A 115343-nucleotide genomic window follows, 5' to 3' on the forward strand; every position below is an offset into this window, starting at 1 on the left:
TTGCAGCAGTTCAATCCGGGTAATGGACAAGAGGTTCGCATTCAAAATACGAACAGAATCAGACATCATAAAAAAAGAAATATGCTATTAAAAAAGAGAATCAAAAAGTTTCTCCCAAGATTGATTTACAGAATCTAAAGAATATTTACGGCTCGTCACTATTGCATTTTCCGCCATACGCTGACGCTCATCAGACGACTGCATCAGGACAGACAGCTTTTCTGCCATAAGCGCAGCATTATATCCCTTTTTATCATACGGCAAAATTAAACCATTTTTACCGTCTTCCACAATATCATATACAGCAGAATAGCTCCCGTAAACGGCTGGCACCACCCCAAAACTCATACACTCCGGCAGCACCAACGGAAAACCTTCAAACTCCGAAGTCAGCAATAAGATGGAAGCTCGCTCATAATACCCTCTTGGATTCTGAAAGCCCTCAAAAGAAACGTTTTCCAACTGCGATTCAAATACTTGATTCTCCAGATTCACCCTGTCCGGCCCATCACCCACTATAGTCAATCGCCAATCCGGATAACGCTGTTCCAACAAAGCCCAAGTTTGCAAAATCCGCAGCACACGCTTTTGATTACAATCCAATCGCCCGACATAGATTATCTCTTTTTGTTTGAATAAGGGCGGCAAATTACCCCCCCCGTTACAACATCTTTTAACATTTTATTCCAATGAATGCATACACTTCCACGTGAAAACAAGAAACTTTTGTCCCGTGCCGCTTTTGCCATACGTTCCCGGCTTCTCTGGTTTTCCATCAATTCTAATAGCATTTCGGCCATTGCCTTAGGACAGAAACCCTCTTTAGAACGATATGGCACAATCCGTCCGTCCTTTCCGTCTTCAAGAATATCATGGACAGCCGTATAACTATCCAAGACAATAGGTACAACTCCAAAACTCATAGCTTCCACAATCACAAGTCCGAACCCCTCATATTCAGAAGTCAAAAGCAATAAGGAAGCCCGCTCATAATAAGAACGAGGATTACGAAACCCTTCAAACCGAATATTTCTCAACCCCAAAGAACTCGCATACCTTTCCATACCCTCCCTATCCGGCCCGTCTCCTACAATTACCAATGTCCAATCAGGACATACACGTTCCACTTGCGCCCATACATCAACCACACGAAACACCCTTTTCTGGTTATTATCTATCCGGCCTACGAACAAGACCTCCTGACACTTCTTAATAAAGTCAAGTTCATAACCAGACGTTTCTATAGTGACTGGATTGGTAATAACCGCAAGCTTTTTTGTGTCTTTCAAACGTGTGAATTTTCGGAATCCATCCACAAAACTTTCCGACAACACCACATAACGGTCGCTATTGCGGTACACATACCGCATGCTTGCAGAAGTTATTTGCTTAAATACCCCATGCGCCATCCAAAGAAGAAACTTTCTTAACGGATTTCCCGTTTTTTCCAGAAGGAGTTCCACAGACTTTAATTTTCCGTTAGTAGAAGGATCATTGTGGTAAACAGCAATCGTTTTAACCCCAAGCCCCTTGGCCGCTTTCTTCAAAATCAAAGCTAGAAAAAATGGAAGTCCCCATTGGTTGATTACGACTTCTATATGACGGCTTGTCAAGATGCCTCGTAATGTAGCCACATTTCCATGCCCCACATGATAGCCACTTAAGACATAAAAAGCGATGCGGTCGTCCAATCGCTGCCTCATGAGAGGCGAAGGTGGTTTAAAAGTAACAATCGTCACTTGATGGCCATGCTCTACAAAACTCTTTGCCAACACAGTCGTTACCATCTCCTGACCTCCGAGTTCAAAGGCTTTCATTAAAAAAAGGATGTTCATAAAAAATCATTTTATATTTGAAGTCTATTTACACAGCCTTCAAACAAACTATTCCATTTTTCCATAATCACCTCAATCCTAAAATCTTCCATTCTCTTTTTTGCCGCAGTCCTCAGTTTAACCCTTAATGACCGACTTTCAATCAACATGGAAAGATTCTGAGCAAAAGCGTCGACATCACCAAACGGACAAAGCAATGCTGTCTCCTTATCAGATAGCAGCCATTTCACCCCAACTATATCAAACGCACAAATAGGTACACCCATCATCGCGGCTTCCGCTAAGACCAAGCCAAATCCTTCATGTTCCGATGTCAAGCAAAAGATAGAACTTTCCAAATACTTTTCCATCACATTGTCAACAGCGTCATTCAGTTTAAATGAATCTGCCACCCCCACAGCGTCTATCCTGTCCTGCAGCCAAGCCTTATCAGGTCCCATACCGTAAACATCAATTTGCCAACCTTTGTATTTTGAATGTATCCTTCGCCACACTTCCACCAACAAATCCAACCGTTTCTGTTCATGATACCTCGCCACACATATTATTTTTTTATTGTCCAACTCAGACAACACAGGAGAAACCAAGGGGGTGAAATTCCCTATCACCACACAATTCTTCACATTCCAATAATGTTTGTCTTCCTCGGTAAGTACCACGAACCTGTCATAACGCGCATATATAAATTGCGCAATCCCAAAATACAACGTTCTAAATATTTTACTTTTGTCATGCAAATTATAATCCATCCCGACTTTAGAAAAGTGAATCTCCATGACTTTAGGAACCCTCCTTTTCACAAATGGAATTATCCATGTCAATACCTGTGTCTGCGCATTGATTACAATATCAGGATTTACCTCTTGGATTACCTTACCTACTTTTCTAATATCCTTTGCGATACAACCCAACTTCTTCATTATGGTTGCATTCTCCCCCCCGATTTTATTGTCCTTATTATCAGATTATTAGAAAGTTTAAAAGCAGATTCCACTTTACCGTTGTATGTACATATTGTAACTTCGTGACCTAACACATCAGACAAATAATTGGCTTTATCCACAACAATACGTGCCATGCCACCTTTGTAGCTTAAACCGTTGATAAAATACAATATCCTCATGATTATTACATTTTTATATTTTTACCCATGTATTCGGAAAGATATCAGGTAGTCCTGTGCCATGGTTCCACCATTTCTGGGGATAATAGATTCTCTTTTTCTTCCGTCCCAACCTCGCCCCCCAATAACTAAAGGTACTGTTAGCCATTATACCATATCGGCATTGTGACATCAAATACATATCAAGCGGAGAATCTGTACCAGAATTCCAATCCACAAAAACAGCACGGTTCCCTAATTCCAAATTCTGCTTTACCCATTGAATATCATCTGAAAAGCAAACAAACCTTACGGATGGACATATCTCTTTCATGCTTTTCAACGCCCTTTGATAATAAGAAAGCGTGCAACATCCCTCAAAAAGAGATTTAAAAGTCGGAGACAAATAATCTCCACGACGTACATGAACAAAACAACAATCAGAAGAACGAATCTCGGATAAAAGCAACCTGTTCTTTTCAGAGAGACCAGACTCGTCTACCTTCCACTCTAACCAAATATTATCATCCGGTATATATTTTTTTGTAAACTTAAAAGGGAAAAACACAATAGCCTTGGGATATTTACAGATTTCCTGATTCAAATCCAACCATTTAGAATTTGGAACACATCGTTTATACAAATAAAATAGCCCCGTAACAGGAAAAACCCACCAAGGTTGACGAGGTAATGACACCTTAAACCATTTATCAATTTCTAACCCATAATGTTCTGACAGTTTCTTTCCATACAAGCCATAAAACTGCTCTTGAGGAAAAAGCCTTTTCAGGTAAAGATAAAAGGCATAAGCAAACATCTGATTACCTAAACCTCCTGTAAATACCAGTATTTTCACCGTATAAAATAATTAGTCCGTATTCAGTATTTTTACCACACGCGCAGGATTCCCACAAGCAATACAATCGGAAGGAACACTTTTGGTAACAACACTTCCAACACCGATTATAGAACGCGCACCAATCGTCACACCTTTTAAGATAATACTATTAACCCCTATCAATACATCATCTTCGACAACCACAGGCGCACAACGTTTTTGCTTAGCGTCTTCCTCTCTAACCCTACGTACATTGAAATCCAAAGCATGCGCATCTGTATCCATAACCTTCACATTTGCTCCTATTTTCACATAATTGCCAATTGTTATACTTTGGGCAGCCCAGAGTACCGTGCTACTCATACCTACATGATTTCCTATGCATATGCAGGCATTCTCCCCTGCATAAAAAAAACTTCGATATTGCCACAAAGTGGATTCCGATGCCCGCCGCTTGACATATAAAAATTATCCCCGATAGAAACCTTTGCCGAGGGATCTATATTTAACCCCACATGCCCGTGTATTACACAATGTCGTCCTACGCAGATGACACACGCCCTCAACTTCATATAATTTTTGTATCGGTTACATAGATTAAAAAGCCTGCCCATGCAGGCCTTCAAAACATACAACCCTTTCATGCCACCTCCCCTTCTTTTGAAAGGAAGTAAGCCGGAACCGCATGCCTTTCTTATAGAATATTAATATTTATTAACTATATAGAAGAGGGTAAAATATGGCTTATCCAACGATAACGCATTTCGACGTATTTCCGGTACAGGAAACAAAAGCAACGAGCCGTCCATACATCCGGATAGTCATTCAATTCCAAAGATATAGTATCCGTATCAAACGAAATATATTCTAATCTCTGCTTAGAAATGAAACGTCCAGCAATATACCCACCTTTTCTAAAGGTATTTAAATGCCGCTCCACATAAGACTGAGGATAATAATTCAAACAAAAATTCCCATAAGTTTCAAATTCGGAAAAACCATTGGAAACACCGGGTTCAACCGCATTTATAATTTTTTCTATCCAGTCCTCTCCCCTAACGCCACACGAAGATATCCTACCTATCAGATCTGCCATGATTTGCTTGTCAAACATCATGTGTTCCGCAATATAAGATTTCTCATTAAATTCGGAGATATCCAAAATCCTTTTTATTGTGTCAAAATAAGGTTTATGGAATTCCTTTTTCATAGCGAACATAACCTTCCCATCCACAAAGAAATCTAGCTTCCTCAAAGGAATCGTATCAGCGTCCCAAGACAAGTAATATTGATTTTGGGAATAATCGCTCAATGCAAAACCCATCTTAATAAACTGTTGCAAATACCACCCCGGACGGCCATCCACGTTGCCACTTTGTTTGAGCAGGCTCTTTATTCGGAAAAAAGACAAACCCGGCAGCAACACATTCTCGTCAACCACTTCCATCCTCCTGGCTTCTTTGGGCAAGTACTTCCGGTACCTCGCATCCGTAATGATGTATATATTATCCGGGGAAATATACTTCACCACATACTGCAATACCCTGTCAAGCATCCCATAGTCCTTATAAACGACCGGGATTATCAAATCAAATTTATTCCTTTCCATACCCTATTTACATTTAAACCTTTCTAAGCATACACGTAACAACCGCTTGGCCTTTGTCCAAGCAAGAGGGAAAAAATAGAAATGTATCGCGGCCCGGGTCTGGGCTAATGTCAAAGCCCTACTGTGCCTTAACAGAATCCCGGTTTCTTGATGGATATACCTGCTAAATTTCGCATAGAACTCCTTAAACTCCGGAGTAAATATTTGTTGCCGGGAGAACAAGATGGTATCCCACAAACAAGCAATAGCCTGGGCGCGGAACGGCCAATAATCCTCACGCGAAACATGCAAATCAGCAAACTCAAGCAAGCCTTGGTAAATCGTCACCAAGTCGGTATTCATTTTTTGCTTTCTTGAAGACATAATACTGCCAGTTTTTCGAAGCCTATACACATAAACCGGATCCGGCAGAACATAGCAAGATTGCGCCAGATAAGTCATTCGGATTCCAAAATCCCCGTCTTCGTGATACACACCCGGCAGAAAGCGCAAGTTATTGTCTAAAAGGAACTGCCGACGCAAGATATAGCGTTGGCTGGCTCCTTTCAGATTCCCCACAAACATATATTCCCGTCCGGTCCTTGCAGACATGGAAGGGAAATTCTCAGCAGACTCCCTTCCGGTAGCCTCATCATGATGAAGCAAACGGGTAGCAATCATATCCACTCCATCACATCTTCGTACCACATCAATAACTCTGCTCACAGCTTCGGGAAGAAGCCAATCATCACTATCCACAAACCACACGTATTTGCCTTTGGCAAGGTTTAACCCCGCATTGCGCGCACAACTCAAGCCTTTGTTTTCTTGGTTTACGACAGTTATGTTGGACATCGTAGGAATAAATCCACTTGCAACCTCCATAGAATCGTCCGAAGTACCATCATTGACCAATATGACCTCATAAAGTGCCTCAACTTCCGGAGACCAAATGCTTTTTAAGCAACATAAAATATAGTCACGCACATTATAAACGGGAACAATAATTGTCAGTAGCATGTTGTTCTATATTATACCATTTATAAATAATGAAGAAAACAGATAAAAACGTTGCATCCGTAACCCCAATGAGACTTGTAGCAGAACGCATAATCAACCATGACAACAATAAGGCATACAAAACGTTCTTGCCCGGCGATGGCCGAGCCATCTTATACAAACATACGTTATAAAAAAGGTATCCGGCCAATCCGACCAACCCCTGATTAGTCAATAAGGGCAACCAAACCGATTCTCCCCCATAAAATTCATTATAGAATGATGAGGGATTGAATTCCATCCCTTGGCCAAACAAGGGTGATTGCAAAAAGAACCTTAATGCGATGGAAAACTGGACCATCCGCATTTCCGTGGAACTTCCTCCCGCATCGTCAGCCACATCGGATGCAAATACGGATTTTAAAAGGTACAAGACATAATCGCCTTGTAGCAACAGAAAACAAACAAGGATTAAGAGAAAAGGCCTTATCTTTCGAAAGGATATTTTCATATCACGGAATATCATGACAAAAGGGAACAGCCCCAAAATCGGAGTACGTGACGTACATATCACGACCCCACTTAACAACAAACAAATCCCCATAATTATCCAAGCCTTTCCACCGCGTGCCACTTTCAATAAATACCATACAAGAAGGTACAATAGCGTCACGCACAATACGCCATAACTTATGGCATGTGGAATAAAAGACCTATAACGTTCACGACCAAAACGCACCAAATCATTGTCTGAAAAGAACGAAAGTTCCTCATTGGATACAGATTGAATATAATCATCCAAAGGATTTATGCTCAATAAGGGGCCTAATAACCCATTTCCACATAAGAGAACTATAAAAAACAGATAAGAATAAACAGCAAAATATATATCTTTCCGGTTCTGCAAACAACAGTAATATACATACGAAAAGCATAACACGCTAATCAAAATTCTTGGAATATAATTCAATGCCATATCCGGATACAAGCAATTCAACACATAGGAAACTGAATAAATGACAAAACATTTTTTTAAAGGGAATTTCTCTTTCACAAACAAGTGCCTCCTCAGCCCAAATAGAGATATTGCAAATAAACAAAAGGCAAAATCAACCGTCATACTCGGCAACAACCTTACATTCATTCCAAAAAAAAGCTTAAAAGGCATAAACAATAATACCCCCTTCTTAAAATCATATAAAGTCAATAGGACGAAAAAAGCGAATAATACATAAATAATAGCCATACGCCTATTTTACCTCTTTAGTTTCTCCGCTATTCGGGACAAATAATACTTAACTGTAGAAATGCCATCATAAAAAATTTCTACGGGTGGAATACATCTCAACAATGGATATCTCATTTTATATACGAGCAACTTTTCTTTTATTTTCTTGTGATGATAGTTATATTCACTAATTTCCTCTACACCAACTTCATCCGGATGCAAAATCAATTGTTCCCAACGTTCGATGTTTTTTTCTACACCAAAACGGGATTGTATAAAATCATATAATGCCCCAACATCATCCGAAGGAGACTTAATACGAGCTATGATATATTGTGCCAATCGGGAAGGATTCCGGTATAAATAAGACTTATTAAAAACAGTATCCAAATAAGCAGGATGCAAAACCGTAGTAATACTACAACCAGCAAGTTGCATTTCCATAGCTGTTATAGGCAAACATTCCGACACTCCTGTAGGATTAGGTACTGCAACCTTACATTTTCCCATTACGCCTAATTTTTCTTCTTTCAAGATTCCCAGAAAATGAACGGAAGGCAACACTTCCCCCTTTTCATTTGTCAAATACGACATAAACAAATCCTCATAATCTTTTTCCGCAATCCCATATCGTCCTAACCCGGCATCCCGATTGTACAGTTTACCACTCCCGATTACATATAATTGGGCATCGGGAATCTCACTCAACACTTTTTTCCATGCACTGGCTAAAACATGGAACCCTTTTGCACGCACTATACTGCCCATGTAAACCACATTATGGTTATCCCTATCCTCAGCCGCATAATACTCCCGTTCTTTTATTGGGAATATATTGTATATGTAGGTAGACTTTAATGTGGCCAAATGGTCACGGTACAATTCCATTTGCTCACGCCCCACGTTCACTATCTTTTGAACGTAAGGCAACTTCACAAATAAATCCAACAAGGAATATTTCACAGTATTATGCGCCCAAACAAGAATGGACAAGGATTTCGAAAAGCCATCCAACACATTTTTATCAAAATACTTAATATCCACAACCAACAAGTTTATCCCCAAGTCACAGCATTTGACGCAAACATCGTACAACTGCCCTGCATAAAAAACATTCTTATGAGGAAATGTTCCCTTAAAATTCACAAAAAGGTATACATCTATTTCGTTTTCTCTTTGTTCCAACAAATAAGGAACTAACAAAAACTCGTATTCCGACCCACCCAAGCCCGGGTTTCCAGTTATAATAGAAGAATAATCACCCTCTGGTAATGTTGGGTTATTCAAATAAAAGGCAATTTTCTTTTTCATAATGTTTTTACTTATTTATATGCCTACCTACCGTATTTTTCAATTTTAAAATCAATATAGAATATGTGTCATGATTGACACTCACAAATACCACTAAACCTATGGCAAAGGTAAATCCTAAAATCCACCCTTTTTCCATCAAACTAACAAAATAAAGCAACATGATAATTAGTATGTTATATACTATTACCGCCTTTGCTTTAAACTCTACAAAACCCGCAGAAAAGAATATTCGGCTCACCATCGACAATAAGTGAGATAGGATAATAGCCACGCAAGCACCCAACAAACCATATTGAGGTATCAGCAAGTAATTGAAAACGATGGCTCCTACCCCTCCAAAAATAGTGGAAATAAAAATATAATTACTTTTCCGAATTGCCGTAAAAACAGAACCAACAAAAGCCGAAGTGTTTGAAAATAAAACCGACAGACATAACAATGGAACATACTTCCAAGCTTCCATATATTCTGCTGACGTAAACAGCATGACAAACAACTTTGAAAACAAGACCAATACCATGCAAAGAAACGTCTGCATACCGAAAACCACCCGGAACATCTTATTGTAGTACAGAGAAAAATCTTTTTTTGCAAATTCTTCTATTGCCGTTATATTCCATGCTTGTTGGAATAATCCAAAAACCATATTCAGCACATTAGGTAATTTGTTTGCCACAGCAAACAAACCAATGGCAAACATCCCTACATGCCGTTCCAACAATGGCCGGTTTAAACTGGACACCAACCACCACATGATGGCCGTTGGAATCAGCGGTATGGAATATTTCAACATTCGTTTTAGACAAGTCCAGTCAAACATAAATACGGACAAGAACCGATATGAACGGGAATAGAAAAAAGTAAATATTCCAGTTATTGTATTAGCGATTATCATCGCAGTAGCAAACCCATAAACACCCGTATGAGGAATGAGTAATATGGAAAAAAGAGCTATTGATGCCGATTGCACAATCCCGGTAAAACTGAACACAGACATTTTATTGATACCACGACAAAAATCCTGCGCATATTTTTGAAACAAATTTGAAATTAAAATGCCATAGACATACCATATATATTCAAAAAAGCTATTCTTCGCTCCGATAAACGTCAACAGAAAGAAAGCAAAGGCGCACAATAAACTACAAAAAATCTGAAAAAAGAATCCAGATGAATAGTACTTTTTTATTTCAACTTCTGTCGCTCCTGAAGGAAACACAAATATGGCATCACTCACATCACACGCCACTACGTTAAGCAACAGCCCTGCATAAACACCCATAATGTCGGTGACACCATAATCTGCGGGTGAAAGCCAACTCGTGTACAACGGCAACATAATAAACCCCATTAACTTGGAGCCCACATTGCCTATCAGGACAAATGATATGTTTTTGGCTAATATTTTATTTCTACCCATGTTTCTGAAGTGCTTGACGGGCTTCTTGCAACGTACAGAAGCCTTCATCTTTCACAAGGTCACGTTCCATCTCTTCGGCCCACCAATCAATAGCCGTATCCAAACCAAATGACAAGGCCGATGATGAATTAATAGTCGCAACCCGTTCAAACCCAGCACCTAAAAGTACCAACAGTTGCATGGGAACCACTTTGTCGAACACTTCCACATGCGGAAAAAAAGACTTGTAATCACACTTGTCACGCGGATGAGGCTTGATTACCACATTATCCTCGCCATAATGAGACACTATTTTTCTATAAACATTCATCTGTTCCTCCTCTGTCATGTGCCCGTCTACGGCATAAGGCTGCGTCAACAAGATGACTTTGCAACTCCTGAATCTGTCCATACATTCTTCATCAATATTAAAAATCCTAAGAATAAGCTCTTTCTTGGATTCTGGAAAACTGTTCCATGCTTCTTCAAGACGCATGACTATTTTCTCTTTCCCCTTATGGTAAGGCTTGTCATAAGGGGAAGAAGTATAAACAGCGGTAACTAGACGTGATGTCCCGACAGGGTGACAATAATAATCCCCGAAAAAAAATCTCGCTATCATACGTTTAAACGAGGGTGCTTTTTCAAACGACATATACCGTGCGTAAAGACTGCTCTTTTCCCATATATCCAACACGTTCGGGCAGTCTTCTACATACCCCATCTTCAGCCCTCGCAACAACCACCAATTAAAATCCAATCCAAAAATTTCCGAACGAAAAAGTTCCGGATACTTGATTTTCCGTATGGCAGGTACTAATAAAGCCGCAACAAAACGATTCCTAAAATACAATTTCCTCAAATCTAAAAAATACCGGTGCGGCATATGCCTTCGTATTTCCTCAGGAATATCTTTCGTAAAAAAATACACTGTATCCTTTATTTGCTCTTCCGTAGAAAGGAAGAGGTAAAACATGAAACAATACAGTGAGTTTGGCATACAGACCCTTTGATGTTTTTTTACCATATATTTTATTTATTAAAAGCCTTTTTTAATGAAACAGAAATTCCATAAATAGACCGTAATAATGGAATTTGCCTTATTACTATATACCCTGCTACAACAAAAAGTATTTTTAAAACAGTTTCTAACATCAATGTAAATTCTCCATTTTTCATTGAGCCTCTCATTATACTCTCTGTGATGCCGGTTAAGTAATCCACACTGTGGATACAAACTAATGCAAGGCTATTCCTTCCTATAAAAGAAAAACATTTCGCACCAAATGACAATTGAGTGTCCGGACATATTTTATAAATAATAAAGCAACAATATAATGCACCGATGAACTGCAGAAACAAAAACCTATAAATCATAGAAGCCATACTAACTTCCCCACATAAACAACAAAGAATAGCTATGCTATATCCAATCACTAAAGACACTTTATTCCTAAATAATACCTCACATACACTAGGGTTATTTATTTTATAGCCTAAATACATGAATCCGATAGAAGGAATGGCATTTAAAATATCAAACGGCAAAAGATTAAAATAATGCCTCCAACCCATTGCTAACAAAAATCCTCCTCCCAACATGACTATACGCCATACTTCACTTTTCATTCGTAACAAAAAAAAGAAGAAGATTGCCGAGACAAAATAGCACATCAAAAACCACAACGGCCCCACAGCATAATCTTTATAATGTAATACAGGTAAAGAACCATTTGCCATCAATATGGATATCCCCCAATCATAATCCTCTTTTGTAATTGATAAAATACACCATACTATCCCCCCTGTTACAATATAAGGAACCAGCACCTTCTTTGTATTCCGCCTTATAATATCCATAATAGGCCTTTCCTTATATAAATAGCCACTAATAATAAAGAATAGCGGCATATGAAAAGCAAAAATTACTCTTGAAAAAGCATGTGGTAATGCACAATGCCCTATCACCATAAGAATAATTCCCCCCCTTCATTAAGTCAAATTTTACATTCCTCTCCACATTTTTAACTTTTAGACTTTCTTATATATTATTTCAGCAATCTCAATTATTCATTTGGGAAGCATGTTATTTTGGGTTTATTAGAAGAATTAATTATGTACATTCCCTCCTCAGAAACGTTCAAAGTATTTCTCGATATATGGAAGCAAGATTTTGAATAATCCCACTATTCACCTCACATCATATTCTTTCAAATCCTATTAATTCATAATCCACAATTAACCAGACGTTTATCCCTACACGCCTGCTATCAATCATAACGCATCTTCATCTTTTCACATACTCATCTCTTTACCCGTCCACTGACCGAACCTGCCATCAAGCTTTCGACTTCTTTTACCGTAACCTGATTATAATCCCCTTTGATGGAATGTTTGAGACAGGATGCTGCTACAGCAAACTCCAATGCCTTTTGGTCATTGTCCGGATAAGTCAACAAACCGTAAATAAGGCCGCCCATGAACGAGTCACCACCACCTACACGATCCACAATATCTGTAATGAGATAGCTACGCGACTGCATAAAAGTGCGACCATCATAAAGAACACCACTCCACGTGTTTTGGTTAGCATTGATGGAGCCACGTAATGTCACTACCATTTTCTTGCAACGTGGGAACCGTCCCATCATCTGCTTGCATACAGAAGCAAATGAAGTTTGTTCCACTTGTCCTTTGGTCTGTTCCGCATCAAATCCTAATGGCTTAATTCCAAATACTTTCTCACAGTCTTCCTCATTACCTAAAATTACATCACTTTTGGCCACCAGTTCAGACATCACTTCTGTGGCAGTTTTGCCATAATTCCATAGATTATCCCGATAGTTGATGTCGCAGCTCACTGTAACGCCCATCTCATTAGCTGTAGCAATGGCCTGCCGACACATTTGCGCTGCATTCTCTGACAAGGCTGGTGTAATACCTGTCCAGTGAAGCCACCGGGTATCACCTAAGATTTCCTTCCAGTCCAACTGGTTTGGACTCATTGTGGCAAAAGCAGAATAGTCACGGTCATAGTATACTTGCGATGGACGTGCATTACTTCCAGTCTCCAAAAAAAGAATCCCCATACGCTTACCACCACGTTGCACGTGAGAAGTTCCAACCTGATAGGAACGCAACTCACGCAAGCATTTTTCTGCCATGGGATTTTGAGGCAGACAGGTGATATAGTCTGTAGGAATACCATAGTTGGACAATGACACAGCCACATTGGCTTCAGCCCCAGCAAAACTTACATCCAACTGATGGGATTGCACCAAGCGCAAATAATCGGGTGCTCCCAAACGAAGCATAATCTCCCCAAATGTCACAACCTTATTCATCATTGATATAAACTTTTGTACATGATTTCAGCAATCTGGAAATCTTCTTCCCAATCAATGTCTTTGGAATGCAATTCATCCATAACATACAAGAAAGGGGTCTTTCCTATTCGATTACCTTGTTCTATATATACCTCCCGCCTAGCTAAAAACATAGCATGATTTATTTCATACAGTGGTTCGAGATCTTGTGTGCGAGGCCAAGGAAGATTAGTACTATTATTAACCAATTTTCCAGACTTATCCAAGAGAAAGTTTTTTAATTCCTTTACACTTACCAATGAATCATATCCGTTGTTCAATCCTGCCAGATAACTCTCAATGGCAACATCATAAATATTTGCATCGACAAGTGGTGTTGTCACATGCCCCCAAAGAATGTGTTCAACCTCTGTAATAGTAGGTACATAACGAATCAAATCCTGAAGGTTCGTACTACTGAGACATAAATCTTCCGGACGAGGAATGATGCGTAATCTTTTGTCACTACAATACTTTTTGGCTATAGTCATACAGATTTCGTCGTTGGTGGACAAAATAATTTCATCCAAATGTCTCGTGGCTACCAACTGCCTAATCTTGTTTTCTATCAATCCACCCTCTATTCCAGCAAAAGGACGCGTATTCTTATTGCGAACTCGTTCGCTTCCTTTACGAGTTGGAAGGAAAAAAGCTATTTTATTTCCCATGGTTACAGAAATTGATAAATGGATTCTACTTTAAGTGATTTATATAGTGACGGAGTAAGTGAACGTAACTCAACACCTTGCGCATCTTTGAAAGCTTCGAAAAGGGTCTTATTTTCATTGGTTAACTCCATCTCTTTCTCAGAAAGCACCTCACCTTTATAGCCATCATATCCGATGATATTCACCTCTTTTGCTACCATGGCAATAGCAGCCTGTAAGGCCAATGTAGTACACGAATCAAGATATGACTGTGTGAACGTAATATTATCCAGTTCATAGGTCAACCGTTCGGCATAGGGTGGTACTTCTGTACCCATACGCCGAGGATAGGGAGCTAGCAGGCATACTCCATTGAAGTCTTTTTCTGATACATTTCGGCTTAAGCGTTTAGCTTCGTTACCCACCAAACAGTAATACTTTGGGTTTGAAAGGTCATTGTAAAGAGCTGCATAACGAGATGTTACAAAAATGAGTGGCATACTGGGAATGAGTGCGGCAAACTGCTTCACAGCTTGTTGATGCACCAAACATGAATTTCCACCGCCCACAATCAACACCCGTTCTGCAGAGTGTGCCTTGAACAAGGGATAACGGGCATTGTCTTTCTGGTTGTTCTTCTTGTTATCCAATGCCCTGACAATACTGTTGAAACTATATGTACGATTGGAAACCCACTCCATTACTTCTTTCTGTGGTAACGAATTGGCACCGGAAATCATATACGGTAGGTTGGTTCCCCACCGGTAGTTTTCATACAATGTATGGAATGCAGTAATCACTTCACCAAGCACATTGAAATCTACAGGGAACCCACCTTTGTTGAGGTAAGTTAACAATAGTTCCATGTTCAGATTTCCAGCACCACGTCCCATACCTAGGATGGTTGCATCCACATAATCGGCACCGCATTCAATAGCTGTTAGTGTATTGATAAGCCCCAGTTGCATGTTGTTATGCCCATGAAAGCCTATGGGTACAGTGGTTTTCTGTTTCACTACCTCAAACAAACTTCTCACATCTGTAGGAGTTACCCCACCGAAGGAGTCCACCATACAAAACAAATCGACCACTTGATCTAGTTGCCTCAACTTGTCCAAGAATCCTTCGTACTCGTTCCACTTAGACATATACATGGTGTTAAATCCAACTTCAAAACCCTGTTTCTTCACCTCTTTGGCCAAAACCAAAGCACGGTCAAAGTTCTTCGGATCAATGGCAATACGCACCATATCTACCAAGCCCTGAATCGGTTTCAGGAGATTATCCAAATCCTCCAAACGGGTACTCTTCTCATTCAACATCACCACAATCTTTTTGCAACAATCCTTGCGTAAACGACGTAGCGTAGACACCGGCGAGTAGCCAAATTCACCCAAATATTCTTTGGAAGGATTATTGCGATAACCCACTTCTAAATAGTCTATAGGAAGTTTGTTCATCGCTTCGATATAAGCACTAACCACTTGTGAAGGAAAATCCCAAAGTGTATAATATCCTCCATCACGTAATGTACAATCTAGTAATTTCATTTCAAATATTATAAGCACTCACCTTTTGGACATCCCCCTTTAATTAAAGGAAGGAACTAGTGCCCTAAAACTGAGTTATGTTAAATAATTAATAAACGTCTGATTTTGGTGTACCCCTGTTTTTCAGTCAGAACATCTAAAATAAGATTAAAATTCAGTTGACATTTAATTTTTATTAGCACTCATACTGATGGTTGAGGAGCATAAGCATTTCATAGTCACGGTTTTCTACAACTATCTAAGAAAAATGTAAAGGATAGAAAAGGCAATGTTAAGTGGGCTCACACTCTTTTTTAGCCCAGACATTGAATAATGCAGAAACTAAGTAACAATACCTGACGCAACAAGGAATGCTTGACACACCTACCTCTCCAAAAGAAGCCAATACAGCAGAACCACTATGTCATACCATGACCTATCTGGAGTTATATAGCAGTTTCTTTTATCCCTCGTTATTCAAATATGATTTTATTCCGTTCTTTATTCCTCAACCTTCCACTCTTCCACCCCTTTGGTATCAGACGAAAAGTTCACACCTACGAGGAACACCTTCCGGCCATCTTTCCGGTAAGGCTCGGCATAGCCTTTCTCATGAATCTGTCGCAAAGCCTCGTCGGCACTGCCGTCGAGTTTGATTTCCATCACATAAATGTAATCCGTCGTTTTGATGACGATGTCAATACGGCCGCGATGGGTGGTGCGCTCCACTTCGGTATAAAAGCCCATCATCTTGAAGATGACATACATGCAGTTCTGAAAGTAGAGTTCCATCTTGCCCATTACCTGGTAACTGTTATCGGCAAACATCGTCTGCAAACGTTCCATGAAAGCTTCGGCATCGCCGCGCTCTACCTCTTGGATGAACTTTTGGATGAAGAACTCCGATTCACCCCTTTCTTTCGGGGCGTAATATGGCAACAGGTAACGCACAAATCCGTTTTCCACTTCCTGGTTCGGAAAGCCTAACTTATACATTCTGAAACGTTCGTCATATCCTTTAATGGTCAGATAACCACTCTGATAAAGCAGAGGAACCGGATTCCTATGTACGGAATCTATGCTGTTCAACATATCCGAGGTTTGTTCCTCGTGCGCCAAATGGTTCAATTCATAATTCGTACGTTTCAGAATCTCCACCAAGAAAGAGGGAGTGCCCGTTTCAAACCAATAGTCATTGAATTGTTTGTTCTTCAACGCATTCAACAAGCTGAACGGATTGTACACCCCTATGGAATCTCGATCGAAATGATAACCATCGTACATTTCTTTTAATCGGTCCAGTGTTTCTTCATAAGTCAGTCCGTTACTTTCCGCCATCTCCTCCACCGCCGGTTTCAACCCGCTGTGCAATTCCTCTTCCGTGATACCGCAAAGTGAAGCCCAATTGCGATTGAGCGAAATATCTTCCAGATTGTTCAAGTCGCTGAACACACTGAGTTTACTGAACTTTGACACTCCGGTTAGCAAACCAAACTTGATATAGCGGTCTTGCGTCTTGAGCACGGAATAAAACAAACGGAGAATGCCACGCAACTCTTCCTGAAGTTCGTTGTTGCCGATGTTCTGAAGCAACGGCTTGTCATACTCGTCCACCAATATCGCGACCCTGTGACCTGTCTTTTCGTAAGCACGCTGCACAACTCCCTTGAAGCGCAAGCCCACGTTGCGTTCCGCTTCCACTGCCCCATACTCTTGCTCCCATGCCGTCAAGGCCTCGTTCAACGTATCTAAAAGCGATTGGACACTTTCGTATTTCCCGGTGTTCAAGTCGAGATGAAACACCGGACATTCCGTCCAATCCGTCTCTAGCCGTTCCATGGCTAACCCTTTAAACAACTCCTTTTTCCCTTTGAAATAGGCCTCGATAGTGGAAACCAACAATGATTTGCCAAACCGTCGCGGACGGCTCAGAAAATAATAGTTACCGGTATCCACCATCTTATAGATAAGCTCCGTTTTATCCACATATAGATAACCGGCCTTTATCAGTTTTTCAAAACTCTGTATGCCTATGGGAAACCTCATCTTCACAACCTGTTTAAATGATTCTTCCACAAAGATAACGGCCAAAGAAGAATAAACCAAACATTTCTACCTCTTTTATTATATACGTGATTTATCCTGTACGGGAAGTTCCCTCAAAAAAGCCTTAGGTATATAGGCCGAAGCCAGAAAGCATATCGGCTGCAAATCCACGATGACACACGTCTGACGGTCTATACGGGCCACTCGCCCCACTACGCCCTTGAAATCCCCTTCGGTAATCACGACTTGTTGGTCTTTCTTAATCCGGAAATCAGCCGGCGAGACGGCACGGATAGACTCGCTCCCTCCGATGGTGAAACGAATAAAATTGACCATTTCCTTGTGGGGTATAACCACCACGTCATTCAGCCCGTTTTCATTCAAAGACGTATGGTCGTACATGAAATGGAGGCTTACGGGCATCTTGTCCTTTCGACGGGATTCAGATTTCAATGGGAATGACACCAAACGGCGAGCCGTGCACTCGTCCGTAAACACGAAAACAAGATTGGGCAAGAGGGATTTCTCTACTTTCTTCTTCTCTCCTTTCACCATCTTCAATGTCTTCCGTTTCGGCACATACACCAAAACGCCCCGTTTCTTCAACAAGTCTTCAGCCTCCCGTTCACGTCCATACGTAGCTCTCAAAACATACCATCGGCATTCTTGCGGAAGACCGTGCGTCGGATGCAGGACATACTCCAAGGACACCCCGGTCCCGCATCTTTGCGAACCGGCGGCTGTGACGGGAGGCAATCCCTCACTCGGAAGACGGCTACCGCTTTCTTCCGGAATACTGGCTACATTAATCAACGTATCCATCACACCTTGGCACGGAAGTCCTGTGTGACGACACAAAAAAAGCGTGAGACCGTCGTTACTCGTCCCACCCTAAGAGGCTCTGGTATGCCCATCACTGTTGAACGAGCAACATCCAGAGCCCACGCCGATATGAATATAACTTCTCCCTTTACGACACAGTGCCCCGTATCGAAAAGGGATGCGCATATATACACATCCCGAGGACATCTACTGTTGCCTCATCCCTGACAGTGATTGAAATTTACCAGATTCCTTAGAGTCAAGAACAAGACGTCACGTAAACGCCTTTAATATGTCGCGAATCTCCGTCCCCACCCTTCCCCCGCATAAGCGGTTCGGCGCAGGCTTCCGTCCGTTTTCAGCATCCCTGACAAATTACTCCGTCAGGACAAGCTTCGCACGAACCCGGAAATTCTGCGGCAAAGATAATTATTTTTTCATTCCGTTCAAAAAATTCACCTTTAATTAACTCATAAACTTCAGCGATGCCGTCTTGGTCCCATCGAAATGCGAAAACAGTCCGAAAACGTCAGGCAAACGACTTTCCGGTGTACGGCAAACGTTCGAGCAATCTACTGAGAACTTTTTACGGATGTCCTGCAGGTGATGTTCCTTCCCCACCCCCTTCATTATGTTTTCATTAAAAAAGGGTTCACATCCTTCATTCTATCTAATAATCAAACGATTAAGGTGAACCCTTCACTCAAACAGCCTTCACAAGGGGTTCACCGAAAAAATGCGTTCCACACTGTGGCACAACGCTTTACGGTGAACCTTCAGCCGTCATTCACAAAAAAGAAAAATCAAATGCCCTTTATGGTTCCCGTACGAAAAAACTTTGTGCCATTTCATCCATCTCTTTTCGGAAAGGTTCACTCGTGGCCCACTGCACGATGGTCATGCACCGTAAAGGATTATCCTTATAATATCCGTAAGTGGTACGCCTCGCCTCAATCCATTTTCCATCCTTGAGGGAAATCCGTTGAGGGCTACTGACTTTCACAAATTCAACCCCGTTCAGAACGACCGTTTCGCAAGTACACCCCACAAGCAAATGCCCGTCACCGTCACATACGCTCAGCTCTAAAGCATCCCTCATCCCTTGGGCATCCGTATCAGCCGTAGCATCCGAATACTCTATAGTCATCCAGTTCAACCCGTTTTCGATGCGGAAATCCGACCATCCATCCGGCTTTCTATGCCAATTGGACGGATAACGGAAACTGAAACCACTCGCTTCATCGCTGAAAGGAATCCAGACATCCTGATCTGTCATGGTCCAACCCTCTACTACGGTATACTCCCTATTCTGCCCCATACCATCCTCTTCAGGATGAATACCCGTTTCTCCGTTTTCCACATAGGCTTCCAACTGCCCACTCCGCCAAGCTTCGCGCACGTCTTGGTAATCGGGAGGCATTCCGTGTGTCAAGGCGGAAAACCAACAGACAAGCTCAGACAACAAGACGAACTCTGCCAGACAAGCCACAACCATCCGTTTGCCCTTTTCACGCACCTTATCTGCCACTCCATATACCACCCCCAACAAGAATCCTGCGACCAACCCTCCTGTATGCGCAGCGTTATCCACATTATTATCCCCTATCCCATACAACAAATTATACAAAATAAATCCTCCGATGGCAATGAGCAAAATCTTTCGCCAGGAAGATTGGCCTTTATAAAACAACAAACGGGCAAACAAAGCACCATACAGGCCGAAAATTGCTCCGGAAGCCCCTACACTAATCCAGTCTGCATGGCAAAACAAACCGGCCACCGAAGAATAAAGCCCTGCAAGAGAATAGACCATGACGACCCTGAGAGAGCCCAACATAGGTTCCAAAAACAAGCCTACGAACAAAAGGGCATATACATTCATTATCAAATGTATAAGGCCGGAATGTACAAAATTGCAAGTCCATACACGCCAATAATCACCTGTTAAAGTCAACGGGCCAAAATTGGCTCCCCAATGCAACAAACTGATATTATCCGGCTCCAACACCCCCACGCCGGTCAAACACATCACGAAAAACACCAGTATGTTGCACCCCAAAAGCAACGGAATAGCCCAAAAATCCCTACGAGGAATGAAAAAAGATAGAAAAAAGCCTTTTCCGGGCTCGGCAGCACCTGCCAACACATCCCTATCCATATTTTCGAAGCTTCTTTCCCCGCCACTGCCTGATACCAACCGAGAAGACTGACTCGAACCCATATCAGGATCAAAAGCCTTGTGATTGTCCATCTGCAAATCCACCCTCAAAAAAACGCTGCCATATCCCAATCCTAAAAAACGGTGTAGCAACACCTCACAGGATGGAAAATGGCAGCAAAACACCAAAAATCAAACTTTCTCTTTATTCCTTTATAATATGTTCACCGTCCTCCGCAATATGATAAGATTTGGTCAACATATTGGAAGACTTATGCCCCACCGTAATAAAAGCATCACCTTTTTCTATCTGGTAGCTTCGCACATAGCCCTCTTCCCCATATCCGGACGCCTCCAAAGCCTCTTTACAGAACACCGGCAAGTTCTCCACCAGTTTGGACACGTCATTGTAGGTGAAAAGCATATCCTTGAAGCCGTCATAAGTGTCAATCACATTATCGTCATGATCCGAAATCACCATGTCCTGTTTATCCAGTTTGTTACGGACATCCTTATTGTCGTACCAACTATATTCCGCCATCTTGTTCTTATCTTCCGGCGTCACGATTTGTATCGTCACACTCGTAGAAGGATTGCCCGGCTTGTAATTCAAATAGGTATAAATCTCGGCAAACTCTGCCGTTTCCTTTTTTGCCTTGGCCAATTCCAACAATTCATCTATCTTCCCGTCCAACTCGCCGACATTGGCTCCGATAATCGTGTCCGACGGCGTAGTGGTGGCATTCTCTTTCATTTTATTCACAAAATCACATGATGCCATCGTAACGGCAACTACACATAAGGCCAAAACTCCTTTCCAAACATTTGTTCCCATAGTTCCATTTTTTAAAAGTTATCACTCTACTTATTTGTTTGCGAAAGTTAGCGTTTTTATACTTAATAAAATTACCCCCCCCGGATATTTAACACAAATTTAACAATGCAAGTCTGACTTTCTAAAAAAGGAAGTATAAAGCATGCTTCCGGAAACTTAAGCCCCATATTAATAAACGGGTAAATCATTGGGGTACTCAAAAAACTTTTGTAATTTTGTCCCAAATATCGAAATCAGAATAAAAATGAATGTTTTAGAGTTAAGTGAACAAGAAATCGTAAGAAGGAACAACCTGAACGAACTCCGTGCCTTGGGCATCGACCCTTATCCGGCTGACGAATACCCGACAGATGCTTTCTCGACCGACATCAAAGCCGAATACAATGATGCTGCGGAAGAGAAACGCCAAGTGTGCATCGCGGGCCGTATCATGAGCCGACGCATCATGGGCAAAGCCTCTTTCCTCGAATTGCAGGACTCCAAAGGGCGCATTCAGGTGTACGTCACCCGCGATGATATTTGTCCCGGAGAAAACAAGGATTTATACAATACCGTTTTCAAGAAATTACTTGATTTGGGAGATTTCGTCGGTATCAAAGGCTTTGTTTTCAAGACTCAAACAGGAGAAATCAGCGTGCACACGCAAGAACTGACGGTTTTGGCCAAGAGCCTTAGGCCACTCCCCATCGTCAAGATGAAAGACGGCGAGGTATATGACTCTTTCGACGACCCGGAACTGCGCTACCGCCAACGTTACGTGGACTTGATTGTCAACAGCGGCGTAAAGGAAACATTCCTGAAGCGTTCGGCCATCCTGAAAACGTTGCGTGCCGCCCTGGACGAAGCAGGCTACACGGAGGTGGAGACACCTATCCTGCAATCCATCCCGGGAGGAGCCAGTGCGCGCCCGTTCATTACCCACCACAACTCGCTCGACATCGACCTGTATCTTCGTATCGCCACGGAACTTTACCTGAAACGCCTCATCGTAGGCGGTTTCGAAGGTGTGTACGAAATCGGGAAGAACTTCCGCAACGAGGGTATGGACAAGAGCCACAATCCGGAGTTCACTTGCATGGAACTTTATGTACAATATAAGGATTACAACTGGATGATGGCGTTTACCGAAAAGTTGCTCGAGCGCATCTGCATCGCCGTGAACGGGGGCACGGAGAGCGTGGTGGACGGAAAGACCATCAGCTTCAAAGCTCCTTACCGTCGTTTGCCCATCTTAGAGGCCATCAAAGAAAAGACAGGATATGACCTGAACGGGAAGAGCGAAGAGGAAATCCGCGAGATATGCAAGACCCTGAACCTGGAAATCGACGACACAATGGGTAAAGGCAAACTTATCGACGAGATTTTCGGCGAGTTCTGTGAGGGTACTTACATCCAACCGACTTTCATCACCGACTATCCGGTGGAAATGTCGCCGCTCACCAAGAAACATCGTAGCAATCCGGCGTTGACCGAACGTTTCGAGTTGATGGTCAACGGTAAGGAATTGGCTAACGCTTATTCGGAATTGAACGACCCGATAGATCAGGAAGAGCGTTTCATCGAACAGATGCGCCTGAGCGAGAAGGGCGACGACGAAGCGATGTTCATCGATCAGGATTTCCTGCGTGCCTTGCAATATGGCATGCCCCCCACTAGCGGCATCGGTATCGGCATCGACCGTCTGGTCATGCTCATGACGGGCCAGACCACGATTCAAGAGGTTCTCTTCTTCCCGCAAATGCGCCCTGAAAAGAAAGTACCCAAGGACAGTGCCGACAAATACGCTGCCATCGGAGTGCCCGAGGCACTCGTGCCCGTGCTGCAAAAAGCCGGATATAACCTGGTAAGCGACATGAAGGACGTCAATCCGCAAAAGCTACAGCAACAAGTGGGAGAGGTCATCAAGAAATACAAACTCGACATCGAAAAGCCATCTGTCAACGACGTGGCCGAATGGATTGCTAAAATATAACAACCGGAAAATATGGGAAATTGTGGAACCATAGCCATCATGGGGGGCGGTAGCTGGGCTACCGCCATCGCCAAGATGATGTTGGAGCGAAACGATTCCATCCATTGGTACATGCGACGGGAAGACCGCATCGAGGAATTCCGCCGCCTGGGGCACAATCCGGCTTACCTGACCAGCGTGCATTTTGACGTAAACCGTATCCACTTCTCTGCCGACATCAATAAAATAGTGGAAGAAGCGGACACTCTGATATTCGTTACTCCTTCACCTTATTTAAAAAGCCACCTGAAAAAACTCAAGACTCGCCTGCGCGACAAGTTTGTCGTCACAGCCATCAAGGGTATCGTGCCCGACGAGAACTTGGTCTGTTCGGAATATTTTCATCAGGTGTATAACGTGCCCGACGAGAATCTGGCTGTTTTGGGAGGGCCGAGCCATGCGGAAGAAGTGGCTCTGGGACGGCTTACTTATCTGACCGTGGGATGCGCCGACTTGGAAAAGGCGCAAAACTTTGCCGACATGATCAGCAGCGAATACGTCAAGACCAAAACCAGCGACGACGTCATCGGCATCGAATACGCTTCGGTGTTGAAAAACGTCTACGCCATTGCAGCAGGCATCTGCAACGGCCTGAAGTATGGAGACAACTTCCAGTCTGTCATCATGTCCAACGCGGCACAGGAGATGAACCGCTTCCTCACGGTAGTACACCCCATCGAACGGAATATCATCGATTCGGTCTATCTGGGCGACCTCCTCGTCACGGGATATTCCAACTTCAGCCGCAACCGGGTGTTCGGCTCCATGATAGGCAAGGGTTACAGTGTGAAAAGCGCGCAAATAGAAATGGAAATGATAGCCGAAGGATATTACGGCACCAAATGCATGAAGGACATCAACAAATGCCTCCATGTCAACATGCCGATTCTGGATGCCGTATATAACATCCTTTACGAACGTATCTCGCCGAGCATCGAGATAAAACTGCTCACCGATTCATTCCGATAACTCATTATTGTTTTTTAATAGCGTAAAAAGATGAAGAATATTCAATTAGACATCACAAAAGCATCACAGTTTCTGAACGCTGATGCCATCGCGGCTTACGAGCCGAAGGTGAAAGCCGCACAGGAAGCTTTGGAAAACGGCACTTGCCCGGGTAACGATTTCTTAGGTTGGCTGCACTTGCCGTCATCCATCACCTCTGACTTCATTGGCGAACTGAATGCTACGGCACAGGTACTTCGCGAGAATTGCGAAGTGGTCGTAGTAGCCGGCATCGGCGGAAGCTACCTCGGCGCACGCACTGTCATCGAGGCTTTGAGCAACAGTTTCCAGTGGTTGCTGAACGATAAGAAGAACCCGGTCATCCTGTTTGCCGGAAACAATATCGGCGAAGACTATCTGGCCGAGATGTGCGCCTACTTAGCCGACAAGAAATTCGGTGTCATCAATATTTCCAAGAGCGGCACGACCACCGAAACGGCTTTGGCTTTCCGCCTGCTGAAGAAGCAATGCGAAGACCAACGCGGCAAGGACATGGCCCGCAAAGTCATCGTGGCCGTAACCGATGCCAAGAAAGGTGCCGCCCGTACCACGGCTGACAAGGAAGGATACAAGAGCTTTATCATCCCCGACAATGTGGGCGGACGTTTCTCCGTACTCACTCCCGTAGGCTTGTTGCCTATCGCCGTGGCTGGTTTCGACATCGCACAACTCGTGGCCGGTGCCGCCGACATGGAAAAAGCTACTGCCGTGGACGTACCTTTCATGGAAAACCCCTCGGCCGTATATGCAGCCTGCCGCAATGCTTTATACGCCGAAGGCAAGAAAATCGAAATCCTGGTAAACTACCAGCCTAAGTTGCACTACCTGAACGAATGGTGGAAACAGCTGTACGGAGAATCGGAAGGCAAGGATCAAAAAGGTATTTTCCCGGCTGCCGTGGACTTTACTACCGACCTTCATTCCATGGGACAGTGGATTCAGGACGGTGAACGCACCATCTTCGAGACCGTCATCAGCATCGAACAGCCCAACCACAAGGTGCTCTTCCCTTCGGACGACGAAAATCTGGACGGCCTGAACTTCCTGGCCGGAAAGCGTGTGGACGAAGTGAACAAAATGGCCGAACTGGGTACGCAACTGGCTCACGTGGACGGCGGTGTGCCCAACATGCGCCTGAGTGTCCCCGTGCTGAACGAATACTACTTGGGACAAATCATCTATTTCTTCGAGAAAGCTTGTGGTATCAGCGGTAACCTTTTGGGCGTAAACACCTTCAACCAACCGGGCGTGGAAGCCTATAAAAAGAACATGTTCGCCCTGCTAGACAAACCGGGTTACGAAAAAGAAAGTGAAGCCATCCGTGCACGCTTAAACAAATAAGCCCATGTTTGAAACTGAAAAAGACAAATATTTAATGAAGCACGGCTTTGGGGCGACGAGCCTTAAAGCCGTGCTCTTTGATATGGACGGGGTCCTCTTCGACTCCATGCCCAACCATGCGTATTCCTGGAGCCACGCCATGACGCAGTTCGGACTTCATATCACACCCGAAGAGGCGTACATGCACGAAGGGCGTACAGGAGGCGGTACCATCGACCTGCTGGCACAACGCTGTTGGGGACGTAAAGCCACAGAAGAGGAAAAACAGACCATCTACAAAGCCAAGTCCGACGTGTTCAGCCGTTGCCCGGAAGCCCCGCAAATGCCGGGCGCTTACGAGCTACTGAAAAAGGTAAAAGCCGGCGGTTTCACTCCGATGGTCGTCACCGGTTCCGGACAAATCAGCCTTATCGACCGGCTGAACCATAATTTCCCAGACATTTTCCGGCGAGAACTGATGGTGACCAGCTTTGATGTAAAATACGGCAAGCCCAACCCTGAACCTTATCTCATGGGGTTGGAAAAAGCCGGTATACAACCGTGGGAAGGCCTTGTGGTGGAAAACGCCCCCTTGGGTGTACAAGCCGGAGTTGCCGCCGGCATCTTCACCATTGCGGTCAACACAGGCCCGTTGCCCGACAAAGTACTGCTCGATGCCGGAGCCGATTTGTTGTTCCCGTCCATGATGTCGCTTTGTGAACACTGGGAAGAAATACGAAAGACTTTCGCCTGACATTTTTATCCAACTATAGTATGACATTATCCGAATTATTACAAAACGACCGGTTCGCCCAGGCGGCCGGTGTCGAAATACTCGACATCCGTCCGGGATATGCCAAAGCCCGGATGGAAGTCACTCCGGCGCATCTCAACGCAGCCGGAGTCTGTCAGGGAGGTGCCCTTTTCACGTTGGCCGACCTTGCTTTTGCCGCAGTAGCCAACAGTTACGCACAGGTAACCTTGTCCTTAAGCGCCAATATCACATTCTTGAAAGCTGTATCCTCCGGATGGCTTTACGCCGAAGCACGAGAGATACACCATCACCCACGCATTCCTTATATAGAGGTAAGAATCTGCCAGGAAAAAGGTGATTTAGTGGCTATCCTCAACAGCACAGGTTACCGGAAGAAAGACGTATTACCTATCAACAATCCATCCGATACGGAACGACCATGAAGATCCTGCTAATTGAAGACGAAGAGGAGTTGCGGAATACCGTCAGGGAATACCTCACACGTGAAAAATTCATCGTGGAGTGTGCGGAAGATTATGCTTCTGCCATGGAAAAAGTGAACGATTACGATTATGACTGTGTCTTATTGGACATCATGCTGCCCGGCGGAAGCGGGTTGTCCATTTTGGCCCACCTTAAACGGACGCGCAAACAGGAAAGTGTCATCATCATCTCGGCCAAAGACTCCATTGAGGACAAGGTGGAAGGGCTTGACCTCGGTGCCGACGATTATCTGGCCAAACCATTCCATCTGGCTGAACTTAATGCACGGGTGAAATCCCTGCTGCGCAGGAAAAAGGCCGGAGGAGACACCAGTATCGTACTGGGCAACCTGACTTTAGTGCCCGACACCCGTAAAGCAACCGTAGATGGGAACGAGCTGAACCTCAACCGCAAGGAGTTCGACCTGCTGTATTATTTCATCAGCAATCCCAACCGCCTCATCAATCGCATGGCATTGGCAGAATCCGTATGGGGCGACCACATTGACCAGGCGGACAGCCTTGATTTCATTTACTCCCAAGTGAAGAACCTGCGAAAGAAAATGAAAGCCGCAGGCGCACAAGCTGAAATAAAAGCCGTCTACGGCTTCGGTTATAAACTGGCATTCGATATGCCGTAAATCTTCCAGTCCGCCCATGAAGTTATTGCGTTATACCCACTTTAATCTCTCTTTCCTCCTTTTTTTGTTATTAGGCGGATGGGGAACCTTTTTCTATTACACCGTCATCGACGAAGTAATGGACGAGACCGACGATGCCCTGGCGAATTACCGGGATATTATTGTGGGGAAAATTCTGGCGGATTCTACTCTTTTAGATACCGAGGATAAAATCATACACAGCTACAGCATCCGTCCACTCGCCACGGAAGAAGTCGAGCACTATCGCGACCGGTACTATGACGGTACGGTATATATCGAGACTGAAGATGAATATGAACCCGTACGTATCATGAAGTCCTGTTTCATGGCTACCGACCTGAAATATTATGAATTGGAACTTCGGCTTTCTACTTTGGAAAGGGATGACCTGATAACGGCCATATTCAAATACCTTGTCGCACTCTACATCGCATTGCTTTGTTGTATCATCTTCAGCACACGCCTTATCCTGAAGTCCGTGTTCCGTCCGCTCGACCGCCTGTTGGAATGGCTTGAAAACGTATCACCCGGACGCCCGGCACCTTATTTGAATCCGGATTGCCGTATCCGGGAGTTCCGTACCCTGAACCGTGCTGCCCTTGAAATGCACGAACGAGCAGAAAAAGCATACCGTGAACAGAAGGAATTCATCGAAAACGCCTCCCACGAACTGCAAACCCCGTTGGCTGTCATCAACGGTAAGTTGGAGTTATTGGCCGAACATGAGAATCTCGATGAAGAGGAACTGAAAACCATCGACGATATGTTCCGCAGCCTGCACCGTGCCATACAGCTCAATAAATCCCTGCTCCTGCTTTCACGTATCCAAAACCGGCAATTCGAGGAAGTTGCAGAAGTAGACATGAACCGGCATGCCCGGCATATTATAGGACTCTTGTCTGACTTGTACGAAAAAAAAGAATTGGACTATCACCTGTCGGACACGGAAACCTGCCGCATCCGTATGAACGAATCACTGGCTCATACTTTATTGACTAACCTCATCAAAAATGCCATCATACATAGCCCGGACCATGGACGCGTAGACATCGTTATCCATTCTGCCCGAATCGAAATCATCAACGATGGAAACCAGGCACTTGACAAACAACAAATATTCAAACGTTTCTATAAAGGTAATGCCGGACAAAAGGAATCGACCGGATTGGGACTGTCCATCGCCCAATCCATAGCCAATCTTTACCATATAAAACTCACATATTATCATGACGGACGACACCACTTCGTGTTAAAAATTGCAAAGCCATAGAACTTGAAGTATAAATCCCAAATCTTTCCAGAATCAGGTATTTCCTTTGCGGTTACAATAGCATTACTAACCATTAAAAGAACTTACCGTTATGAGAAAGATGTTTGCCATATTGCTTTTGGGAATGGTCATCGTAACGACAGCTTGCGCTGACAATGATGTCATCACCCGTAATTTAAACGATTTGCCTGTTCCGGCACGTACGATTCTAAAACAGCAATTTGCCCATACTAAAGTTTCGTATATCAAAATAGACAAAGACTGGTTCAAATCGGCCACCTACGACGTACAGCTTGTCAACGGTACGGAAATATCCTTCGACAGCAAAGGCGATTGGACCGAAGTAGACGGAAAAAGGTCTGAAGTTCCTGCTTTTTTTATCCCGGCTCCCATCAAGAAACAAGTGAACGACATGTTTCCCGGGGAAAAAATCACCAAAATAGAAAAAGACAGCCGTGAGTATGAAGTGGAACTTACCAACGACGTAGACCTCAAATTCGACCGGAAATTCAATATCCGCGAGATAGACTGAAAAAACGAGATTTTCACAAGAATATAAACCTTAAAAAAAACAAAACAAAATGAGAAAGAATATATGGAAATGGGGGCTTTTCATCTTATTGCTCGCCCCGGTTATGACCGCATGTAAAGATGACGATGAGGATGACTACAACTTCCGGAATGATCCACACATCATCCAAACGGTAGAAAGCCGTTATCCGGGAGCACAAATCGTGGAAGTCGAGCGTACCTACCGAGGATATGAAATACAAATGTGGCTGAACAACACAGAAGTGGACATGCACCTCGACCTCAACTATCAATGGCTTTATACGGAATTCGAGGACATTGCATGGACATCCCTTCCCGAAGCCGTTGTCAACAGCTTTACGCAAAACGGATTCACGTTCAACCCACGTGAAGACGATGTGGACCGCATTGAATATCCCAACGGAACAGAAACGTCCATACAATACCGTATCGAATTGGACCGTGAACCTACAGACATCATACTCTACTACAATGCGGACGGAAGCCAACACCCGGGAAGTGGATCCGACCCCTCGGCACAAATCCCACAGGAAGTACGCCAAATGGTAGCGGCCAAATATCCCGGTGCCAATATTATTGAAATGGACCGCACTGCAAAAGGCTACGAAATACAACTGTGGCTGAACAACGCAGAAGTGGACATGCATGTAGATACGAATTACCAATGGCTGTTCACAGAGTTTGAGGATATGGCATGGACATCAGTTCCTGAAGCCGTAGTCAACAGCTTCACACAAGAAGGTTACACGTTCAATCCTCGTGAGGACGATGTGGACCGCATTGAATATCCCAACGGAACGGACACAGGTATCTATTACCGTATTGAATTGGATCGTGAACCGATGGACCTCATTCTGGTTTACAATCCCGACGGCAGCAAACGTTCATAAGAATATTTCCTTAAGGAAAGGGTCACTCCCTGCCGGTAAAGACATGCCGGCAGGGAGTGTTTTCATCCTCCTCCTGCTTACCGATACACCTGTTTGCCATCCTTATACTCGAACAACCGTTCCGCTTCTCCCCTACTCAAGTCGCGGAGTAACAAAAGCGCATGTTTCGGCACATCCTTGAAAAGTAAAGAGTCTGACGTGGCTGTTTGCCGGGCAAACGGCCTCCATTTCCCCTCCCGGCAAACCCAAAGCTCATACAAATCCCCCTTACGGACAAAATTATCCCGATTACGGGGTGTATAGACAATCTTCCCTATATGCTTTCGCTCGCCAAGGTCGAGTCCGGCCCATCCCCCGTCGGCGAAAGGATAATCATACGATGTGTCCGTATGCCCGTCGAACACATTGAAATAAGAATGGTCGCCTGCCGCACCGTCTTCCGGACCCAAGACTTTTCCGGCCAACGGCACCGTGTCATTGGCAGACGAATAGAACCCGGCCTCGGAGATATTCCCATAACCACCTGCCGGACCGTAATACCTCACATAACGGTATGCTTTGGAGGAATCTGTTTTTACCATTGTGCAAAGCCTGCCCGGAATCTCACGAATCAGGAGCAACGTGTCTTTTTGTTTGAAAGAAGGCGAATTGCTGCCCTCAAACACCCCATTGACCATCCGTCCCAAAAAGAACTCCCCAAGCATTCCGAATTTGCTCAGCAGAACGACATCTTCTGTTTCTTCCCGTGCCTCATAAAACTCCATTTTCCCGTTCTCCTTCCCTACGCTGAAAGGTGAAGACACCGGATCCAATTTGTCATGAGCCGCGTCATAAACCGCCAGACAGTAAATGGTACCTCCGTGACAATCCTTAAAGACAGCATTGGAGCCGTCATATCTTGTCCATCCCACAGGTTTCCAAACATAGCGGTCGGACATGCAAATGTAAACGACCTCGCCCCTTTTCACGTCCCGGACGAAATGCCGTTTCCCAACGGATAAAGTAAAAGCCTTGTCCGTGGCATACAGACGGGTGACATCCTCGAAGAATGGATAGCGGAATACAGGATGCACACTATCCAACGGCAACTGCAACGAATCCGTCATGGCACGGTTCAGGCTGAACCGTTGCCTGAACACTTTTCCATACACATCGTCATAGACTTCGGCTTTCAGCAAACGGTGCCACCAATAAAACATGGAAAAATACCAAGTCTGTCCATGTTGGTCTACCAAGAAGTTCCAGTAATGGGGCGCGTTGTTGTTACCACGCATCGGAAGTTCCTCTATGCCGCAAGGGATTCCCAACGCCCTGTAAATGTATACTAGCATGTCGCACAAGTCCAGACAACTTCCGCCCCTCCAGTCCGCTATCCTCGGACCGATACGCACGCTCGTCGCCATTTCGCCCGTGAAATGGAAAGGTGCCCGGAGCAGGCTGTCCAAAACAATGTGGGCGGCAAATGTGGGGTTCTCTATTTGAGGGTCATTCTTATACTTCTCGATAATAGGCATGAACTGGTAATACAATTTTTCCCGCCACGGAACCAATTCCTCGTTTCCTATGCGGTAAGGCGGTATATACTCACAGAATTGCTCGAACGAAACGTTTTTGCCCCACGGCTGTTCCCTCCATACCTTGAAGGCCCATTCTATATTGGAAACCAAAAAGCCGGGTTCCATGTCCACGTCCGCTTTCCATCGTATCTGCTGCACGTTTTTGGGCTTTCCGCACAACCTTTCCGCCGAATCCAACGCCTGCCGGTACGTGTAACGTCCCGTGCTGAATATATCGTATGCCTTGTACATGGACTCCAACTCCCCACTGTCAGCCCCTTGGTAATATGCCATATGTCTATCAGGAACAAAGCCGCCTCGTATTTCAACGAATCTTCCTGATATAATTCCAATATCCCCTTCAAACCGGGATTTTCAGCCAAAGCCATTTCGCGGACATGTACCCTTTCCGAACGCCTCGAACCCCAAACGGCATAAACCCCAACCGCAACTATCACGATGACTGCCGTAACCGCCATCTTCCCAACAACCGGTTTTCTTATCTTCATAAGTTTCATAGCTTTTTCATCATTCCGTCTCGCGGCACCGTCTTTTCACCGTGCCGCACATCCTCCAATATTTCCTTTTTAATCCGTTGCACGTCCGGAGAATCCACCTTTATCCTTTTCCGGGCTACCACGTCTGCCACAGAATCCGCCCTATCCGGCTGTCTTCCGGACTTGTATGCGTAATACAGTCCCTCCAAAGGCGCAAACCTGACGGGGCACATCCAATGGGCCTGTTCATAATGTCGCACGGCTTCGCCATACTTCCCGGCCGCCCGGCAAATGTCCCCGGTCAGGAGGGACAAGTTATACGAGGGCCATAACGCCCGGCATTCCCTTGCCGTCGACAACGCCTCCTCATAACGCCCGGCATAAAACTGTTCGGCGGCATAATTATACAGGAAAGAAGCGTCATGGCGGTAATGCCCGTACAAACCCGCATACCGGGGCATCATTTCACGCGAATGCCCGCGCAAGGCCTGACGGGCCACCCGGCTCCATTCATATTCATAAGAATAGGCAACGAACACCTTTATCAACGCCACGACCGCTACCACAATTCCGGCCATGCCTGCCCAACGCCAACATTTTCCATCCATCCTGCCTCGTCCAAGCATACCGCTACACATACGTCCCACGGCCGCTATCCCTATCACCGAAGCCAACGGATATTTCAACGGATAGGAAAACAGGGCAAAAACGACGCATGCACACAAAGAAACAGCCAACATGCGGGAAAAGATGTCGCGCCTCCGGAACAATCCGGACAAAAGCCAAGCCAAAGCCCCCAACGACAATAATACGCCCGGCAAACCGCACTCAATCCATACCCATACGAACTCGTTCAACGGATGGTACACCTCACTGGCCAACCACGCATGTCCGCTATCGGCATGCGCCTTGAAGTAGTCGGCTTGCCGGGGCATATACTCCCGCAGGAAACCGCCGGGGCCATATCCGGCAAAAGGCCGTGCCTGCACCAGTTCCCATGAACGTTCCAATATGAAACGGCGTCCGTTGGTGGAATCCGTCTTGACCACCGAAATGCCCCAGGCCAGACCAACAGCCAACACCGCCAAAATCGTCAGTTTCATCATACGATGACCTTGCCACTGTTTTTGCAACCACAAGGCTGCATACAATGCCAAGCATATCCATCCGGTACGGGAACCCGTGCATAATATGGCTGTCAAAATGACCAAAGCACATACGGCAAGGGCAGAACGGAACCAAAGCCTTCCCGGGCACCTTCGCCACAAACAGGCATGGAACGGCAAAGCGGCGCAAAGGCAGAAAGCCAACCCGGCAGGGTTGTCGAACGTGCCGGATGCCACCATCCCTTCTTGTCCACCCCAGAACATCCGGACTATCGCATACACGGCCTCCAAGAAAGCCACGCCCACTAAGGCTTCGCAAAACGCGTCTTCCACGCGCCCCCACCGCCCAAAAGCCCGCCGTCCGGAACCTCGATGCCTGCAGGCCACAAGCACCTGTATCCCGAATGTCAAAAGCACCAACAGCCCTACGGCTTCGGCCAAGACCCATTTCGGCCTTAGCCATTCCTCCGAAAAGCCCCTTACCGGTGGAAAGAAACAGGCGGCAAACAGGCACAGGAACAAGTAAAAGTAAACGCCTGCCCCGTCTGCCACCTGCTTTCCTTCGGGAACACTTCCCCTGATATGTTGGCCGCTTCTCTCCATTACCATCGTTGCATCTCTTTTTCCGCCTTCAATATACGGCGGAACCGGTCACGGAACATCGTTTCGTTTTTCATGTCGAGCGTTTGTTTGAAGACCAACCCGTTGCGGTCGAAAGTCATCTGCTTGCCACTGCTGTAGAAATGGAACAACTCCTGTAGTTTGAGGTAACTTTCGCCATTTTCTATATGAACGATTGGTGCAGACAACTCTTTTCTTATTTGGGCGAACCTGTTTTCATCCGAATACGCCTCCCCGTTGACTATCGCGATGATTTGCAAGTCCGGAAAACTTTCATAATCTGCCATGATGTTCTTCACGGATGAATTGGAACAAAAGCTCCAATCCCCATTCGGGTCTGAAAGCCAAACCACCTGCACATACCGGCCTTTATACCTATTTAAAATAGACTTCATCTCCCGACAACCGTCCCCTTCCGGTATTTCATAGACCCATGAGGCCGAGTTCCCGGACAAACGGTTCAATTCCTTTATTTTCTCCTTAAAGTAGGGGTAAGTCAGATAGGAAGAAGACAAGAAGTCCACCAACCTTTCGCGTTGTCCTACACTCCATTCCCCTTGCAAACCTGTAATTTTTTGTGTGAGGTAGGCTTGCACAGCCCAAGGAGTCCCCTCTGCGCCGGTCAGTTCGCGCAAAAGGTTCACTTGAAGGCTGTCTTTTTCTATTTCTACTTTCACATAGTCCAAAGGTTCTGTTTCAGAAGAATTATCCCAAAAAGCATACATATCAAGGAAAGCCATCATATATGTCATATCGATAGACGGAGGATACCCCAAACTATAAGGCAAGAAAGAAAGCGACGGATCATCCAAAGAAAGGATGTTCAACACCTTATAGGCTGAATAATCATAACCTGCATAATCTTCTTTTTGCACCTGCACTTTTCTCGGGCGTTCCACCTTTTCTTCAAACAACCGGCTGGCCATGTACAAATAACGGTCTGTCAATTCAAACCTTTGACGGTTCTTCAAAAGATGCGTCTCCCATGGAGAAAGCTTGTACTTCCATGCCACATAGTCGCAAAGCCGCATGTTTTCCGCCACACTCTCGTCCACATTCTTCAGGAAATATTCAGTGTCCAGGTTCCGTCCATAATCCGACAAACGTTCCCATCCGTAACAGATGAGCGGCACGTCCTGATGTTTCAACAGGTTCTCATAACAGCCTTTCGGATGGCTACTGGCATAGTCCACTGTCACATTACCTTCCCGCACCCCTTTCACGGTGATGTCAAGCGTATCCCCGGGACGGACATAGAAAGGAACAGGCAAGTTTCCACCTTCCATCTTCATTTCCGCCCACACCGGATGGTCCAAAGAAAGTTCTGCATAGAATGTCCCGTCCGGCTTCAAAGCCGTGCAAGGGCGATTTATGGGATAAGGGGCAATCTCCCTATGTCCCAAAAAACTGACATCAAAGAACAAAATACCATTATTCCAATCCCGTGAATATTCCTCTATCTTGCCGCGCACCACGGCCTTTCCCTTTCGGAACATCTTCTCGGAGGTCTCTTCCGCGTCCATCACTTCTTTGGCCTTTGGAATCTTCACCTTGGTCTTGGCTGCGTGGATGCCATAGATGCGGAACATATCCTTGTCCGTTCCTTCTATCAGGTCGAATATCTTCGTGTCCTTCGGCATCGGTTCGAAGAGCAGACGGAACTCCAACAGCCCGGCTTTCGGAATATAGCATTTCTCGCCCAACGCCAACCCTACAGCCCCCTTCACGGGATAGCGTGCGTCCTCTTCATCGCTCAGGTACGTGGACGGTGAGAATTGGAACCAGGCATTGATTTTCCCCTTCGCCGTGCAATACATGACCGTGGCCGTGTCGGACAGCACCACCTTGTCTATGCCCACCATCCCCGCATTGGAATAGAAAGACTGCAAACGCGTATAGGCCACTTCACCTTTTCCTAATAGCGTGGTTGGCAGCAATGCTGCCACCAACCACAAGATTTTTTTCCTGTTCATCATTCTTCTTTTTCTAATAATTCACGTAAACTCCGACGGAACTGTGTCTCATTTGCCGTGTAAAGCGGCGTAGACAACATCTCCCCTTCTCGGTTCAACGTAATATCTTTTATATAATTAGGAAGTCGAAGTTGCGCACGCAAAATACTGCTTTCTTCAAAATCCAACCAATAACAGTCTTCCTCCGGCAAATACGCTTTCACAAATTGCTCGAATTCCTCTTTAGTACATGTATTGGCACTGAACAAAAATACGAACTGCAAATCTTTATGGTTCCGGAAGTCGGGTATCAAATTGACCATCCGGTTATTCACGAAATCAAAACCGCTGTTTCCGGGTTTCATCCATTCCATCTGCACATATTTTCCTTTATACTTGTCCACAATCGGCTGTAATATCTCAAGTGACTTTCCGTCCAACTTTGTTACAGCCGGAAGCGGCTGGGCATATTCGGAAGCCAAATCCCATATTTTCCCCTTCAAATAAGGATTCGTGAGGCAAGCTGCCCTATGCTCCACTACTTCTTTCCGCCCTTCTGGAGTCAGAAAATCAGGCAAGTCACAGACTTTGTTAACGAGATAAGCTTGAACCAAATAAGGAATCTCCTTAAACCCCATGATACCCCTAAGTTCCTCCACTTGCAAGCTGTCCATCAACCTCAGCCCTTCCACATCCGACCAGTCCACGTCTCCCATCGAAGCCAAAGACCAAGCATCCGTCATGGGCTGCATGTCCTTCATACGTGACACCATTGCGCTAAAATAAGGAATAAAGGACATGGACGGGTCATCTGTGGGCATCTCATTCAATACTTTGTATAAGGAATAATCATTGCCTTCGTAAAAATCCCTCCGCAGTTCCTCGTTAGGCGGGAAATTACCATACCTGCTCGACAGCATCCAGTTGGCCAACACGGTTTGGTTGATAACCACTGCCATCTGTTGGCGGGCTTTCAGGAGGTGAGCCTCCCACGAAGACAGCCCGTATTTCCACACGAAATAATCACAAAGCCGATTTCCCGTTTCCAACGTCTCCTCCGTCATAGCCCAAAACTCTTCATCGGTAAGCGTCTTCCAAATCTCTCCCTTACGCTCCCATTCGGCATAGACTTCCGGCATCTTGCACTTCAGCAATTTCTCATGACATCCTTTGGGATGGCTGCTAGTGTATTCTACAGTCTCAATCCCATCCCCCTTCGCTTTTATCACCAAGTCGAGCGTGTCGCCCGGACGCACATAGACCGGAATATCCGGCCCATACCCCGGCTTCAGTTCATCCCACACGGGATGCTCCAAGGGCCACTCTATGCAAAAAGTGCCATCCGGACGAATCAGTGTGGACGATGAGTTTTCGGGACGGCTTCCTAACGTATTGTCGGTCACCGCCATGACACCATATCCCCACCCGGGGTTGTAGCCTTCTATCTTGCCCCGTACCACGGCCTTACCTGTCCGGAACATGTTTTCCCCGATTTCCTCTGTATCTACTTCTTCCCGAGCCACAGGTATCTTCACTTTCGACTTGGCATCATGCAGACCGAACCAACGTGCCATATCACGTTCTTCCCCCTCTATCATATCGAATATCTTCGTATCCTTGGGCATAGGGGCAAAAACCAACTGGAACTCCGTCCTCCCGCTTTTAGGCATGTAAAACTTCTCGTCCAATGTCAATCCTACAGCCTTTCTTACGGGATACTCCACAGCTTTCTCGTCACTCAAATAAGTGCTCGAAGCCATTTGAATCCAAGAATAAGGTTTGAAACTTACGGAAAAATGCACCACCGTAGCCGTATCGGACAATACGACCTTCTCAATATTCCATCCTCCTGCATTATTGGAATACAGAGACTGCAAACGGGTGTAGACTACCTCACCTTTTCCGAATAAAAAGGTCGGCAACATGCAAGCAAGAAAAAAAGCCTGCATTTTAATGAATGCTGAACTCCTCATATTTTTCTCTTTTTAATATGCATACCACTCCGTTCGCTTACCGCACATTATTATATTGCATATACCGCCCACTGTCCGTAACGCCCACGGCCTCGACACTGACTGTCGTCCGCTTGCTGTTGTTGTAAAGGCGGACCGTGGCACTCCCCTTCGCATCAAACTTCACTTCGGGCATCCATAAGAGCGTACGGCGGTAATCTTCCGTTCCGGGCAAAGGACGGCGACTGTAGTCGGGGCTGTAGAAATCGTCGCACACGGCATAACCGTGCCACAGGTAACGTCGGTCACGGCAAGAAGGGAAATATTCCCCGTTGGGACGGAGCTGCATCCCCACAATGACTTCCGGTTGGTTGTCCTGCCGGTATTTCCAACTCCCCATTTCACGGGGCACATAGTCCGTATAAATATAGAACCGTTCCAACAGGCTCAGCGACCGGAATTTCTCGAATTCCCCACGCGACAGCCAATCGGGAACAGGATGGGTCGGCGTGCCCGGCATGACAGGCTTGTCCCACAAGCGGTTGGGCCAAGCGTTGAAGGTCGTCCGAAGAAAATAATCACGGTATTTGTTCATGTCGCCCACGAACAAGAACGAAACGAGCGTGGACACGGCAGGACTGCTCAAATAATAGAAAGGCACATCGGCCAGGCCGTAGTCGGCCATCATGTTGTAGGCATCATACGCGTCAATCACCACAGCCGGTTTCGCCGGGTCGTAACGGCGCAACCCGTTCCTCCGCGTCCGTACCGTCACGGAAGGCAACACGCGGCCGTCGAACGCACCGCGCACAAGGCTGTCCTCATGGGCAAACGGTTCGAGGTCGCGCGGCGACATGTCCTGATAAAAACTGTAGGGATGCGCAAAATGGGGGTGGAATAAGTCCAACTTCACATAATAGTCCGGCCAAGCCTCCTCGTCGGTGAAGCCTTTCTGGCGCATTTTGCGGATATAGTCTGTACCCTTTTTCAGTTTCGCCGCACTGAGGAACATCATGCAATCACCGTAAATCTTGGGCATGGGCATGTAGAACGAGCCGTCTTTCGTCTGCTGCTTCAATTCAAAAGTCTCCGGCCCCTGCGTGAACATGGCCCAGACGTTCACCTCCTTTTTCAAGTTGCTAATCTTTTTGAAATCTATGTTCTGCCTTTCAGAGCGGTTGACACATCCTCCGATGGTCTGGAACTTCTCGGGCAACCAAGCGGGCGCGAACCGTTCCACGTCCGCCATCTCGCACCATTTGTAACGCCGCCACCCCTGCACCATCATGAGCCGGTCGAGAGCCTGGCGGTGGAGGCTGTCATCGGATTCGAAATAATAACCGGGATTTTCCACAAACCCTTTGATTTCACTGGCAAGGAGCATTTCGGTGAGTATCGTGCCGTTGTCGTACGTATCCTCTTCCGTTTCCCGGTCGCGGACGGCAAGGGAAAGGCTGGACAGGGAATCCGCCGGGTCGGCTAATTGCAGATGCAAGGTGATGGAATCGAAAGGTTCGTAAGACTGGCAGATACCGGAAACGGCCAGCCTCGGGGCATCATAGTCGTGATGATTGACGAAAAAGAGCCGGTCGGCGTAGATGCGCCCCTTGCCATCGAACACCGTAAGTTGGTTGACTCCCGTGGGAAGGCTGTCCAACGGGATGGCCATCCGGCACGTACGGCATCCGGATGCCGCCCCGTCCGCCACATCCACGCCCCCGGACGAAAGAAGGTAAACCGGCAACGAACGGTAGAAACGGGACACTCCGCCACTCATGACGTGCACGGCTATAGGGCTATCCACACCGACAGCCTGCACCACGGCCTCCACAACGCTGTCGCCCACCGTGACAGCCAAGGCACAACCTTCTTTCTCCACTTCGGGAAGTTCTTCCTCATACCCATACCCCTTGTAAATGAAGGTAGCACGGTAATCCGCGTCCTCCGACACGTCCGGCAAACGGAATGTCGTCCGGCCGCGTTCGTCCGTCCGGCAAACAGCCGCCACCTTTCCATCCTTATCCCGGACGGAAAGCTCCATGCCGCCAAGGTGTTGCCCGTCCTCGCCGTTCAGTTCAAGGGCCACCCGGCAAGCCGTGCCGGCCACGAGGTTCCCCCCTTCGGGATAGAAACGCAAGTCCACTTCGGGTTTCTTTTTCTTCGGCGTTTTATAGTAACGGCGCATGGGGCGCAACGTCATGTCTTTCACAAAATCCCCGGCTTCCTCGGGTTTGTCATATACGGGGAACACCCGGGAATAAAGTTTCTCATAGTCGCGGAAAAACTCCTTGGCCATCTTCTTGCTGTAGAACAAATCCTCCGAAATACGCACATGGGGATATTCGCACTGCCCGAAGTTGAGCATCCAACGCGTATAGGCCCGCAATTCGTAGTAACCGGCATACAGCGTGTCCTTGAGCACGAACATGCCGTGGGCTGTGCCGTCCTCCATCTCCAATTGCTGCCGTTCCACGGAATACCCGTCCGGCGTGAGAAGCTCCACGTAGAGGATTTTGCTCAGGTCGGTCAACGTGCCCCGGTCGGAACGCATGACGTATCCCTTATACCAAAGGGTGTCGCCAAGGAAATAACAAGTGTTGTCCAAATGGAGATACACTTTTTCCTGCGGCAGCCCGACACCGAAACCCTCCACTTTGCGGTAAAGCGAATCCGTGCCTTCAAAACCTGCCGTTCCCTGCCCGTGCATGGGGAGCGGCCCCCCCAATCCACACATCAGCACCCATGCTAAAAACACATATTTCATAGTCCTGCATTTTATTTAAACAACTGAGCATTACAAAGTAAAATAACAAAAACGACACAAGCAACTTTTCGCTATCAAATATTATCAAATCCGGTATCAAATATTATCAGAAAATGTCAACGCCAAAAAAACATCTTATTTCTTTTGTTTTTTCCAGACGTTTCTTTTAATTTTGTAGGACTTAACCGGATAAAAATAATAAAAACATGAAACACAAAATTAACCTAATCGCATCATCGGCTGCCATCTTAATCCTGACTGCAATCATAGGGGCATGCATCAGCCTACACCACTGTATGGAATGGGAAACCTACTGCGACGATGGCACCCTACCTTTATTGGCCATAAGGCACACGCAAAACATGATATTCCACGCCTATTACTGGATGGGCATTGCTTTCGTATGTTTATGCCTGATGACAGCCATGATGGTATGGTACTTCCGCCAACAACAAAAACGCCATCCGGAATTGGTCGATTTGATGGCAGACACGTCGGAATGCGAACTCCACAAGATACAAGTGAACATCTATACCAACGAAATCATCATAGACGGCATAGCCTACCCAAGCCGCTGCCAAGTGGTGTCCCTGTTGGACTACCTGATGAAACAGCCCACGCACGAAATCTCATTCACGGAACTCAATACCGTATTCAATGAGAATTTCTTTGACGGCACGCCAGCTTCCAAACGGAGAATCAGCAACCTCAAATATGAAGTCAACGACTTGTTGAAAAGTGGAGGATTTGAAATGATTAAAGTTTCTCCCGACAAGTTTGCCTTGACCACCATCAACCAAAGAGCATCCTGACATTGACAAAAAGTAAAACCGACCTCCACGAGACTCGCGTATTTCCGCCCCCTCACGGAAGTACCCGGAAATACGCGAGTCTCGCAGGGAGACGGAAAGACAATCTGACAGCCCTTGGGGATTTCCCGTGACATCCTGCACGCAGGAAAACAAATTGGAACGCAGAAGGGCGGGACAAAGGAAAAAAACCGAGGAGACGGACATGCCATTTTGACATCCGGCTTTTACAAACCAAAACACTCCAAATAGAATAAAACCACGCCTGAAAAGCATTTCCTTATCCCGTTTTCTGGTGCTTTCCGTCGCCATGCGCGGACATTCCCTCAACAACATGCGGAGAAAAAAAATGTTTTCTCAGCCGAACGAAAAACCATTCGGCTGAGACTGATTCTTAAAAATCCCCAACATAGTAAAAAAACAAGCCTGAAATGCTAAAAAATGTACCCAAAAGCACCTTGCGCCCCCTCTAAAACCTGCCGGTTTTCAGGGCATGCCTTAATCAAAAAACGTGGTTTTACTGTCAAAAAGACAGCAAAACCACGAAATATCGTCCATTCATGAAAGTTACAGGCACGTTTACCCTTGGAGTCCGGCAGGCGCTTCCGCCGTCCCTTCCACTCCGCGCAACGGTTCGTTCTCTTCGGGAATCACCTTCTTGGCACTGGCCTTGGCGCCCAACTTGATAAGCTTGTTGGCCGCCCCCACCACGCTCAACCGCCCGTCCTTCAGCTTGTCGGCGGCCTTGGAAAAGGAGGACGAAGCATCTTGCAACTTCTGTCCCACAGTCTCGAAATGGCCGATAAAGTCGGCCACGCGGTCGAGCAGCATCCGGGCCGTATCATAGATGGCCTCCTGGTTCTGCGCCTGTTGCATTTGGGTCCACGCAATCTGGATGATGCGGAGTGCCGCCGTGAGGTTCTGCTCGCCGGTGATGAACACCCCTTTGGAAAAAGCCTCACGCCACAACTCCGGTGCTTCGGCCAACGCCAACTGGAGTGCCCCTTCGTTGGGCACGAACATGATGACGTAATTCAAAGCCTGACGCGGCAACTTGATGTACGCGCTGTAATCCTTGCGGGCCAATTCGGCCACATGCTGCCGCACGCTACGGACATGCCGCTGCAGGGCTTCGGCACGCGCCTCATCGGTCTCGGCGTTCTGGTAGTCCACGAAAGCCGTAAGCGACACCTTGGAGTCGATCACCGCATCTTTCCCGTCGGGGTAATGCAGGATGGTGTCGGGAATCATCCGCTTCCCGGACTCTTCGTTCAAGATGGCCTTGCCGGTGCGGTCGCGCAGGGTCACCTGCTTCTCGTAATGTATGCCTTCTTTCAGCCCTTGGCTTTCGAGCAATTCGTCCAGAATCAACTCGCCCCAATTCCCCTGCACCTTGTTCTCGTTGCGCAACGCCGAAGCCAACTTGTCGGCCTCAGCCCCGATTTCACGCGTACGCTTCATCACTTCCTCGATGGCTTTCTCCAGCGAGGCCGTGTTCTTGTTATGCGTGTCGCGGCTGCTGTCCATGGCCGTACGCATTTCCCGGATGGTCTCTTTCAGCGGGTCTATGATAGCCGTCATCTGCACCGTGTTCTGCTGCGAAAGCTCACGGGTACGCTGTCCCAGAATCTCACGGGTGGCATTCTGCAACTGCTCCTGCATGAGGTCCATCTGTTCCTTGAAACGGCGGCTGCGCTCTTCGGCCTCGCGCACCATCTGTTCGCGCACCAACACCAATTCCTTTTCCACCGTCTGCTTGTCGGCAGCCAGACCTTTGTTCTCGCGATTCAGCGTCTCGCACCGCTCTTGCAACTCGGCCAAACGGTTCTCCATGCGCCCCTCGCGCTCCTTGAAATCCTGCGACTGCCGTCCTGCCAGTTCTTCCATGTCGAGACGACGTTTTTCCATCTCTTCCTCACGGGCCTGCAGCAGGGTCTGCAAGGAAGACAAACGTGCCTTCGTCCACAAAAAAACAACACCGGCACCACATACCAAACCGGCGAACAGCCATAAAAGTCCTGTCATTTCTTCTTTTTCCTTACGTTTTACAACAAAATTACATTTTTTAATGGACAAAGCAAAACGAACTTTGTATTTTTGCAGGATTAATCCAAAAAACAAACAGAAATGGAACTCATACCTGTAAAAACGACAGACCCGTATTATGCTGAAGCCGAACGGCTCATGACGGACGCTTTCCCGCCCGAAGAACGCCGTCCACTGGAGCGGCAACGCCAATACACCGACCACAACCCACTTTTCCACCCTCAAGTCGTTGTGGAAAACGGGACGTTTGCCGGACTGTTCAACTATTGGACCTTGGACGGGTTCCTTTATGGGGAACACTTGGCCACCTGCCCCCACTTGCGCGGCGGCGGACTGGGACGGCGCATCCTCGATGCCTTCATCCGACAAGCCGGACAACCCATCGTGCTGGAAGTGGAGCCGCCCACAACCGACATTGCCGCACGGCGCATCGGCTTCTACCGCCGCTGCGGTTTCTGCCTGTGGGAACATCGTACCTATATGCAGCCTCCTTACGCCGCCGACCTCTCGCCGCTCCCCCTGCTCCTTATGGTGCACGGCGATTTGGACGAAGAGAAAGACTTTGAACGCATCTGCCACGAAATCCATACGAAAGTGTACGGATGGCAGGGAGGCAAGTTGGAACCCGAATCACCCTACAAATAAATCCGGTGCGGCGGAAAGCTTTCGCCGCACCGGATTTCCTTGCCGGCATCCCGTATTCCCGGGTCAATCCGTCTCGATACTGTTCAACAAGTCTGCCTTCCCCTCGTTAATCAGTTTCAATATCAATTCGCCGAACAACGTGTTTTGCCAAGCAAACCATGCACGGGTAAAGTTCTTCGGGTCGTTCTTATGGAAAGACTCGTGCATGAATCCCGTACCGGCATCCGTATTCACCAGCATTTCCACACAGGCTTTGATTTCCTTGTCGTCACGGCTTGTAAAAGCTTTCATCATGATGCTCATCGGCCAAATCATATCGTAACCGACATGCGGCCCGCCGATGCCTTCGCCCGCCGTCCCTTTAAAGAAATAAGGATTGTCCTCGCTCCATATCAGCTTGCGGGTATTCTGATACACCGGGTCGTCCACTGGCACGTCACCCAGATAAGGCATGGCCAACAGGCTGGGCACATTGGCATCGTCCATGAGCAAACGGTTGCCAAAACCGTCCACCTCGAAAGCATACACCTTTCCGTAACGGGGATGATCGTATACGGCGTATTTCTTCAAGGCGGCCTCCACTTCATCCGCCAATTCACGGCATTCTTTGGCCAACGTCTTTTCATGGTTCACCTCGGTCAATATCTCGGCAGCCTTACGCAAGGAAGTCACGGCAAAGAAATTGGAAGGCACCAGAAACTGAAACGTGGTGGCATCGTCGGAGGGTCGGAAAGCCGAGGCTATCAACCCCACGGGCTTCACCGGATTGCCCCATCCGTTATTGGTCATGGTGTCGAGCGCACGCTCCGTCTTGCGTTGGAAATGATAGGGGCCGTTCCCATCCTTACGCTGCTGTTCCCGGAACGTCTGTAGAATGCATGCCACGGCTTGCAGCCACTCGTCGGAGAAGACACTGGCATCTCCCGTCACCTTCCAATAATGGTAGGCCAGACGAATGGGATAACACAGCGAGTCGATTTCCCATTTCCGCTCATACACTTCGGGCTTCATATCCGTCATGTCGGACGCCCAATAGCTTCCCGTCGCCTCCTTATTGAAGGCATTGGCGTATGGGTCGATATTGATACACCGGAACTGACGGCGAATCACTCCGGCCAACATTTTCTTCAGTTCAGGATCCTCATTGGCCAACTGTACGTAGGGCCACACCTGCGCACCGGAATCCCGCAACCACATGGCATGTATATCACCCGTGTACACGAAGGTGTCGTCCGCCCCGTCGAAGTGGACGGTCGTATCCAACGTATTCGGGAAACAATTCTCAAACATCCATGCCAATTTCGTATTCGTCAACAGTTTCTTGGCACGTTGTATCTGTTCCTCCACAGCCTTGGACGTGAACAAACGTTTTTCAGGACGATGGCTCTTCCACGCGCTAACTTGGGTATTGTCCCGTTCGGCCACATACTCCTGCACTCCGGCCGCCCGGGTCTCCACCGTCATTCCGGCAACCCCCACGGCGACTCCTACAATTTTAATAAGATTTAAGTTCATAACATTTATTGTGAATTAGTATTAAGTTGGGTTATCTTATAAAATAGATTTCCACCGTATGAAAACCCAAAGCACGGAACAAGGCCGTGAACTGATTGCGTGCATTGGCCTCTGCCCTACGCATATTTGATGGTGTCAGGCATTGGCGCAACATCTTCACGTAGGCACGGTCGTACAAATCTCGACGCACGTCATTCGACCACTTCCCACTCTCATAAAAAACCTTAGTACGGGCTTCGTCGATAAAATTCTTGTCCAGCAAATGCACGGCCGGCAAACGGAGAGTCACGGTATCACCACGTGCCTGCACCCATTCCCCGGTCACCCGGTTCATGTCGATGCCGATGCGGGGTACTCCGGTGTACACAGCCACCAAGCGGTCGTCGGTAAAGAATCCTTCGCGCAACGTGTCTGCCACGACTTCAGACTGGACCGACAAGAATTCCCATTGCCCGATTTGTTCGATACGGCGTATCTCCTGAGAGGTCAGCTCGATACGGTCATCAAAACCGGCTTCCACCGATATGCCTCCTTTACGGTTCCATTTTACCAACAACCCGATAAAGACTGCCAATACGACGGCCACGACCAACCATTTCAGTGCACTCAACCATTTTCCCATTTCATTTCAGTTTTTCAGTCCGTCCTTCACGTTCCAACAGCAACGGCATATCTGCCGCCGTAAAATCCTTACGGAAAGAAACCACTATGTTCCGCTCGTCATAGCCCAACCTCGTCAACATCGGCACCAACACGTGGGCCGCATTCTCGCGGGCCATCTCCAAAATGCCCAACTGCGGCACGGAAGCCAGAATCTCGTCTTCCCCCTGACGCGTAAAATCGGCCAGTTCCGCAGAAGTATAGTCCGAACGTGTCAAAGACACAAATTGCTTCACTTCATCGTGATTGATGCGCGAGGAGGTCACGACCACCCGTGGATCGGGCAAAGTGACCACAATACGGTCGCCCGAACGCAACACATTCTTCTCGCCGAACCCCGTGAAGTCAATGTAAGCTTTCAGGGTTACATCAAGAGGTATCATGACCTTGCGTTCGCCGATAGGCACTTTTACATCGAACGTCCGCTGAAAGAGATTCCCTTTCACCCGCAACGGGTCATCCTTCAAAACTAATTTATGCACTTCATATTCGGCCGTATACAGACGGGCACACTCCTTTACCTGCATAACCAAGGAGAGCGTATCGACCCGGACGGCCTCTGCTTTCGTCTCTTTCCCGCGACAAGCCGACAAAAGAGACAGGCACAAAACTATGACAAAACAGAACGTTATTTTCATTGCAAATGCTTGGGGGCTTCAAAGATAGGCATTTATGGAATAACAGGCAACAAAAGAAGACCTAAAAATATAACAGACAAGCTTGTCCAACTCGCCTTTTTTTTGTTCCTTTGTGAAACGGTTGAGAAAAAGAAGAAAATGCAGACACATTTCAAATTCCTATGTATGGCATGCACCGTACTGCTGTGCTACAGTTGCGGTGGAAATAACCCGCAAACCGTCAGCGGATACAGTGAATATGAAAAACCGGACACGACAAATTCCGTGCAGGAAATGAAAGACTATCATTACAGTGCAGAAGTCAAAGTGGGGCAGACGCTGTATGCGTACGACATCGTACGGGAGGTAAACGACACGCTTCCGTTAGTGGCGGGGGACGGCGGCGAACGCTATGCCGACAACTATATCCGGCTGCGCGTGAACCGCGAAGGAAAAGAAATCTTCAATAAAGCCTTTACCAAAAACCACTTCAGAAACTATATGGAAAAAGGCTTCATATCCCATGCCATCTTGGAAGGAATGGCTTTCGACAAAGTGGACGGCAACAACCTGCGCTTCGCTGCCAGTGTCAGCTACCCAGCTTCGGACATCTACATCCCGTTGTCCATTACCATCTCGCCCGACGGCAGTTACCAAATAACGAAAGATGAAGTCTTGGACACGGTGGTAGCCACAGACTCTACGGAAACGGGAGAATAAATCCGACACGAGGTTGACAACAGACAAAAAAGGAGGTGAAGACATGATAGTCATTAAAATAAGCCGTGGCGCAACCCAACGCATAATATGGATTCTGGCCCTCCTGGTTCTGGCCGGGGGACTTACGGTGGCTTTCTTCCACCTGCGTGACAAAATCTTCCCCTCCACCACGTTTGAACTGAATGACGAATTAGGGGGAAACATCTTCCCATCCCTGATTCTTTCCACAGCCACTACGGACACCCTCATCGTAGCCCCCACGGAAAAAGGCGCGTTGGGCAATCCCAAATCGGGAATCTCGATACAAATCACAAGTCCCGTAAAAGACGCCCGCCTGCATGTAGAGGTGGCAGAAACACCGTTTTTCAAACGTTCCGTATCGGAATTCATCCTTCCCGAGGAAGGAAAGGCTTACACGGTGTACCCCGACATTCTTTGGAACTACGACGCTTTACGCAATAACACACAGGCCGAGCCTATCACCGTGTCGGTGGAAGTACAAATCAAAGACCGGGAGGCAAGCCAACGCGTACGCACGTTCTCCGTGCGCAGCATCAATGAATGCCTCATCGGCTACAATGACAAGAAGAACCGCTTTCACAATACGGGAGTCCTGTTTGCCGCATACGTGAACGAAGACAGTCCGTTGATAGACAAAATCCTGCGGGAAGCCTTGAACACACGTATCGTCAACCGCTTTATGGGCTATCAGAACAAGCGTAAAGATTACGTGGACAAGCAGGTTTATGCCCTATGGAACGTGCTGCAACGGCGCAAGTTCCGTTACAGTTCGATTTCATACAGCAGCCTTTCGAGCAACGTGGTCTATTCCCAACGCGTACGGACGTTGGAAGACGCCCTGGCTTCTTCGCAAATCAACTGCGTGGACGGCAGCGTATTGTTCGCCTCCCTGCTCCGCGCCATCAACATCGACCCGATATTGGTGCGTATTCCGGGGCACATGTATGTTGGGTATTACACCGACCGCAGTCATAACCAGGCTAATTTTCTGGAGACCACGATGATCGGAGATATAGACCTGGATGATTTTTTCCCCGAAGAAAAACTGGATTCCACTTCCGAAGGCAAGTCGCAGGAGGAAATGTCGCGGCTCACTTTCGAGAAATCCAAAGAGTATGCCCGTCGTAAATACTCGGCCGACAGCGCACGTATCCACACGCTCCCACGGCAATACATGTTTCTGGAAATCTCCAAGGCATTAAGACGGAAGATACAACCGTTGGGCAAATGAAACAGTTTCTAAAAAAGGAGATGGCCTCTCGCAAAGCCATCCCCTTCAAGTTCCTGAAAAAATATCTACCGTCCACTCCTACGAAACGAATTTCCGTCTCTGCCCGCGCACGGTTCAACCTTCCTGCGACGGATAATGCAAATTGGCGTCCGTCATCTGTTCCAGCACTTCATGGAGGTATTTGGCAGACTCCCATTTAGCCATCGGCAAGTCCTGCAACAAATAATTGCCGCAGTCGCGCGGGGTTGCCCCGGGAACTTCCCCTTCATATTCCGCAATGAAACGGAACGTTTCTTTCATCAGTTCCACAATATCCTCCGACTGCAAGTCCCCTTTCATCAGCAGGTAATTTCCCGTCAGGCACCCCATCGGCCCCCAATATACAATCTTATCGGACCATACCGGATGATTGCGCAGGAACGTGGCCGCCAGATGTTCTATCGTATGCAACGCACCTTGCCCCAAAGCCGGCTCACGGTTGGGTTCTTTCATGCGGACATCGAACGTGGTCACTGCCTCACCTCCCACTTCATCTTTACGAGAGACGTAAATGCCCCGCAACAAGTGAATGTGGTCAATCGTAAAACTTGGAATTTTCTTCATTGGATTTATATTTTTTTTCGGATTAAGACAAAGAAGAAGGCAAACCCTCCAAGAAGGTACGTACTACCCCGAAAGATCGGTCGGCCATCGTTTCCCAAAAATTCTCGTACTGCTGCCAGTGCGCATCGGCTCCCGGCGTGTCGCTGATAATCCGGAAACTGATGAAAGGCACGCGGTAGAGGTGGCAAACCTGCGCTATGGCAGCCGATTCCATGTCTACGGCCAATCCCTCCGGGAATTCGGCCTTTATGGCATCCAACTCGGCGCGTTCCGTAATGAACTTGTCACCGGTACAAATCAACCCGGCATGCACGGGTACGGAAGCATCTAAAGAAACAGCTACGGAAAGCAAACGCCCGTCACAAACAAACCTGGCCGGCATATCTTGTATTTGTCCGACCTCGTTCCCGTTACCACACCACACATCGTGATAAACGACTTCCGAGGCTGCCACGACTTCCATCACCCCGGCTTTTTCGTCGATGCCTCCGGCCACTCCCGTACTCACCACCACATCCGGCTGCATGTGGGCCATCAGTTCGGACGCACCAACGGCTGCGTTCACTTTCCCAATACCACACTCCATGATATATAAGGTGTTCCCGCCCAACCGTCCTACGGTATACTCAAAAAGTCCATGCTGTTCCGTACGCATTCCCTTGACCAACCGGGCCAACTGTTCGCGTTCGGAAGCCATCGCTGCAATAATTCCTATTTTCATTCGCCATCGTCTTTATTTCCTTGCAAAAGTACAACTTTTCCACCACTAATTCAATATAACTGGAACAATCGGTTGTTCTTTCACATCGTCTATCGCAACAGAACGGTACTTTACACGGGCAAAATCTATGGCCTTCAAGTCGATACTTCGGATCTTGCTGTTGTACATGGTGCGGTAATAAAACACCAAACCTGTCATATCCGTGGCTGAAGTCCACTGCGTGGCACTCGGAATATCCACCGGCACCTTGGCATCTGCAAATTCAATCCCTACAGGAATGTCGAAATTATTCAATATCTGGAAAGCCTGCAGCACCGTCTTCCGCGCCGTAGCCTGCATGGGAGAAGAAGTCTGATAGAAAGCCGCACGCACAAAACGGGACGGAGGCGTCACGTCGCCGGGAATCCCTAAAAAGCCGCTGCCCGCGCCAAAAGCTGCAAGTTTCACCTTGCCAAACGGTTTGGCCTCTGCCCCTCCGGCATACAGGTTTACATAATTGTTCAGGTTCGTCATCTGCCATTCAAAACCTGGAGAGTTGGTAAGCACGCCTAATTCATTTTCATAAAAATGAGGAATGCCGCCCACAATCTCTAACACGACCTGTCGTCCCGAAGCGTCCGCAATACGCCAATGGACTGTAGAAGCACGTGGGTCGGATGACACTACATGTACTTTTCCAAGCGCCTCTTTTACCTCATCCACCGTCTTGAACCGAGACAACATCCAAGGTACAAGTTGCAAATCGGACAATGTACTCTCACGTTGCCCCTCACCGTACGCTTCATAACTACCGTAGTGAGGGAAGTAAAACAAACCGGCAGCCAGTCCGGCCTCATTCAGTCCATCGGCCACAAAATCCTCCAACTCCACGGCTATCCCTACATAACCGTATGCCGCCGTAAATTTCAATCCGTTTTTTTGTCCTCCAGGCACATATGATTGTTGCACATACCCCCGAGGAACAACCACATAACGGCTGTTCAGGTAGCTGCCGCCCCACTCTATGGTACGAGCCAAGACAGTGGCGCCGTCCTGCGACTTCAACGTAATTCCCGTACATGCCTCAGCTGTATGCGGAACACACAGCCCAACCGCCGTAACGGCAAGCCCGAAAACCATCCCCTTTATTATTTTATTCACATTCCTCATCTTTTCAATATTTTATATGGTTATATTTCGAAAGGTACGAAAAAAAACATACTTTTGCAAGCATAATCCAGTATTATATTTTCCAGCTTCACAAAGATGCAACGCTTGTATGCCTTCTTATTATTGTTCCTAAATGCAGTATTATGGGTTCTTGTCGCAATCATCAGCCCCCTATATTTGTTATTGCATGCCCTCTACCAAACATGCAAACGATGCTTCGTACACCCCGAATTCCCCCGGAAGAGACTCGAATCCCTCATTAAAACTTATCTTAGAAAAGGGTAAGTAAGACTTGAAATATCCGGCCTCTCTACTCAAATAAAAGTATACAAACAAAAGGACTCCCTCCATCAACTTTTGGAAGTTGATGGAGGGAGTCCGCATCTATTAACTAACACCTAATGTAATTACTTCACTTCCTCAAAATCTGCATCTTGAATAGTATCATCAGAAGAAGAGTTTCCAGCGTTGGCATTACTCTGCCCTCCGGCATTCTGCTGTGCACCGGCTCCAGGCTGTGCACCACCCTGGTACATCTGTGCACTGGCAGCCTGCCATGCTGCATTCATTTCGGCAATAGCAGCATCGATGGCGGCAACATCACCCGCCTTGTGGGCATCTTTCAATTTCTGCAAAGCTCCTTCGATAGCAGGTTTCTTGTCAGCCGGAATCTTATCACCCAACTCTTTCAACTGGTTCTCAGTCTGGAAAATCATAGAGTCAGCCTGATTCATCTTGTCTACTCTTTCACGCTCTTTCTTGTCGGCATCTGCATTAGCCTCAGCCTCAGCTTTCATACGGTCTATTTCGTCTTTGCTCAAACCAGAAGAAGCTTCGATACGGATAGCCTGTTCCTTACCGGTAGCCTTATCCTTGGCAGACACTTTCAAAATACCATTGGCATCGATGTCGAAAGTCACCTCTATTTGAGGAACTCCACGACGAGCAGGCGCAATGCCGGTCAAATTAAACTGACCGATAGACTTATTCTGAGCGGCCATCGGACGTTCTCCCTGCAATACATGAATAGTCACTTCCGTCTGATTGTCGGCAGCCGTGCTGAAGACTTCGCTCTTGTTGCACGGGATTGTCGTATTGGCTTCAATCAACTTCGTCATTACGCCACCCATCGTCTCAATACCCATAGACAACGGCGTCACATCCAACAATACGATGTCGCCCACTCCGGCTTCCTTATTCAGGATAGCCCCTTGGATAGAAGCACCTACCGCTACGACCTCATCTGGATTTACACCTTTAGACGGAGCCTTGCCGAAGAAATCTTCTACTAACTTCTGGATGGCCGGAATACGGCTCGAACCTCCGACAAGAATTACTTCGTCAATGTCTGAATTACTCAAACCGGCATCCTGCATTGCCTTCTGGCACGGCACCTTACAAGCCTGAATCAAATTATCAGCCAACTGCTCGAACTTAGCACGCGTCAAAGTCTTCACCAAGTGCTTGGGTACACCGCCTACAGCCGTGATATAAGGCAAATTGATTTCCGTAGTCGTAGACGAAGACAATTCAATCTTGGCTTTCTCGGCAGCTTCTTTCAAACGTTGCAATGCCATCGGGTCTTGTTTCAAATCTACTCCTTCTTCTGCCTTGAAGTCAGCAGCCAACCAGTCGATAATCACTTGGTCGAAATCATCACCTCCGAGGTGAGTATCACCATTGGTAGAAAGCACCTCGAATACACCGCTACCAAACTCCAGTATGGAAATATCAAATGTACCGCCCCCCAAATCGAAGACAGCAATCTTCATGTCCTTATTGGACTTATCCACACCGTAAGCCAAAGCCGCAGCCGTCGGTTCATTCACAATACGTTTCACTTCCAAACCGGCAATCTGTCCGGCCTCTTTCGTCGCCTGACGCTGAGAATCGGAAAAATAAGCCGGCACGGTAATCACTGCTTCCGTCACTTCCTGACCCAGATAATCCTCAGCCGTCTTCTTCATCTTCTGGAGAACCATGGCAGAGATTTCCTGAGGAGTATAGAGACGACCCTCAATATCCACACGAGGCGTGTTGTTATCTCCTCTTACTACTGAATAAGGAACACGCGAGATTTCCTTCTGTACCTGATCATAGGTCTCACCCATGAAACGTTTGATAGAGAAAATGGTATTCTTCGGATTCGTAATCGCCTGACGTTTGGCCGGATCACCCACCAAGCGTTCGCCGTTTTTAAACGCCACGATAGAAGGAGTCGTACGCTTGCCTTCGTTGTTAGCGATTACTACCGGTTCATTACCTTCAAATACGGAAACACAAGAGTTTGTAGTTCCCAAGTCAATTCCAATAATCTTTCCCATAATATATCTACTTTTTTATTATTAATCTAAATTGAATGTATTTCTTGCGTCCGCCTCTTACAAAAGCAACGCACTGTTATAAAAACAAACCGCGTGCCAAACTATCTCATGAAGCAGAAAAAACTATAAAAAAAGATTTATCGGAATCAAGAGAGAGTTTTTCCGCTATCTTTGTTCTCGGACAAGCCCATCTGCGACAGTCAGACCTGAAAACTGCCAAAATGGCTGAAAAAATTTAAAATGTATGACGAAAATAGCACGACTTCTATTATTTCTTTGCACCTTATTGGTATTCCATATTTCTATGGCACGCCCACGGGTAGCCGTAGTACTAAGCGGAGGTGGTGCAAAAGGTACGGCACACATCGGGGCACTGAAAGTAATTGAAGAAGCAGGAGTCCCCATCGACATGATTGTAGGTACGAGCATGGGCAGTATCATCGGCGGGTTATATGCCATAGGATATACGACCGAACAGCTCGACAGCATATTCATGGCACAAGACTGGAACACATTGCTTAGCGACAAAGCTTATCGCAATGCACTTAACCTACAGGCCCGGGAACAAAATTCACAATACATCCTCTCCGTCCCCTTCTTTGAAAAACCGCAAGACTTAATCAGCGGAGGGGTCATCAAAGGAAGAAACATCGGGCGTATGTTATGGCAACTCACCGAAGGCTACCACGACTCCATTGATTTTCAAAAAATGCCTATCCCGTTTGCTTGTATTTCCCAAGATTTGGTGACGGGCGAAGAGATCGTATTCCGAAGCGGCGTACTGCCCATCGCCATACGTGCCAGCATGTCCATTCCCGGTGCTTTTGCCCCGATATCCATGAACGGCAAACTTCTCATTGACGGTGGCATCATCAACAATTATCCGGTAGATGTGGCACGACAAATGGGAGCAGACATAGTCATAGGAGTGGACGTACAGGATCCGATGAAAAATGCAGAAGAACTTCAAAACAATATCTTCGCACAACTCAACCAACTCATCGACTTGCAAAGGAAAGACCGTTGGGAACAAAACATAGCTCTTTCAGACGTCTATATCAAGGTCAATGTAAAAGGATACAACACAGCCAGTTTCAACACAACCGCCATAGACTCCCTGATGGGACGTGGAGCACAAGCAGCCCGTTCACAAATAGACACCTTACGGGCTATAGGCAGCCGCTTCTCTCCCGACGACTCCATCGTGAGCCGTCCCACACCTCCTTTCTCCTACATGCACCGCCCGGGAAATATCGAAGCGCGCTATGCAGGGAGCTTAAAAATCCTGATAGGCGACGCACCCAGAAATTCCATCAACCTTGGACTTAGGTTCGACAACGAAGAACTGGCCGCCTTGCTGTTCAACGGGCAAATGCAGCTCGGGAAAAAAAGGAACCACCACGTCAACCTGACTTTACGTTTAGGAAAGCAAACTTATGGCGACGCACATTACAATCTCGACTTAGGCAGGGAATGGAACCTTACCACAGGCTACCGTTATACCTATAACGATTTTAACATCTATGAGAAAGGAGAACGGACATACGGCATCAGCTTCAATCATCATTTCGGAGAAGTCGGATTCACCAAAAGTTGGAAAAACGTACGTCTCAAATTGGGAGGAATTTACCAACTCTACAACTACGGCTCCTTCCTCTATCGCTTCGAGGACAACTCGCCGACAGATATCACCAAAGAAAGCTACCTGAAGTTCGGCACGCAATATGCCGTCAATACATTGGACGACAATTATTTCCCGACAAAAGGTTCCGAATTGGAAATGGCATATTACTATGCCATACCATTAAACGGGAACAAAGCCTTCCACACAGCGGGAATACATTGGAACGCCGCATTCTCTTTCAACTCACGCTTCACTTTAATGCCCCGGATAGAAGGGCGCTATCTGACGACAGAAAACACCGTTGCCGAAATGAACACGCTCGGTGGACAAGAAAGAGGCAAATACTTCAGTCAACAAATACCATTTTACGGCATCAACCATTTCGAGATGCCCCATCGTTCTTTGGTCGTGGCGGGAATAGAAGCCCGTCAACGCATCGGAGGGAAGCATTACGTCAGTGGTATATTCAACATCGCCGCCACATCGGATGACTGGATGCATTTTTTCAAAAACAGCTTCAACGACAACGACCTGTCGGGATATCACATCTTCGGTGGAGCCGTAAAGTATGACCTACGCACTTTCATCGGCCCTGTCGGTTTTACTATATGCTACAGCGACCGCGCCAAAGCTTCCGGATACATAAGGGCGGGATTCAATTTCTGAAACCCGCCCTTCAGTCCTTCACGGCTTTTTCACTCGGCTTTAAACTCCAAAACTCCGCCTTTCATCAAGTCACGGATGTCAATAAAAGGCGCATCCAGTTTCTTTCCGTTAAAAAGAATAACCGGCAGATGCTTATGTCCTTTCAGCCCTTCGGCACGAACTGTCAACACCTTGCCATGCGGCAGTTCCACACGGGCCGACGGGAACCTCGGAATCCCCAACGCATATTCTCCCGATGCCGGAGTCACCGGATAAAAGCCCAACGAACTGAACAGATACCAGGCGGACATCTGTCCGCAGTCGTCATTTCCCGACAACCCGTCCGCCCCGTTCCTGTAATGAGTGTCCAAGATTTCCGGAATACGTTCTTGCGCCTTGTCGAAACGACCGCAATAGTTATATAGATACACATAATGGTGGCCAGGCTCATTGTCATGCCGGTAATGCCCGTTGTCGAACACGTTATCGAGCGCTGCGGCAAAAGACTCGTCACCCCCCATCAAATCTATCAGCCCCTGCACATCCTGCATGACACAAAATTGATAAGTCCAGTTGGCCCCTTCGGTAAACCCTGAATGCTCCCCGGCCCAACTGCCATCGGCATTACGCGCTTGGAAAAGTTTCGTTTTCGGATTATACAAATAGCGGTAATTCTTTGCCCTTCTCATTAAATCTTCATAATCAGCCGTTTTTCCCAAAGCCTTTGCCATTTGGGCAATGCAATAGTCGCTTAAAGCGAACTCCAACGTACGGGCCACGGATTCATTGGTCTTGTCATCGGCCACATACCCGTTTTTCAGATAATTGGTCAATCCGCCCCGTGCTTCATATCCCCCGTTCCACCATTCGCGGTCACCCCAACGCGACTTATCGTCACCCGTAGGAGGCACGTAGGCATCCTTACGAATCGCTTCATACGCCTTCTCCACGTCATAATCGCGGAAGCCATTGACGTAAGCGTCCGCTATCACAGCGTCCGCATGCGTGCCGATCATGATATTCGTATAGGTAGGATTCGGCCATTTGGGTATCCAACCGCCCTCTTCATACATTTGTACCAATGCCGTAACCATGTCATCCACCCGTTCGGGCGCCATGATTTGCAGCCAAGGATGTTCAGCCCTGAAAGTATCCCACAAAGAATAAGCATTATAGGAAACGCCCTGATGCACCTTATCGTCAAACGGACTGTAATAACGGCCATATTCCGAAAACTCCCGAGGATACTGCAAGGTACGGAAAAATGCCGTATAGAATATCGTACGGTCTTCTTCGCTCGCCCCCTCCAAGTCTATCTTGGAAAGCTTTTCCTCCCATTCCTTTTTCACTTTTTTCGTCACGGATGCAAACGAAGACCTGGCCGGAATCTCTTTCGACAGGTTCACCGCAGCTTGCTCGAAGTCGATAAAAGAACTGCCGATACGCACATCAACCCACGTCGTCCCCGCAGGAAACTCGACATATCCGCCTACAGAACCACCTTCCGCCTGTACAGACTTTCCGCTGACCGCCCCGTCGCGCCATGTGCCGTAACCGGCGAAGTCTTGGGAGAACTTCAACACATAATATCCCTTGAACCCCGGCAAGGCCGGCCCCAAATGGGCATCATGCCTTTCCTTATTATATATATGCACCTCACGCTTGTCGGGATAGATGCGTATGAAGCCTCCTTCGTTTTCCCTTCCGGCCTCCAAATAAAGCAAGGCTTTTTCATCCTTTGGGTATGTGACATGGAAGAAAGACGCACGTGAAGTCGCCGTCATTTCCGTGGTAATCTCCGAACCGCCATGTTTTCCCGAAGCGTATGACACCTTGTAATAATAAGGCTTAGCCACTTCTTTCCCACGGTCCAGACGTACTTGCCTGTCCTTCGCCTTAATCTTCAGTTCCCCACTTTGGGGCATCAGGGTCATGAACCCGTAATCCCCCATCCAGATGGCCGGTTGGTGCGTGCCCATAAAACCGATTAAGACCGAATCGCAATGGCGATACATCGTACGGGATATGCCGTTAATACGGGTCGCCGCACACCATTGGGTCATGGCAAACGGCGTGCCCACGGCCGGAGTCGTCCCCCCGTATTCCGTCTCATGGCTACCGTCCGTACCAATCATCATACTCACCTCATCCACATGGAATTTAGCTGTTTTTGCGGCTTTTCCCGACATGACAACAGGACACGAAGCCACACTCATCAATAAAAATAAAGTTCGTAATACTCTCATGTTATTAAAAATTTGGTTAGGGTTGTCTTACAAATAAACGGAAAAGAACAGCCCTACGGCCATTCTTTTCGTTCATAAAAAGGGATATTGTCACGGATTGGAATTGGCATCCTGCAAGGCTGCCGCAATCAGTCCTTCCACTTCGTCGCAGAGTTCGGGGTTGTCTTTCAACATCTTTTTCACGGCATCCCTTCCCTGTCCTATCTTCGTGTCGTTGTAACTGTACCACGAACCGCTCTTCTTCAGAATGCCCAGTTCCGTACCCAAGTCCACGATTTCGCCGATTTTGGAAATGCCTTCTCCGAAAGTGATTTCAAATTCAGCCTTACGGAAAGGAGGTGCCACCTTGTTTTTCACCACTTTCACGCGCACTTGGTTTCCAATCACCTCGTCGCCGTCCTTGATGCTCGTCACACGGCGGATGTCCAAGCGTACGCTGGCATAAAACTTCAAAGCGTTACCGCCGGTCGTCGTCTCCGGATTACCGAACATCACGCCGATTTTCTCACGCAACTGGTTGATGAAAATACAAGTGGTGTTCGTCTTGTTGATCGTGGAGGTCAGTTTGCGCAAGGCCTGGCTCATCAAGCGGGCCTGCAGGCCGACCTTGTTGTCCCCCATGTCACCCTCGATTTCGGCCTTCGGCGTCAAGGCTGCCACGGAGTCTATCACGATAATGTCAATGGCCGACGAACGGATCAACTGGTCGGCTATTTCCAATGCCTGCTCCCCGTTGTCCGGCTGAGAAATCCACAAATTGTCCACGTCCACGCCCAACTTGGCGGCATAAAAGCGGTCGAAGGCGTGTTCCGCATCGATAAACGCGGCTATCCCGCCGGCTTTCTGCGCCTCGGCGATGGCATGGATGGCCAAGGTCGTTTTACCGGAACTTTCCGGACCGTAAATCTCTATGATACGTCCGCGAGGGTATCCCCCCACGCCCAAAGCGGCATTCAAAGCGATGGATCCCGTAGGAATCACATCCACTTGTTCCACGTGGTCATCGCCCAGTTTCATGATAGAACCCTTTCCGAAGTTCTTCTCTATCTTGTCCATTGCAGCTTGCAAGGCCTTCAGCTTTTCCGTATTCGGCCCCGCAAACAAAACTGCTTCTTCTTCTTTCTTTGCCATATTCTTTTTTATAATCAAATCATCTATGTTCCACCTCCCCACAGCACCCCGGCAAGGGATGCCTTCCGGGAAATGCAGGATTAAAGTTCAAGGTCGCCGTTGAACACTTCGTGCCACGGAAGCCCGTCCTTGTTCAACTCCTCCATGAACGGATCCGGGTCGAACTCTTCCACATTCCACACACCGGGCTTCTTCCAGATGCCTTTCAGGAACATCATGGCCCCGATCATGGCCGGCACGCCCGTCGTATAGCTAACCCCCTGCATGCCGGTCTCCAGATAAGCGGCATGATGGCTGCAATTATTGTACACGTAATAAGTCAGTTCTTTTCCGTCCTTCACCCCACGGATACGGCAACCGATACTGGTCTCGCCTTCATAGTTTTCACCCAAATCCTGCGGGTTGGGCAACACGGCCTTGAGAAACTGCAACGGAACGATTTTCACCCCATTGTAATCCACCTCGTCTATGCGTGCCATACCGATATTCTGAATCACGCGCAGATGCGTAAGGTATTCCTGCCCGAAAGTCATCCAGAAACGGGCACGCTTGATGGTCGGGAAGTTTTTCACCAACGATTCGAGTTCTTCGTGGAACAACAAATAAGAGTCGCGCGGACCGATGTTCGGATACGTCAGGTCCTTATGGATTTCCATGGGCTTCGTCTCCACCCACTGTCCGTTCTCGTAATAACGCCCGTTCTGCGTGATTTCGCGGATGTTGATTTCCGGATTGAAGTTTGTGGCAAAAGCCTTATGATGGTTCCCCGCATTGCAGTCCACGATGTCCAGGTAATGGATTTCGTCGAAATAATGTTTGGCCGCGTATGCCGTATACACGCCGGAAACGCCCGGGTCGAAACCGCACCCTAAGATGGCGGTCAGTCCGGCCTCCTCGAAACGTTTCTTGTAGGCCCACTGCCAACTGTATTCAAAATGAGCCACGTCCTTCGGCTCGTAATTTGCCGTATCCAGATAATTGCACCCGGTTTGCAGGCAAGCTTCCATAATGGTCAAGTCCTGGTAAGGCAAGGCCAGGTTCATCACCATGTCCGGCTTGTAACCGTTCAGCAGTTCCACCAACTCTTCCACGTTGTCGGCATCCACCTTTGCCGTTTGGATAGACGGGTTCCCGATGGCCTTCACGATGGCGTCGCATTTGGCCTTCGTACGGCTGGCAATCATGATTTCGTCAAACACTTCCGGATGCTGGGCCACTTTGTGCGCTGCTACCGTGGCCACACCGCCGGCACCGATAATTAAAACTTTTCCCATTTTTTGAATTCGGTATTATAATTAAATATGTATAGGATGCAAAGTTAATGACTTTTTCCAAGAAGCAAAGAAAAAGCCTGTTTTTTTGATTTTTATTTGAATTAGATAATTTGCCCACGCTCGGCAGACTCGAACAAGTTCGGTCTGTTCTCGCTTAATCGCAAATTTCGTCCCCTCTGATGCCCAACGCATTCATCAACGAATAACCGAGAATCTCCTGCCGGAACCCTCTCCCGGCCTGAGGCTCCATGGCCAGCAACGTGACGTCCTTGCCCTCGGCCCGGCCCAAAATCTCGCGTACTCGAAGACCGTATTTCTCCACGTCCGGCACGATGACCAGTCGTTTGATACCTTTCTCGTCGGCCAACGCCTCGAGCGACTGCAAATAGAGGGCATCTCCGTCCACCAAGTTCTCCACCTGTACGGAACTCAATTTGAACTCCCCCAAATGCCCGTCGCAGAACGCCTTGCCGTCAAGCTCGGCCTCGAAGTCCGAGGGCGTGAAGTTGTCCAAGGCTTTCCGCCCCTTGCCGTGAATCAACACGACCTGTATGTCGTTCTTCCCCTCGCCGACTCCCCCGTCCAAAGCCGCGCAAACCAACCATTGCGCCAGGTCGGCTTTAGGAATCGGACGGTTCAGCATCCGCTCGAAATTCACGATTAAATTGAACGCCACGGCATCCACGTAATCCGCATCCACCAGAATGACATTCTCACTCCATTTCGTTTTTTCCATTTTATGTAGTACTGTTTTCCGTTTACAAAGATAGCGAAAGGCGAGCGCAGTTCCAAGCCAAAAGCTTGCTTTTGAGTGAAAGACTGCCGAGCCGCATCCTATCTTCGTGAAACAAAGATAGCGAAAGGCGGGTGCAGAGGCAAACGAAAACGAAGTTTTCTTGTGACCCACTCTGCCTTTTTGCTTTCAAAATGACAGCAAAAAGACAATACGGTACAGCGATAAAACCTTTATAAATCATGGTTCCAGACGTTTTCGGGACGTTTCCAGATACATTTTTTCACACTTGAAGTTCGTTTTTTTATCTTTTTAAGCCTAAACGCGTTTCAATCTCAAGAGATTGATTTTCCATTCGGCTGAAAAAACATTTTTTTTCTCCGCATGTCGTACGGGAAATGTCCGTACATGGAAGCGGAAAGCACCTGAAAACGACGTGGGAAAAGCTTTTTCCGGTTCGATTTCATTCTATTTGAAACATTTCCACCTGTAAAAAACGGATATCAAAATGCCACGTCCGTCCGGTTTGTGCTACCACCTCCTCCACTCTCCTGCGCAGAACCTTGCCACCCGGCTTTCCGGATGTTACCGGTAAGCCTCCTGTAGCTGACAAACAGCTTCTCCGCCACCCCTGCGAGAATCGCGTATTTCCGAAGCCACCCGGACAAGGACGCAAATAACGGATTCTCATGAAGGCCGATTTGACTTTTTGACAAAGGAGCTTGTCTCTTTTATGAAACCACATCTGCCGATTCCGTCAGCCCGCGAAGCGTTCCGCCTGCCATATTTTCATCTTTCATGACATTTTGTCAGTCTACGCCTTATGGCAAACATTTTGATACGAGATAAGTGTGGCTCGACAACGCCACGTTGGGAAACAGAAAAATAAACAATTAAATATAGAAAGGAAACAACCATGACTTTTGACAAATTTACCATCAAGGCTCAAGAGGCCATTCAGGAAGCCGTCAACCTTGTACAGGCAAGGGGACAGCAAGCCATCGAACCGGAACACTTGTTGGCCGGTATCCTCAAAGTGGGAGAAAATGTCACGAATTTCCTCTTTCAGAAATTAGGAGTCAACAGCCGGCAAATCGAACAGGTACTGGAAAGCCAGATTGCTTCGCTGCCAAAGGTCCAGGGGGGCGAACCTTACCTGAGCCGTGAAAGCAATGAAGTGCTGACACGGGCACAGGATTACGCTTCCAAGGGCGGAGACGAGTTCGTCTCGCTCGAACCGATGCTTCTGGCTTTGCTGAACGTGAAAAGCACGGCCTCCAGAATACTGAAGGACGCAGGCATCACCGAAAAGGAACTGGCATCTGCCGTCAACGAACTGCGAAAAGGGGAAAAAGTGACTTCTCAAAACAGTGAAGACACTTATCAGGCGCTCAACAAGTATGCCAAGAATCTCATCGAAGAAGCGCGGAGCGGAAAGCTCGACCCGGTCATCGGACGGGACGAAGAGATACGGCGCGTGCTGCAAATCCTGAGCCGACGTACGAAGAACAACCCGATATTAATCGGCGAACCGGGTACGGGCAAGACGGCCATCGTGGAAGGACTGGCCCATCGTATCCTGCGGGGCGACGTACCGGAAAACCTGAAAGACAAACAACTCTACTCCCTCGACATGGGTGCGCTGATTGCCGGTGCCAAATACAAAGGGGAATTCGAGGAACGTCTGAAATCCGTCATCAACGAAGTGACGAAAAGCGAAGGGCGCATCATCCTCTTCATCGACGAAATCCACACGTTGGTGGGCGCAGGAAAGGGCGAGGGTGCCATGGATGCCGCCAACATCCTGAAGCCTGCCTTGGCACGGGGCGAGTTGCGGAGTATCGGTGCCACCACGTTGGACGAATACCAGAAGTACTTCGAGAAGGACAAGGCACTGGAACGCCGTTTCCAGACGGTCATGGTCAACGAGCCGGACACGCTCAGCACCATTTCCATCCTGAGGGGGCTGAAGGAAAGGTATGAGAACCACCACAAGGTGCGTATCCAAGACGATGCCATCATCGCCGCCGTGGAACTTTCCAACCGCTATATCACCGACCGTTTCCTCCCGGACAAGGCCATCGACCTGATGGACGAAGCGGCAGCCAAACTGCGCATGGAGCGTGACTCCGTACCGGAAGAACTGGACGAAATCGAACGCCGGTTGAAACAGTTGGAAATCGAACGCGAGGCCATCAAACGGGAAAACGACCAGCCCAAACTGGAACAACTGAGCAAGGAGATTGCCGAACTGAAAGAACAGGAAAGCAGCTACAAGGCCAAATGGGAAGCCGAACGCGGACTGGTGAACAAAATCCAGCAGAACAAACAGCAGATCGAGCAGTTGAAGTTCGAGGCCGAACGGGCCGAACGCGAAGGCGACTATGGCAAGGTGGCCGAAATCCGCTACGGCAAGCTCAAGGCTTTGGAGGACGAAATCAACCGGATACAAGACCAGTTAAAGGACACACAGGGCGGAGACGCGATGATTAAAGAGGAAGTGACCTCGGAAGACATCGCCGACGTGGTAAGCCGTTGGACGGGCATTCCCGTGAGCAAGATGCTGCAAAGCGAACGCGAGAAGTTGCTCCATCTGGAAGAGGAACTCCACAAACGGGTCATCGGGCAGGACGAGGCCATACAGGCCGTGAGCGATGCCGTGCGGCGCAGCCGTGCGGGACTGCAAGACCCGAAACGCCCCATCGGCTCGTTCATCTTCTTGGGAACGACCGGTGTAGGCAAGACCGAACTGGCCAAGGCTTTGGCCGAATACCTCTTCGACGACGAGACGCTGATGACGCGTATCGACATGTCGGAATACCAAGAGAAATTCAGCGTGAGCCGGTTGATCGGTGCGCCTCCGGGATACGTAGGGTACGACGAGGGCGGACAACTCACGGAAGCCGTACGCCGCAAACCTTATTCGGTGGTTTTGTTCGACGAGATAGAAAAGGCACACCCGGACGTATTCAACATCCTCTTGCAAGTGCTCGACGATGGCCGTCTGACCGACAATAAGGGACGCGTGGTGAATTTCAAGAACACCATCATCATCATGACGAGCAACCTGGGGAGCGGTTACATCCAGAGCCAGTTCGAGAAACTGGCACCGGAGACCGGCGCACAAGCCCGCGAAGCCCTCATAGAGGAGACGAAAAAAGAGGTGCTCGGCATGCTGAAGAAGACCATCCGTCCGGAGTTCCTGAACCGTATCGACGAGACCATCATGTTCTTGCCGCTCACACAGGAACAAATCAAACAGGTGGTGCGCCTGCAAATCAACGGTATCACCAAGATGTTGGAGGGCAACGGCGTAGCCTTGCAACTGACCGATGCCGCCCTGGACTTCCTGGCCGATGCGGGTTACGATCCCGAGTTCGGTGCCCGTCCGGTCAAACGGGCCATCCAGCGTTACCTGCTGAACGACTTGTCGAAGACCATGCTGGCACAGCATATCGACCGGACGAGACCCATCATCGTGGATGCGGACGGAAACGGATTGGTATTCAGAAACTAAGCATAAACAAAGAGCGGAAATGTGAAACCACACATTCCCGCTCTTTTTGTTCGTATTTCACAATATACTTACTTTCAAGTATCCATGTGTCCATTCCTCTGCTGACATAACCTTATAAAACAATCAAGCAACACCACAATACCCAAAAACAAGTATTTTCCAATCCGGCAAATTACCGACTTTCCACGATTGCAAGACACGCTTTCCAAGTCGTATCTTTGCATTCGCAAAACAAACCTCCTAAACTCATCAAACATTGAAAACGGTAATCAGATTGTTAAGCCTTACATTGGTATTTATTACGGGAATAGGCCACCTTTCAGGACAAGCCCAAAAACAGGCCATGGTCTCAGGCAAGGTCATCTCCACTTCTAACGAAATCATGGACTTTGCCACCGTACAAGTCAAAGGAACTTCTATCGGAACACGTCCCAATGAAAAAGGAATCTATCATTTGAAAGTCGACGCGGGAAAACACACATTGGTGTTTAAGGCTATGGGATACGCCACGGTGGAACGTACCGTCACTCTCCAGGCCGGCGAACGCCAGAAGTTGAATGTCAAAATGCACCAGAAAGATATGGAACTGGCCGAAGTGAAAGTGGAAGCAAGCCACGTGGGCCGCATCAACAAATCGGCATTCAACGCAGTGGCCGTAGACTTGAAAAGCATGGCCGGACTGAACAAGAACCTGGCCGAGGTGCTGACCACCGTTCCGGGCGTCAAGCTGCGCGAGACGGGCGGAATGGGTTCGGACATGCAACTCATGCTCGACGGTTTTACGGGCAAACACGTCAAGGTCTTTATCGACGGCGTACCGCAGGAAGGAGCCGGAACGGCCCTCAATCTGAACAACCTGCCGGTGAACTTCGCCGAACGCATCGAGGTCTACCGCGGAGTGGTTCCCGTCGGTTTCGGTACCGATGCCTTGGGCGGGGTCATCAATATCGTCACCAACCAAAGGAAACTCGGTTGGTTTGCCGATGCCTCTTATTCTTACGGCTCGTTCAACACCCACAAATCTTTCGTCAACTTCGGCCAGTCGTTCAAGAACGGCCTGCTGTATGAAATCAACGCTTTCCAGAATTTTTCGGACAACAACTATTACATTGATTACTACGTTACGGAATTCAGCGATGACGGCATTTCGGAGAACACCGACAAGACGAAGATTTACCATATAAAACGTTTCAACGACCGTTTCCACAACGAAGCCGTGAGCGGCAAAATCGGGGTGGCCGACAAGAAATGGGCCGACCGCCTGATGCTGGGCTTCAGCTACACCCACTTTTATAAGGAAATACAAAACGGAGTATTGCAGAAAGTCGTGTTCGGAGAAAAACACCGCCATGGCTTCTCGTTCATCCCCTCTTTGGAATACCGCAAACGCAACTTGTGGGTCGAGGGACTCGATGTCATGGCCAATGTCAACTACAACCACAACATCACCCACAACATAGATACGGCATCTTACAAATACAACTGGTTGGGACAACGGAAATATACCGGCGTGCCGGGGGAGCAATCCAACCAGAACAACGAGGCCAAGAACAAGAACTGGAACGGTACGCTCACGGCCAACTACCGCATCGGCCACGCCCATTTGGTCACGTTCAACCATGTGCTGAGCACTTTTGAACGCACCACCCGTTCGTACGTCTCAGGAAGTTCGCGCCTTTCGGACTTCAGCATCCCCAAGCGTTCCCGCAAGAACGTCACGGGACTGTCTTACCGCTTCATGCCTACAGAGAAATGGAACGCCACGGTGTTCGGCAAGTATTACAACCAATACAACGAAGGCCCCGTATCCCAAAGCGACGACGGTATCGGCAACTACATACAGATGTCGCAAAAGACGAGTGCTTTCGGCTACGGGGCCGCAGGGACTTACTTCATCCTGAAAAACCTGCAGGCCAAGTTGTCATACGAGAAAGCTTACCGCCTGCCCTCGACTGACGAACTTTTCGGCGACGAAGACCTGGAAGCCGGGCGGGCGAACCTGCGTCCCGAAAAAAGCGACAATGTCAACTTCAACCTCGGCTACACTCCGCGATTCGGCAAACACGGACTGTACATGGAGGGAAGCCTCATCTACCGCGACACGAAGGATTACATCCGTCGCGGATTGGACAACGTGGGCGGCATGGACTTCGGATTCTACGAGAACCACGGACGGGTCAAGACCAAAGGGTACAATGTCTCCTTGCGTTACAGCTATGCGGACTGGTTCAGCTTGGGCGGGACGTTCAACAGCATGGACGCCATCGACCGTGAGAAACGGTTGGCCGAAGGCACGGGGCAGGCTTCGCTGACCTACGGACAGCGCATCCCCAACCAACCCTACCGCTACGCCAATTTCGACGCGTCGTTCTACTGGCATGACTTGTTCGGCAAAGGCAACATGCTCTCGCTCACCTACGACAGCTATTACCAACACGAGTTCCCCTTGTACTGGGAAGACTTCGGCGACCCGGACACCAAAGCACGCGTCCCCGAACAGTTCTCCCACAACCTCACGCTGAATTACAGTGTGGCCAAGGGACGTTACAACTTTTCACTCGAATGCCGTAACCTGACGGACGAAAAGCTTTACGACAATTACAGCCTGCAAAAGGCCGGACGGGCTTTCTATGGAAAGGTAAGAGTATACTTCGGGAAATAAACAGCATCATTCACTCAATAAATAATTAAAAACATGGAAAAAAGATTCTTCACTTGGGCGCTTGCTGCCGCCCTCTGCGCCGGTGGCGCATTGACTTCGTGCAGCGACGACGACACCACTCCCGGCGGAGGCAATGGCAATGGCGGCGCCACGGCTCCGGGTACAAGCAAATACGTCATTGCAGCCAAAGCTGACGAAGGTACTTATCTCGTCACTAGCGAGACACTCGACGAAGGTACCGTGACGGTATTGGGCAACGGCACGGAAGCCATCGGTGCATCCTACTGGGTATTTTACGGGCAGCAATACCTCTTCGGCTTGCAATATAACGATGGAAATGCGGGTACCGGAGCCTCTTATGTCCTGAACGCCACAACCGGAAAAGTAAAAGAAGCACGGGAATATACGTTCAACCGTGTAACGACATACGGGACATGGGGCGACAATGTCATCACGTCTTCCACCAACGATGGCTCGAAAGAGAAAGATTCCAAAGGCCATTATGCCAAATATTTGCAGTTCAACTATCTAAACGTACATACCGGTAATACGACAACAGGTACGCGCATCGCGGAAAACTTCCTGGGTAACGGAGAAATCGTCAGCTTTGCCGGTTTCGTAGAAGCCAACGGCAAGCTCTACACCTCGGTAGTCCCCATGGGCATGAGCCACTACGGCGTGAACACCTACCCCGAAAAAGTCACGGATCAAGCCCTCATAGCAACCCAAGACGGGGGGAGCGGTTCCGGAAAATATACAGCCGGGCAAATCCCTTCGACCCAATATCCGGACAAGGCTTCCATAGCTATTTACAGTGGGGACAGCTTCAACGATACTCCGGTCATTGCGGAAACCGATAAGATTGGCTTCGCCTGCGGACGTATGAAATCACAATACTATCAAACCATTTGGGCAGCGGACAACGGTGACCTTTATGTATTCTCTCCGGGCTACGGACGTACGGCCACCTCTTCTGCCGACCTGAAGAAAGTCACAGGACAACTGCCTTCGGGCGTTGTCCGCATCAAGGCCGGCCAGACCACTTTCGACCCGGATTACTACTATAACCTCGAGTCACAAGGCACCGGACATCCGATGTTCCGTTGTTGGCATATCACGGCCGACTATTTCTTGCTTCAGATGTACAGCGAAGGAACGATGAGCGGCAAGAATGCACCGACCAAAGAATTGGCCGTATTCAAGGGCCAAAGCGGCACGCTGACCCAAGTAACCGAGGGATTGCCGGCCCAAGACAAGATTTCGTCTTTCGGTATTCCTTTCAGCGACAATGGCGTGGCCTACATTCCGGTCACGACCACAGACGGCGACGCTCCGGCACTCTACAAGATAGACCCGGCCACGGCTAAAGCCACCAAAGGATTGACCATCATTACCCACAACAGCGTGTCGGCCATCGGCAAACTGTCTGCTACGAACTAATTTTGGGATATGAGAAAAACATTCGCCAAGATTCACCTTTGGTTTTCCCTTCCATTCGGCATCATTATCAGCGTCGTCTGCCTTTCGGGGGCGGCGTTGGTATTTGAGCAGGATGTCACCCGTGCCTTGAATCCCGGCTTTTACCGGGTCGAAGCAGAGGACGGGGCAAAGCCGCTCACGCCTTCCGAACTGGTCACGAAGCTCGGCATGCAACTTCCGGACTCATTGCAGATTTCCGGCCTGCAAATGTCAGGCGACCCGGAAGAAGCCTGGATGGTCAGCTTTGAGCACTTAAACCGCAAGACGCTAAGCGTAAACCCTTACACCGGCGAGATAAACGGATGGAACAAAAGCTATCCTTTCTTTCAGATCATGCGCAAACTTCATCGTTGGCTAATGGATGTCCCGCCCCGGAAAGGAGACAAGACCGTGGGTAAAACGATCGTCGGTGTCACTACGTTGGTCTTCGTTGCGATACTCATCAGTGGTGTGGTGATTTGGATACCGAAAACCAAAAAGGCTCTGAAAAACCGCCTTCAAGTATCCTGCAACAAAGGATGGCGGCGTTTCTGGTACGACAGTCACGTATCGCTCGGTTTCTACGCCACACCATTCCTCCTCGTCATGGCACTGACCGGGCTTACCTGGTCGTTCACTTGGTACCGCACTGCCGCCTATTCCCTTTTCGGTGGCACCGCGCCAAAAGAGGAAAACACGCCTCGACCGGAATTTCAGCAAAAGGGACGGAAAGATACCGCAAAACAGTCCCGGCCGGAAAGACAGCAGCATATCAGGGGAGAAAAAGGCCGGGAAGGAAACACTTTCAATTATGCCGTATGGGACAAAGCCGCAGACGCTGTCCGCCAGATTTATCCGACCTACAAGTCGGTCAAGTTGGGTACGGAAGGCATAGAAGTAGCCCCCAACCCGAATACCGACCGTCGTCAAACGGATAAAATACAATTTGACCCGCAAACAGGTCGCCTCGGTTCCATAACCTATTATAAGGATGCCCCGGCCTCACAGACGCTGAAAGGTTGGTTTTATGCCTTCCACACCGGCTCCTGGGGCGGCCTATGGACCAAGGTGCTTTATTTCCTGGCTGCTTTCATCGGAGGGATTCTCCCGCTCAGCGGCTATTACTTGTGGTACAAACGAAAGTTCTCGTCTCGACGGAAACGTTAACACCTTCATTCTACGTAATGCACACGTCCCCGGGAAATCCCAAACGGAAATTCCCGGGGACGTATCTTATATCCTATAACCCGACCCACTCCTCCGAAAAAATAGGCGGACTGATCCATGTCGGGTCGCGGAACCACCGACGAGGATAGATTTTCATACCGTTGCCGTCTACGGCCAAATATGCCCCCCAAAAGCTGAACGTGGAATTGGAAATGATATGCCCACGACACAAAGTCATCAAATATAAATCCATGTAGTCGGGCATCAGTTCCGTATGTTCCACATATACGGCATCCTCCATCCAAAGATTCTCCCTCACCCATTCCATATCGTCGGAAAAGAAAAAGAAACGCGCATCGGGCCTCTTCTTTCTGACATAAGCAATGGCTTGCCGGAAATAGTCCACTCCGCATAAAACGAAACTCGAGTTCGAAGGATGCAAATAATCTCCGCGCCTCACGTGTACCGATACCGGGTAATCCACGGCTCTTATCATCTGTACGAAACCACTCTGCAGTTCTGCCAAAAACTGACGGAAAGAGAAGTAACGACGAGCATTCGGTATAAAACGCCGATGCTGGCTGTAATCGTCTATCAACACGGCGTCGGGCTTCTCATCATCATACAGCCTTTTCAAAACTCCTACGGCACGACAGATCTTGAGCCCCCAAACCACCAGTCTTATCCCCCACGGACAGGAAGGCAATTCCAGTTCAAAACAATCGGAAAGCCTCAATCCATCATGCTGTTTCAACCTACGGCGGTCGTAAAACAGATAAACCTTACCGTTTCCGGAGTCCATCAAATCCCGGAAACGACAATATTCAAACATCTGGTTCCCCAGTCCTCCTTTCAGACAAACGATTTTCATGCCGTCCGCATACAATTCTAAAGACGTATTTTCTTCTTCACCTTTTTCGACTCGTTTTGCAGACGGTCGAGTGCCGTCACCACATACGTATATTTCCGGTTTCCGTCCTCGTACGGCAGTTTATAGAAAGTGTTCGGCGTAATCGCCACGATATTCTCGGCATATTCCAAATCTACAGGCTCGCCCTCGGCAAAACGGTAAACCACGTATTGACACGCACGGTCCATCTCGCCTTTTCCCCTTGGCGCACGCCAAAACAGCATGTAGCCGTCTTCCGTCCACAAGGCAGTCAGCTTGCGCACCTTCTTCGGCCGCTTGTGGTCTATCCACGGCATCTCAGGCTGCAAAGCCGGATAACGGTGGTAATAGTTGCGCAACATCGTGCCATAGTTTCCTTTGTTGTCCACCACGGCCTTGGCATACCATTGGCAACTGCCCTCGATGTTAGGCAGCGAACGTTGCAAGGCCATCTTGCGCTCCATCTGGTGTTTGTTCGGGTCCACGGGGTCGGCTTTGGCTACCGTGCGGTCCACGTCCTGCCCGATGATGAGCGGCCTGTGGCCGGCATGCTCGCTCCACCAACGTATCAGTGTATCATAATCTGCTGCGGAATGCCCGATTTCCCAATACACCTGAGGAATGTTATAATCCACCCAACCTTCCTTCACCCACTTCAGCACATCGGCATAGAGATCGTCATAGTTCTGCAGTCCGCGCGTATTGCTGCCGTTCTCCGGGTCGCTCTTCAAGTTACGGTAAATACCGAAAGGAGACACGCCGAACTTCACCCAAGGCTTCACGGCATGGATGCAGTCGTGCAACTGGCGGATGAAAAGGTTCACGTTCTCCCGCCGCCAGTCATCGCGGTTCATCCCGTTCCCGTAACGCGCATACGTCTGGTCGTCCGGGATGCGCAAACCGCTTTCGGGATAAGGATAAAAGTAATCGTCGATATGGATGCCATCCACGTCATAACGCAACAGGATGTCCGTCACGACGTTGCAAATGTAGTCCCGGTTCTCAGGCATCCCCGGATCCATAATCAGTTGTTCGCCATACCAGAAATACCGCCCGGGATGCTTTCTGTAATCATGTGTGGCAGCCAGTTCCTTCGTACCCTTCGTTTTGGCCCGGTAAGGATTGATCCAGGCATGCAGCTCCATCCCCCGTGCATGACATTGGGCTATCATCCATTGCAACGGATCCCAATAGGGAGAAGGCGGCGTGCCTTGCTTTCCGGTCAGATAACGGCTCCACGGTTCGAAGCTGCTGGCATAAAGCGCGTCGAACTCGGGGCGCACCTGAAACAGTATGGCGTTGATACCGCACTTTTGCAGTTCATTCAACTGGTACGTCAGCGTACGCTGCATCTCTGCCGTACCCAACCCCATAAACTGATAGTTCACACACTGTATCCATGCGCCGCGAAACTCCCGTTTGGGCGACAACTGGGCCTGCAACGCAAAGCTGCAAAGCCACATCATCAAAAGCAAAAGTGATTTTTTATTCATCATTCACGTTATTTCCGTGCAAAAATACAATAAAAATCCATCATGCCTTTGCCAAACATTGACTAACTTTGCAAACATAAGGACAATTAACGAAAACAACTGATGAACGACTACATACACATCAAGGGGGCAAGGGTGAACAACCTGAAGAATATCGACCTGGACATTCCGCGCAATAAACTGATTGTCATCACCGGCCTGTCCGGATCGGGCAAGTCTTCGCTAGCGTTCGACACACTCTACGCCGAAGGACAGCGACGCTACGTGGAGAGCCTGTCGGCTTATGCCCGGCAGTTTCTCGGACGAATGAGCAAACCGGAATGCGACTACATCAAAGGCATCCCGCCCGCCATCGCCATCGAGCAAAAGGTGAGCAGCCGCAATCCCCGTTCCACCGTAGGGACTTCCACTGAAATTTACGAGTACCTGCGCCTGTTGTATGCCCGTATCGGGCACACTTTCTCCCCCGTGAGCGGTCAGGAAGTGAAAAAAAACACCACGGAAGACGTAGTGCAATGTATGTTGTCCTACTCCAAAGGCACGCGCTTCACCGTACTCGCCCCGTTGCAGGTCCGTGAAGGACGTACCCTTCAAGAGCAACTGGACAGCGACTTCAAGCAAGGATTCTCGCGCATCGAAGTGGACGGCGAGGTCGTGCGCATCGAAGACTTCATGTTGGAACTGTCCTCGGACCCGTCGAAAGGCGAACACCGCACCATCCATCTGCTCATCGACCGCATGAGTTGCGATGACAGCAAAGACAGTATTTCCCGACTGACAGACTCGGCCGAAACCGCCTTTTATGAAGGGAACGGGCAATGTATGCTGCGCATCGCGCCGTCGGGTATCCTGCACTCCTTTTCCACACGTTTTGAAGCGGACGGCATCACGTTCGAGGAACCGACGGACAATTTGTTCGCCTTCAACTCGCCGGTCGGTGCCTGCCCCGTATGCGAGGGATTCGGACGGGTCATCGGCATCGACGAAAAGTTGGTCATCCCCAACTCGGCCCTCAGCGTGTACGACGGAGCCGTGGTCTGTTGGCGCGGAGAAAAGATGGGCGAATGGAAAACGGAGTTCTGCCGTAGGGCTCAGAAAGTGAACTTCCCTATTTTTGAACCCTATTACAAGTTGACCCGGGAACAAAAAGATTATCTATGGCACGGGACGGCCGGTGCTTCATCGCCCGATGAGGAAGTCTGCATCGACAACTTCTTCAAGATGTTGGAAAAAGACCAATACAAAATACAGAACCGCGTCATGTTGGCGCGTTACCGGGGCAAGACGATCTGCCCCCAATGCCACGGCACACGCCTGCGTCCCGAAGCCGGATATGTGAAAGTGGGCGGGCGGGCCATTTCGGATTTGGTAGACCTGCCCGTCACCGAACTGAAGAAGTTCTTCGACACGCTGACGCTCACCGCCCACGAGGCGGAAGTGGGCAAACGCCTACTCACAGAAATCAACAACCGCATCCGTTTCCTGCTCGACGTAGGACTGGGATACCTCACCCTGAACCGCCTGAGCAACACGCTTTCGGGCGGCGAAAGCCAACGCATCAACCTGGCCACGTCATTGGGCAGCAGCCTGGTGGGTTCGCTCTATATCTTAGACGAACCGAGCATCGGACTACACAGCCGCGACACGGACAAACTCATCCGTGTGCTCCGGCAATTACAACAATTAGGCAACACGGTCATCGTGGTAGAACATGACGAGGAAATCATCCGTGCGGCAGACTACATCATCGACATCGGACCGCAGGCCGGACGATTGGGCGGTGAGGTGGTGTTCCAAGGCGACCTACAGCAGATGTTGGCCGAGAAACCGCAGGACACACGGAGCTACACCGTGAAATACCTGACGGGGCAGGAAACCATCGCCTTGCCGGACAGCGTACGCCCATGGACAAACTATATCGAAGTGAAAGGCGCACGGGCCAACAACCTGCGCGGCATCGACGTACGCTTCCCGCTCAACGTCATGACGGTGGTCACGGGAGTCAGCGGCTCAGGCAAGTCCACCCTCGTGCGCGACATCTTCTACCGTGCCATGAAAAGGCAGTTCGACGAAGTGGCAGACCGCCCGGGAGAGTTCCTCGGACTGGAAGGCGACCTGCAAATGGTAAAAAATATCGAGTTCGTGGACCAGAACCCCATCGGAAAATCCTCGCGCAGCAACCCCGTCACTTATATCAAGGCTTACGACGAGATACGCAAACTGTTCGCCGCACAACCGCTGTCCCAGCAAATGGGTTTCACGCCCGGCTTCTTCTCTTTCAACACCGAAGGCGGACGTTGCGAGGAATGCAAGGGCGAAGGGACAGTCACGGTGGAAATGCAGTTCATGGCCGACCTCGTGCTGGAATGCGAGTCATGCCACGGCAAACGGTTCAAAAGCGACCTGTTGGAGGTGAAATTCGGCGGGCAGAACATTTACGACGTGCTCAACATGACAGTGAACCAAGCCATCGAGTTCTTCGACGCACAGGGGCAAGCCAAGATTTCCAAAAAGCTCAAACCACTACAAGACGTGGGACTGGGCTACATCAAGTTGGGACAATCGTCCAACACCCTATCGGGCGGCGAGAACCAACGCGTGAAACTGGCCTACTATCTCGGCATGGAAAAGGTGGAACCTACCATTTTCATCTTCGACGAACCGACCACGGGGCTGCATTTCCATGACATCAAACGCCTGTTGGCGGCTTTCGACGCCCTCATCCTGCGCGGCCACACGCTCGTCATCATCGAACACAACATGGATGTCATAAAATGTGCCGACCACATCATCGACCTCGGTCCGGAAGGAGGCGCGCAAGGCGGCAACGTGGTCGTGTGCGGCACACCGCACGAAGTAGCGGCCTGCCCGGACAGCTATACGGGTCGCTACCTGAAAGAAAAGCTCTGAAGTCCGGCGGCCTGACCATATAAGAAGCCCCTCGCACATTCACCGTGCAAGGGGCTTCACCAACCTTAAAATCCACTATCCTCTACCGGACCATGGCTTTTACCACAGTAGTCCGTCCGTCGGCACCGGCCACCTTGAAGAGGTAAGCCCCTCTTGCCAGTACAAAAGCCACTTCGTTTCCTGTAGCCTCCTCGGTAGCCACAATCTTACCGTCGACCGTCACCACAGTCACGGCATCGCCGTCGGCCACACCAAACACGGTGGCCTTGCCCATACCGGACTTCACATATATATCATGCCGTTGGTCTGCATCCATACGTTTGAAACTCAAAGTAAAGCGTCCCTCAGCGACTCCCGCTTCCGCCGTCCGGAACGAGTAAGCCCCTTCTTTCAGGTCGACAGCCTTGCCCGTCACTGCATCTTTCAGTATCACATATTCATAATCCCCGGCCTCGCAGTCTTCCGGAATGCCGATGGAGTACATTCCCGCTTCGGGCAGGCTTACGCCCACGCCTATCGTGCCTTCACGGTCGATGGCCGAAAGCAACGAATAACGTCCGCCGTCGCGTACGGCAAAGATTTCAGGTTCGCCGTTGTCGTTCATCCATTTCACGCCGTCGTGCGCCAAGTCGAATTCCATCGAGGCTTCTTCCGACGGCACCGCCATCAACTGCAACTCGTCATGGATGCCACCGGTTTCCACGCCTCGCTTGCCTGCTTCAGGCGCAATATAAAGCGCCAAGTCCGTACTACGTACCGGTTCCTGCACTTCTTCGGCACGCATCCCCACGTCAAACGTCTCCTTTTCTTTCAGGGTTGCCGTCTGCGTAAAGACTGCGCTGCCCACAGGAATATTACCCTGTACACGCGTACCGTCGGATGACAAGCCCATAGCCGTGTAATACCCATCATTGGCATAGCCATACACCACACGGCCATATTCCATATCCTCGTAGTTCATCGTACAGAGGTATGGCGAACCGAAGAGGTTCCATCCCATGTTCTCCTTATGGGTGAACTTATCCCCGTCTTCATCAGCGGAACTCCAAGGAGCATTGAAATTATACTGCTTCAATTCGATGCTCTTCGGCTGTCCGTCTTCCTTGTAATCCGTTCCATAGAAACGCAGGGTCATGTCCTTGTCATGTCCTTCCGGTGCCTCAAAGAGCAACCCTTCCGTCACAGCCTCAAGCACACCCGAAGAAATATCCCTCCAAGCTTTCGAATCACTCTCCTCGAAAGCGTAGTCATGTCCTGCACGCAAATTCCCGTCATACCGGAATATGCCTACTTGGGCATCCTCTTTCCCGTCCACTGTCATACGGTCTACACGGAATGGCATAGCCACCAAGTCCTTATATCCGTTATCCGCCACCAGTTTGCGTTCTGCGGCAAAGTGCGTCAAAGCGACTTGCCTGCCTCCGCCCCACAAGCCGGCACCGTGTTCCAACAACAAGAACCCGGGGTTGAAAGGCGATGCGGAAGCATAGCCGCGCTTCAGGCGCAGTTCACCGCCTTCGCGCACGTACACCACTGACTTTCCATGCGGATAGTCACCGTCCGTCACCTCCGCGCTCCCTTCCACGTTCCATGTCTCGAAACAGCCGTTGTCCACCGTGCCACGCACACGCAGGTTACCCGCAAGGTCTTTCTCATGTCCGACCCTCGTCATGTAAGTCTCGATATCCGTTTTCCCGCCATCGATATTCCCGGTATCCGTTTCCTTCAACTGGTATGCCCAATATCCATCGGCCACATAACCGTTCTCCTGTCCGGCCTCCACCGTGTTTTCCTTCGAGGCATCGCCCAACGTGCCGCCGTTCACAGCCGTCACGTTCACGGCCTTTCCTTGCCCGTACACGGTCGCCCCGTCCACAATACTATTATATAATACTCCACCGGTTCCCAAATCCAACTTGCTGCCGGATGCAAGGATAGAAGTAGACAACATGCCTGCGGAAACTCTGTTATCTTCGCCCTTCACTTCAAAGCCGTCCACCACACTGGCACCGGTCATTTCCAGGGAGGACAAGGAAGAACGTCCGGAAACTTCCAACAAGCCCTTCCGTGCCGCCAACACGGCGTCGGGTGTTTCTCCGGCCTCATCGGCCATGCTGCCATATACTTTCACATTCTGGCGGGCCAGGCGCAACGGCAAGCCTTTCACGTTCCCGTGTACAAACACGTAACCGTTCTCCCCTTCGTGGCCCTGGGCATATACTGTAGCCAAATCGGCAGCCCCTTGCAAATCGCCCATGGCATTGGCCCAGTCGCTTCCACTTTGGTCTCCTCCTGCCACACCGGCTTTCACATAAATCACCGGTTTCAATTCCGACGCATATTCGTATGCTCCCACGTCGATGCCTTCCCCCACCGCACGCTGGCTTCCGGCCAAATCGCTTTCGGCAGACGGAATCGGTTCATCTTCTTTTCCCAACACCTCACGCTGATAGGCCGCATTGTCGCCTTTGTCCAACAAAGTCAGGTTAGGACGGATACGGTAGTCACGTGACAAAACATCCCCATTATCCGGATCCACAAAGTTCGGTCCATGCTCAATGTCGCTGTTCTCAGCTGTTCCCAAAGAGACATTTCCCTTTCCGTACAACCCGTCCAACTCCTCGCCGTTCCTCCATGCCACGGAGTTGTACACCGCTTTCGGGGTGCCTTCCACAGCCTTCCTCTGGTTTTGCGCAAAGGTGGCATTGACCACCGTGGTTCCTGTCGTGGCTCTCAGTCCAGTCTGCCCGTCGCCCATCAAGGTATTCACAATCAGAATATCCCCGTTGCTCTCCGTCAAGTCGATGCCTGTAATATTGGCGCGTGAAGCCACATTCTTCAATGTGAGCTTGCCTTCGCCGGAAGCATTGGCCCGGACACCGGTATTACCGCTACGGAATGTCAAGCCCTCCACAGTCACCGGCTTACCCTTGGTACTGACATCCAACAGGATGGTATTCCCATCCTTAGCCGATATTACCGTAGGTTGGCCAAAATCCTGTTTACCAGCATCGTTATAAGAGCCTTTCACCGTCAGACTCTTTGTCACGATATCCTCCGTTGTGCCCATATTGATTTGGTAAGCCACATTGCCCGTGTACAAATTGGTCTTAATACTATATTCACCGGCTTTGATGAATACCTTTTTCTGGATGGTCGAAGGATTAGTTTGCGAACCGGTGGAATTGGCCATTGCATTCAAAGCGCCCCGCAAGTCGGAAGTAGCATTCTCCCAACTCTCCCCCGAACGGTCGCCGCTTTCTTCCGTAGCCACGTAGACGGCATCCAAGCTATACAGGTTAGTCGGATACTGGTATTCATACAAACCTATATCTATCTTCTTGTCTTGCTCTTGTCCCTGTTCATCCTTCGGGCCGGCATAACGTTTGTCCCCCGCCATGTATCCTTGGTACGCCTCCTTATTGCTGTTCATCCATTCACAGTAAGCTCCCGATTCCTCTCCCCCGACTGTTTTTTCACCATGACCGGCATCTACCAAAACAGAAATAGCTCCCGGATTCCAACGTGCATCCGACACATATCCTTCGACACCGGCCACCGTGGAGGGACGGGAGAAACGTGGCCCGTCAATATGGTTGTTTCGGGAATCAAGCTGTACAAATCCGGTCGACACCACATTATCTTCCAACGGTACATCGGAAGCTGAATAGACCATTTTAGCTACTGATACCGGTGCACCTTCCCCTTCATTGCCCCATACCACCGTATTGGTCAGTAACCCGCCGGGCACATACAAAGCCGCATATTTACTGGCCTTGTTCCTTGCAAGGGTATTGTTCATCAATTCCACCGTAACATCTTCACCGCTCGTAGCCAAGGCACCTCCCATCGAAGGTTGTCCGTCCAAAGCCCCGTCTGCCTCGTTGTTCACCCAAAGCGTATTGACGGCTTTGAACGAAGCCTTTCCACCGCGGCTTCCGGCCACGTATACCGCTCCTCCCCGGACGTCATTCACCGTAGTCCCTTCTCCTACCTTAGGATTATCCACCGTACCGTTTCCGGCAAACACGGAACCGGATACGACGACATCCGCATTCAAGGCATGCAATGCGCCTCCGCGCACAGCCTTATTATTCAACAGCCGGCATCGATTCAATGTATAGTCTACGCCATAGGTATATATACCGCCTCCTCGTCCAATTTCCTTCTGTCCTTCCAATGTAGAAGCCGTCTCGCCATCCATAATGGTCAATCCGTCCAATACCACGCCCTTGCTGTCCGTAACGTCGTCTTCTGCCCTGCTATATATCACATGGTACACGTTACGTGCGCCTTCAGCCACATTCACACGTCCGGAAAGGATGGTCTGGTGGGCAAAATCCCAGGGCTCTTTCACACCGTTCCCGCTAAACTCTCCTGATTCACGTTTGTTCAACAAATCCTGTATCTGTTCAGGAGCATAATTTGATATATCCTCAAAATGAACTCCGCTTGCATTCACCAAGAATATCTCCCCCCAGGCATACGGTTCGTCTCCCTTAAACCCACCGAACAACTTGACATTGTCTGGAATGACATACGAATTGTCACGTTGGCTTGGTTCTCCCGCACTCTCGTCCGCCCCACCTTCACGAGTGTACAAAGGCTTATACGTGCCTTCAGCCAACCAGATTTCAAATTCAATGTCCTTTGCATTTGGAATGACCTTGGATGCCCGTACCTGGCGGATATACTCCAAAGCATCGCCCAAATGGAAAAGACTGGTATAGAACGAACATCCCAACAATTCGCCCTCCTGTCCGGCTTCTTCCTCTGTCAATTCCGTATTGTTGAGAGGAGATACGAAAATGCGCCGCACCACCTCATGCGCATTCTCCGGAATCTTCATCGTCCCCCCGGGATGCGCATAGGCTCCTGCATCTATCAGAGATTCTTCGTCACTTGTATTCTCCGCACGAAGATTGCCTTGCATATCGTAAATAGAAACATCAAGTTTGTCCACCCAATTCTTCTGAAACCTTACCGGTGCCCCATGCTTGATCAATGCCGAGAACTCCCTTGGCACATAATAGTCGTTTTTGAAATAAAGTTTCCACTCCGTGGTCATTGACTTGTTGCCGTAATTGGACGGCATTTCATACGTCTCCACGAAACAGTTATTAAACGGGTAGAAAGCCGTCACCTTGGAGTCGATAGAAGCAAACAAAGCATCCGGGTAAACCTCTTGCGTGATACCGCTCACGTTCTTGTCGCTAGGAGCCGTATTGCCCCATACCACGGTATTGGCTGTCAACGCCGCACCACGCTCCACAAATATACCGCCCCCCGTACCTGTAGCCGTGTTCCCTGCCACCGTGGAGGAGATAATATAAGAACGCGTTTCCACTTGGCTCATATCTTTCCCTTCGGTACCGGCATAGATACCGGCTCCCTTTTCAGCCGTATTGCCCATCACACCGCATCCGGAAACCCGTCCACCGGGCAAAACGAACAGCCCGCCACCTTCCGTAGCCGTATTGTTACGCACCACACAGTTGCGCACATGGGCATTCTTTGGCACAATGGTTCCGCCCCCCCGGGTTCTTGAATCTCCATACCCGACGGTAGACGTAGCCTGCCCGTCCTCCAAATAGACACCGTCGAGCACGGCCGGCTTCTCCAATGCCGCCGTGGCTTCCGTGCCAAACTGCACGGCATGGTAGCCGTTCACCTCTTGGCGCGTACCTGTGGCCTCGGAAACCGCGCTCAACACAGTCATATAACGGGCTGCATCGCGTGGAGATGCCTCATCCCAGTTTCCTTCCTCCGTAGACGTACCTTCCCAATAACCACCCTTGACCGTCACCCCCGCAGGAATGACGAAAGTATAACTTTGCGGGTCTTTGGGATCAGACAGCGTATTGGCATGATAAACCACCCCCTCTACATTAGCTCCTTCGTACCCGGCTATCTTCACCGTCACTCCGTCTCGGCTTGCCGCCAACCGTCCGGCTGCATTCAACACTTCCTGCAACTTCATGGCGCAGGCCGCATTCGCAGGAGAATCTCCCACGGCAGTCCCTTTTCCGTTGAAAGTCACATAAAATATTCCGTCGGCATCAGCCTTCACGGCATCTTCATTGTTCCGCTCGTATGCCCCGATGTCCACCGTACAGTCCTTGATACGGTCGGTGAAGTCAACATCTGTGGCGGGAAGGGATATATTGTCTCCCAAATCTTCCGTACCATGGTTCAAGCAGACCGTGGCAGCACTCAACCTGTAATTATTCTCGGTCGCGGCCTCATCTCCCTTTTCGAAAGGATTGGACGATGCAGCACTACCCGAATAACAGTCGTGAAGCCGACGTAAGACTTCGTCGCTTAAAGTTACGTTCGACTGTATGTAACTATTGTACGCCCCATTGAATTTTGTCACGTCCACAAAGCCCAACGCGGCATTGCCGTTGCCATAAATCAAACAGTTGTAAAGACGTAAGTTGGCAGAACCATAACTGTCACTAAAATACTGATGCAATCCGCCCGTTCCGTTAGACTGATTATAAGCAATCGTATTGTTGTAGAAAGTGGCCGCTTCGATAAAGATACCACCCCCATGGGTTTGTGCATAATTGTTAGCCACCAAGTTGTTATACCCGGTACCGAGAATCATGTACATGCCACCGCCGTATGATTCGCCACCTTCGTTACGGTTGTTCAGGATAAAACAATTGACCACCTTGCTGTTCTCTCCGTCACAATAAATCCCCGCCCCACGCGTACAACCGGAGGAATTGTAGTTTTCCGTCACCACGCAATTCTGCAAGGTCACGCCACGGAACATGCGCACGCCTGCACCACCATCTCGATTGGCTTGGTAATCCTTATAAAATCCGTGACGGATTGTGAAACCGTCCCATGTGGCTCCTTCATATTCCACATAACCTCCTTCTTGGTTCTCCCAACGGTAGGTGTTGGAAGCTGTCTCATCCGCTCCAGGAACGGAGTTGCCATAACCTTTATTTATCCAATGGTTGCTCCAATCATTCCAAGTCCATCCCCATTCCCAATAGCTATACGAACTCTCCCGACCCGACGGTGATTTGGTCGGCAAACACACATCCGGTTGGAACAACACAGGCTTACGGGTCCTACCCGGCAAACTACCGGAATTGTTAACCGGATTGGTTTCCTGTATCTGCAAAATCGTTTCATATAAATTCTTCTCCAAGCCCTCCGACTCCTGATTGGCCGGGATGTATTGCGAGAGCAACGGATGGCGGTCATCCAAACCCGGTGTTCCGGAAGCCGGGAAACCGCCCAATACCTCCACCTTGTCTCGGATGACGAAACCCTTATAGTCGGTATAAGTTCCTCCGGCCACCCATACCTGTACACGCTGGCCGCTCTCGGCAGAAGACGCCGCACGCTCTACGGCATATTGCAATCCGCCAATATACCGTTCATAACGTTTGTTACGGATATTGATACCAGAGGCACCCGTCACATGGGTCACTCCATCATAAAATTCCGTCTTGTAATTCACATTACTGGCCTCCAGATTATTTTCATTGAAATGCTCGAAAAACAACTTGCTAGCTCCGGAAGTCTCACCATAAGGACGAGCCGAAGCATCATAGAAACCCACATAACGCGAATCTGTTGTGGAAACACCTAATGTGTTTTTTCCGCCAAGGTCGTAAACCTCATTGCCCGCAATGGCATTTTCCCATGACGAGCCGTCTTTGCGGCCTGCCCCGCCGGCCGTGACATAAAGCACTGTCCCGTTCTCCGGCAGGTCGGCCTCGTAAGCACCTTTGTCCGGCATACCACCTAAATTACGCCCTTTCCCGGCAATGTCCTTATCCAAATGCGAAGGTGTCCCGGCAGCCTTGTTTATCAAGCTTCCGGCCTCAGCGGAACTGGTATTCGGCAAGAAACTGGAATAGCCGCCCAGATAAGTGTCATATCCCATGGTCGCACCGGCTTGATTCGTGGGATTGGCAAAGTTTTTAGCCCCTTCAACCCCCAAGGAAGCTCCGGTGAACGTGTCAGCCCCCGCCGTGTTCCCGGCAGAAAAAGAAGAAGCCCCCATATCGGCAGGAGCCGACCCCATGTTGTTCACCACGGTGACATGGTACATCGTAAGGTCGTTGCACAAAATGACCGGATTGGTTTCCGTAGTATTCGTATTATTGTTGACCACACAATTCTCTAACGTCAGCTTAGCTGCGGAAGCCGAAATAGCCGCACCGTTCACCGCCGTATTATTCTCGAAAACCGTATTCCTCACGGTAACGTCGGCTCCGGAAGCCACCAACAAACCTGCCCCTTGGGTACTTGTAGCTTCCCCGGCAGCATATCCTCCTGTAACATGCAATCCGTCGAACACCACCTTGGCTCCTGCCTCGACGGTAATGCAATGGTAAATGCCGTCTTCCAGAGCCGTACCATCGGGATTCCCATTAATCCAAGTACGATATGTCAAAGGATCGCGTTCTCCCACTCCTCCTTCCATTCTCTGATAACCGCCCTTAATCGTCAACGTCGCCCCGCCCGGCATTCTCGATACATTCACAGTAGCCGTCTTAGGATCCAAATTGGTAAAGGCATAGCGCGGATAACAATCTCCTTCTGTAATACAAATCTCGAATGATTTTCCACGGGCTTTCTCCTCATCATAAGCTGCGAAGCAAGCTATGGCCTCATTGACGGAACGATAAGCTTTCTCCCAACTGCTTCCGTCGTGGCTCGGAGTGGTACACTCCATATCCACATACAAACGGATGACATCCCCGTCTTCCTGCGGATGCAACGGCATGGCCTTGACGGCCACGGCGCCCAAGCAAGGTTTCTGTGCGAAAAGCGTCCCGCGAATATCCAATTCCGGATTCAGCAAAACGTCTTCGGGAAACTGCCCCAATGTAAGTCCCCTGGCCCGTAAATTAGACCCGGTTTGGGGTATCCAATGATAATCCACCGAAGTCCAACCGGCTTGCACACCGATATCCTGGGGCATCTTTTCCGTTTCAAAGTCCGGAGATATCACACTTTCCTCAGGACGGGAATTGGCTTCCGTCAGCGAAATCAAGTTCTGTTGGAGGGTATTGTTCCACACGGCATTGCCCATGCCAGAAACAGCAGTATAAAAGAAACGCACCTTATCCACCGAAGAGTTATCAGCATAAACAGGAACGTTGATGCCATCAATCTGATTGTTCCACAATACGGAATTCACCACCAAGGCATATTCGTCCACATACAGTCCACCCGTACGGGAGGTTCGGCTCGCACTCGCATCTGCCCCATTCGGCGTGTTATTGTTCGTAATAGTGGCATGCAACACCACCCCTCCCCGGTCGCAATATACGGCACCATTTTTACGGCTCGTATTGTTACTGACCACCGAAGTAGACAATATCAGATATTCCGGATGCCGCCCGTCAAACCAGGCTTCATGGCTTGCCATGTATATTCCGCCTCCATCGTCAGCCGAATTATTAGCCAACATAGACCGCAAGACAATGCCCGTATTGTCCATGTAAACACCTCCTCCGCTACCATCGGCATTGTTATTATAAATCAGCGAACCGCTCACACATCCGCCTTCCATATATACAGCGCCTCCGTTCCCTTCGGCCGAATTCTCCGTGACAATACAATTATTAAGGTAGGCATTAGCCTGCATATAGACACCGCCCCCTCTGTCGCCGTCATAATCCCCCGCATATTCAACCCTTGCACTTCCTCCCTTAATGGTCACCCCATCAAGTACCGTGGAACGAGTGAAAGCACTCCCGTCCATACGGGCAAACCATACTACATGACTGGAATTGCTACCGCTCACCGTCCATTTCTGGTCATTTTCAGACCATACGCATTTCCGCCCCGTCTCATCCTCACTGACGTAACCGGACCCTTTCAATACCGTCAGGTACTCGTATTCCCAAGGCATGCCGCCGTCCTTAAGCTTACGCTCTCCCTTGCGGGTCTCTGTCCCGGCAAAACCACCATAAACGTTGATACCTTCTTTCATGATGAAAGCCGCAGTGTGCTGCTTGCCGTTCTCCATCAACTCCGTAGGAGCATACTCTCCCTGGGCTATCCAGACCTCGCCCGCCTGTCCGGTCTCGGCCAAACGGTTGATGGCTGCCTGCACATCCGGAAATGCTGTCTCCCAACTCTTGCCATCGGCACCGACCGACGAAGCCCCTTGCTTGACACGCAATACCCGTTCGGCCGGTACCGCCTGAAACTCGTATGCACCGATGTCTATCCTGCCATTAGAAAAACGTGGATAACCGGACAAGTCAACTTCTCCATAATCCGTGTAGACCTCGTCGGCACCTTTGTCTATAAATGCAGAGCCCTCCAACACTTCCCATGCCCAAATCGGATAAGCATCATTGTTCCAATCGAAATCACGGTCGAAACTCGTCTTTTGGGAGGGACTGGAAAAGAACGGTGAAGCCTGGGACCGGTCGTTGTTTTTATCGCTTACATAAATATTGCCATCCGCGTCGATGCCACCCGCATCCGTCACTTCATGGTAAGAAGAAGATTTGAACTTCGGGCTAATTTCATCAAACAGTGCCGTATTCCCCCATACCACGGTATTGAACACCGCATAATCATCCGTCTGCCGTGTCATGTCGATACCGGCTACAGTATTGCGGGCCACAGTAGAATTGACCACACGGGAGGAAGGAGATATACGGACTCCCCCATTCTCATTGTTAAACACGGAAGTATTCACTACCGTGCCGGCACCTTCCAACCAGATTCCTCCCCCGGCATTTCTTAATTCCCCGCGTTGGCCCGCCGCATTATTGTAAACCATGCAACGTTCTATCAACGACGTGTTCGTAGCTTCATCGGCATTCCCCTCTACATAAAGGGCTCCTCCCTGAGCGGCATAATTATTGAAGAAAAAGCACCGGCTGATAGTATAGGCGCACGCATACTCCCCGCCTTTCACTTCTATTCCTCCACCTTTTTGCCCTTCCGCATGCCCGCCCATGATGGTGAATCCGTCCACCACCGAGCGCTCGTTGTTCTTGTTATCCGACTGCGCACAATCCACGCTCACTTCCAATACCCGTACCGCATTGTCCTGCCGGGTAGTGTTCCCCGTATAAATCAAGGACGTAGGATCTATTCGGTCATCGCCATTCAAGTCGGCAGAAAGCACCGAACGGAAAGTGAAGCTGCAGGCCTTCCCCTGCGTGGCACGCTGCTCCACATCGGTTTCATTTCCATAAAAACCGCCATAGAGCCTCACGCCAGCTTTCAGGAAAAAAGGCTTGTCTTTGGCATCTACTTTGTACACGGCTCCTGCCTCAAGTCCCTGCACCCAAATTTCATCACCGGGGACAGCCTTCGACAAAGCGTCTTCCAACCCGTAAAACGGTCCGTCCCAAGCATTTTCCACCTTCGGAGCCTGACCGTCCGGAGTCACGTAATAACGTGTCTGTGCCATGGCAGCCAAAGCCATCAGCCCCCATAACACCATAAACAAAGAAAAACGTCTTTCTGACATCCTTCGTACATTGAATGTATTGATTACAGGCATATACATGATTATAATGATTTTACGTGTTAATTACCTTGATTGGACATCAGCTGCAAGTCATGACTTTCAGCCTCAAAGGAAGTTCCTTTCACAGACAGGTTCACCTTATGCCACGAGGCTGCATCCAACGGTGAAAGAAATTCCGCCGTGTATTCGGTCTTCTCGCTTGCGCCTTCTCCCTTCTTCTTATGGGACACACTGAATGTAAACTTATTCTTCTGTCCGGAAAAGGTGTAGAAATAGGTACGTCCGTTACGTTCGCTCACCGCATCGTCCGCTTGGTAATAGTCTGCGTACGTAAGGGCTTCTTCCGCCTGATGGAATTGCGGGAAGAACCATCCCCTTTCCGTCCCGTAAAGTGTGATGCTTCCCATCCGGGCTTCCACATAACCTTCGGGAGAATAAGCGTCCTGAGCATCCCACTGCACGTCCACTTTGGCTATTATCCGTTGGAGGGTTACTTTGATTGTGGTAATCTTTTCCTTTTCGACCTCTATGGCTTTTCCGGCCCGGCCGCTGAAAAGGCTGAGCAAATAGGCCTTTTTCTCTTCTGCCGTAGAAAAACCAGAAAGCAATGCCGTCTGCAAGTCTTGGATTCCCTGTTCCGAAGAGGCCGTCACGGTCGTCACGCCTGTTTCCTTGTAGGCCACGGCATATACATCCCTTACCGTTCCGGCAAAAGCGTAAAACTTTTGTTCCTTGCCTGACACATAATCTTCACCCAACGAATAGTGAAGCACTTGCCCCCAATCGTACACAAGGAAGATGTCAATCCGTGTCCATTCTGCCGTACCTTCGCCCGTACCGGAACCGGGGTCTCCCATCCCTCTCAAAGAAGCAGCATCCAATCTCACCGACACTGTCACTTCGCAATCCTTCGGTGGCAACAAAGTCTCACCGGCCGGTTCTTCCCCTCCGCATGCCGTCCAACACAGCAGACAGAAGAGCCACAGCCATTTCATCCCTTTCCGTACCTTATGCTCCATATCCTTTTCTCCTTACATCGTTCATAACCAGTTACATTTCACCTTCATAATCATTACCCGGCTTCCAATCGGTGTCTATCTCCACACCGGCCGTGATGTCTACGGATTCGCCCCCCGATTCGGTGATGTCGAACTCGGCTTCCAACACGCGCCCCGCCTCTATGGGTTCAGTCACGGTAAATATATGTTGTATGATCTTATCTTCAAATTCAGAGTAGAAATACAATTTCCACGTGCCGGTGGTCTTCGTGGCGTACCGGCGGACACCTTCCCCCAAGGTGGGATAACAATAAAAGACAAAATCGTCGCATTGGCCGCTCACCGTCTTCCTGAAACCGGAAGCGTCGGTCACCATCTTGTCATGGTCGACATATTCGTCGGCCCAACAACGGAACCCGCCCTTGGTCTGCGACAGGTAGCACTTGACGTTCGCCAGCGTGGTAGGATGGTTCACGCGGATTTTCATCTTGCCCACTACCGGACTCATCAGCACCGTATAGTGCTCTTGGTCACGGTTCTCCAACTTCAAACTCAACAGGCCGACAAAAGGAGCATAGGCCAAAGCCCGGACTGTATCTCCCGCCACCGGCGTTTCATCCACACATACTCCGGACAAGTCATTCCCAAAAGCATGCACGCCTCCCGTCACCATGTCATTATTATGATTGGCCACCGCGATATGGTCGTAATCGCCCATAGGAAGGGTGACCTTAAAATAGAGGTCTTCCGGCATGTCCTGCGGAGCAAACATCTTGTCATAATACAGGCTTTGGGGCGTATTCCAAAAACCTAAATGAAGCGAATGCAAAGCATCGTCGAACTCTGGATCAACCCCGTGCTGCAAATCTATCTGGTAGGATACCGTAATGTCCCGCATCTCTACGCCTGTAGGACAATCGGACAAATCCTCGTCTATACACGCGGCCAAGGACAAAGCACACACCATGCATGCCCCTATGCCATATCTGTCTATGTTCGTCTTCATTCGTTTCATCAAAATCCTTATTCAATTCTGTTCATTCTGCTATTGAAAAACAGCAAGGCCGCACGGCCTGTGCAGCACAAAGCCGCACAACCTTGCTGTGATGAGTGGACTTTCCCTTCCTTTTTAGAAAACAGGGAAACGGCCTACGGTTTAGATTTCCTCCTCGTAGGTCACACCTTTCTGCCAAGCCGTATTGATTTCCACACCGATATTGACATCCGTTGAAATGACTTCCGAACCGGACACACGTCCCCAGTCGGTTACAGTGGCATTCAGCAATGTAGTGTAGTCTTTCATGAAAACATCCTTTCCATCATCAGCGTTTGCCTTGTCATCCGTCAATACCAACGGCAAGAAGAGGTAAGTGATTGTAGTTCCACCTAAAGTTTCTCCCTTATCATTCTTGATATATGTATTTTCAGGCATCTCGAATACGATATTCATAGATACATCTTCGTTATCCTTCGTAGCGGCTACTACGGAATAGAAAGATGCCCCTGCCACCTTTCCGTCAGACAGGCCGAAAGAAACGGCTTGGTCTACAAATCCGTCAGTGTTGACTCCGGTAGCTGTCTCATAGATGGATACCAAATCAGTACCAACCCGTTCAAAATCGGTATCCAATTTCTGGGACTGTCCACCGATAATGATGCTGTGTACTTTTATACCGGCTGCTCCTGCCGTCTTACCCTCACCTGACAACTCTGGGGTATCATAGAAACAAGTTGTAGAAGCATCTCCATTGATAATACCGGCCGCCAACATGCCCACGGCATAATTCACATTGGACAACTTGATGGCTTTATAACCCTTAATAGACGTTCCCGCAGTAATGGCAGTATTTGCGGCATTCAAAGATTCTCCCCCATAAATCTGATTTCCCGTGACACCGGCATGACCGTAATAATACAATCCATGCGGTTTGTACAACGTACTTGTCACCTTCTCGGCATCATAAGGCGCAGTGGTCTGTGTCAATGTGGAAGTCACTCCATCAAAAATTTTGCTTTCATCCAATGCGCTGATATTACCGTACACCTTGAACTCGTTGATGTTCTCGTTCAACTTCGCAGTTTCCTCCACGAGAGAAAGGCCATTGGTGAAATCCGGCATCTTAATCGGATTAAGATAAGCGGAAGAAGCTTGAGGAGCAGTGGTGGAAATCATCGGCACCACATAAATGTTGCTGATGGTTTGGATGGTAGTACCCATGTTAGCCTCATCCTGGCTCAAACGCTTGTCCACAGCCCCTTTCACAGAAAGAGCCAAAGTCACATCGTTCTTCTTCCCGTTAATCAACGAACCGAGGTCCGTTCCTCCGGCGACCTCCTCGTCACTCGAACAAGAAGCCAATCCCATCGTACTGGCCACGATTGCCGTGGCAAACAAGTACATTCCATTTTTCATTTTCATAAAAGTTAAATTTTAAATGAATAAAACAATTAATAAACTCTATAATTAGAAAATCTCATAAATTCCGTCATTCCACGGCCTGTACGCCCTTCAAGTTGCCCGCAGCCTCGCTGTCGCCCGCCTTCACGGCACGCCCGAAGCATACGATGGCCTCCTTACGCCGCCCCGTCTTGAAGTAGGCCACACCCAACGTGTTCCACTTGCGTTCGTCGTCCAACGGTTCGAGCAGGGCAACTGCCTCGGCATCGCGCCCCCCGCGCACCAAAGCCACGGCCCGGTTGATAGCTTCGGCTGCCTCGTCCGGCACAGCCTCATAGTAAGCACGGATATACCCCGAATTACGTTGGTCGGCAAAGACCGACTGCTTCAGGTATTGGTAAGGCCGCCCGCCATTGAGCCTGCGGATACGCTGCTCGCGCAGGTTGGCATCCGGCGTGTGGTCGATGATTTGCAACAGCTCCTGCCGCTCGTCCAGGTCGCTCTCGGCGATGACATCGCGCAAGTCGGCCCATGCCTCCCCTGCACCCACCACCTCATACACACTGTCGGGCATGTCCACCCGGGCATCAAGGTAGTCTTTCAGGACTTCGGCACGCCGCCCGGCCAGATGCTCGTTGAAAGCCACGGAGCCTTCGATGGATGCCAAGCCCACAATCACCACCTTCACGATGGATGAGGTCTTGTCGTCCTTCACGCGCCGCATCATGTCCACGATACGCGCCAACGTGGCCTCGTTGTCGCGGAAGTCTTCGCGCAAGTCCCACTTTCCCACGGGGAAATGCACGTAAAGCGCATCTTTCATTTTGCGCAAAGGGATGTCGCGCGTATAGGGCTTGTATTCGCTGACGGGCTTCAGCACGGGTTCGCGCACAGCAATCTGTTCAGCCACGCTCAGCACTGGCACGACAGCCTTGGGTTTCGGCGTGAACCAACACGTAGCACCCAAATCGAGCGCAGCCAACGGCCGCACGTCACAGCAGTCCTCGAACTCGCAATCCACCGTAAGCGAAAGCTCCGACGCACGCATCCACGGCTCCGCCTCTACCACCTTATTATAATATAGGGTATCGGCGGCAGCTGCCACGACGGCACGTTCTTCACCGTGCAAAGCCGCACGGCGGTCGAAGTAACGGCGGTTGCGCCGCCCGGCCAGTTCCACAGGAGGCAGCGCCAACGTGTCGCCCGCCTTCGTGGTAAGGCGCGGCGTAAGGATGAGACGGTCGTCGGAGGTAATTTCCACATCGCCGGCAGCCACGGAAAAGGCCACTTTGAGTTGCGTGCTGTCCTGCCACGACAACACAGGTTCGCCCGTCGGCACCACCTGTTGGGCCGACAACGGACAGGAAGACAGGCACAAGGCCGCTGCTCCCATCCACGCTTGTATATCATTGATTATCTTCATCTTTTCGGTCTGATTTACTTGAACACATAAATAAAAGACACGGACAACTTGGTGGGCACGAAGCGGTGGGTAGTGCGCTCTTCCAACTTGTCGCCACACTTGCGGCACTCATAGGCACTGAAGTCTGCGAAAGAATAGCCCAACCCCAACTCGGCCTCCAAACTCCAATGGCGGCTCAGGATCCAATGGTAGCCGTAACCCAGACCCACAGCCCACTCATTACCCTGCATGCGCTCATCTTCCAACTTGGGCAACAGGCCGAAAGGCAGGTTCACCCCTCCGGCATTAAACCGCGTGTAAGAAGCGTGAAGCCCTAAGAAGTGCCCACCGAACGGACGGCATATCCAATAACGGTACTCCGGCTGCACCCGTAGGTGACGCCATTTCTTGTTGTCGGAAAACGTCCAGGGATTCCACGAAAGCCCCAAAGCCATGGTGGACTTGCGCCCCACTTTCACTTCGGGTTCCAAATTCAACGAAGCTGTAGCCCAGTTCACCACATCCGTTTTTAACGCTACGGTCTGTGCTTGAACAGCGACGAACCAACTGCACAGCCCCAACAAACATAAAACAAGTCGTTTGCTCTTCATCATGGTTTTCAGTTTATAGAATATACGTAAAGGCCCGCTTTCATCTGAAAGCGGACAATATACCAAATGCCCGACATGGCCAAACATAGCGGGGTTTATCGACAAAATACAAAAAGATATTACATGATTTACATGTGTGTGTGTGTGTGTGTGTGTGTGTGTGTGTGTGTGTGTGTGTGTGTGTTTACACAAATATTCGGAACAACCAAATACAAATAGTTAAAAAAGCAGTTCAAAACGCATGTTTTCTCATATAAAATCGTCAAAAAACGGTATTTTTCGCCCTTGCACAGTACTATCAGCAACGGCCTCCACACCGTAGCACCTCTCTGATTTCTATGTACAAGTCCGTTTTTCATCATCGCATTTGGATAATATTACGTGACAAATATAGAATTTATAAACAAAACAAACAAATTTTCTCGACATTTTTTTAAAAAATCATGGATATAAGTACTCTTCACTTCCCTCCAAAGGGTTTTATAAAACCATCCTTCATCCTTCAGAATCTGTCATAAGACACTATAATACAATATATTATAAACTGAAGAATGGTTTTGTGAAACTTCTGGGTAGGGGTAGGAGCTTTCAGACAAAAGAACAAAAGGACACAAGGTGAATGCCGACTTCCACAAACGGGATTTGACAAGTTGCACCTTATGTCCTTTTGTCTAATAATAATTCCCGGAGAAGGGTTTCGCCCTTCTGTCACCCAAGACCGGCAGTTCCGCTTACTGCGCGGGTGCCTGCTGTGCCGGAGCTTGCCCGGCCGGAGCAGCCTGTTGCTGCGGTTGGCTAGCACCGAATCCCGGCAAATTGTTGGAATTTACGGCCTTTTGCTCGGTGGCCGCCTTCATCATGGCAGACTCTTCCGTAGCCACTTTGGGAATAAAGAATACCGAAACCACGCTCAATACGACCATGGCAGCCGCCAATCCCCAAGTCAGTTTTTCAATCACATCCGTCGTCTTGCGCACACCCATAATCTGATTGGAAGCGGAGAAGCTAGAAGCGAGACCTCCACCTTTGGACTCCTGGATGAGTACAACCAGACACATCAGAATGGCAAGAATGACGATGAGAACAACCAATACTGTGTACATGTTTACGATTTTTTATTTTTATTATTTATTATCAATTTCTCCAAGAAACGAATCTGGTCTGCAAAGTAACGGTTTTTTTTTGGATATTTCAAACTTAACCGCCTTATAATTTCCATCGCTTTGGTATATCGGCCTTGTTTTATATAAATTTTAGCCAATGTTTCGGTAAAATAGTCCTCATCCTCCTCGTTTTCGCCCTCGGCGGGAAGAGCAGGAGTCTGCAACTCGCTGTCGGCATCCTGCTTCAGTACGATGCGTTTATCCCCTTGCCCGATAAATTCGTCTATCAGTTCCTGATGCTGCATGCGGGGCACTGCCGTAATCGTGTCGGGAGCGTCTTCACTCTGCATCAGGTATGCCATATAGTCTGTGGAAGCATCCACCGGCTTCGGGCGGTGGGGCTTCTCCTCCGGCAAGTTGGCCAGAAAATTGTCTATGAGCGAATAAGTGCGGTCCTCTTCCACCTCTCCCGCCCTCTCTGCTTTCGTCTGATACTTCTTGACGGGTTCGAACCGATAGTTTACGCCTTCTATCAAACGGAACAGGGCTTTACGGTCGGGCAGGAAAAAGGCGGCGCGACGAAGCTCCCGGTCGAAAGCCGCATCGTGCAAGAGGTACAGATTACGCAAATAGAGCAGACGGGCCGGTTGGAAATAAGGATAGTCGCTGACCAACTTCTCCAGGCGGGGCAACGTCTCCTTATCCAGTTTCTCCGGATGCTTGATATAATCCGACAAGTTCAAATCCATATCCTTACCAATTCGCTACGGTTGCATTAAATATCTGGTCCACAATATCCTTCACCATCTGGGTCACCAGTTCCTCTTGTACAGCGGTCAACTGTTGCGAAGAGTCATACTGGGAGGTGGCACTGAACTTCTGTTCGAAGTCTTCATCATGGTTGGCATTATTCACAAAACGGACATTCACTGTCATCTTCAACTGCACCTGCGACGAAAACCCGTCGGCAGACACGGCCTTGTTGAACTGGCTGTATTCCACAATCTCGCCCGAAAGCTGCAAATCCCCGTTACGGTTCACCTGCCTCAACTTGGTCTGGCGGGCAAAGACGTCGGTCAACTGGTTGCTGAAAATAGACTGCATGGGCGCCCATACGTATGCAGAGCGGATGGGGAAAGGTGAAATCTGTATCGTCTTGGTTTTCGTATAGTCGATGGATGCCCCGTTGAATTTATAGGAAATAGAACAAGCCGCCAACAAAAAGACACAAGACAACAGCCCGACCACCTTACTTTTAAATATCCTCTTTATCCAAACCATATTCCTTTATTTTACGATAAAGCGTCCTTTCGGAGATGTTCAGTTCCTGGGCGGCCTTGCGACGCTTGCCCCGGTTCTTCTCCAAAGCCCTCACTATCACCTGACGTTCCACGTCGTTCAAAGACACGGTCTCTTCCACATATTCTTCCGGAGTCTGAAACTCATCCGCCCCTTTGGCCGCATGAGCCACCGGATAAGTGACATCCGGCTGATAATAAGTAATAGGACGCTCGACAACCTGAGGGGCGGAAGAGTGCTCACGCTCCACCCGCTGCCCGTGCACCAACTTTTTCAGTTCCGTCACGTCGTTGCGCAAATCGAAAAGTATCTTGTACAACAGTTCGCGTTCGTTTTCAAAACTGTGGCCTTCATTCCGTTTGTTCAACGGTACGATGTCATGCGTCACCGGATCTTCGGGGATATACCCGGACAAGATTTCAGGAGTGATAATCCGCTCCGGGGAGAGGATGGAAATCTGTTCCGTCACGTTCTTCAGTTGGCGGACGTTCCCCGGCCATGAATATCTTTTCAGCCTTTCCTGGGCGGCTTCCGTCAGCTCCACAGGATCCGGCATATTATACTTTTCCGCCGTGTCCATCGCAAACTTCTTGAAAAGCAGCACCACATCGTCCCCCCGTTCGCGAAGAGCCGGCATCTTGACGGGAATCGTGTTCAGGCGGTAGAACAGGTCTTCGCGGAAACGGCCGTCGCGGATGGCCTGCGCCATGTTGACATTGGTAGCCGCCACGATGCGCACGTCGGTCTTACGCACGTCGCTCGAACCGACCCGGATGTATTCCCCCGTCTCCAACACACGCAACAAACGCGCCTGCGTGGCCAAAGGCAGCTCTCCAACCTCGTCAAGAAACAGCGTACCTCCGTTGGCCGCCCCGAAATAGCCTTCACGCTCTCCTATCGCCCCGGTAAAAGCCCCTTTCTCATGACCGAACAGTTCGGAATCTATCGTCCCTTCTGGAATGGAACCGCAATTCACGGCAAAGTATTTCTTCGTCTTCCTCAGGCTGTTGTCGTGGATAATACGGGGAATGATTTCCTTTCCCACGCCGCTCTCCCCGGTAATCAATACGGATAAGTCCGTCTTGGCCACCTGCAAAGCAATGTCCACTGCATGGTTCAACCCTTCCGAGTTGCCCACGATACCATATCTTCTTTTCTGTGCCTGAACGTCGGATGTATTCATATCTTCTCCCAAAATGCGATTGTCGACAAAATTACATAAAAAATCCCGTGGGACACAACTTTAACCGCATTAATTTAAGAAAAACTAAGCAGGCTTATTGCCCAGTTTGATCAACAGCAAACCGACGGCTGTCCACACCAGTTCGCGCAGACGGACAATCAAACCGGTGTAAACACCGTAGGCACCGGCCAGGGAAAGTCCGCCCACGGCTAAGGCAAAACCGCCTTCACGCGCTCCCATACCCATCGGAATAAAGAAAAACAAATTGGCAAAAAGCGACGTGAAAGCCTGTATCAGCACGCAATCCCAAAAAGAAACATGATCGGTCAGTATCAGCAAGATGAACTGGATTTCAAGACAACCGGCCACCCGCACGGCGAACTCTATGAACAACGACAGGTAGAACGTGGACTTACGCTGTGCATGCAAGGCGGCTATCTGGCTGTCCACCTTCCGTATGGACTCTTCCCGCGTGCCGATGAACCGCCGCAGACGGGACTTCAACCCGGGTATATGGGCCAACAAGCGCAAGGCTTTCATGGCTAACCCGTTTTTATATCCCTTCTGGAAGAAGTAAATGCCCGCAGCGCAGAAGGCGGAACAAACGGTCATGAATACCGCCATCCCCGCCGACATTTCCCGGCCATAGAGCCACAAATAAAGGAGAATGGAGAAAGTCCAAAAACAGAAATGGGAAAAGATGTGCATCATGGCATACAAAATCACACTGGATGTTGCCTTGGCCGCCCCCACGTAGGGCGTCAGCTCCATGATACGGTAAGGCTCGCCGCCGAGCAGTCCCACCGGAGTGACATAGTTCAGCGCATAACCGCTGACCGTGTACTTATAAATCTTCAGGAAAGGAATTTTCGGTGCCGCCCCGTCGTGGATGATGACCGACCAAGCCCAGGCGTTGGCCAGATAAAGGAAGACCCATAAGAGGATGACGGCCGGAAACCAGTATCCCGCCCGACGGACGTTGTCCCATAATTCCGAATAGGACAAGTCCGAAGTGCAGAGCATAATAATGATGGCCACCACGCCGATGGCCAGAAACACGTTACGGTAAAGAGGCTTCATGTTATTCTTCCGGAGCGTTCAGTTTGAGTTTGTCGCTGTCGTCACGACGCTCGTGATACTGCTTGCGCAAAGGATGGGCATACGCTTCTTCGTAACGGGCACGGTTGCGGTACACATCCAATGCCGCATAGACCGCCTGGCGGAAGGATGACTCGTCGGCCTTTCCCTGTCCGGCGATATCGTAGGCCGTACCATGGTCTGGAGAAGTACGGACGATGGGCAGTCCTGCCGTATAATTCACCCCGTCCGCCATGGACAGTGCCTTGAACGGTGCCAATCCCTGGTCGTGATACATGGCCAACACGCCGTCGAAATGCTCGTACGTACGGTTTCCGAAAAAGCCGTCGGCCGCATAAGGGCCGAAACAGAAAACGCCATCCTTCTCCATCTCCTGGAGAGCCGGACGGATAATATCCTTTTCTTCCGTGCCCAACAGGCCGCCGTCGCCGGCATGGGGGTTCAGTGCCAATACGGCGATACGCGGGTTCGATACATTAAAATCCTTGCGCAACGCCTCATGGAAGATACGGATTTTTTGCATAACGGCTTCCTTGGTTATCGCCTGCGCCACGTCGCGAATCGGCAAATGTGTAGTCACCAAAGCCACGCGAAGCACGTCATTCATCAAAATCATCAGTGCCTCCCGGCCTTCGCCGACGCGCTCCTGTATATATTCCGTATGTCCGGGAAAGTGGAAACCATCTCCCTGTATCGTTGCCTTGTTGATGGGTGCCGTCACCAATACATCGAACAGTCTCTCGCGATAATCCACCATAGCCCTTTCCAAAGCCGCCAAAGCCGCTTTGCCGCTCTCGGCAGAGGGCTGTCCGAAATCGATTTTCACCTCTTCTTCCAGACAGTCCACCAAATTCAACTTGCCCTCCACGGCCTCGTCCGCTTTTTGTATCGTGACGAAGTTTGTCGTCAGCTCCATCGCCTTGCGGTGATAAGTGGCCACTTTGGGCGAACCATATATAATAGGTATACATAACTCCAACATCATCGGTTCGCTGAAAAGCTTCAGGATAACCTCGTATCCCACACCGTTTATGTCACCGTGGGTTATCCCCACCAATATCTTACCATTCTTCATATCTTTTGTTTCTGATTTATTCTTGTTCTTTTCCTGCCACCACGCTGACTTCGGGTATGTTGGCTTTCAATTCACGGGCTTGCTCGCCCGGCAAGCAAAGGGTGTACAACGCAGCCTCCAACCGACGAATCAGCCCTCTCTTCATTTTCTCCGGCGCATAAACAAAGCCTTCCGCCACCACCACGCGGTTGTTCAACGTGTCCACCCGGGAATGGCTGACAAACGGGCCGCCCATGGCATCATGCTCCATTTTCCACAGTCCGCGTGCCTCCATGGCATACCCTCCTTTCACCGTAATGGGTTTCACCGAAGTACAAACCGTGTCGGTAGCCATATACATACGGGGTTCCACACCGGGGATATTGACTTTCATCACGGAATCGCGTTTGGCCAACACGTATGCCTTGTTGAACGTCCAAGGCCCTTCATAAGGATAGGAATACATACAGATGTTCACTAACCCGGAAGCCGTGTTGGAAGAAGTCCAGAAGAAGTCTTTCCCTTTCTTGTAGCTCTTGATTTCCGCCGGTGCCCAGAATTGGCAACCGAAGATGGAATCGGCCAAGAAAGACACGACTTCCGAATGTTTTTTCTCCAATTCATTGATTTGCCGGTTCATTTCCATTTTCACCAGAAAGTCGATGATGGCCCGGGCATTCTTTTTCACAAAAGCGGCAAAGTCCTTTTCATTCGGACTTTGAATCGTCAGCAGCACTTGCGGCCGGGCATACACGTCACGCGTGAACTTCATTTTGGTCTGCGTATATTGGTTAGGAGCAATATCCACCTTTATGATGTTCCGGAAAATGTTCAACACCTGATTAAAACGCTTCGGGTCGGTCTGCGAAATACGAAACGAACGCTCGGGCTGCGGAAGACCGGGGATATCCGTATCCAACACATCAAACAACGCACGTCCCGCAGGACGTTGCCACAAGGAGTCGCCCACAACGACCAACACTTCGTACGGGCGTCCACTGGACGTAGGCTTAGCCAAATGGTCACAGGCAGCCAACAGCATTACGGCAACCCATATCCCGCACCACGACATCCACCGATTTCCTAAAATCCTTTTCATAGCCTTATTCTGTTTTTTTAAGTTCCACACCTTGTTGTTTCGCCGTGCTCAACAATCCGCAAGCGGCAAAAATATCCTGTCCGCGCGACGCCCGGATGGTAGAAAAAAGCCCGTGCCCGGTCAGGTAATCCCGAAAACGCAACATGCCTTCCTCCGACGTCCCCTTCAAGTCCACGCCGGGAACGGGATGGAAACGAATCAAGTTCATCCGGCATTCCACCCCTCCAAGCAAGCGCAAGAGCTCCTTGGCATGCGCCAAGGTGTCGTTCACCCCTTCAAACATCGTATATTCAAAAGAAAGGCGACGTTGGTGCGTAAAGTCGTACTCCCGGAGCAACGCCACGATTTCCTGCAGGCCGTAACTGTTCTCGGCCGGCATCAACCGGGCACGTTGGTCGGCAAACGGGTTATGCAGGCTGACTGCCAGATGACATTCACTCTCGTCCAAAAAACGTTTCAGCCCCTTGCGCAGTCCGACGGTAGACACCGTAATGCGCTTAGGACTCCAGGCATAGCCATAATCGGCTGTCAGAATCTCCGTGGCGCGCAACACATTATCCAGATTGTCCAACGGTTCTCCCTGCCCCATGAACACCACATTGGTCAGGGTGTCGCGCTCCGGCAGCGAATACAGTTGGTTCAGGATATCAGCAGCCGTCAGCTGTCCGGAAAAGCCTTGTTTTCCGGTCATGCAAAAACGGCAGTTCATCCTGCACCCCACCTGGGAAGACACGCAAAGCGTAGCCCGGTCGCCATCGGGGATATACACCGTCTCCACGTATCCGCCCGCCGCCGTACGGTACAGATACTTCACGGTCCCGTCTGCCGAGCGTTGGCAATCCACCGGACCCAAGCAGCCCACGGTATAACGTTCGTTCAACAAACATCGGTTCTTCGCCGAAATATTGGTCATTTCGTCAATGGAAGCCACCTTCTTCCCATATAGCCATTCCGCCATCTGACGGGCGGCAAAAGACGGCATACCGATTTCCCCCGCCACGGACTTCAACTCCGACAACGTCATGCCCAATAATGCTATCTTATCCTCCACGGTTATCTCTTCTCCTTTATTTTACAGGCAAAGTTACGGAAAAAAGAGAAAACTTTCCACTATATTGGACTTCTATTAGTATATTTGCACGCTATAATACATAAATTACCACATGAAATCGTCATCACATTCTCCACGAATAGACTGTTTCCTCCCTTGCGGAACAGAGAACCAAATGGCCGGACTGGTACAGGAACTCCGCAGCAGTGGATGGACAGGCCGTATCTACGGGCTGTGCCCCGTTGGTGTCGAGGCCACCCTGCCAGATACCTGCTTACCGTTGCACACCGACGGTATTTTCAGCACACAGGCCATGTTGGACATGGCTCGCCTTTGCGAGGCCGAATACTGCCTGTTCTACCACAAAGCCCTGCCGCTTGAACTGGGGTTCCATGCCCTCGACCGCCTGTTGCGTGTGGCCGACGACACCCGTGCCGACTTGCTTTATGCCGACCATTACGCCATACAGGACGGGGCACGGCATGCCCATCCGCTCATAGATTACCAAAAGGGCAGCCTGCGCGACGATTTCGATTTCGGCCCGTTGGTCTTGATACGTACAGAAGGCCTGAAAGCATACGCCGGACAAGAGAATTTGCCCGACTATCGTTTCGCTGGATGGTATGACTTACGGCTATACTTGAGCCGCCACGGCAAGTTGTTCCATTTGGACGAACCCCTTTATACGAAAACGGAAACCGACACCCGGAAAAGCGGAGAGAAAAATTTCGACTACGTAGACCCGAAAAACCGCACCGTGCAAATCGAAATGGAAAAAGCCTGTACGGAGCACCTGAAGCAAATCGGGGCTTATCTGGCTCCCGACGAATTCGACGAGGTAGACTTCCGTGCCGAAGATTTCCCTTGCGAGGCCACGGTCGTCATTCCGGTACGCAACCGGGTCCGCACTATCGAAGATGCCATCCGCAGCGTGCTGTCCCAAGAAACAGATTTCGATTTCAACCTTATCGTGGCGGACAATCATTCCACAGACGGAACGACGGAAGCCATCGCACGTTATGCCACCCGTGACCCTCGCGTCGTCCACCTTATCCCCGAACGCGGCGACTTGGGCATCGGGGGCTGTTGGAACTTGGCCGTACACCACCCGCGTTGCGGACGCTTCGTCGTCCAGTTGGATTCGGACGACCTGTACAGTTCACCACAGACTTTGCAGCGCATCATACAAACTTTTTATCATGAAAAGGCAACCATGGTCATCGGAGCCTACCGCATGACGGACTTCTCCCTGCAAACTCTGCCGCCGGGCCTGATAGACCACAAGGAATGGACCCCCGAAAACGGCCGCAACAATGCCTTGCGCATCAACGGACTGGGTGCCCCGCGCGCTTTCTTCACCCCGATTCTGAGGAAGCTGCAAATCCCGAACACCAGTTACGGGGAAGATTATGCACTCGGCTTATGCTTTTCACGCTACTACCGCATCGGGCGCATCTATGAAGAACTTTACTTATGCCGACGTTGGGAAGGCAATTCCGACGCGGCACTGAGCATAGAAAAAGCCAATGCCCACAATCTTTACAAGGACCGGCTGCGTACTATCGAGATAGAAGCCCGCCGCCGACTGAACCGACTGTGGGCACACCCGCTGAATCCCGAAGAAATGCAGGCTTTCTTCCGCAAGCAATTAGAGGACTGGGGCGAAGCCCGGCAACGTTATGAAGACCTGCAAAAAGCAGAGAACAAGGAACTGGCCATCGGCGACCATACGCTGACCGCCCAGTTCAATCCGGCACGAATAGCCTCGACCGGAGCCAATATCTCAGCCGAAGCCTTGGCCGCCCGCCCGTGCTTCCTTTGCGACCTGAACCGGCCGGAGGTACAACACGCCCTGCCCATAGAAGGACATTACCAACTGTTGGTGAACCCTTATCCTATCTTACCGGAACACTTTACCATCCCGGCACGGAGGCATACACCACAAAGCATCCTGCCTCACTTCAAGACCTTGCGCAACATGGCCTGGAACATACCGGAAGCCGTCTTTTTCTACAACGGCCCCGTATGCGGCGCTTCTGCCCCCGACCACATGCACTTCCAGGCAGGGAAACGGGGTGTGTTGCCCATCGAACGGGACTGGAAAAACTACGAAATGGGGATGGAAAAACTCTATCCCCTGCAACCGGACGAAGAAGAGAGCATCGAGGAAATCATGATGCAAAACGCCAACTGCGGGCTCTACATCCTCAAAAGTTATATATGTCCGGTATTTGTCATCCGCACCCGGCCGTCGGAACATCCCTGCCTGCTTTTTGAAAAACTCTACTATGCCCTTCCGCTCTGCGACGGGGAAAACGAACCGCGCATGAACATCATCTGTTGGCGGCAGTCATGGAACGCCGGACGAGAAGACGAAATCGTCATCCTGATTTTCCCACGCAAGAAACACAGGCCGGCCTGCTACGGACAGACCGGCGAGCACCAACTGCTCGTCAGTCCCGGAGCCTTGGATATGGGCGGCCTGTTCATCACACCGAGAGAAAAAGATTTCCGGGCCATCACGGCCGAATTGGCTACGGACATCCTGCGCGAAGTGACGCTGAGCGAAGAAGAACTGAAACCGGTCATCGGGCAGTTCACCCGCCACCAGAAGAAAGACGGCACGGAAAACGCGGAGCCGCGCACGGCTCCGGAACGACTACATGAAGGCACGGAACCCGAAGTCAGCGTAGGCATCATGAGCCGGCAACGTATCCATTTCTCCCTCAACGCCACCTATTCGGCCAAAGGCAGCCTCGTAAGGGGCGAGCAAACGGTAGAATGCAGCGAAGGAGGCATCCTGTGGAACGGAAACCTGTACCGGGAATTGACTTTTACCCCTCAGGAAAACAAAGCTTCTTTCTCGCTTTACGACGTGACAATCGGTATCAAATTCCATTGGGAACGGCAAGAAACGCAAATCTTCAGCGGCACGTTGAAATTAGTGGTGGAAGAAGAAAAAATCGTGGCCATCAACGTGTTGCCGGTGGAAGACTACCTCATCAGTGTCATTTCCAGCGAAATGAACGCCTCCGCCTCTCCTGAGTTCCTGAAAGCATCGGCCGTCATCAGCCGGAGCTGGCTCTATGCCCAGATAGAAAAGCGCAAACAACTGAGTAACCACGACCGTGGATTCTTCTCGTTCAGCAAAAGCGACGGAGAGCTGATCCGTTGGTACGACCGCGAAGACCATACGATATTCGACGTATGTGCCGACGACCATTGCCAACGCTATCAGGGCATCACGCGGGCCAGCAACGAGGCCGTGGTGGAAGCCGTCAAAGCCACACGCGGGCAAATCCTCACGTCGGGGGATGACATCTGCGACGCACGTTTCTCGAAATGCTGCGGCGGAGCGACCGAAGAATTCGAATATTGCTGGGAGGACAAGCATTTGTCTTACCTGACCAGTGTCAGAGATATTGCGCCCGGGAATCTTTCGGGCATCCGTCCGGCGCTGCCGGACCTCACCCGGGAAGAGGAGGCTGAAAAGTGGATACGGAGCAACCCGCCTTCGTTCTGCCACACGGAAGACGAAGAGATACTCCGTCAAGTGCTGAACGACTACGACAGGGAAACCACGGACTTCTACCGTTGGCGCGTGGAATACACGCAAGACGAATTGTCCGGGCTCATCGAGGAGAACCTGAAAACGGATTTTGGCAGCATCCTCGACCTCATCCCCGTGGAACGCGGACGAGGCGGACATATCAGCCGGTTGAGAATCGTCGGTACACAGGAGACACTCGTCATCGGAAAAGAGTTGGAAATACGCCGTGTATTAAGCCACACCCATTTGTTCAGTTCGGCATTCGTGGTCGACAAGGAGGATTTGCACGACGGCATACCCGGCCGGTTCGTCCTCCACGGTGCCGGATGGGGGCACGGCGTGGGCTTATGCCAGATTGGGGCGGCGGTCATGGGAGCCAAAGGTTACCGTTACGACGAAATCCTGAAACATTATTATGACGGAATCACCATCCGGAAAGCCTACTCCTGACAGCCTTATGAAAAGAAAACCTTACGCCATAGACGACCGGCAAACACCGGAAACCCCAAGCCGGAACCCATGGAAATGGATTCCGACCCTGTACTTTGCCGAGGCACTGCCTTACGTGACGGTCATGAGCATCTCTACCGTCATGTACGAACGCATGGGACTTTCCAACGCCGAAATCGCTTTCTACACTAGCGCACTCTACCTCCCGTGGGTCGTCAAACCCCTATGGAGCCCGTTCATCGACCTTGCCAAAAGCAAAAGATGGTGGATATTGGCCATGGAGTTCCTCATCGCCGCCGCCATAGCCGGAGTGGCCTTCACGCTTCCCTCCGCCCATTTCCTCGTCTTTACCCTGATGTTCCTGTGGCTGATGGCTTTCAGCAGTGCCACCCACGACATCGCAGCCGACGGTTTTTACATGTTGGCGCTCGACCCGCACGAGCAAAGCCTGTATGTGGGCATCAGGAGCACGTTCTACCGCATCGCCACCATAGCGGGCAGCGGACTGCTCATCATGTTGGCGGGCACGTTGGAAACTTTCACCCGCCGCATCGCCTATTCGTGGAGCATCGCTTTCTACGTGCTAGCGGCATTCTTCATTGCCGTGACTGCCTACCACTTTTTCCACTTGCCGCGCCCCGACTGCGACCGGACACGAAAAGCCGTGTCGGCCCGCAGCCTGTGGAAAGACATTTGGCTCACCGTCACATCGTTTTTCCGGAAACCGCAGCCTGTGGCCGCCGTCCTTTTCATGCTTTTCTACCGCCTGCCGGAAGCGTTGCTCATCCGGATTTCCAACCTGTTCCTGATTAAACCCGTCAGCGAAGGCGGACTGGGGCTTTCCACGCAGGAAGTAGGGTTCGTACAGGGAACGGTAGGCGTACTCGGCCTGACCCTCGGCGGCATCATAGGCGGTATAGCCGCCTCGCGCAACGGGCTGAAAAAGTGGCTGTGGCCGATGGTATGGAGCATCACGCTACCAGACCTTGTATATGTCTATCTGAGTTACTTCCAGTCTACGAATTTCTTGCTTATCAACGCCATGGTATTCATTGAGCAATTCGGTTACGGCTTTGGCTTCACTGCCTACATGCTGTTCCTCCTATATTATTCGCAAGGGGAACAACAAACTTCGCATTATGCCTTCTGCACGGCTTTCATGGCCCTGTCCATGATGCTGCCGGGCGCCGTGGCCGGAGAATTGCAGGAAGCCGTGGGATACTTCCACTTCTTCCTTATCGTAATGGCCTGCTGCTTGGTGACGGTCGGCGTCACAGCACTGCTGAAAATAGACCCGGAATTCGGGAAAAAAGAACATCATGGAAACCAAGCATAACCTACGGAAAGCCTTGTTGGTGGCCGACGGAGGCTCCACAAAAACCGACTGGTGCCTGGCAGTTCCCCATCGGGAGCCTCAGCTTTTCCGTACGCGTGGACTCAACCCTGCCCTGTTGGAACCTCCCGCCATCCGGGAAATCCTGCAAACGGAACTGCTTCCCCGGTTGGCCCCCCATCTCCAAGGACCGGAAACGGAAACCCATATCTATTATTACGGTGCGGGATGCCTGCCTTCCGTCTGCGACAAGATGGGACAGGCCCTTACCGGACTCTTCCCCCGCTCCACAGCCGAAGTCCATTCCGACCTGTTGGGGGCTGCACGGGCCTTATGCGGACACGAAGCCGGCATTGCCTGCATTTTGGGCACCGGTTCCAATTCCTGCCGTTACGACGGACAGGACATTGTGCAACATGTGTCTCCGTTGGGATACATCTTAGGGGACGAAGGCAGCGGCACAGCTTTAGGCAAACGCCTGATAGGCGACTGGCTCAAAGGACTTTTAGACGAAGAACTAAGCCGTAAGCTGGCGGAAAGCTACGGATGGGACGAAGCTGACATCATCCGGAAAGTGTACCGGGAACCGGAAGCCAACCGTTTCTTAGCTTCTTTCACACCTTTCCTGAAAGCCCACCGTACCCACCCTGACGCCCACCGTATACTCACAGACTGCTTCAAAGCCTTCTTTGAACGGAACATCATGGCTTACCACCCCGGATCGCTTGCCGTACACTTCGTGGGCAGCATAGCCGCCATTTTCCACGAAGAACTGGAGGAGGCTGCCGGAATATACGACATACGGATAGGAAACATCCTCAAAGAACCGATAGACCGGATGGTAAATTACCATCGACAAAAACTGAAAGACAAAGCAGATTAAAAGATTTTTAAGGAAAATGCAGTGTTTTTCGCAAAATATGTTTTATAGCATGTTTTTTTACTTGCACGCACCTAAAAATGCGCTTACCTTTGCAGCGTTATCCTGAAAACAATCTTTTTACCTTAAACAAAACTAATACCTAAAAAACTAAAGAATACGGGTCGCTGTGAAGCGACCCGTATTTCTTTTATCCCTTTAAAAAGGTCCCGTCACCAACCGAGGCCGACAACGGGACCACCGCTCAGGGGCAACTGACGGGAAAGTAATCGAATGAAAAGCGCGGAACTCCACCGTAAGACAATATCGCAGCATTCTTTTCCGGCCTGAGGATAAAAGTGATAGATTGCGTTTCGCTGCGATTTTCTCCGTCTCCCACCTTTTCGTATGTGACCGTCTGCGGAATGCGACGGGTGGTTTTCCCCCACAGTCCGGCATACCAAATAAAATCATAAAGCCCCGGAAAACAATTCATCTCTTGGAGGTAGATACCGGGATTTAACTTCAGGGAATCCTGCATGTCATAGCCAAAAGTATAAATCTCATGCCTCTCGTATAGATTGTTCGTATGGGAAACATCGGAAACCACCGTCTCCAGATTCCCGTCCTTCCAAGTGTACCGCGCCACTCCGGTTTCCCTGTAGCCCGAACTGTTTTCACGACAGTAGTTCATCTCGGTTATATGACCATCGGGGTCGTAAGAAGCCGACACCTCACCTCGAAAAGGACGGGCTTTTCCGCCGTTCGCCGCTTCTTGCTCCATTCCGTTGAACTCCATATAAACCACATAACCTTCCGGAGCGACACGAACGGGCTTGAAACAAACCTCGCAGACGTGACCGGCATCCATGGACTTCTTTTCCTTGAAAGCCCGAAACGCCAACGGATGGCTCTCCACGATAAAAGTACCATATTCCGTACTGTAGCCCCCGACCATCCGTCCGTCACGATATTTAAACCGGGTCATGACACTATCCTCCCGACTCCATCCGGAAATCGGACGCACGATGCCCATATCTCGCAAACAGGGAACCGACACAGCGGCTTCCCCTTCTAAGGGATGCGATTTTTTATTACTCCGACAGGCCACACAGCCACAGGCCATATACGTAACGAGCCATATTTTCATCAAACTACGGACCATTCTTATCATATTCCTGCGTTACTATTATTTTATATTACCAATAGCGGTCCATCTCTTGGTAAGAGATAGACCGACATTTAAAATATACTATTTTACAGCCATTTAAAAAATACAAAGTTTAGAAAAACATCGCATTTCTTAGATTTTTTCATACAGTTACTTGGCGTTATCTGGCTTTTTACCTACATTTGCAAACGGTAGTCTATCTCTTACCAAGAGATGGACTTTTTTCATCCCCCAATAGACCTCGAAAAACGACTAAAAAAACAGCTAAACCAAAGCTTATCCTATAAAAAACGTTAAGCATAGACATTTTAATTCTTTTTCTATTGTTTATTTCAAAAAACTCCGTAACTTTGCATCGTGTTTTTCATAGTATTAGATTTAAGGTTAACAAAGGTTGGGTCAGAGCGCTGACCCCTTTTTTTATATCCTTACTGTGAAGTAGGGATATTTTTTATAGTCGGAAAAAGAAAATCAACGGGGAGTTCTACGGTATTTTTTAACCACTTATAGAAGTGACTTTCATCAATATTTTTCCACCTACAAACACACCTGAAAACCAACCACTTACATTTTCAAAATCGTTCTGTGCCAAATGAAAAATCATTTGGCTGAGACTGATTTTTCAATCTGCGGCAAACGATTTTCAAATCTCCGCAGAATAATTTTTGTTGGTATAGATGAAAAAAATCCCTATTTTTGCAACCACGAAACAAACAAAAGGAAAAAAAACATGCAAAACACCACCATGACGAAACATCCACGCGTGGACGTGGCTGACGTATTACGCGGAATAGCCGTAATGGGCATCATTCTGTTGCACTCCATCGAACATTTCAATTTCTACTCCTACCCCGACACTGCGGGACAAAGCGAGTGGTTGGACTTCAGTGACAAAGCCATCTGGGACGGCATGTTCTTCCTCTTCGGCGGAAAAGCATACGCCGTTTTCGCATTGCTCTTCGGTTTCAGCTTTTTCATCCAATACGACAACCAGCGGCTGCGCGGAAAAGACTTCAGGGGACGGTTTTGCTGGCGGCTCTTCCTGCTTTTCCTTTTCGGCAACCTGAACGCCTCGTTCTTTACGGCGGAGGTATTGGTGCTCTACTCTTTAGTGGGCTTCATCCTTCCGCTCACCTGCCGCCTGAAAGACAAATGGCTGCTGGTACTGGCCTGCGTCCTGCTTATCCAACCCCTACCCTTATACTACGCCATCCGGGCGGCCTGCGACCCGGCATTCGTCACTCCAGCCGTACCCACCGGGCATTTGTGGGCACAAACTTTCGCCGTACAACAGGGCGGCACGTTTTGGGAAACCGTACGCGTGAACCTTTGGGAGGGACAACTGGCCAGCCTGGCTTGGGCCTGGGACAACGGACGTGTGTTCCAGACGGCGGCCTTGTTCCTATTCGGGCTGCTCATCGGCAGACGGGGCTTGTTCCTGAAAGAAAACCTGAAAGTGTGGAACAAGATACTCTGCGGAGCCTTGGTCGCATTTTTCCCCCTATACGGGCTTGGCAACATGCTGCCCGACTTCATCAGCAATCCGTCCGTATTGACCCCGCTGAACCTTGTGGTAAGCTCTTTGTATAAATTCGCTTTCATGTTGGTACTGGTTTCGGGCGGGCTCATGGCCTTTTACCGCACCCGGATGCAAGCGTTCATGAGCAAAATCATCCCATACGGCAAGATGAGCCTGACGAACTACATCACCCAAAGCATTGCCGGAGCCATGCTTTATTACAACTGGGGCTTTTCCTTGCACGACGATTTGGGCATTACGGCTAGCCTGTTGGCCGGAATGGCGTTCTTCGTCCTACAATTCTCTTTCTGCAAATGGTGGATGAAACACCACGACCACGGCCCGTTGGAATATGTGTGGAAACGGGCCACATGGCTGAAATGACCCGTATGGTTACGAATGTTCCTTAACCTTATCATATAATGAGAACTTTATTCCTTCTTATCTTCTTGGGAGTGGCCGGAAACATTTCCGTCCCCTCCCATGCCAAGTCCAAACCACGTGGGGGACAAAACTATTACGTAGATGCGCAAAACGGTGATGACCGCGCCGACGGAAAGAGCGAAAAGACGGCTTGGAAAAGCCTGTCGCGGACGAAAGAAATACAACTGAATGCCGGCGATTCCTTATTATTGCGCAGGAACTCATCATTCAACGGGCTGTTGGAAGTGTCGGCCGAGGGGATGGCAGGCCGTCCGGTCGTAATCGGTGCTTACGGCACAGGCAGGAAACCTTGCATCCAAGCCCCGGACTCGTCGTTGTACACGGTCTTGGTGCGCAATTCAGACTATCTCACTTTAGAGAATCTGGAGGTCGTGAACACCGGAAAGCAAAGGATGGCGAACCGCACGGGCGTGAAAGTGCTCTGCGAAGATTATGGCGTGTCGCACGACATCGTGCTCCGGGCACTCCATATCCACGACGTGAACGGCAGCCTGATCAAACAGAAAGGGGGAGGTTCGGGCATACTCATCGTCAACCGGGGTAAAGACACGCCCTCCACGTTCGACGGATTACGGGTGGAAGACTGCATCATCCGGAGGTGCGAGCGGAACGGCATCATCTGGTCCGGTTACAGCGACCGCGAACATTGGCATCCCAACACGCGTACCGTCATACGCAAAAACCTGATAGAGGAAGTCCCGGGCGACGGCATCGTCCCCATCGGATGCGACGGAGCCTTGATAGAATACAACCTGATGCGCAACTGCCCGGGCACATTGCCCCACAGCGAGGCCGCCGCAGGCTTTTGGCCTTGGAGTTGCGACAACACCGTGATGCAGTTCAACGAAGTGAGCGACCATAAGGCCCCATGGGACGCACAAGGATTCGACTCGGATTACAACTGCCGCAACACGACCATACAATACAACTATAGCCACGACAACGACGGCGGACTGGTCCTGATTTGCAATTCAGGCACGTACCACGGTGCAGGCAACCAAGGCAGCGCGGTGCAATATAATGTGAGCATCAATGACGCTATCCGCCCGCGTGCGACCCGTAGCGGAATATTCTCGGCCAACATCCACATTGCCGGTCCTTGCAAAAACACATTGGTACAACGGAACCTCTTGCATGTCAACCCCAAAACGGAGCCGTTCATCGACCGCAGTATCATCACGTCCGATTCATGGGACGGCTATGCGGACTCTACCGTGTTCCGGGAAAATGTATTCTTCGTCCCGCAGGAATCAGAAATCCGCCTGAACCGCTCCACCCGTAACACGTTCGACGGGAACTATTACTTAGGCAACATAAAAGGCCGTCCCGAAGACCCGAACGGCAGAAACGCATCGGACTATTACAACCAGTGCATCAGCAAAGACCCGTCCGGCTTCAACAGTTTGTCTTTTCTCTTCGACACGGTAATTATCGGTGACGGCTCTGCCGTACTGAAAGCGGTGAACCGGGACACCATCCACCGCTTTTTTGAAATGATGAAAGAAGAATGAGCCTTTCAAAAGAATAACGGGAGCCAGTCTTGCCGACCTCGCTCCCGTTACACTTTTTTATAATATGGCTTTGCCCGTTCCTTAAATGGACAAAATTCCCAATACATTTATCAACTCTTTCTTCACCGGCTTGTCGCTCTTGATGGCATTGCAGAACGGTACGTACACCACTTCATCATTCTTGATGCCGATCATCACGTTACGCTGCCCTTCGCGCAAAGCCGTAATGGCGCCTACCCCCAAACGGGAAGCCAAAATACGGTCGTAAGCACTCGGAGAACCGCCACGCTGCAAATGCCCGAGAATAGACACGCGCACGTCGAACTCGGGGTATTCTTTCTTCACCCGGTCGGCATAATACATGGCACCGCACTTGGGACTTTCGGACACGATAACCATACTGGAACTCTTGCTCTTGCGAATACCCCGGCTGATGAACTGTTCCAACTGGTCGGCATTGGAAGAGTCTTCGGGAATGATGGCAGCTTCCGCCCCGCTAGCTATCGCACTGTTCTGCGCCAGGAAACCGGCATCGCGCCCCATCACTTCGATGAAGAATATACGTTCGTGCGAAGTCGCGGTATCACGAATCTTGTCTACACACTGCACAATGGTATTCAACGTCGTGTCGTAACCGATAGTGGAATCCGTCCCGCTCAGGTCATTGTCGATGGTGCCGGGCAGACCGATACAGGGCACATCGAACTCCTCAGCAAAAATGCGTGCACCTTCAAGCGAACCGTTACCCCCTATGATAATCAAGGCATCAATACCCTGTTCCACCATGTTGTCATAAGCCTTTTTACGCCCCTCCGGCGTAAGGAATTCCTTGCTGCGAGCCGTTTTCAGAATCGTTCCTCCCCTCTGGATGATATTGCTCACATTCTCTGTCGTAAATTCCTGAATTTCGTTGTTAATCAATCCTTCATAACCACGATATATACCTTTTACCTTCAAACCCGCTGCTATCCCGGCACGCGTAACAGCGCGGATAGCGGCATTCATTCCGGGAGCATCTCCTCCGGAAGTCAAAATACCTATACAATTAATCTTTCCCATGTTAGATGATTATAAATGACGCTGCAAAGATACAAACAAAAACAAGAAATACATTCATTTTCTTGCCTTTTTAATTGCATATTTATACCTTTTATTGTAACTTTGCGCCCGATTATATACAACATAATGTCTAACATTATTAATTTTATTATTTTCAATTAATTAAATGGCAGAATTAAAGAACGTAGCACCGTTGGCAGACTTCGACTGGAATGCTTATGAAAGCGGTGACACTCTGGTGAACGAGAGCCGCGAAGCTCAGGAAAAGGCCTACGAAGGCTCTTTAAACAAAGTAAATGACCACGAAGTGGTTGACGGTACGGTTATCGCGATGAACAAGCGTGAAGTGGTGGTGAACATCGGCTTCAAGTCAGACGGCATCATCCCGATGAGCGAATTCCGCTACAATCCCGATTTGAAAGTCGGAGACAAAGTCGAGGTTTACATCGAGAACCAAGAAGACAAGAAAGGACAGCTCATCCTTTCTCACAAGAAGGCACGCGCTACCCGTTCCTGGGATCGTGTGAACGAAGCCCTCGAAAATGAAGAGATCATCAAGGGTTACATCAAATGCCGTACGAAAGGTGGCATGATTGTGGACGTATTCGGCATTGAAGCATTCTTGCCGGGTTCACAAATCGACGTGAAACCCATCCGCGACTACGATGTATTCGTAGGAAAGACTATGGAATTCAAGGTCGTTAAAATCAACCAGGAATTCAAGAATGTCGTTGTTTCGCACAAGGCTCTTATCGAAGCCGAATTGGAACAACAGAAAAAAGAAATCATCAGCAAGCTTGAAAAAGGACAGGTACTTGAGGGTACCGTTAAGAATATCACCTCTTACGGCGTCTTCATCGACTTGGGCGGCGTAGACGGTCTGATCCACATCACCGACCTCTCTTGGGGACGCGTGAGCGATCCGAAAGAAGTGGTACAGCTTGACCAGAAGATCAATGTGGTTATCCTTGACTTCGACGACGAGAAGAAGCGTATCGCATTGGGTCTGAAACAGCTGACTCCGCATCCTTGGGACGCTTTGGATCCGAACTTGAAAGTAGGTGACAAAGTAAAAGGCAAAGTTGTCGTGATGGCCGATTACGGTGCATTCATCGAAATCGCTCCGGGCGTAGAGGGTTTGATTCACGTATCGGAAATGTCTTGGAGCCAACACTTGCGTTCTGCACAGGACTTCATGAAAGTGGGCGACGAAGTAGAAGCTGTCATTCTGACTTTGGATCGTGAAGAACGTAAGATGTCTTTGGGCATCAAACAGCTGAAAGCCGACCCTTGGGAAAACATTGAAGAGAAATACCCCGTAGGTTCCAAACATACGGCCAAAGTACGCAACTTTACGAACTTCGGCGTATTTGTCGAGATAGAAGAAGGCGTAGACGGTTTGATTCATATTTCCGACCTTTCTTGGACAAAGAAAATCAAGCATCCGTCTGAATTTACGCAGATTGGTGCAGAAATCGAGGTTCAGGTATTGGAAATCGACAAAGAAAACCGCCGTTTGAGCTTGGGTCACAAGCAACTTGAAGAGAATCCTTGGGATGTGTTTGAAACCGTATTCACGGTGAACTCTATTCACGAAGGTACTATCGTCGAGATGTTGGACAAAGGCGCTGTAATCCAATTGGAATATGGTGTAGAAGGCTTTGCTACTCCGAAACATTTGGTGAAGGAAGACGGCAGCCAGGCTCAACTGAACGAAAAATTGCAGTTCAAGGTAATTGAGTTTAACAAGGAAAGCAAACGTATCATCTTGTCTCACAGCCGTATCTACGAAGATGCACAGCGCGCTGAAGCTAAAGAAGCCAAAAAAACAACTAACAGCGCCAAGAAAGGTATGAAAAAAGAAGAAACTCCGGTGATTCAAAACCAAGCAGCTGCTACCACCTTGGGTGACATCGACGCATTGGCTGCATTGAAAGCCCAAATGGAAAAAGGCGAATAAGCCACATTCCTAAATAGGAAAAATACGAAAGAAAGGGTGATGATTATTTCTCATCGCCCTTTTTTATGTATTTTTGTACAATGAAACTCATATCCGGAAGGCATGGAAAAGTTTGAATTGACAATTTTGGGATGCGGGTCTGCACTACCTACCACACGGCACTTCGCCACGTCACAGGTCATCAACATCCGCGAAAAATTATACATGATTGATTGCGGAGAAGGAGCACAACTGCAGTTGAGGCGTTCGCGGCTTAAATTCTCGCGGCTGAACCATATATTCATCTCCCACCTGCACGGCGACCACTGTTTCGGTTTAATAGGCCTCATCTCTACTTTTGGCTTATTAGGGCGTACAGCGCCTCTATACGTACATGCCCCGGCGGCATTCGGCCCCATATTGCAAAGTCTGCTGAGCTTTTTTTGTAAAGGGTTAGATTTCCGTGTTGAGTTCTACCCCGTAGATACCTCGCGCCATACTTTGATTCATGAAGACCGCTCCGTCTACGTTTACTCCATCCCCCTGCGCCACCGTATCGAATGCTGCGGTTTCCTGTTTCAGGAGAAAGCCACTCTGCCACACATCCGGCGAGACATGATCGATTTCTACCGTATCCCGATCTGTGAAATCAATAACATCAAAAACGGAATGGACTGGACTACGGAAGACGGCACACTCGTCCCCAACCACCGGCTTACCGAACCATCGGACCCTCCACGCTCTTTCGCCTATTGCTCGGATACGTGCTATCTACCGGAACTTGCCCAATATATCCAAAAAGCAGATTTATTATTTCATGAAGC

At 49.2% G+C, this 115343-nt stretch carries 81 protein-coding genes (1 of these 81 running past the window's edge); 26 read left to right on the forward strand and 55 right to left on the reverse strand.

Annotation, left to right across the window (positions count from 1 at the left end):
- Positions 1-87: 87 nt before the first annotated feature.
- The 19 genes from AC5RDV_RS03335 to AC5RDV_RS03425 all read right to left on the reverse strand — a co-directional run bounded on the left by AC5RDV_RS03335 (position 88) and on the right by AC5RDV_RS03425 (position 21705).
- Positions 88-582, reverse strand: coding sequence for a glycosyltransferase (locus tag AC5RDV_RS03335; protein WP_282747985.1), 495 nt, complete (start codon positions 580-582; stop codon positions 88-90).
- Positions 583-617: 35 nt separating this feature from the next.
- Positions 618-1835 (reverse strand): glycosyltransferase, encoded by a 1218-nt coding sequence (locus tag AC5RDV_RS03340; protein ID WP_282747986.1) that lies wholly within the window; start codon positions 1833-1835, stop codon positions 618-620.
- An 11-nt stretch (positions 1836-1846) separates the two neighbouring features.
- Positions 1847-2755 carry a glycosyltransferase gene (locus AC5RDV_RS03345; protein WP_008628532.1) on the reverse strand — a complete coding sequence of 303 codons (909 nt, stop codon included), beginning with the start codon at positions 2753-2755 and terminating at the stop codon, positions 1847-1849.
- 216 nt (positions 2756-2971) lie between these two features.
- On the reverse strand, positions 2972-3793 hold the full coding sequence (locus AC5RDV_RS03350; RefSeq protein ID WP_282747987.1) for an alpha-1,2-fucosyltransferase: 822 nt from the start codon (positions 3791-3793) through the stop codon (positions 2972-2974).
- 12 nt (positions 3794-3805) lie between these two features.
- The gene (locus AC5RDV_RS03355; protein ID WP_008628538.1) at positions 3806-4138 is read right to left on the reverse strand and encodes a DapH/DapD/GlmU-related protein; all 333 of its coding nucleotides are present in this window, start codon (positions 4136-4138) and stop codon (positions 3806-3808) included.
- Between the two features lie 355 nt (positions 4139-4493).
- Entirely contained in the window at positions 4494-5384 is an 891-nt protein-coding gene (locus AC5RDV_RS03360; protein ID WP_262708104.1) for a DUF6492 family protein, read from the reverse strand.
- Positions 5385-5387: 3 nt separating this feature from the next.
- Complete coding sequence (locus AC5RDV_RS03365; RefSeq protein ID WP_130894257.1) at positions 5388-6383, reverse strand: glycosyltransferase; 996 nt, start codon at positions 6381-6383, stop codon at positions 5388-5390.
- Complete coding sequence (locus AC5RDV_RS03370; protein ID WP_130894256.1) at positions 6352-7608, reverse strand: O-antigen ligase family protein; 1257 nt, start codon at positions 7606-7608, stop codon at positions 6352-6354. The genes AC5RDV_RS03365 and AC5RDV_RS03370 overlap by 32 nt, the downstream gene beginning before the upstream one ends.
- A gap of 9 nt (positions 7609-7617) precedes the next feature.
- Positions 7618-8901, reverse strand: coding sequence for a glycosyltransferase (locus tag AC5RDV_RS03375; RefSeq protein ID WP_008628543.1), 1284 nt, complete (start codon positions 8899-8901; stop codon positions 7618-7620).
- A 7-nt stretch (positions 8902-8908) separates the two neighbouring features.
- Positions 8909-10324 (reverse strand): oligosaccharide flippase family protein, encoded by a 1416-nt coding sequence (locus AC5RDV_RS03380; RefSeq protein WP_282747988.1) that lies wholly within the window; start codon positions 10322-10324, stop codon positions 8909-8911.
- Positions 10317-10925 (reverse strand): glycosyltransferase family 52, encoded by a 609-nt coding sequence (locus AC5RDV_RS03385; RefSeq protein WP_232038499.1) that lies wholly within the window; start codon positions 10923-10925, stop codon positions 10317-10319. The genes AC5RDV_RS03380 and AC5RDV_RS03385 overlap by 8 nt, the downstream gene beginning before the upstream one ends.
- 410 nt (positions 10926-11335) lie before the next feature.
- Positions 11336-12274 (reverse strand): acyltransferase family protein, encoded by a 939-nt coding sequence (locus AC5RDV_RS03390; RefSeq protein ID WP_282747989.1) that lies wholly within the window; start codon positions 12272-12274, stop codon positions 11336-11338.
- A gap of 332 nt (positions 12275-12606) precedes the next feature.
- Positions 12607-13650, reverse strand: a complete 1044-nt coding sequence (locus tag AC5RDV_RS03395; protein ID WP_282747990.1) for a sugar kinase — start codon at positions 13648-13650, stop codon at positions 12607-12609.
- Positions 13647-14336 carry an acylneuraminate cytidylyltransferase family protein gene (locus AC5RDV_RS03400; protein ID WP_118147773.1) on the reverse strand — a complete coding sequence of 230 codons (690 nt, stop codon included), beginning with the start codon at positions 14334-14336 and terminating at the stop codon, positions 13647-13649. Before AC5RDV_RS03400 ends, AC5RDV_RS03395 begins: the two co-directional genes overlap by 4 nt.
- Before the next feature lie 2 nt (positions 14337-14338).
- On the reverse strand, positions 14339-15865 hold the full coding sequence (locus tag AC5RDV_RS03405; protein WP_282747991.1) for an aldolase catalytic domain-containing protein: 1527 nt from the start codon (positions 15863-15865) through the stop codon (positions 14339-14341).
- A 480-nt stretch (positions 15866-16345) separates the two neighbouring features.
- Positions 16346-17890, reverse strand: coding sequence for an ATP-binding protein (locus AC5RDV_RS03410; protein WP_282747992.1), 1545 nt, complete (start codon positions 17888-17890; stop codon positions 16346-16348).
- A 78-nt stretch (positions 17891-17968) separates the two neighbouring features.
- Positions 17969-18712 carry a UpxY family transcription antiterminator gene (locus AC5RDV_RS03415; RefSeq protein ID WP_282747993.1) on the reverse strand — a complete coding sequence of 248 codons (744 nt, stop codon included), beginning with the start codon at positions 18710-18712 and terminating at the stop codon, positions 17969-17971.
- Between the two features lie 814 nt (positions 18713-19526).
- Positions 19527-20975 (reverse strand): rhomboid family intramembrane serine protease, encoded by a 1449-nt coding sequence (locus AC5RDV_RS03420; protein ID WP_282748035.1) that lies wholly within the window; start codon positions 20973-20975, stop codon positions 19527-19529.
- 100 nt (positions 20976-21075) lie between these two features.
- Positions 21076-21705: a hypothetical protein gene (locus AC5RDV_RS03425; RefSeq protein ID WP_008628559.1), complete on the reverse strand. Its 630-nt coding sequence runs from the start codon at positions 21703-21705 to the stop codon at positions 21076-21078.
- A gap of 244 nt (positions 21706-21949) precedes the next feature.
- Here AC5RDV_RS03425 and lysS point away from each other — a divergent pair, with 244 nt between their 5' ends.
- From lysS to AC5RDV_RS03470, 9 genes are all read left to right on the forward strand, one after another.
- Entirely contained in the window at positions 21950-23677 is a 1728-nt protein-coding gene (gene lysS / locus AC5RDV_RS03430) for a lysine--tRNA ligase (protein WP_008628560.1), read from the forward strand.
- Positions 23678-23689: 12 nt separating this feature from the next.
- Complete coding sequence (locus tag AC5RDV_RS03435; protein WP_008628561.1) at positions 23690-24685, forward strand: NAD(P)H-dependent glycerol-3-phosphate dehydrogenase; 996 nt, start codon at positions 23690-23692, stop codon at positions 24683-24685.
- Between the two features lie 30 nt (positions 24686-24715).
- On the forward strand, positions 24716-26065 hold the full coding sequence (locus tag AC5RDV_RS03440) for a glucose-6-phosphate isomerase (RefSeq protein ID WP_282747994.1): 1350 nt from the start codon (positions 24716-24718) through the stop codon (positions 26063-26065).
- A gap of 4 nt (positions 26066-26069) precedes the next feature.
- A complete protein-coding gene (locus AC5RDV_RS03445) occupies positions 26070-26798 on the forward strand; it encodes an inorganic diphosphatase (protein WP_008628563.1) in 729 nt (242 codons plus the stop codon).
- A gap of 20 nt (positions 26799-26818) precedes the next feature.
- Positions 26819-27241: a PaaI family thioesterase gene (locus AC5RDV_RS03450; RefSeq protein ID WP_276788365.1), complete on the forward strand. Its 423-nt coding sequence runs from the start codon at positions 26819-26821 to the stop codon at positions 27239-27241.
- Positions 27238-27921, forward strand: coding sequence for a response regulator transcription factor (locus AC5RDV_RS03455; RefSeq protein ID WP_008628565.1), 684 nt, complete (start codon positions 27238-27240; stop codon positions 27919-27921). Before AC5RDV_RS03450 ends, AC5RDV_RS03455 begins: the two co-directional genes overlap by 4 nt.
- A gap of 16 nt (positions 27922-27937) precedes the next feature.
- Positions 27938-29212, forward strand: coding sequence for a sensor histidine kinase (locus AC5RDV_RS03460; RefSeq protein WP_282747995.1), 1275 nt, complete (start codon positions 27938-27940; stop codon positions 29210-29212).
- A 91-nt stretch (positions 29213-29303) separates the two neighbouring features.
- Complete coding sequence (locus tag AC5RDV_RS03465; RefSeq protein ID WP_276788367.1) at positions 29304-29744, forward strand: PepSY-like domain-containing protein; 441 nt, start codon at positions 29304-29306, stop codon at positions 29742-29744.
- 49 nt (positions 29745-29793) lie between these two features.
- On the forward strand, positions 29794-30654 hold the full coding sequence (locus AC5RDV_RS03470) for a PepSY-like domain-containing protein (RefSeq protein WP_282747996.1): 861 nt from the start codon (positions 29794-29796) through the stop codon (positions 30652-30654).
- Between the two features lie 77 nt (positions 30655-30731).
- Here AC5RDV_RS03470 and AC5RDV_RS03475 read toward each other — a convergent pair whose 3' ends face one another.
- From AC5RDV_RS03475 to AC5RDV_RS03495, 5 genes are all read right to left on the reverse strand, one after another.
- The gene (locus AC5RDV_RS03475) at positions 30732-32504 is read right to left on the reverse strand and encodes a hypothetical protein (RefSeq protein ID WP_282747997.1); all 1773 of its coding nucleotides are present in this window, start codon (positions 32502-32504) and stop codon (positions 30732-30734) included.
- 220 nt (positions 32505-32724) lie between these two features.
- Positions 32725-34422 (reverse strand): O-antigen ligase family protein, encoded by a 1698-nt coding sequence (locus AC5RDV_RS03480; RefSeq protein ID WP_282747998.1) that lies wholly within the window; start codon positions 34420-34422, stop codon positions 32725-32727.
- Positions 34416-36410: a hypothetical protein gene (locus tag AC5RDV_RS03485; protein ID WP_282747999.1), complete on the reverse strand. Its 1995-nt coding sequence runs from the start codon at positions 36408-36410 to the stop codon at positions 34416-34418. Before AC5RDV_RS03485 ends, AC5RDV_RS03480 begins: the two co-directional genes overlap by 7 nt.
- On the reverse strand, positions 36407-38359 hold the full coding sequence (locus AC5RDV_RS03490; protein WP_282748000.1) for a hypothetical protein: 1953 nt from the start codon (positions 38357-38359) through the stop codon (positions 36407-36409). Before AC5RDV_RS03490 ends, AC5RDV_RS03485 begins: the two co-directional genes overlap by 4 nt.
- A gap of 37 nt (positions 38360-38396) precedes the next feature.
- Positions 38397-41102, reverse strand: a complete 2706-nt coding sequence (locus tag AC5RDV_RS03495) for a hypothetical protein (protein ID WP_282748001.1) — start codon at positions 41100-41102, stop codon at positions 38397-38399.
- 206 nt (positions 41103-41308) lie between these two features.
- Here AC5RDV_RS03495 and AC5RDV_RS03500 point away from each other — a divergent pair, with 206 nt between their 5' ends.
- Complete coding sequence (locus AC5RDV_RS03500; RefSeq protein WP_282748002.1) at positions 41309-41914, forward strand: hypothetical protein; 606 nt, start codon at positions 41309-41311, stop codon at positions 41912-41914.
- A 576-nt stretch (positions 41915-42490) separates the two neighbouring features.
- Here the strand turns inward: AC5RDV_RS03500 and AC5RDV_RS03505 are convergent.
- Complete coding sequence (locus AC5RDV_RS03505; RefSeq protein WP_282748003.1) at positions 42491-43936, reverse strand: DNA recombination protein RmuC; 1446 nt, start codon at positions 43934-43936, stop codon at positions 42491-42493.
- Between the two features lie 102 nt (positions 43937-44038).
- On the opposite strand from AC5RDV_RS03505, the gene AC5RDV_RS03510 reads away from it, so the two are divergent.
- A complete protein-coding gene (locus tag AC5RDV_RS03510; protein ID WP_282748004.1) occupies positions 44039-44602 on the forward strand; it encodes a GNAT family N-acetyltransferase in 564 nt (187 codons plus the stop codon).
- A gap of 63 nt (positions 44603-44665) precedes the next feature.
- On the opposite strand, the gene AC5RDV_RS03515 is transcribed toward AC5RDV_RS03510, so the two are convergent.
- The 3 genes from AC5RDV_RS03515 to AC5RDV_RS03525 all read right to left on the reverse strand — a co-directional run bounded on the left by AC5RDV_RS03515 (position 44666) and on the right by AC5RDV_RS03525 (position 47415).
- The gene (locus AC5RDV_RS03515; RefSeq protein WP_282748036.1) at positions 44666-46066 is read right to left on the reverse strand and encodes a glycoside hydrolase family 125 protein; all 1401 of its coding nucleotides are present in this window, start codon (positions 46064-46066) and stop codon (positions 44666-44668) included.
- 82 nt (positions 46067-46148) lie between these two features.
- Positions 46149-46739 (reverse strand): DUF4230 domain-containing protein, encoded by a 591-nt coding sequence (locus AC5RDV_RS03520; protein ID WP_276788385.1) that lies wholly within the window; start codon positions 46737-46739, stop codon positions 46149-46151.
- 1 nt (position 46740) lies between these two features.
- On the reverse strand, positions 46741-47415 hold the full coding sequence (locus tag AC5RDV_RS03525) for a DUF4230 domain-containing protein (protein ID WP_008628630.1): 675 nt from the start codon (positions 47413-47415) through the stop codon (positions 46741-46743).
- Positions 47416-47553: 138 nt separating this feature from the next.
- Here AC5RDV_RS03525 and AC5RDV_RS03530 point away from each other — a divergent pair, with 138 nt between their 5' ends.
- Positions 47554-48114 carry a DUF4738 domain-containing protein gene (locus AC5RDV_RS03530; RefSeq protein WP_282748005.1) on the forward strand — a complete coding sequence of 187 codons (561 nt, stop codon included), beginning with the start codon at positions 47554-47556 and terminating at the stop codon, positions 48112-48114.
- A 43-nt stretch (positions 48115-48157) separates the two neighbouring features.
- Positions 48158-49366, forward strand: a complete 1209-nt coding sequence (locus AC5RDV_RS03535; protein WP_008628645.1) for a hypothetical protein — start codon at positions 48158-48160, stop codon at positions 49364-49366.
- A gap of 114 nt (positions 49367-49480) precedes the next feature.
- Here AC5RDV_RS03535 and AC5RDV_RS03540 read toward each other — a convergent pair whose 3' ends face one another.
- From AC5RDV_RS03540 to dnaK, 4 genes are all read right to left on the reverse strand, one after another.
- Complete coding sequence (locus AC5RDV_RS03540) at positions 49481-49969, reverse strand: S-ribosylhomocysteine lyase (RefSeq protein ID WP_130894242.1); 489 nt, start codon at positions 49967-49969, stop codon at positions 49481-49483.
- A 22-nt stretch (positions 49970-49991) separates the two neighbouring features.
- Entirely contained in the window at positions 49992-50690 is a 699-nt protein-coding gene (locus AC5RDV_RS03545) for a 5'-methylthioadenosine/adenosylhomocysteine nucleosidase (protein WP_008628647.1), read from the reverse strand.
- Positions 50691-50735: 45 nt separating this feature from the next.
- Positions 50736-51839 (reverse strand): linear amide C-N hydrolase, encoded by a 1104-nt coding sequence (locus tag AC5RDV_RS03550; protein WP_428388447.1) that lies wholly within the window; start codon positions 51837-51839, stop codon positions 50736-50738.
- Between the two features lie 407 nt (positions 51840-52246).
- Positions 52247-54163 (reverse strand): molecular chaperone DnaK, encoded by a 1917-nt coding sequence (dnaK, locus tag AC5RDV_RS03555; protein WP_130894240.1) that lies wholly within the window; start codon positions 54161-54163, stop codon positions 52247-52249.
- A 244-nt stretch (positions 54164-54407) separates the two neighbouring features.
- On the opposite strand from dnaK, the gene AC5RDV_RS03560 reads away from it, so the two are divergent.
- Positions 54408-56453 carry a patatin-like phospholipase family protein gene (locus AC5RDV_RS03560; protein ID WP_282748006.1) on the forward strand — a complete coding sequence of 682 codons (2046 nt, stop codon included), beginning with the start codon at positions 54408-54410 and terminating at the stop codon, positions 56451-56453.
- 29 nt (positions 56454-56482) lie between these two features.
- Here AC5RDV_RS03560 and AC5RDV_RS03565 read toward each other — a convergent pair whose 3' ends face one another.
- From AC5RDV_RS03565 to AC5RDV_RS03585, 5 genes are all read right to left on the reverse strand, one after another.
- The gene (locus AC5RDV_RS03565) at positions 56483-58678 is read right to left on the reverse strand and encodes a GH92 family glycosyl hydrolase (protein WP_282748007.1); all 2196 of its coding nucleotides are present in this window, start codon (positions 58676-58678) and stop codon (positions 56483-56485) included.
- 90 nt (positions 58679-58768) lie between these two features.
- Positions 58769-59809, reverse strand: coding sequence for a recombinase RecA (gene recA, locus AC5RDV_RS03570; RefSeq protein ID WP_040603023.1), 1041 nt, complete (start codon positions 59807-59809; stop codon positions 58769-58771).
- A gap of 80 nt (positions 59810-59889) precedes the next feature.
- A complete protein-coding gene (locus tag AC5RDV_RS03575) occupies positions 59890-61083 on the reverse strand; it encodes a saccharopine dehydrogenase family protein (protein ID WP_008628754.1) in 1194 nt (397 codons plus the stop codon).
- 154 nt (positions 61084-61237) lie between these two features.
- Entirely contained in the window at positions 61238-61819 is a 582-nt protein-coding gene (locus AC5RDV_RS03580) for a DUF6621 family protein (RefSeq protein ID WP_282748008.1), read from the reverse strand.
- Between the two features lie 500 nt (positions 61820-62319).
- Positions 62320-62532 (reverse strand): hypothetical protein, encoded by a 213-nt coding sequence (locus AC5RDV_RS03585; RefSeq protein WP_276788408.1) that lies wholly within the window; start codon positions 62530-62532, stop codon positions 62320-62322.
- 200 nt (positions 62533-62732) lie between these two features.
- Between AC5RDV_RS03585 and clpB the strand changes: the two genes are divergently transcribed.
- The 4 genes from clpB (at position 62733) to AC5RDV_RS03605 (ending at position 70620) form a co-directional block, all read left to right on the forward strand.
- Positions 62733-65333 (forward strand): ATP-dependent chaperone ClpB, encoded by a 2601-nt coding sequence (gene clpB / locus AC5RDV_RS03590; protein ID WP_008628763.1) that lies wholly within the window; start codon positions 62733-62735, stop codon positions 65331-65333.
- 343 nt (positions 65334-65676) lie between these two features.
- Positions 65677-67995, forward strand: a complete 2319-nt coding sequence (locus tag AC5RDV_RS03595; protein ID WP_276788432.1) for a TonB-dependent receptor — start codon at positions 65677-65679, stop codon at positions 67993-67995.
- Positions 67996-68028: 33 nt separating this feature from the next.
- Positions 68029-69435 (forward strand): DUF4374 domain-containing protein, encoded by a 1407-nt coding sequence (locus tag AC5RDV_RS03600; RefSeq protein ID WP_282748009.1) that lies wholly within the window; start codon positions 68029-68031, stop codon positions 69433-69435.
- Positions 69436-69444: 9 nt separating this feature from the next.
- Complete coding sequence (locus AC5RDV_RS03605) at positions 69445-70620, forward strand: PepSY-associated TM helix domain-containing protein (protein ID WP_278455824.1); 1176 nt, start codon at positions 69445-69447, stop codon at positions 70618-70620.
- Positions 70621-70693: 73 nt separating this feature from the next.
- On the opposite strand, the gene AC5RDV_RS03610 is transcribed toward AC5RDV_RS03605, so the two are convergent.
- Positions 70694-71491, reverse strand: a complete 798-nt coding sequence (locus AC5RDV_RS03610) for an alpha-1,2-fucosyltransferase (RefSeq protein WP_282748010.1) — start codon at positions 71489-71491, stop codon at positions 70694-70696.
- A 17-nt stretch (positions 71492-71508) separates the two neighbouring features.
- Complete coding sequence (locus AC5RDV_RS03615) at positions 71509-73005, reverse strand: glycoside hydrolase family 10-like protein (protein WP_040603025.1); 1497 nt, start codon at positions 73003-73005, stop codon at positions 71509-71511.
- 99 nt (positions 73006-73104) lie between these two features.
- Here AC5RDV_RS03615 and uvrA point away from each other — a divergent pair, with 99 nt between their 5' ends.
- Positions 73105-75912: an excinuclease ABC subunit UvrA gene (uvrA, locus tag AC5RDV_RS03620; RefSeq protein ID WP_282748011.1), complete on the forward strand. Its 2808-nt coding sequence runs from the start codon at positions 73105-73107 to the stop codon at positions 75910-75912.
- Positions 75913-75994: 82 nt separating this feature from the next.
- Here the strand turns inward: uvrA and AC5RDV_RS03625 are convergent, their stop codons facing one another.
- From AC5RDV_RS03625 to rlmN, 14 genes are all read right to left on the reverse strand, one after another.
- A complete protein-coding gene (locus AC5RDV_RS03625) occupies positions 75995-87388 on the reverse strand; it encodes a choice-of-anchor Q domain-containing protein (RefSeq protein ID WP_282748012.1) in 11394 nt (3797 codons plus the stop codon).
- Positions 87389-87447: 59 nt separating this feature from the next.
- A complete protein-coding gene (locus AC5RDV_RS03630) occupies positions 87448-88407 on the reverse strand; it encodes a FimB/Mfa2 family fimbrial subunit (RefSeq protein ID WP_282748013.1) in 960 nt (319 codons plus the stop codon).
- Positions 88408-88438: 31 nt separating this feature from the next.
- Entirely contained in the window at positions 88439-89401 is a 963-nt protein-coding gene (locus AC5RDV_RS03635; RefSeq protein ID WP_130894229.1) for a FimB/Mfa2 family fimbrial subunit, read from the reverse strand.
- 141 nt (positions 89402-89542) lie between these two features.
- Entirely contained in the window at positions 89543-90805 is a 1263-nt protein-coding gene (locus tag AC5RDV_RS03640) for a hypothetical protein (protein ID WP_282748015.1), read from the reverse strand.
- Positions 90806-90872: 67 nt separating this feature from the next.
- Positions 90873-92207 carry a DUF3868 domain-containing protein gene (locus AC5RDV_RS03645; RefSeq protein ID WP_282748016.1) on the reverse strand — a complete coding sequence of 445 codons (1335 nt, stop codon included), beginning with the start codon at positions 92205-92207 and terminating at the stop codon, positions 90873-90875.
- A gap of 14 nt (positions 92208-92221) precedes the next feature.
- Positions 92222-92800, reverse strand: coding sequence for a DUF3575 domain-containing protein (locus tag AC5RDV_RS03650; protein WP_130894226.1), 579 nt, complete (start codon positions 92798-92800; stop codon positions 92222-92224).
- Positions 92801-93528: 728 nt separating this feature from the next.
- Positions 93529-93900, reverse strand: coding sequence for a preprotein translocase subunit SecG (gene secG / locus AC5RDV_RS03655; RefSeq protein ID WP_008627111.1), 372 nt, complete (start codon positions 93898-93900; stop codon positions 93529-93531).
- A 2-nt stretch (positions 93901-93902) separates the two neighbouring features.
- A complete protein-coding gene (locus AC5RDV_RS03660) occupies positions 93903-94649 on the reverse strand; it encodes a DUF8458 domain-containing protein (RefSeq protein ID WP_282748017.1) in 747 nt (248 codons plus the stop codon).
- 4 nt (positions 94650-94653) lie between these two features.
- Complete coding sequence (locus AC5RDV_RS03665) at positions 94654-95181, reverse strand: LptE family protein (protein ID WP_008627108.1); 528 nt, start codon at positions 95179-95181, stop codon at positions 94654-94656.
- Positions 95156-96382, reverse strand: coding sequence for a sigma-54 interaction domain-containing protein (locus tag AC5RDV_RS03670; protein ID WP_008627107.1), 1227 nt, complete (start codon positions 96380-96382; stop codon positions 95156-95158). Before AC5RDV_RS03670 ends, AC5RDV_RS03665 begins: the two co-directional genes overlap by 26 nt.
- 84 nt (positions 96383-96466) lie before the next feature.
- A complete protein-coding gene (locus AC5RDV_RS03675; RefSeq protein ID WP_008627106.1) occupies positions 96467-97462 on the reverse strand; it encodes a lysylphosphatidylglycerol synthase transmembrane domain-containing protein in 996 nt (331 codons plus the stop codon).
- A gap of 1 nt (position 97463) precedes the next feature.
- On the reverse strand, positions 97464-98555 hold the full coding sequence (gene pdxA / locus AC5RDV_RS03680; RefSeq protein WP_282748018.1) for a 4-hydroxythreonine-4-phosphate dehydrogenase PdxA: 1092 nt from the start codon (positions 98553-98555) through the stop codon (positions 97464-97466).
- A gap of 16 nt (positions 98556-98571) precedes the next feature.
- On the reverse strand, positions 98572-99633 hold the full coding sequence (locus tag AC5RDV_RS03685) for a DUF4837 family protein (protein ID WP_276788526.1): 1062 nt from the start codon (positions 99631-99633) through the stop codon (positions 98572-98574).
- A gap of 4 nt (positions 99634-99637) precedes the next feature.
- Positions 99638-100684: a dual-specificity RNA methyltransferase RlmN gene (gene rlmN / locus AC5RDV_RS03690; protein WP_008627097.1), complete on the reverse strand. Its 1047-nt coding sequence runs from the start codon at positions 100682-100684 to the stop codon at positions 99638-99640.
- Positions 100685-100796: 112 nt separating this feature from the next.
- On the opposite strand from rlmN, the gene AC5RDV_RS03695 reads away from it, so the two are divergent.
- The 3 genes from AC5RDV_RS03695 to AC5RDV_RS03705 are packed head-to-tail and all read left to right on the forward strand — an operon-like array spanning position 100797 to position 106900.
- Positions 100797-104684, forward strand: coding sequence for a DUF4922 domain-containing protein (locus AC5RDV_RS03695; protein WP_282748019.1), 3888 nt, complete (start codon positions 100797-100799; stop codon positions 104682-104684).
- A gap of 7 nt (positions 104685-104691) precedes the next feature.
- A complete protein-coding gene (locus tag AC5RDV_RS03700; protein WP_282748020.1) occupies positions 104692-106020 on the forward strand; it encodes an MFS transporter in 1329 nt (442 codons plus the stop codon).
- A complete protein-coding gene (locus AC5RDV_RS03705; protein WP_276788513.1) occupies positions 106004-106900 on the forward strand; it encodes a hypothetical protein in 897 nt (298 codons plus the stop codon). The genes AC5RDV_RS03700 and AC5RDV_RS03705 overlap by 17 nt, the downstream gene beginning before the upstream one ends.
- A gap of 241 nt (positions 106901-107141) precedes the next feature.
- On the opposite strand, the gene AC5RDV_RS03710 is transcribed toward AC5RDV_RS03705, so the two are convergent.
- Positions 107142-108050, reverse strand: coding sequence for a hypothetical protein (locus tag AC5RDV_RS03710; RefSeq protein ID WP_282748021.1), 909 nt, complete (start codon positions 108048-108050; stop codon positions 107142-107144).
- A gap of 727 nt (positions 108051-108777) precedes the next feature.
- On the opposite strand from AC5RDV_RS03710, the gene AC5RDV_RS03715 reads away from it, so the two are divergent.
- On the forward strand, positions 108778-109950 hold the full coding sequence (locus AC5RDV_RS03715; protein WP_008627072.1) for a DUF418 domain-containing protein: 1173 nt from the start codon (positions 108778-108780) through the stop codon (positions 109948-109950).
- Positions 109951-109988: 38 nt separating this feature from the next.
- The gene (locus tag AC5RDV_RS03720; protein WP_130894220.1) at positions 109989-111521 is read left to right on the forward strand and encodes a right-handed parallel beta-helix repeat-containing protein; all 1533 of its coding nucleotides are present in this window, start codon (positions 109989-109991) and stop codon (positions 111519-111521) included.
- Between the two features lie 81 nt (positions 111522-111602).
- Here AC5RDV_RS03720 and pfkA read toward each other — a convergent pair whose 3' ends face one another.
- Positions 111603-112580, reverse strand: coding sequence for a 6-phosphofructokinase (pfkA, locus tag AC5RDV_RS03725; RefSeq protein WP_008627064.1), 978 nt, complete (start codon positions 112578-112580; stop codon positions 111603-111605).
- A 166-nt stretch (positions 112581-112746) separates the two neighbouring features.
- Between pfkA and rpsA the strand changes: the two genes are divergently transcribed.
- Together rpsA and AC5RDV_RS03735 are read left to right on the forward strand one after the other, a co-directional pair.
- Positions 112747-114540: a 30S ribosomal protein S1 gene (gene rpsA, locus AC5RDV_RS03730; RefSeq protein WP_282748022.1), complete on the forward strand. Its 1794-nt coding sequence runs from the start codon at positions 112747-112749 to the stop codon at positions 114538-114540.
- Positions 114541-114642: 102 nt separating this feature from the next.
- Positions 114643-115343: the 5' portion of a ribonuclease Z gene (locus tag AC5RDV_RS03735; protein WP_008627058.1), read on the forward strand. 214 nt of this gene lie beyond the right edge of the window; 701 of the gene's 915 nt are visible here — the first part of the coding sequence; its start codon is at positions 114643-114645; its stop codon lies beyond the right edge, outside the window.

The sequence above is a fragment of the Paraprevotella sp. genome (assembly GCF_986071375.1).

Coding starts and splice junctions, on each gene's coding strand:
- AC5RDV_RS03705 (WP_276788513.1), top strand. CDS start 106,004: ATGGAAACCAAGCATAACCTACGGAAAGCCTTGTTGGTGGCCGACGGA.
- AC5RDV_RS03470 (WP_282747996.1), top strand. CDS start 29,794: ATGAGAAAGAATATATGGAAATGGGGGCTTTTCATCTTATTGCTCGCC.
- AC5RDV_RS03510 (WP_282748004.1), top strand. CDS start 44,039: ATGGAACTCATACCTGTAAAAACGACAGACCCGTATTATGCTGAAGCC.
- AC5RDV_RS03380 (WP_282747988.1), bottom strand. CDS start 10,324: ATGGGTAGAAATAAAATATTAGCCAAAAACATATCATTTGTCCTGATA.
- AC5RDV_RS03475 (WP_282747997.1), bottom strand. CDS start 32,504: ATGGCATATTACCAAGGGGCTGACAGTGGGGAGTTGGAGTCCATGTAC.
- AC5RDV_RS03375 (WP_008628543.1), bottom strand. CDS start 8,901: ATGAAAAAGAAAATTGCCTTTTATTTGAATAACCCAACATTACCAGAG.
- AC5RDV_RS03525 (WP_008628630.1), bottom strand. CDS start 47,415: ATGAAAATAACGTTCTGTTTTGTCATAGTTTTGTGCCTGTCTCTTTTG.
- AC5RDV_RS03455 (WP_008628565.1), top strand. CDS start 27,238: ATGAAGATCCTGCTAATTGAAGACGAAGAGGAGTTGCGGAATACCGTC.
- AC5RDV_RS03440 (WP_282747994.1), top strand. CDS start 24,716: ATGAAGAATATTCAATTAGACATCACAAAAGCATCACAGTTTCTGAAC.
- AC5RDV_RS03605 (WP_278455824.1), top strand. CDS start 69,445: ATGAGAAAAACATTCGCCAAGATTCACCTTTGGTTTTCCCTTCCATTC.
- AC5RDV_RS03505 (WP_282748003.1), bottom strand. CDS start 43,936: ATGACAGGACTTTTATGGCTGTTCGCCGGTTTGGTATGTGGTGCCGGT.
- recA (WP_040603023.1), bottom strand. CDS start 59,809: ATGGCAAAGAAAGAAGAAGAAGCAGTTTTGTTTGCGGGGCCGAATACG.
- AC5RDV_RS03560 (WP_282748006.1), top strand. CDS start 54,408: ATGACGAAAATAGCACGACTTCTATTATTTCTTTGCACCTTATTGGTA.
- AC5RDV_RS03410 (WP_282747992.1), bottom strand. CDS start 17,890: ATGAGGTTTCCCATAGGCATACAGAGTTTTGAAAAACTGATAAAGGCC.
- AC5RDV_RS03650 (WP_130894226.1), bottom strand. CDS start 92,800: ATGATGAAGAGCAAACGACTTGTTTTATGTTTGTTGGGGCTGTGCAGT.
- AC5RDV_RS03700 (WP_282748020.1), top strand. CDS start 104,692: ATGAAAAGAAAACCTTACGCCATAGACGACCGGCAAACACCGGAAACC.
- AC5RDV_RS03365 (WP_130894257.1), bottom strand. CDS start 6,383: ATGCTACTGACAATTATTGTTCCCGTTTATAATGTGCGTGACTATATT.
- AC5RDV_RS03710 (WP_282748021.1), bottom strand. CDS start 108,050: ATGATAAGAATGGTCCGTAGTTTGATGAAAATATGGCTCGTTACGTAT.
- AC5RDV_RS03500 (WP_282748002.1), top strand. CDS start 41,309: ATGAAACACAAAATTAACCTAATCGCATCATCGGCTGCCATCTTAATC.
- AC5RDV_RS03465 (WP_276788367.1), top strand. CDS start 29,304: ATGAGAAAGATGTTTGCCATATTGCTTTTGGGAATGGTCATCGTAACG.
- AC5RDV_RS03595 (WP_276788432.1), top strand. CDS start 65,677: ATGGTCTCAGGCAAGGTCATCTCCACTTCTAACGAAATCATGGACTTT.
- AC5RDV_RS03550 (WP_428388447.1), bottom strand. CDS start 51,839: ATGAGGAATGTGAATAAAATAATAAAGGGGATGGTTTTCGGGCTTGCC.
- AC5RDV_RS03400 (WP_118147773.1), bottom strand. CDS start 14,336: ATGGGAAATAAAATAGCTTTTTTCCTTCCAACTCGTAAAGGAAGCGAA.
- AC5RDV_RS03675 (WP_008627106.1), bottom strand. CDS start 97,462: ATGAAGCCTCTTTACCGTAACGTGTTTCTGGCCATCGGCGTGGTGGCC.
- pfkA (WP_008627064.1), bottom strand. CDS start 112,580: ATGGGAAAGATTAATTGTATAGGTATTTTGACTTCCGGAGGAGATGCT.
- AC5RDV_RS03665 (WP_008627108.1), bottom strand. CDS start 95,181: ATGGTTTGGATAAAGAGGATATTTAAAAGTAAGGTGGTCGGGCTGTTG.
- AC5RDV_RS03485 (WP_282747999.1), bottom strand. CDS start 36,410: ATGATGAACAGGAAAAAAATCTTGTGGTTGGTGGCAGCATTGCTGCCA.
- AC5RDV_RS03540 (WP_130894242.1), bottom strand. CDS start 49,969: ATGAAGAAAATTCCAAGTTTTACGATTGACCACATTCACTTGTTGCGG.
- AC5RDV_RS03340 (WP_282747986.1), bottom strand. CDS start 1,835: ATGAACATCCTTTTTTTAATGAAAGCCTTTGAACTCGGAGGTCAGGAG.
- pdxA (WP_282748018.1), bottom strand. CDS start 98,555: ATGAAGAATGGTAAGATATTGGTGGGGATAACCCACGGTGACATAAAC.
- AC5RDV_RS03390 (WP_282747989.1), bottom strand. CDS start 12,274: ATGGTGATAGGGCATTGTGCATTACCACATGCTTTTTCAAGAGTAATT.
- AC5RDV_RS03435 (WP_008628561.1), top strand. CDS start 23,690: ATGGGAAATTGTGGAACCATAGCCATCATGGGGGGCGGTAGCTGGGCT.
- dnaK (WP_130894240.1), bottom strand. CDS start 54,163: ATGGGAAAGATTATTGGAATTGACTTGGGAACTACAAACTCTTGTGTT.
- rpsA (WP_282748022.1), top strand. CDS start 112,747: ATGGCAGAATTAAAGAACGTAGCACCGTTGGCAGACTTCGACTGGAAT.
- AC5RDV_RS03355 (WP_008628538.1), bottom strand. CDS start 4,138: ATGAGTAGCACGGTACTCTGGGCTGCCCAAAGTATAACAATTGGCAAT.
- AC5RDV_RS03545 (WP_008628647.1), bottom strand. CDS start 50,690: ATGAAAATAGGAATTATTGCAGCGATGGCTTCCGAACGCGAACAGTTG.
- AC5RDV_RS03495 (WP_282748001.1), bottom strand. CDS start 41,102: ATGAAATATGTGTTTTTAGCATGGGTGCTGATGTGTGGATTGGGGGGG.
- AC5RDV_RS03370 (WP_130894256.1), bottom strand. CDS start 7,608: ATGGCTATTATTTATGTATTATTCGCTTTTTTCGTCCTATTGACTTTA.
- AC5RDV_RS03415 (WP_282747993.1), bottom strand. CDS start 18,712: ATGGATACGTTGATTAATGTAGCCAGTATTCCGGAAGAAAGCGGTAGC.
- AC5RDV_RS03480 (WP_282747998.1), bottom strand. CDS start 34,422: ATGGTAATGGAGAGAAGCGGCCAACATATCAGGGGAAGTGTTCCCGAA.
- AC5RDV_RS03685 (WP_276788526.1), bottom strand. CDS start 99,633: ATGAAAAGGATTTTAGGAAATCGGTGGATGTCGTGGTGCGGGATATGG.
- AC5RDV_RS03565 (WP_282748007.1), bottom strand. CDS start 58,678: ATGAGAGTATTACGAACTTTATTTTTATTGATGAGTGTGGCTTCGTGT.
- AC5RDV_RS03695 (WP_282748019.1), top strand. CDS start 100,797: ATGAAATCGTCATCACATTCTCCACGAATAGACTGTTTCCTCCCTTGC.
- AC5RDV_RS03385 (WP_232038499.1), bottom strand. CDS start 10,925: ATGATAGCGAGATTTTTTTTCGGGGATTATTATTGTCACCCTGTCGGG.
- AC5RDV_RS03445 (WP_008628563.1), top strand. CDS start 26,070: ATGTTTGAAACTGAAAAAGACAAATATTTAATGAAGCACGGCTTTGGG.
- AC5RDV_RS03530 (WP_282748005.1), top strand. CDS start 47,554: ATGCAGACACATTTCAAATTCCTATGTATGGCATGCACCGTACTGCTG.
- AC5RDV_RS03360 (WP_262708104.1), bottom strand. CDS start 5,384: ATGGAAAGGAATAAATTTGATTTGATAATCCCGGTCGTTTATAAGGAC.
- AC5RDV_RS03490 (WP_282748000.1), bottom strand. CDS start 38,359: ATGAGGAGTTCAGCATTCATTAAAATGCAGGCTTTTTTTCTTGCTTGC.
- AC5RDV_RS03520 (WP_276788385.1), bottom strand. CDS start 46,739: ATGGGAAAATGGTTGAGTGCACTGAAATGGTTGGTCGTGGCCGTCGTA.
- AC5RDV_RS03640 (WP_282748015.1), bottom strand. CDS start 90,805: ATGAAAATGAAAAATGGAATGTACTTGTTTGCCACGGCAATCGTGGCC.
- AC5RDV_RS03425 (WP_008628559.1), bottom strand. CDS start 21,705: ATGGGAACAAATGTTTGGAAAGGAGTTTTGGCCTTATGTGTAGTTGCC.
- AC5RDV_RS03395 (WP_282747990.1), bottom strand. CDS start 13,650: ATGATGAATAAGGTTGTGACATTTGGGGAGATTATGCTTCGTTTGGGA.
- AC5RDV_RS03720 (WP_130894220.1), top strand. CDS start 109,989: ATGAGAACTTTATTCCTTCTTATCTTCTTGGGAGTGGCCGGAAACATT.
- AC5RDV_RS03405 (WP_282747991.1), bottom strand. CDS start 15,865: ATGAAATTACTAGATTGTACATTACGTGATGGAGGATATTATACACTT.
- AC5RDV_RS03635 (WP_130894229.1), bottom strand. CDS start 89,401: ATGAAACGAATGAAGACGAACATAGACAGATATGGCATAGGGGCATGC.
- AC5RDV_RS03580 (WP_282748008.1), bottom strand. CDS start 61,819: ATGGAAAAAACGAAATGGAGTGAGAATGTCATTCTGGTGGATGCGGAT.
- AC5RDV_RS03460 (WP_282747995.1), top strand. CDS start 27,938: ATGAAGTTATTGCGTTATACCCACTTTAATCTCTCTTTCCTCCTTTTT.
- AC5RDV_RS03610 (WP_282748010.1), bottom strand. CDS start 71,491: ATGAAAATCGTTTGTCTGAAAGGAGGACTGGGGAACCAGATGTTTGAA.
- AC5RDV_RS03345 (WP_008628532.1), bottom strand. CDS start 2,755: ATGAAGAAGTTGGGTTGTATCGCAAAGGATATTAGAAAAGTAGGTAAG.
- AC5RDV_RS03715 (WP_008627072.1), top strand. CDS start 108,778: ATGCAAAACACCACCATGACGAAACATCCACGCGTGGACGTGGCTGAC.
- AC5RDV_RS03645 (WP_282748016.1), bottom strand. CDS start 92,207: ATGAAGATAATCAATGATATACAAGCGTGGATGGGAGCAGCGGCCTTG.
- AC5RDV_RS03535 (WP_008628645.1), top strand. CDS start 48,158: ATGATAGTCATTAAAATAAGCCGTGGCGCAACCCAACGCATAATATGG.
- lysS (WP_008628560.1), top strand. CDS start 21,950: ATGAATGTTTTAGAGTTAAGTGAACAAGAAATCGTAAGAAGGAACAAC.
- AC5RDV_RS03575 (WP_008628754.1), bottom strand. CDS start 61,083: ATGGGAAAAGTTTTAATTATCGGTGCCGGCGGTGTGGCCACGGTAGCA.
- AC5RDV_RS03630 (WP_282748013.1), bottom strand. CDS start 88,407: ATGGAGCATAAGGTACGGAAAGGGATGAAATGGCTGTGGCTCTTCTGT.
- clpB (WP_008628763.1), top strand. CDS start 62,733: ATGACTTTTGACAAATTTACCATCAAGGCTCAAGAGGCCATTCAGGAA.
- AC5RDV_RS03660 (WP_282748017.1), bottom strand. CDS start 94,649: ATGGATTTGAACTTGTCGGATTATATCAAGCATCCGGAGAAACTGGAT.
- AC5RDV_RS03515 (WP_282748036.1), bottom strand. CDS start 46,066: ATGACGGTGGAGACCCGGGCGGCCGGAGTGCAGGAGTATGTGGCCGAA.
- AC5RDV_RS03625 (WP_282748012.1), bottom strand. CDS start 87,388: ATGTCAGAAAGACGTTTTTCTTTGTTTATGGTGTTATGGGGGCTGATG.
- AC5RDV_RS03450 (WP_276788365.1), top strand. CDS start 26,819: ATGACATTATCCGAATTATTACAAAACGACCGGTTCGCCCAGGCGGCC.
- AC5RDV_RS03615 (WP_040603025.1), bottom strand. CDS start 73,005: ATGATGAATAAAAAATCACTTTTGCTTTTGATGATGTGGCTTTGCAGC.
- AC5RDV_RS03600 (WP_282748009.1), top strand. CDS start 68,029: ATGGAAAAAAGATTCTTCACTTGGGCGCTTGCTGCCGCCCTCTGCGCC.
- uvrA (WP_282748011.1), top strand. CDS start 73,105: ATGAACGACTACATACACATCAAGGGGGCAAGGGTGAACAACCTGAAG.
- AC5RDV_RS03670 (WP_008627107.1), bottom strand. CDS start 96,382: ATGAATACATCCGACGTTCAGGCACAGAAAAGAAGATATGGTATCGTG.
- secG (WP_008627111.1), bottom strand. CDS start 93,900: ATGTACACAGTATTGGTTGTTCTCATCGTCATTCTTGCCATTCTGATG.